A 111,956-nucleotide genomic window follows, 5' to 3' on the forward strand; every position below is an offset into this window, starting at 1 on the left:
CCGAATTCCTGACCGAAGAACAGCGCGTGCCGGACAACCTGGCCGAGCTGGGCCGCCTGACGCAGGACCCGGACACCAACATCATCAAGCTGCCGAACATCAGCGCCTCGGTGTTCCAGCTGATCAGCGCGATCAAGGAACTGCAGTCGAAGGGCTACAAGATCCCCGACTTCCCCGAAGATCCGAAGACCGACGAAGAGCGCGCGATCCAGAAGCGCTACTCGAAGGTGCTGGGCAGCGCCGTGAACCCGGTGCTGCGCGAAGGCAACTCCGACCGCCGCGCCCCCGCCGCCGTCAAGAACTACGCCCGCAAGCACCCGCACAGCATGGGCGAGTGGAGCATGGCCTCGCGCACGCACGTGGCCCACATGAAGCACGGCGACTTCTACCACGGCGAAAAGTCGATCACGCTGGACCGCGCGCGCGAAGTGCGCATGGAACTGGTGACCAAGAGCGGCAAGACCATCGTGCTGAAGCCGAAGGTCGCGCTGCAGGACGGCGAGGTCATCGACAGCATGTTCATGAGCAAGAAAGCCCTGCTGGCCTTCTATGAAGACCAGATGGAAGACGCGCGCAAGACCGGCGTCATGCTGAGCCTGCACGTCAAGGCGACGATGATGAAGGTGTCGCACCCGATCGTGTTCGGCCACGCCGTCAAGGTCTTCTACAAGGATGCCTTCGCCAAGCACCAGAAGCTGTTCGACGAACTGGGCGTGAACGTGAACAACGGCCTGGTGGACCTGTACACCAAGATCGAAGCGCTGCCCGAGTCGAAGAAGGAAGAAGTCATCCGCGACATGCACGCCTGCCACGAACATCGCCCGGAACTGGCGATGGTGGACTCGGCCAAGGGTATCTCGAACCTGCACGCGCCGAACGACGTGATCGTCGATGCTTCGATGCCCGCCATGATCCGTATCGGCGGCAAGATGTGGGGCGCCGACGGCCGCACCAAGGACACGAAGTGCCTGATCCCGGAATCGACCTTCGCCCGCATCTATCAGGAAATCATCAACTTCTGCAAGACCAACGGCGCGTTTGACCCGGTGACGATGGGCACGGTGCCGAACGTCGGCCTGATGGCGCAGAAGGCTGAAGAGTACGGTTCGCACGACAAGACCTTCGAGATCGCCGAAGACGGCGAAGCCCGCATCGTCGACAACGCCACTGGTGAAGTGCTGACGGCGCTGACGCAGCAGGTCGAGCAGGGCGACATCTGGCGCATGTGCCAGGTCAAGGACGCACCGATCCGCGACTGGGTGAAGCTGGCCGTCACGCGCGCCCGCAACTCGGGCATGCCGGCTGTGTTCTGGCTGGACCCGTACCGTCCGCACGAGGCCGAGCTGATCAAGAAGGTGGAAACCTACCTGAAGGACTACGACATCAGCGGTCTGGAAATCCATATCATGTCGCAGGTCCGCGCCATGCGTTACACGCTGGAGCGCGTGATCCGCGGCCTGGACACCATCTCGGTGACCGGCAACATCCTGCGCGACTACCTGACCGACCTGTTCCCGATCATGGAACTGGGCACCAGCGCCAAGATGCTGTCGATCGTGCCGCTGATGGCCGGTGGCGGCATGTACGAAACGGGTGCTGGCGGTTCGGCACCGAAGCACGTGCAGCAGCTGGTGGAAGAGAACCACCTGCGCTGGGATTCGCTGGGCGAGTTCCTGGCCCTGGCCGTGTCGCTGGAAGAGCTGGGCATCAAGTCGGGCAACAACCGCGCCAAGGTACTGGCCAAGACGCTGGACGCCGCAACCGGCAAGCTGCTGGACAACGCCAAGAGCCCGTCGCCGAAGACCGGCCAGCTCGACAACCGTGGCAGCCAGTTCTACCTGGCCATGTACTGGGCACAGGAACTGGCCGCGCAAACGGAAGACGCCGACCTGGCAAAGACGTTTGCACCGCTGGCCAAGACGCTGACGGCAAACGAGAAGACCATCATCGGCGAACTGGGCGACGTGCAGGGCAAGCCGGTGGAGATCGGCGGCTACTACATGCCGGACGCCGCCAAGCTGGAAGCCGTGATGCGCCCCAGCAAGACGCTGAACGCCGCGCTGGAAGCCGTGAAGGGCTAAGTCCCGATGTCACGCATGCGGGCGGCCACGGCGGCCCGCACGTGTGGTACGGACAAAAGGAAACGCCCCGGAGCAGCAATGCTCCGGGGCGTTTTTTCGTCCTGCCGTTTTATATCCGGCCCGTCAGCTCATCCTCTCGTGCACGTGCCAGGCGCTACATACGTCCAGGCCCGCGGCGTGGGCACCCCATCGACCAGAATTTCCGCAACGCCTTTCACCTCGGCAAAATAGGCCATCGTGTTCGCGCCGACCGGCATGAACACCTGCGCGCGAACACCCGCCGGCAGCGGTGGCTCGACGAGCCAGTTGGTGGACATCGCGCCGGGCATGGCGGTCGGCATCGCCGCCGACCCCAGCAGGTTGCCGGCAACGTTCGATGCCAGCAGGGCCGGCAGGCCCGACTTGCTGCCGAGGATCGTGCCATCGGCGGAAATCGTCAGTGTCTCGGTCTGGATCGTGCCGTCGAGCGCAATCGGCATGCCGATACCAGACACCTGCGCGGATGCCACGCCCGGCTGCGAGCACGTCCATGTGCCAGCCACCTGCCCGGCCGTGAGCGTCTGCACGGGACGGAACACCCCAGCCCCGGTTATCTGGTTGCCAACGCCATCGCGCTGGTTGTGGTCGAAATACAGCGTCTGCACGCCGTCGGCCAGCAGAGGAAACACGCGGCCCCACCGCTTGCCGGCCATCGTCAGATCATAGGCACCGGGATAGCGCGTCTGGTCGGCCAATGAGAGCGTACCCGTCAGCATCCCGCCGCATGTATCGCTGTAGGTGCTGAACTGGCACATGCGCACGGACCCATTGGCGTCGACGAGCGTCTGCCCAACCATGCCGTACTGCGCCTGGAGATTTCCTGAACTGGTGACGTATGTCGACTGCGTTCGCATGAACGAGTACATGCCGGCCAGGCTGGCGACGGTCGGCGCCGTCGATACGGTGCTGGCCGTGACGTGGCCCGACAGCTTGCCGCCCCCGAGCTGCCTGGGCAGCCCCGCGATCTCTCCGGTGAGCGTCGTGCCGGACACCGAGAAAGTCGCCGTGATCGATCCCAACACAGCGGAGACGAACGCGGGCGGCGGATCGGCGCCATCTTCCACCAGGTTGCTGACGGTATAGATCGCACCGGCCTTCGCATAGTCCCCCACCAGCGTGCCAGCCAGCCCGAATGTGGAATCCGCAAAGCGGATCTTCAACTTGCCGGATGCGGGCGCATCGAGCGTGACGGCGATCGTGTCCCCGAAGCTGATCACACCCATGTACGTGACGGCAGTTGGCGTGACCGTTCCCCCGCCACTGCCGCCACTGCCGCTGCCGCCGCTACCCCCGCCCCCGCCGCTGCCGCCCGTGGATCCATTGCCCGTGGACCCATTGCCCGTGCTGCTGTCGGCCACACTGCCAGCGCCGTCACCGCCGCCACACGCTGCCAAGACCACGCTGATGGCCAAAGCACCCAACACCCGTTGCGTTGTCGCAATCTTCATGTTGCACCCCTTCCCCGTCTGTTGTTTTGCTGCATGCACGTTTTGCGCCGTGGTTTCGCATCCGCGCAACGCGTGCAACAATTCGGGCGGATCGTAGCTTGATCCTCGCGGCGTGTATGTCCCTCGAATACGTGACATGAAGCCGCCCCCCCTCTTGCGTGGGGACCACGCGGTTGCACGGGCCGCTGCCTGTATCGTGCACAGCCCCGACGATTTCGCAGCCGACGCCCCGTGACGACAGCCCCTTCCCATTCGCCCGCAGTCATCCGTGTTGCCCTGATCGACGACGATCCGCGCTTCAGTGCCGCATTCATGCAGGCGCTGGCCGGTGCGACCGACATGCGCACGGCCGGTACGGCCGCCACGCTCCAAACCGGCCTGGCGATGCTGCGCGACGCGGCGCCGGCGGACATCCTGGTGGTAGACCTCGGCCTGCCCGACGGCTCCGGCATCGATGCCATCCACGCCGCCCGCGCCGCGTGGCCGCGCTGCGAAATCATGGTTGCCACGGTGTTCGGAGACGAATCCCACGTCATGCGATCGATTGCCGCGGGCGCTACCGGCTATCTGCTCAAGGACAGCAGCGCCGCCGACATCGTGCGCGAACTGCGGTCGCTGCACCTTGGTGGCAGTCCGATGAGTCCGCTGATTGCGCGACAGGTGCTGATGCGCATGCGTGCGCCGGTATCGGAAGCGCCCGCGCCACCGCAGCCGTCGCCGCAATCCGCCACGCCCACCGCCGCGCTGTCACCGCGCGAATACCAGGTGCTAACGGATATCACGCGCGGTTTCTCGCATGACGAGATCGCTCAGCGACTGGGCGTATCGCGTCATACGTTGCTGACCTACGTGCGCCGCATCTACGTCAAACTCGACGTGCACTCTAAAGTGGAAGCCATCAACGTGGCACGCACGCAGGGGCTGCTCGATGACCGCTGAACGCATCGTGCGCGGATGGTTATCCTTCGCGCTGCAAGTGGCGATCTCCATCGTCGGTGCAAGCATCTTCTCCGCCGCGCTTGCAGACGAACTACCGCTGCAGTTCAGCAGCGCGCAGATGCGCATCACGCCGAACGGTTCGCTCGACGCACCGCCGATGCAACTGGAGATGCCTGCGGCATCAGGGTCGTGGGAGCAGACGCCCTTGCCGTTCGTCGTGCCTCGGCAGATCACGCCCGATGCACTCGATACCGGCAGCGTGAACACGGTATGGGTGCGGCTGCAAATGCCCGATGCCGTTGGCGCGGCCAATGCCGGGACCGCGCTCTATCTCTACGCGCCGCGCTGGCAGACGGTCGGCCGCCTTGCGGTCTACGCCGACGGCAAGTTGCTCTGGCACTCGCGGGCAGGACCGGTCTGGAACAGCTACAACTATCCGCTCTGGATTCCGCTGGGGCATGCGCCGCATGAGATCGTCGTGCGCATGGACGTGTCCGGTCAGGTTGGCGGTGCGCTGTCGTCGATATGGATTGGCACCAACGGGCAATTGCTATGGCGCTATGCATTGCGCAGTTTCCTGCAGACGCAGTTCCCGTACTTATCCAGCGGCGCACTGCTGGCCATCGGCATCTTCTCGCTGATGATCTGGCAAAGGCGGCGCACGGAATCCCGCTATCTGCTGTGCTTCCTGGCGGCGGCCAGTTACTTCCTGCATACGCTTCAATACCTCGTGGGAGAGGACCCGCTACCGATTCCCGAGGCATGGTTCAGCTGGCTGGCATTCAACAGCATCGCGTGGCTTATCCTGACGTGCTACGTCTTCATCTTCCGTTACCTCGATGTCCGCTACCGCCGGCTTGAGGCGGGCCTGATCTGCGTGGTGGTCTTCCTGGCCACCAGCACCTTGCCGCTGTCATGGCTGACGCACGCGGTGTTCCTTTTCCCGCTCTCGCAGCTGCTGCTGGTCTGCCTGAACCTCACCGCTTCGATCGCCGCGCTGCAAGCCGCATGGCGCGCGCGCTCGCGCGAGGCGTTGATGTTTTCGATCTGGAACGCGATGAGCACGCCCATCGCTGTGCACGATGTGCTGCTGCAGAACTACCGCATCAGCATCGAAGGCATCTACCTGCTCTCGTATCTGGGCTGCGTGCAGCTGTTGTTGTTCATGTACCTGATGTACCGCCGCTATATCGGCGCGCTGGATCAGGTGGCGCAGCTCAACGCCGGCCTGTCGATCCGGCTGGCACAACGCGAAGCCGAACTCAACGAAAGCCATCGGCAGCTGCGCGAGATCGAGCGCCGCGAAACGCTCGCCCACGAGCGCCAGCGCCTGCTGGAAGACATGCACGACGGGCTTGGTTCTTCTCTGATGAGTGCGCTTCGCGTGGTGGAACAACGCAATGCATCGGTCGACGTCGCGCAGTTGCTGCGCGAGTGCATCGACGACCTGAAGCTCACCATCGATTCGCTGGAGCCGGATTCCGCGGACCTGCTTCTGCTGCTGGCCACGCTGCGCTATCGGCTCGGCCCCCGGCTGGAAGCCGCCGGTATCACGCTGGCATGGGAAGTGGAAGATGTGCCGCCGCTGCAATGGCTGGACCCGCAAGGCGCGTTGCACGTGCTGCGGATTCTGCAGGAAGTCTTCACGAATATCCTGAAGCACGGCAACGCCACCGTGATCCGCGTCCAGACCTATGTGGTCGATGGCGTGGTCATGGTGCGCGTCCATGACAATGGCGCGCCGTTCGACCCGGCCACGGTCTCACCCACGTCGGCGGGGCGCGGACTCGTCAACCTGCACCGTCGGGCCCAGGCCATCGACGCCACGATCGGCTGGCAAACCGACGCGCACGGCACCTGGTTTGCCCTCCAGCTTGCCGTTGCACGCCCGGCGACGGTACAACGCTAGCGCGCGTCGTGCGAATGCACCTGTAGCGCTTCCAGAAAGCGCGACACCATGTTGTAGGCCGCTACCGTTGCCGTCAGTTCAATCAGGTGCCGATGCGAAAAGCGCTGGCGGATGGCTTCGAACACCGGCGCCTCCACCTGGATATTGCGCGTCATGGTGTCGGTATAGGCCAGCACGGCGCGCTCCGTTTCATCGAACAGTGTGCTGTCCTGCCATGCCGGCAGGTCGTCGAGCTGCGCCTGCGTCATGCCTTCCCGAATCGCGATCGGCGCGTGCTGATCTGCCTCGTACGGTGCGCCATTGAGAATGGCCACGCGCATGATCACCAGTTCGCGCAACGCGCCGGGCAGCGTGGACTTCTGCCGGATCGCCGTCAGGTAGGTCAGCCAGCCTTCCGCCACCGGCGGCGCGTGCAGCAGCATCTGGTACAGATGCAGCACGCCGCCGCGCTCCGCGGTGATGCGGTCCACCAGCGGACGCACCGCCGGGTCCGAGAGATCGGCATAAGGAATGTTTGCCATTGCGAATTGCGCTCCTGTGTTTCTGAGTTGCCCGGCCCGTTATTCCGCCACGATGATCTTGCGCTTGACCAGATCGGACATCACGTCCGAGTCCTTTTTCACGCGCGCGGAGAATGCCTCGGGCGAGTTGTTGACGATATCGAACGCGTTTTCGCCGAACCGCTTCGACACCTCGGGATCATGCATGACCTCGCGCGTGGCGGTCAGGATTTTCTCGCGCACGTCGGACGGCAAACCCTTGGGCGCGACCAGGCCGATCCACGTCGGATATTCGAAGCCCGGGATCGACTCGCTCATCGTCGGCACGTCCGGCAACATCGCCGACCGCTTGGGCGAGCTGACTGCCAACGCGCGCACCTTGCCTGCCTGGATGTGCGGCAGCATTACCGACAGCCCGGCAAACGCGTACTGGATATGCCCGCCGAGCAGATCGGTCAGCAGCGGCGCGGCCCCCTTGTACGGAATATGCGTGGTCGACAACTGCTTCGCGATATTGAGTTGGGCGCTGTTCACGTGCCCTGCCGACGCGGTGCCAGCGGACCCATACGACGACTCGGGGTGCGCCTTCAGATAGGTCACCAGCTGATCGAGGCTCTTGACCGGCAGGTCGCTACGCACGACCAGCACCTGTGGCGTGGTCACCAGCAGGCTCAGATAGTCGAACGATGTGAACGTATCGAAGCGCAGGTTCTTCACCGTGTAGTGATTCACCGCCTGCGAATCGAGCGCCAGCATCAGCGTGTAGCCGTCCGGCTTGGCACGGGCCAGGTCGCCTGCGCCAAGCGACCCGCTTGCACCCGGCTTGTTCTCGATGACCACCGATTGCCCAAGCTGCTTGCCCAGCGCGTTCGAAATCGTGCGCGCGGTCTGGTCCACGGCGCCGCCGGGCGCGAACGGCACGATCAGGCGTATCGGCTGATTCGGATACGACTGCTGCGCCCACGTGGGTCCCACGCCAAGCATCGCCGCCGCGAGCGCGGCGGCACCAAACAGACGCCGGGAAATGCATGTCATCGTTGTCTCCTGTTGTTATCGCTGGATGCTGGCGGACTCTGCGGTCCGTCCGTGCAAATAGGGGATGGGCGCCGGCCCGTCAGCGCGTGGCGGCCACCAGTCCGCCGTCGACCACGATCTCCGTGCCGGTGACATAGCGGCTTTCATCCGCTGCCAGGAACAGCACGGCATGCGCGGTATCCCAGCCGTCGCCCATGCGCTTCATCGGCACCTGGTTGTTGCGGTGCGCGATAAATCCGTCGGTATCGCCTTTCGCGTATTTGGCGGCCAGCCCTTCGATCAACGGCGTATGCATGAGCCCCGGCACCACGCAGTTGAGGCGGATGTTGTCGGGCGCGTGAATCACGGCCGTGGTCCGCGTGAAATGCATCAGACCCGCCTTGGCGGCGGCATAGGCCACCTGTGGCTTGCCCACATAGCGCAAACCGGCCACCGATGCCACGTTGATCACTGACCCGCCACCCTGCCGCTGCATGATCGGCAGCACATGCTTGCAACCCAGGAAGGCACCCTTCAGGTTGACCTGCATCTGCGCGTCCCAGACCGCTTCATCCATGTCGACGGGGCCGCCCGGCTGGGACAGGCCGACGTTGTTGACCAGAATGTCGATGCGGCCATGCTTCGCCATGCATGCCTGCACGGCCTGCTGCACCTGCTCCGCCTTGGTGCTGTCGCACGCCATGACGTCGGCATCGAACCCTTCCGCCAGGATCAGGTCACGGGTCTCCGCGGCATGGTCGATATGCAGGTCCGTCCCGAAGACGCTGGCGCCCTGGCGCGCCATCAGCACCGCCGTGGCGCGCCCATTGCCCCAGCCCTTGGCCACCGCGCCGCAACCCATTACCAGCGCAACCTTGCCATTCAGATCCAGCATCCGCGTCTCCATGCCGGTCCTGGACCGGTCCTTGTCGTGAAATTTGCCGGCCCATTCTAGGCAGGCTACATTTATCGCGGAAATTCCATTTACCGATAAATTGATAGATGCAGGGAATGAATGTCACGCCGCGCCAATTGCGCATCTTTCTGGCACTGGCCCAGTCGTTGAACTTCAGCCGGACGGCCGAGCAGTTCTTTGTGACGCAACCTTCGTTAAGCAAGACCGTGAAGGATCTGGAAGACGCGCTGGCCGTCGCGCTGTTCGAGCGTTCCACGCGCAGCGTTCGACTGACGCCGGCTGGCGAGCAACTGGTGCCGCTGGCGCGCCGCATCGTCGGCGAGTTCGATACCGGCCTGAAGCAGATGCAGAACCGGGCCGAGCAGGAAGCGCATCGGCTTGCCGTGGCCGCACTGCCCTCGTTGGCCAATGTGTTGCTGCCCGGCGTGTGTGCCGCGCTGGAGCAGCGCTACCCGCAGCCCCATATCACCGTGCACGATTGCGCGGACCAGGCCGCGGTGGGCCGCGTGGTCAACTATCAGGTGGGCTTCGCGCTGGCGTCCGCTTCGCCGTCAAACCCCGATCTGCATTACGAGGAAATTCTGCGCGACCGCTTCGTGCTGCTGGCACCCCACGCATGGCGCCGCCGGCTCACCGAGCAAACGCGAATGGAAGACCTGGCCGATCTGCCACTGATCAGCATGACCGATGCCAGTACCGCCATGAAGTACATGAGCGCCGCATTCCTCCAGCGCGGCGTGGTGTTTCGCCCCAAGCTGCAACTCGACCAGATCGGCACGATTGCCGGCTTCGTCAAGCAGGGGCTGGGCATTGCCGTGCTGCCCTATCTTGGCATCATGCCGCTGCTGTCACTGAAGGGGATGTTCGTGGCCGGGATCGTGGACGGCCCGGTGCGCTCCTTCGGGATCGTGAGCCGCAAGGCATCGCCCGCGTCGGGCATCGCCACGCAGGCAATGATCGAAGTGCGCGCGATCGCCGACCGCCTCATACAGCAGGAGCCGGAATGGATCTGGCCGCCCGCGTGAGCTACTTGAACGTCGTCCCCCAGTACGCCCGGATCTGCGTCACCACGCCCTCCGGCAGCGCCACGTAGTTCTCGGCCAACGCATCGGCCTGCCCTTCCATCAGCGCCCACTGGAAGAATGCCAGCGCGTCGCGCGTGGCGGCCGGCGTACCGGGACCGCGCGGCATCAGCACGAAGACCGTGCCTGTGATCGGCCAGACCGCCTGGCCCGGAGGGTTCGTCAGTACCTGGTAGAAGTCCTGCTGCGGATTCCACTCCGCCGCCGCCGCGGCCGCGCTGAACGATTCACGCGATGGCAGCACATACTGTCCGTCGCGGTTCTGCACCGCTGCATAAGGCAGCTTGCGCTGCAACGCATAGGTCAGCTCCACGTAGCCAAGCGCGCCCTTGACGTTGCGGATGTAGACCGCCACGCCGTCGTTGCCGCTGGCGCCAACGCCCATCGGCCATTTGACTGTTGTGCCCGCACCAACGCCGCTTTTCCATTCGGGGCTGACTTTCGAAAGAAAGTCGGTCCAGTTGAACGTCGTTCCGGAACTGTCGCTGCGATGGACCACGGTGATGGGCATGTCGGGCAACGACACGCCCGGGTTGATCGCCACGATGCCGGGATCATTCCACTTGGCGACGCGCCCCTGGAAGATTGCCGCCAGCAGCGGGCCGGTGATCCGTAACTGGCCCGGCGCGATACCGGGCAGGTTCAACACCGGCACTACGCCGCCGACCACGATCGGAAACTGCGCCAGGCCCGCGCGCTGCAATTCGTCCGGCTTGAGTGGCATGTCGGTCGCGCCGAACGTGACGCTGGCGGCCTTGATCTGCCGGATACCGTTGCCCGATCCCACTGGCTGGTAATTGACCTGCTGTCCCGTCTTTGCGTAGTACGTGGCCGCCCATTTGGACATGAGCGGATAGACGAACGTCGAACCGGCCCCGGTCACCTCGGCACGCGCCTGCGTCGTCCATGCCCCGGCGCCCAGCGCGATCAGCGCCACCATCGCAAGCGCTCGCGCGGCGTTGCGCAGAAGGGTGCCCTGGATGCGTGATCGGTCCATGATTGTTCTTCCTTCTGCTGGGCGCTGCCGAGCACGATCGGGCGGCGCGTCAGCGCGATGCACTCGCCAGCCTATTGACTCAGGCTAGCAGATGGCGCTCGTTGCACTGGCACGCTCAAGAACTGTCACAAAAAATTCACATGGAACCGGTATGCCACGCTTGGCGCGGCAGGCGGTACAAAACATGCCGCGCCAGACGATCGCCTGCGGGCAAAGCAGGATGGTCGAAATCGTCCGCCTCGTCGTGGTGCATGCCTAAACGCTGCATCACGCGCTCGGACCTGACGTTGACGGCCGCCGTGAACGACACGATCTCATCGAGCCGCAAAACGTTGAAGCCCTGCGCCAGTGACGCCTGCGCGGCTTCCGTCGCAAAGCCATGCCCCCAGCTGTCATGCGCGAGCCGCCAGCCAATCTCCACACAGGGGCCGAATGGCGGATTCCACGCGGGAACCGCGAGTCCGGTGAAGCCGATGAACGCGGACGTCTCCTTCAACTCCACCGCCCACAGGCCAAAGCCGTGTTGCCCGTGATGCGCGACGATTCGATCCATCAGCGCATCGCTTTGCGCATCGGTCAGCGTATGCGGAAAGCACGCCATCACGCGAGGGTCGGCATTGATCGCGCGAAACGGCAGGCGGTCTGATTCGCGCCAGGCGCGCAGGTGCAGCCGCGCCGTGGGCAGCGGCTGCAACGCACTCATCGGGAATGCACCTTGAACCCATCGCCGTTCATGCCAGCGCGATCCACCGCGGCGATGCGATTGCGGCCGTTGTCCTTGGCGTGATAAAGCTGCGCGTCGATCAGGTTCAGGAAGGCCGTGGCATCGCCGCGCCCGTTCGGCACCATCGTGCCCACGCCAAAGCTGGCCGTGACGCGCTGGTCATACGGCGAGCGCAGGTGCGGAATCGCCGCGTCCGCGATCAGCTCACGGCAACGCTCCGCGACCTTCACGGCGGTATCGGCATCGGTATTGGCGAGCACCATCGCGAATTCCTCACCGCCAAAGCGGCCCAGGAAATGGTCGTGACCCACCGCGTCGCGCAGCACCGAGGCGATGCGTTTCAGGCATTCGTCGCCCTGCACGTGACCGTAGTAATCGTTGAAGGACTTGAAGAAGTCGATGTCCATGATGATCAGCGACAGCGGTTCGCCCGATGTTGCAGCGGCGTCCCACTGCGCCTGCAGCACGTTGTCGAACCTGCGGCGATTGCCGACGCCGGTCAGGCCATCGGTAAAGGACAACCGCTCCAGTTCCCGCTGTAGCTGTGCGAGTTTCTCCTCGGTACGCTTGCGTTCGCTGATATCGAACATGAAGCCGATCAGCGAGTCCACTTCACCCTTGTCGTTGCGTACCACGTGCACCACATCGCGCAACCAGACGTATCCGCCGTCGCGTGTCAGCGCGCGGTAGTCGGCCTCGTGGTCGGTGCCGGCCTGCGACTGGGCCACGCAGAAATTGACCACTTGCTCGCGGTCATCGGGATGCATGCGGTCCGCCCAGTCGTTCACCGTTTGCCAGGTCGATGGCGCCCAGCCAAGCAGCGCCTCGATCTGCGGGCCGATGTAGGCAAACTCCATCGTCGCCCAGTCGATCTTCCACGGAATCGCCTTGGTCGATTCAAGCAATGTCCGGTACACGGCATGGTCATCCTCGCCGGGTACATGGCCCGGCGGCGCCAGGGTTTCCTCATGGCGCAGAAACGCGGCCCTGAGCGGGCTGTGAGCGGGGTCGTGCTGGTCGTCCTGAGTGGTCATGGCGGAGATGGGTGGGTGCTGGGGCAATCAGGCGGCTATGATGGCACGAACCCAAACGCCAATGGAGACAACCATGCTGGAACTGCGCCCGACGTGTGAACACTGCAACATCGCCCTGCCGCCGGCATCGACGCTGGCGCGGATCTGCAGCTTCGAATGCACGTTTTGCGCCGATTGCGTCGACAACGTCCTTGGCAATGTCTGCCCCAATTGCGGCGGCGGCTTCGCCCCACGCCCCGTGCGTCCGGCAAGCGACTGGAAGAACGGCAACACCGTAAGCAAGTATCCGCCGTCCGCCACGGTCAAGCACCGGCCGGTGGATGTAGCGTCGCACGAGGCGTTCGCGGCCAGGGTTGGCGCGGTTGCGCCGCAGGACCGCTAGCGCGAGCCCGCGAGGTCTCCGGCCAGATCCGGCACCGCCCGATCCGCTGCCCGCCGCAGACAATCGAGCATCGTCACCACGGCCGATCGCTTGAGGCCGTCGTCGCGCCAGTACATCGAAACCGATCCAAACCCGGCCAGTCGCAACGGTACGATGCGCAGCGCGCCAAGCTCCTCCAGCCGGCGCGCGGTTCGGTGCGATGCCAGGCCGATCATGTCGCTGTTGTTCAGCAGCGTGAGGTTGAGCATGGTGGAGTTGCTTTCCACCGCATCGGCCGGCAGCGGAAAGCCCGCGCTGGCCAGGGCGGCCTCCAGCGCATTGCGGATCGGCGTGCCGCGCGGCCAGACCACCCAGCGATGGGCCTGGAGATCACGCCATTCCACGTTGCCGCTCAGCACCAGCGGATGACGCGGCCGCGCCACGAAATGGATCGGTTCCATGTAGAGCGATTCCGTGCGCACCTGCGCGTCCTGCAATTCCGGTGCCGAACGGCCCACGACGATGTCGAGTTCGCTGTGCGTGAGCTGGCTCATCAGCCGGTCCATCGTCGTTTCCACCACGCGCACCTGTGCCCTCGGCAATCGCTGCAGCAGACCGAGCACGGCCAACGGCACCGTATCGGCGGCGGAAGCGCCGGAAGTGCCGACCACCACCAGGCCGCTGCCGCCGTCGCGCATCGCTTGTAGGTCGTCGCGCGCGGTATCGAGCTGCGCTTCGATGCGCCGCGCATGTTCGATCAGCGATTCCCCATAGGGTGTGGGCCGCAGCCCGCGCGCCTGCCGTTCGAATAGCGGCAGGCCGACGTCATCTTCGAGATCCTTAAGCCACTTGGATAGGCCAGGCTGCGTCGTATTGAGCATGGCAGCCGACTGACTCATGTTGCCGGTCTCCGCCAGGCTCAGGAGCATCTGCAGATTGCGCAGCCGAAGGCGCTGGGTCCAGTCCATCTCCGTCCACCTATATCTTTGTTGGTATGAGTTAAAGCAAAACTTCATTTCAAATCTTATAGGGTGCGGCGTATAACTCCAAGCAACAGCACGATGACCTGGATTCCAGGCATCGAAAACAGCCAACGGAGACACGCATGTCCGAGCACACCCTGGACCCCGCCCGCACCGCCTACTACGAGCGCATCGGCCGCAGCCACATGACCCCGCTCTGGGAATCGCTGCACGCGCTGGTGCCGCGTGAGCCGCGCCCGCAGATCGTTCCGGCCATCTGGAAATACGAGCAGGTACGCCCGCTGGTCATGCAGGCCGGCAACGTCATCAGTGCGGAGGAAGCGGTGCGCCGCGTGCTGGTGCTGGAAAATCCCGGGCTGCCCGGCAAGTCGAGCATTACGTCGACGCTGTACGCGGGGCTGCAACTGATCCTGCCGGGCGAGGTCGCGCCGAGCCATCGGCATACGCAATCGGCGCTGCGCTTCATCGTCGAAGGCAAGGGCGCGTGGACGGCAGTCAATGGCGAACGCACCACCATGCATCCCGGCGATTTCATCATTACGCCGTCGTGGACCTGGCACGATCATGGCAACCCGTCGGCGGACGAAGACGGCGAACCCGTGGTCTGGCTCGACGGACTCGATATCCCGCTGGTGCAGCAGTTCGACGCGGGCTTTGCCGAAAACTATCCCGAATCGCAGCAACCGGTGCTGCGCCCCGAGGGCGACAGCTTTGCGCGCTTTGGCCACAACATGGTGCCGGTGCGGCATCGCGTGACCGACCCCACCTCGCCGATCTTCAGCTATCCGTACGACCGTTCGCGCGAAGCGCTGGACCAGCTCTACCGCAATGGCGAACTCGATGCCTGGGACGGCGTGAAACTGCGCTATGTGAATCCCGCCACCGGCGGCTGGCCGATGCCGACCATCGCCACGTTCATGCAGTACCTGCCGGCTGGCTTCCAGGGCAAGACCTATCGCAGTACCGACGCCACGGTCTACAGCGTGGTGGAAGGCAGCGGCACCGTGCGCATCGGCGGCGAACAGTTCCAGTTCGAGCCGCGCGACGTGTTCGTGGCGCCGTCATGGGCGCCGGTGCAACTGGCCGCCATCGAAGACGCCGTGCTGTTCAGCTATTCCGACCGTCCGGTGCTGTCCGCGCTGAACCTGCTGCGCGAATCGCGCACCTGAACCGCCTTCACCAATCGTATGCCGCCGGTCTGCGCCAGACGCATACCGTGGCCTCGCTCACCCTCAATGTTCCTGGAATCCAAGTCATGAATTTCGTCTTTACGCCCCCTGCCCCCGTCGCCGTTCCCATTGCCGGCACCGACGATGCATTCGCCGTGCGCCGCGTCTACTGCGTGGGCCGCAACTACGCCGCGCATGCGCGTGAAATGGGTTTCGATCCGGACCGTGAGCCGCCGTTTTTCTTCTGCAAGCCCGCCGACGCTGTGATCCCGGTGCAGGATGGCCGGACGCTCGATCTTCCCTACCCCGCGCAGACGCAGAACTACCACTACGAGGCCGAGCTGGTGGCCGTGATCGGTAAAGCCGGTGCCGATATTCCCGTGGAAAGCGCGCTCGAACACGTCTACGGCTACGCGGTGGGACTGGACATGACGCGCCGCGACCTGCAAATGAAGATGCGCGAAATGGGCCGCCCCTGGGAGATCGGCAAGGCGTTCGATGCTTCCGCGCCCATCGGCCCCATCCATCGCGCCAGCGACATCGGCCACCCGCAGCAGGCCGCGATCACGCTAACCGTCAACGGTGCCACGAAGCAAAGCAGCAACGTCACGCACCTGATCTGGTCCGTGGCGGAAACGGTGGCCTACCTGTCGCAGTTCTTCCGTCTGGAGCGGGGCGACGTGATCTACACCGGCACGCCCGAAGGCGTCGGCGCGGTCAAGGCAGGCGATGTGATGGTCACGGCCGTGGAAGGCCTTGGTGAACTGAAGGTGCGCGTCATCTGATCTTGCGGGACCACCATGCAGCTCTATAGTTTTTTCAATAGCTCCACGTCGTACCGCGTGCGGATCGCGCTGGCCCTGAAGGGCCTGCCCTACGACTACCTGCCGGTAAATATCCGCAGCGGCCAACACCGCGAAGCGGAGTACGTGAACGGTATCAACCCGTCGGCCAGCGTGCCCGCGCTGGTGGACGGCGATTTTCAGCTGAGCCAGTCACTGGCCATCATGGACTACCTCGATGCGCGCCATCCCGAACCGCGCCTGATTCCGCAAGACCCCGCGCAACGTGCGCGCGTGCTGGAACTGGCCAACCTGGTGGGCTGCGATATCCACCCGGTCAACAACATGCGGGTGCTGCGTTATCTGGACACCGTGCTGCATGTGACGCCGGAACAGAAAGACGCCTGGTACCGGCACTGGGTCGACGATGGCATGGCGGGTGTGGAAAGGCTGCTCATGCGCTACGGCCACGGCAACTACTGTTTTGGCGATCAACCGACGCTAGCCGACGTAACGCTGGTGCCGCAGATTGCCAACGCGCTGCGCATGGGCTGCGATCTTTCCGCATACCCGCGCGCGATGGCCGTGTATGAACACGCCTCGGCCCACGCAGCCTTCAAGGCGGCCGCGCCGGTGCGCCAGCCAGACTACATCGCCTGACGCAGCACGCTGGCAGGCCAGGAGACAAAACATGACAACGACCACAAAGACAACCACACCCGGCGACCGCAAGGTTCTGGTCATCGGCGGCGGCATCGGCGGCCTTGCGGCGGCATTGGCGCTGGCACGCAAAGGCATCCGCATCGAACTGCTGGAGCAGGCCGAGAAAATCGGCGAGATCGGCGCCGGCATCCAGCTGGCCGCCAACGCGTTCGCGGCGCTCGACGCGCTGGGCGTGGGCGAGGCCGCACGCGGCCGCGCGGTGTTCACCGACTACATCGAGCTGCGCGACGCCATCGATTGCAGCAGCATTGCGCGCGTGGACGTGGGCCGTGCCTATCGCGAGCGGTTCGGCAATCCCTATGCGGTAATCCATCGCGCCGACATTCATCTGTCGATCCTTGAAGCCGTGCAGCACCACCCGCTGATCGAATTCCGCACCGCCACGCGCGTGGAGCGGCTGGAGCAGGACGACAAGGGCGTGACGGTGATCGACCAGCATGGCGAGCGTCATCGCGCCGACGCGGTGGTTGGGTGCGACGGCGTGAAGTCCGCCATCCGCGAGGCGCTGATCGGCGATACCCCGCGCGTGACCGGCCACGTGGTCTATCGCGCCGTGGTCGAGGTGGACAACATGCCAAAGGATCTGCAGGTCAACGCGCCGGTGGTCTGGGCCGGCCCGCACTGTCACCTCGTGCACTACCCGCTGCGCGGCGGCCAGCAGTACAACCTCGTGGTTACGTTCCACAGCCGCGAGCAGGAAGTCTGGGGCGTGCGCGACGGCAGCAAGGAAGAAGTGCTGTCGTACTTCGACGGCATCCATGCGCTGCCGCACCAGATGCTGGACCGGCCCACGTCGTGGAAGCGCTGGGCTACCGCCGACCGCGATCCCGTGGAGCACTGGAGCTTTGGCCGCGCCACGCTGCTTGGCGATGCCGCGCACCCGATGACGCAGTACATCGCACAAGGTGCCTGCCAGGCGCTGGAAGATGCGGTGGCCCTGGGTGCGGCCGTGGAAGCGGCCGATGGCGACTTCGACGCCGCCTTCAAGCTCTATGAGCAGGCCCGCATTCCGCGCACCGCGCGCGTGCTGTACGGTGCGCGCGACATGGGTCGCGTCTACCACGCCAAGGGTGTGGACCGCTTTGTGCGCAACACGCTGTGGGTAGGCCGCACCCAGGAGCAGTTCTACGACGCGCTGCAATGGCTGCACGGCTGGCGCGCCGAACACGCCCTTAGCCCGACGCCCTGGCTCTGATCCATCGCTTCACGCGATTCGGCTTTAACACGAGCAGCGGCCGCAAGAGCCGCCTCATCCATCCCATTCCGGAGTGACCGGAGGAGACACCATGTCCGCAACGTCCACGCTGAACGTGACCACGTTCATCGATCGCCATCCGCTGTCCGCGTTCCAGGTGACGATCGTCGTGCTGTGCTTTCTGATCGTCGCCATCGACGGCTTCGACACCGCCGCCATCGGCTTCATCGCCCCGGCGATCCGCGCCGAATGGCAGCTCACGCCGGCGCATCTGGCCCCGCTGTTCGGTGCGGGCCTTGGCGGCCTGATGGCGGGCGCCTTTCTGTTCGGCCCGCTGGCCGACCGCTTCGGCCGCAAGACCGTGCTGGTGCTATCGGTGCTGTGCTTCGGCGCGGCCAGCCTGGCTTCGGCATGGTCTCCGGGATTGTGGGAGCTGATCGCGCTGCGCTTTTTAACGGGCCTGGGCCTGGGCGGCGCAATGCCCAACGCCATTACGCTGACATCGGAGTTCTGCCCCGACAAGCGCCGTTCGTTCCTGGTGACCACGATGTTCTGCGGCTTCACCGTTGGCTCCGCGCTGGGCGGGCTGGCATCGGCCGCGCTGATCGAAGCGTTTGGCTGGCGATCGGTATTGCTGATTGGCGGCGTGCTGCCGCTGGCGCTGAGCGTGCTGCTGGTGCGGCTGCTGCCTGAGTCGGTGCGCTATCTCGTGGTCAAGGGCCGCGACAACGACCGCGTGCGCGCCACGCTGCGCCGTATCGCACCCGATGCCGACCTGCGGCACACCGCTTTCGTGATTGCCGAGAAGCCCGGCACGCACGTCTCACCGGTGCGCCACCTATTCAAGCCCGAATTGCTGCGCGGCACGCTGCTGTTGTGGCTCACGTTCTTCATGAGCCTGCTGGTGATCTACCTGCTGTCGAGCTGGCTGCCCACGCTGCTGCGCGGCACCGGTATGTCGCTGACCACCGCTGCGCTGGTGACGACGATGTTCCAGGTGGGCGGCACCGTCGGCGCCATCTTTCTGGGCTGGCTGATGGATCGCATCAACCCGCACTACGTGCTGGCCGTCAGCTACGCGCTGGCCGGCGTGTTCGTCGCCGCAATCGGCAGCCTGGCCAGCGCAACGGTCGCGGCGGGCGCCGCCGTGTTCCTGGCAGGCTTCTGCATCTCCGGCTCGCAGGTCGGCGCCAACGCCCTGTCGGCCAGCTACTACCCCACCGACTGCCGTGCCACCGGCGTGAGCTGGGCCAACGGCGTGGGCCGCTTCGGATCGGTGGTGGGATCGGTTGGCGGTGCCACGATGCTGTCGATGGGCTTGTCCATGCCGGCGTTGTTCGTGCTGGTTGGCATTCCGGCCGTCGTGGCCGGTGCCACGATGATGTCGCTGGGACTGGTGCGGCGCGGCGGCGTCTCTGCCGGGCTGGCCGCGAGCTAAGCGGCCGTCTTGCGCCCGCGTTCCGCTGCAGGAACTGCGCGGCGGCGTTTGCCGGCATCCTGCCGCAGCGCATCGGCAAAAGCCCGCACGGCTGGCGGTAGATGCCGACCTACCATCGTCTGGATCTGCAGCGCGCGCTGGTGCATCGCGCGGCCGACGATCGGCACGAGCACACGGCGGTCGGCACGCAGGGTGTTGCGCACCGCCAGCGATCCCGTCAGGTAGATCACGTCGACGTGATTCTGGTAGGCCACCAGCGCCCCGAGCGAATTGCTGGTCAGCAGCACGTGAGGCCGCAGCCCTTCCAGGCTGCAGGCCAGATCGAATAGCTGCCGGATCGTGTGCACCTCGCTGGGCAACACCAGCGGGTGCATCACCAGCTCGCGCAGCGGCACGCGCGCCATGCCCGCGATGGGATGATTGCGGCTGACGCAAGCAAACACGGGCGCCACCTCCGAATACTCGACCGCGATACCCGCCTGATCGGCAATGGCGAAGGTCAGAGCGATATCGACATCACCCTCGCGCACCAGGCGCGTCGCTTCCGCGGCGGTCACCACTTCCAGCGAGAAGGCCACACCGGGATAGCGGCGCTGGAACGACGCGATCAACGTCGGCACATACTCGCGCGCAAAACCTTCGGTACAGGCAACGCGCACGGCGCTGTGCGTCAGGCTCATCAGCCCGCGTAGATCCGCCTGCAGCGTTTCGGCGTCCAGGAATGCACGCCGCCCATATTGCTGCACCACCCTGCCGGCCTCGGTCAGCCGCATGCCGCGCGGCTCACGGTCGAACAACACCACGCCAAGCTCCTCCTCCAGCCGCGCAATCTGCCGGCTGATGGCGGATACCGCGATGTGCAGCGATTTCGCGGCCGCTGTCAGCGAACCGGTCTGGGCTACCTCAAGAAAGTAGGCAAGCGGCACGGCGTGAATGGATGTGAGCTTCATGGCGGGGCTGGGGGCTGGACATGATCGATTCTGCTTTCCTCATCATACGGGTATCGCACCCAAAGCCTTGCTTATTTTAGAAAGGTCCGTTCCATGCCCCGCGCCCGCTTCTGGTGCCGGCATCGTGCGGAAACCGCCTTGCGGGTGGCAGCATGTGCCGCCATTGCACCGTGCGCGAGCGATTGATGGCGCGTCGGGCGCCATTCATGTGCCGCGATTTGCGGGCTGGCGTAGCCATCGTTGTCATGTTTCCAGCACACCGCTATCACGCCCGTGTGCCACGGCGCGATCGAGGCGTTATCGTTGCCCTGACATACAAGAAAGGAGACCCGTGCAGTGAGCGATATCTGTTTCATGGACGCTGTGTCGATGGCCCACGCCATCCGCACGCGCGAGCTGTCCGTCAGCGAAGTCATCGACGCCCATATCGCGCAGATCGAGCGCGTGAACCCGGCCATCAATGCGATCGTCACCCAGACCTTCGACGTGGCACGTGTCGAGGCCGCCGCGGCCGACGCCGCGCTGGCTGCCGGACACAGGCCCGGACCACTGTTCGGCCTGCCCGTGGCACACAAGGATTCCTACCTGACAGCCGGGGTGCGAACCACGTTCGGTTCCGAGGCCTATCGCGATTTCGTCCCGGCGCAGGACAGCGCCGTGGTGGCGCGCCAGAAGGCGGCCGGTGCCATTACGTTGGGCAAGACCAACCTGCCCGAATTCGGCGCGGGTTCGCACACCTTCAACGCCGTGTTCGGCGCCACGCACAACCCCTACCGCCAGGGCCTGTCGGCCGGCGGCAGCAGTGGCGGCAGCGCTGCCGCACTGGCCGCGGGCATGGTGGCGCTGGCGGACGGTTCCGACATGGGCGGCTCGCTGCGCAATCCCGCCAGCTTCTGCAATGTGGTGGGTCTGCGTCCGTCGATGGGCCGCGTGCCGATGACGCCTTCCGCCTTTGCTTTCAACACCCAGACCGTCGGTGGACCGATGGGCCGGACGGTATCGGACGTGGCGCTGTTGATGAGCGTCATCGCGGGCGACACGGGTACCGATCCGCTGGCGGTCAGCGAAGGCGGTGCCCAATTCGCGGATTTGCCCGAGATGTCGTGCCGGGGCTTGCGGATTGCCGTGAGTCCGACGCTTGGCGGCCTGCCATTCGAGACGGCCGTGCATCACGCGCTGCGCGACGGCGTGCGCATGTGCGAATCGCTCGGCTGCGTGGTTGACGAAGCCGAGCCGGACTTTACCGGCGCCGATCACGCGTTCGAGGTCTTCCGCGCGCTGGCATTCGCCACGAGCTATGGCCCCGTGCGCGCGGAACACGGCGAGCGGATCAAGCAGACCGTGCGCTGGAACGTCGACCTCGGTCTCTCGCTGGACGGCGCCGCCGTGGCTGAAGCCGAGCGTGCGCGCACGTGCCTTTTCGCACAGATGCAGGCCCTGCTGCAGCGGTACGATTTTTTGATCGCCCCGGTCTCCCAGGTGCTGCCTTTCGCGGTGGAGACGGAGTACCCTGCGGAGATCGCTGGCGTGGCGATGGAAAGCTACATTGCCTGGATGCGCTCGTGCTATCGCATCACCATCACCGGCCATCCCGCGTTGTCGCTGCCGTGCGGGTTCACCGAGGATGGCCTGCCCGTCGGCCTGCAGATCATCGGCAAGTATCGCGGCGAGCGTGAGCTGCTGAAGTTCGCGCGCATGCTGGAGCGCGCAAACCCGGTCGGGCGGCGTCGCCCGCCGGGCGTCTAGCCGATTCCTGCCAGCGCCGGTTCGCATTCATGTCTTGTTACGTCACCGAGAGGAAAAACATGCCTGGAAAATCGATGAACCGTTGGAGCCAGGCGTGCGTGCTTGCCGCCGCCTGTGTTGTCGCCACGCCGGCCTTGGCCGATACCTTCCCCGACAAGCCGATCAAGCTGGTCGTGCCGTTCACGCCGGGTGGCTCCACCGACGTGCTGGGCCGTCTGCTGGCAAAGAAGCTGAGCGATACGCTCAACGTATCGGTCGTCGTGGAAAACCGCGCGGGCGCCGGCACCATCGTCGGCGCTGACTACGTTGCCAAGTCGACGCCCGATGGCTACACGCTGCTGCTCAGCGCGGCCACGACGTTCACGATCAATCCGGTCACGTATTCGAAGCTGCCCTATGACTCGCTGAAGAGTTTCGACGCCCTGGGCCTGGTCGGTTCAACTGGCCTGGTGCTGCTGGCCAACCCATCGGTGAAGGCCAACACCCTCAAGGAACTGGTCGCCACGTCGAAGAACTCACGCGATCTGACCTACGGATCGTTCGGCGCCGGTACCACTTCGCATTTCGCCGGTGAAATGCTCAATGCCGCCACCGGCATGCACATGCTGCACGTGCCATACAAGGGCAGCTCGCCAGCGATGACCGACCTGATCGGCAACCAGATTCCGCTGACTGTCGATACCGTGGTGGCCGCCGCGCCGATGATCAAGGCAGGCAAGGTCAAGGCACTGGCACTGACGTCGCCCACTCGCTCCGCGCTGCTGCCCGATGTGCCAACCGCCGCGGAAAGCGGCTTTCCGGATGTGAACCTGTCGACGTGGTTTGCAGTGGTCGGTCCCAAGGGCCTGCCGGCGCCGGTGAAGCAGAAGCTTGAAAGCGCGCTGGCCACGGTCATGAAGGACCCCGACATGCGCAAGAGCATGACCGCCAACGGCTTCGAACCCGAATACGGTACCCCCGCCGACTATACAAAGCGCGTCAGCAGCGAGATTCCGCGCCTGAAGAAGATCGCCGAGGCGGCCAATATCAAGGCCGATTGAGACGATCTCGTCCCGCGGCTGGCCACGTACGACGGCGTCCGCAGGCCCTGCTTGACAAGCCCTGGCGCTTTGGCGCAGCATAAACGGAACGATGTTCTGACTTACAGAACACTAAGATTCCAAACGCTGCAGGAGACTCCATGACACGCCGCGCCATTCTGGGTGCCATCGTACTGGCCGCCGCCAGTGGGATGGTCGCCCCCATCCACACCTTCGCCGCCGATACCTTTCCCTCCAAACCGATCACCGTGATCGTCCCATACGCCGTGGGCGGTTCGGCCGACCTGATCACGCGGCTGGTGACCACCGGCATGAGCGCCAACGGTACCGCCACGATTGTGGACAACCGCACTGGCGGCGGAGGCGTGATCGGATGGAGCACAGCGGCGCGCGCCAATCCGGATGGATACACGCTGCTGACGATGGAGATGTCGTACGCGATTGCCGCGACGCTGCAACCCAAGCTGCTGCCGTTCGATCCCAAAACCGCGTTTCGCCATATCGCGGTTGTGGCGTCGGTACCGCACGTGCTCGTGGTGAATCCGGCCGTACCGGCCAAGACCGTGCAGGAATTCGTGGCGCTGGCCAAGGCTAATCCGGGCAAGTACTACTATGGCTCGGGTGGCAACGGCACCAACACGCATCTGGGTTTCGCGCTGTTCAACAACGTGGCGGGCACCAGTGTTTCGCACGTTCCCTATCGCGGCGCCGGCGCGGCCCTGCAGGATGTGATGGGCGGGCAGATCCAGGCGCTGATTACCTCGCTGCCCACGGCACTGCCGTATATCAAGAGCGGCAAGCTACGCGCGCTGATGCTGGCCAACGACGTGCGTTCGCCGGTGCTGCCCGATGTGCCTGCCGCCCCGGAGGTCGGCATGCCCAGGATGGTGATGAAATACTGGGTCGCGTTCTCCGCACCGGCCAACACGCCGCAGCCCGTGATCGACCGCCTGAACAAGGACATCGTGGCAGCCGTGAACACGCCTGAAGTGAAGAGGCAGTTGCAATCGCAAGGCCTAGACCCGGAGGGCAGCACGCCCGCGCAAGCCGCCAAGCTGGTGGACGATGAAATCAAACGTTGGGCTGGCGTGATCAAGGCCGCCAACATCAAGGCAGACTGACATCGACATGTGGAACGTCAACTTCACGCCCCCTCAGGTCATTGAAGCGCGCGTCCTGACGCGCCTGCCCGATTCCCTGCGGCTGCCGCAACGCAGCGCGTGGGCCGACGCGAACAAGCCCGGGCAGATCGCCGACAGCTTTCTTGAAGGGCCGACTTTCGACCGGCACGGCAATCTCTACCTGACCGATATCCCGCATGGCCGGCTGTTCCGCGTCACGCCGGAACTGCAGTGGCAGCTCGTTGGCGATACCGGCGGCTGGCCCAACGGCATCGCCCTGCATGCCGACGACAGCCTGTGGATCGCCGACTATCGCGGCGGCATCCTGCGATTGAAGCCGGACAGCGGCGACGTCGAGGTGATGCTGGGCCATCGCAATTCCGAAAGCTTCAAAGGCGTGAACGACCTGACGTTCGACGCACAAGGCAATCTGTATTTCACCGATCAGGGCCAGACCGGCCTGCACGATCCCACTGGGCGCGTGTACAGGCTGCGCCCATCTGGCCAGCTCGATCTGTTGCTGTCGAACGTGCCCAGCCCGAACGGCATCGCGCTCGATCCCTCGGGCCGCTTCCTGTTCGTGGCCGCCACACGCGGCAACGCCGTATGGCGCATGCCGCTGCTGCCGGACGGATCGGTATCGAAGGCGGGCGCGTTCCAGACCTTCTTCGGCACCAGCGGCCCGGACGGCCTGGCCACCGATGCCGATGGCCGGCTGGTGGTGGCGCACGCCAGCCTGGGCGGCGCGTTTGTGATCGACGCGCACGGCTGGTGCACGCACTTCGTCCGCAGCCAGATGGGCGGCACTGTGACCAACATCGCGTTTCGGCCCGGCACCAACCAGCTGGTGATGACCGAGTCCGCCAGCGGCACCGTGCTGGAAGCCGACTTGCCCGGCATTGGCGCGCCGCTGTTCGGACACCGCGCGGCAGCGTAACGCTCGCTGCCGGCGTTATCCGAGCCAAGGACCGCGCGCCGTACGCGACCGATGGACTATCTTGGGAAGGCCCTGCCTCGTCAATCACGAACGAAGGAGTCTTCCAGATGGCATATATCGACGGATTCTTGCTGGCCGTGCCAAACGCCAACCGCGAAACCTATCGGCAGGTGGCGCAAAAGGCATCCGCAATATTCAAGGAACACGGTGCCCTGAAAGTGGTGGAATGCTGGGGCGATGACGTGCCGGAAGGCAAGGTCACATCGTTCACGATGGCCGTGCAGCGCAAGGATGACGAGAGTGTGGTGTTCTCGTGGATCTGGTGGCCGTCAAAAGAAAAGCGCGACGCCGGCATGGCGGCGGCAATGCAGGACCTGCGCCTGAAGGAAGGCATGGACCCCATGCCATTCGATGGACAGCGGATGATCTACGGCGGGTTCGAGGTCATCGTCGACGCCTAGCCGGTATCAGCCGGCCCGGCATCGCCGCGCCTCAGAACTCGACCATCGCGAAATCTTCCTTGCCGACATCGCATTCCGGGCAACGCCAGTCGTCCGGAATGTCTTCCCAGCGCGTGCCGGGCGCGATGCCGTCCTCGGGCAGTCCGGCTGCTTCGTCATAGACCCAGCCGCAGATGATGCAGACCCATTGCTTGAATTCGCGCTCCGCGGCGGTGGCCGCCTGCTGACCGGCCGGCGTGTCTGCTGCCTGCTCTGCGGCGGCCGGCGGTCCTTCGAGACTGAACACCAGCGGCGCGGCGGTGGCCTCGGTGGCCTGGGCCAGATGCTTCTGCAGGCGGCCAAGTAGCGCCTGTGCCTCGTCGACCGTCAGGTCGACCCAATACGGATCACCGGCGGCGTCATTCAGCCGTTGCGGGGGAAACTGGATTTCGACGGAAGTGCCTTTCTTGTACATGCGGGGGCGAAGTTGAAAAAACAAACAAACCCCAGGTGGGGTCTGTTCACGAAACTTCAAGACGCGCGCGGCGGCGTTACGATTTGCTGCCCGACCACTGTGCCCCGTTTCCTGCGCTGCCAGCCACCGAGTAGAGCGCGCCTGGCGCGTTGCGCGTCTTCTGAAAATCCTCCAGTGACTGCCCGCGCATCGCCGCGTAGATGTGCAGGTTCGACACGCCGCTGACCGCACCGAGCTTTTCCAGCAGGAAGAAGATCACGCCGTAGTGGATCATGCCGCGCCAGTCGCGCCGCGAGATCAGGTCGCGCTCTTCGCCGGTCAGATCCGCTTCCTCATAGGTCGATTCGGGATCATTGCGGAAGCGTTCGCGGAACACCGGATCGATCAGCTGGTGCAGGTAGCTGTTGATGCGATACGCGCGCACGCTGCGCTCCAGCGTGAACGGGTAAGTGCCTTCGATGTCCTCGATACCCTTGAGTTGATGGCCGATGTGTTCGCGCTGCTGCGCGGCACGCGCGGCAACCGTCGCGTCGTCCTCATGCGCCACGTTCTCGTACACCGCCACGGCGATGCCGGTCATCGACGGCAGGTAGTAGTCCCGATGCAGGCAGCGTACATCGCCCATCGCGCCACGCATCACCATCCACATCACCACTTCCGCGCTCTCGAAGCCGCCACGCTTTGCAAACTCCGCATGCGTGATATCGAGCAGCCGGGCAGGCTCGCGCTCGAACAGGTCCAGAAACTCATGATCCCATTCCGTGTTGTTGAAGCCCGCGCGCTCCCCGTGTACCTGATGCGAAAGACCACCCGTGGCGACAATCGCCACCTTGAGGTCTTCCGGATAGCTTTCCACCGCACGGCAGATGGCCTGCCCAAGCTTGAAGCAGCGCCGTGCCGACGGAGCCGGAAACTGCAGTACGCCCACTTGCAGCGGCAGGATCTTCACCGGCCACTCGCCATCGTGCGGCAACATGACGGACATCGGCGAGAAGCAGCCGTGGTCGAGCGGCTTGTTCTGGAAGAACGACATGTCGAACTCGTCCGCCATCAGGGACGCGCCCACATGACGGGCCAGTTCCACGTGGCCGCGCGCCGGCGGCAACTGTCGCGGGCCGCCGCCTTCATCGGCGGCGCGGTATTCCTCGCCGATGCCAAGCGCGAAAGCCGAGTAGTGATCGAAGAAGAAGGACGTGACGTGGTCGTTGTAGATCACCAGCAGCACGTCGGGTTTCTTTTCCTGCAGCCACCGGCTCACCGGTGCATACGCCACGAAGATCGGCGCCCACGCGGGGTCCTGCTGCTTGCCCGCGTCCAGCGCAAAGCCGATGGTGGGTGTATGAGATGAGGCGATTGCGCCGATGATGGTGGCCATAGGTCAGTACGTCAGGCTGTGACCGCGCGCGGCTGTGTGCGCTTGGTCGAAACAATGGAAATCGCTGCCAGGGTGGCCGGGATGGCCAGGATGGCAATCACCGCGCTGAAACTCCAGCCCATCGACAGCAGCACACCACCGGCCATCGAGCCAGTGATACTGCCGAAGCGGCCAATGCCGAGCATCCAGCTGACACCGGTGGCACGCACCAGCGTCGGGTAGCACTGCGGCGCAAATGCGTTCAGCCCGGTCTGCGCGCCGCTCATGCAGAAGCCGGCCAGCAACACATACGCCGCAAAGGTCGATGACATCACGCTGCCCGATGCCAGCAGCAGAATGAACACCGCACCCGTCACATACGCCACGCCAATCACGCGATGCGGTGCAAAGCGGTCCATGCAGTATCCCACCACCAGCGCGCCCACCGTGCCGCCAAGCTGGAACAGCGCGGTGAGGTTAGCCGCGCGCTCGATCGGCAGGCCCGCATCCTTGATGAGCGTAGGCAGCCAGCCGCTGAGTAGGTAGATCACCAGCAGACCCATGAAGTACGTTACCCACAGCGCCAGCGTCATGCCACGATAGCCCGCCGACAGCAGCGTGCGCACCGGCTGCTTGCCGGGTACCGCCGGCTCGCTGATCGTAAAGGTCGTGCCTTCGGCAATGTCGCTGCCGATCACGCGGCGCAGCGTGCGAGCAATGCGCTCGGGCGAAGCGTTGCGTGCCACCAGGAAGCGCGCCGATTCCGGGATCAGCAGGATATAAAGCGGCAGACAGAGCAGCGGAATCAGGCCGCCGACGATCAGCACGGCGCGCCACCCGTGATCGGGCAGGATCGCGGCGGCACCAAACCCGACCAGCGCCGAACCGAGATTGAAGCCAGTGAACATCGTGGCCAGCAGCATGCTGCGCGAGCGCTCCGGCACGTACTCGGACAGCAGCGTGGTCGTGCTGGGCATTGCGGCGCCCAGGCCCAGGCCGGTCAGGAATCGCAGCAGCGATAGCTGCGTGGTGTTCTCCGCGAACGCGCACAGCAGATTGAACACGCCGAACAGGAAGACCGATCCGATCAGCAGCTTCTTGCGACCGAAACGGTCCGACATCGGGCCAACCAGCAGCGCGCCGATAGCCAGCCCGATAGGTGCCGCGCTCATGACCACGCCGAACGCCGCCTTGGAAATGCCCCACTCCTTTGTGATGCCCGGCGCCAGAAAGCCCATGATGGCGACGTCGATGCCGTCGGTCGCCACAATCATGAAGCACAGCACCAGTAGCAGCCACTGGTAGCCGGACATCTTCCGTTCATTGATATGGGCCCGGATGTCGAGCCGTTGCGTGGTCATGGTGCCGTCTCCTGGCATGTTCCGCTGTGCAGGCCGCAGCGGGATCTAGTTATCACAGAGCTAATTGCCGCAGGCGCGGCATGCCGCGCACTCCCCGCACACGGCAACGGCAGTCTACGTGTGGGTAGCGTTCGCAGTATTGCTTTGTAGCGCGGCCTGCGTTGCCTTTTACTTATCGACGGGGGATTTTATGGATTGGCTCGCATGCCGGAGCGCCGCGATCAGCGCGTCGGCGCCGGGGGACAGGCGTGCACCGGCCCGCGTGGTGATGCCGATACTGCGCGCGGTGTCCGGCAGCGGCAGATTCAATTCGACCAGCCACCCCGCGTCGATTTCGTGGCGTAGCTGGTGCGCCGACAGCGCCGTGACCATATCGCCCTGGAGCAATAATCCACGCACCAGCGCCAGGTCTCCGGTTTCCACCAGTGGCTGCGGCATGGGTAGCCCGCGAGAAGCAAAGACGCCGTCGAGTGCCTGCCGCGATGGCGACGCGGCGCGCGAAAGCACCCAGGGGTAAGGCGCGAGATCGTTGAGCGTCACGCGCTTTTTGCCGGCAAGTGGATGAGAGGCGCGCGCGATCAGCGCGATGCGGTCCTGGAATAGCACCTCCGTGGCCAGCCCCTGTGACGGATGGGGCCGCAGCGCGCCAAGGATGAAATCGATGCGGCCACTGAGCAGGCCCGCCGTCAGTTCCTCGTATGGACTTTCGAGCGACCGGAAGCTCAGGTGTGGGTGGCGCCGATGCACCTCGGCAATGGTGACCGGCAACAGCAGCGTGCGCCCAAGCGGCAGTGCGCCGATGGTGACCGCCCCTTCGAGCACACCTTGCAATGCAGCAATATCAGCGCGGATGTGCCGCAGCTCGGACAACGCACGCTCGAACCGCACGACCCACCGGCTGCCCGCGTCGGTGGGCACCATGCCGCGCGCGGTGCGAGTAAAGATCGACTGGCCCAGCGCATCTTCGAGCCGCCCAATGGCCTGGCTCACGGCGGACTGCGAAACGCCGATCGCGGCCGCCACGCTTGGCATGTGATGGACTTCCGCCAGCATCGCGGCCACTTCCAGGCGCCGTTCGTTGTGCAACGCCTCAAGGCTGGCAACGGCCGCCCCCGGCCGGGTACGCAGCCGCACGGCTTCCTCGCGCACCTCGCGCAACGCCGCCTCGATGTGATGGGCGCGCTCCAGCACGAGCTCCCCCGCGCGCGTCAGCAGCATGCCGCGTCCCTTTCGCTCGAACAGCGCCACGCCGAGCGCCTGCTCCAGAGAGGACACGGACCGGGCAATGGCCGACGACGCCCGGTGCAGCGATTCCGATGAGCGGCGCACGCCACCGGCCGCCGCTACGCCGGCAAAGACGTGCAGATGATGCAGGCTGATTGTCTCCATATTGTTCGTATCTTGTCGTATGGCGCCCGCGGTCTCCAACAGGCGATAAGCAGATTAGAACAATTGTCCCGTGACATCGCAACCAAGGATTGGATACGGGCGCGGATACTGCGGGCACCTGAAGTCCCCGCTGTGCTCCACGTGCCAACCGCCATGACGCCCTGCCTTGATTCCGACCTGCGCGCTATTCCCTGCACCCTGATGCGGGGCGGCACGTCGCGCGGGCCGTTCTTCCTGGCCAGCGATCTGCCGGCCGATACCGGCGCGCGAGACCGCGTGTTGCTGGCCGCGATGGGCTGTCCCGATCCACGGCAGATCGACGGCCTGGGCGGCGCCCATCCATTGACCAGCAAGGCCGGCATCGTGGCACGCGGCACACCGGGGCAGGCCGATCTCGATTTCACGTTCGCGCAGTTGCAGCCGAGCGCGGACACCGTCGACACGACGCCAAACTGCGGCAACATGCTGGCAGCCGTACTGCCCTATGCGATCGAGCGCGGCCTGGTGGCGCCGCAAGGCGACATCACCCGCGCCCGTGTGCTCACACGCAACACCGGCATGCTGTGCGATATCACGATGCAGACGCCGCATGGCGTGCCGCGTTTTGGCGGCGAGGCGCGCATCGATGGCGTTCCGGGCACCGCGGCGCCCATCGTGATCGACTTCCTCGACACCGCCGGCTCGGTCTGTCACGCCATGCTGCCCACGGGCAACACCGTCGACGGGCTGACCATCGTCGACCCGATCGACGGCAAGCCACTGACCATCGACGCCACACTGATCGACAACGGCATGCCGATGGTGCTGATACGCGCGACCGATCTTGGCCGCACCGCTCACGAAAGCGTGGCCGAACTCAATGCTGACGAACCACTGAAGGCGCGCGTCGAGGCATTGCGGCTGGTTGCCGGAGAACTGATGGGCCTGGGCAACGTCGCGCACAAGAGCTACCCGAAGATGTGCCTGATCGCCGCGCCGCGCGCGGGGGGCCATATCGCCACGCGCTGCTTCATCCCACGCATCTGCCATGACGCCATCGGCGTGCTTGCCGCCATCACGGTCGGCACGGCCTGCGTGCTGCCCGGCACCGTGGCGGACGGCGTGGCCGTGGTCAACACCGGTACCGCTCACACGATAAGCGTCGAGCATCCTACCGGCGAGTTCTCGGTGGCACTCGAAACCGATCCTGCCAACCCCGGCACGATTCTTCGCAGCGCGCTGATTCGCACGGCGCGTCCCATCATGCGCGGCGAGGTCCTGGTTCCAGCCGGCACCTGGCCCCTTTGAGCACTGTTCATGATCATTGATTGCCACGGGCACTTCACAACCGCCCCGAAATCCCTGGAAACCTGGCGCCAACGGCAGATCGCCAGTCTGAGTGCGCCCGCGCTGGCGCCATCCGCCAGCGAACTGCATATCGGCGACGATGAATTGCGCGAGGCCATCGAGACAAATCAGCTACGCCTGATGCGCGAGCGTGGCGCGGACCTGACGATCTTCTCGCCGCGCGCGTCATACATGGCTCACCACATCGGCAACCTGGAAACCAGTGCCACGTGGGCGTCCATCTGCAACACGCTTTGCCATCGCGTCAGTGAACTGTTTCCCGATCACTTCGTCGGTGCCACCATGCTCCCGCAGTCACCCGGCGTCGATACCCGAACCTGCATCGCCGAACTGGAACGGTGCGTACGCGAGTACGGCTTTGTCGGCGTGAATCTGAATCCCGACCCGTCGGGCGGACACTGGACGTCGCCGCCGTTGTCCGATCCGTACTGGTTTCCGATCTACGAGAAGATGGTCGAACTCGACGTACCGGCCATGATTCACGTCAGCACCAGCTGCAATGCCTGCTTCCATACCACGGGGGCGCATTACCTGAACGCCGATACCACGGCCTTTATGCAGGTGCTCACGAGCGACCTGTTTCAACGCTTTCCCACGTTGAAGTTCGCGATCCCGCACGGCGGCGGCGCGGTGCCCTATCACTGGGGACGGTTCCGTGGCCTGGCGCAGGAACTCAAGCTTCCGCCGCTGCGAGAGCACCTGCTCAACAACGTGTTCTTCGATACATGCGTCTATCACCAGCCCGGCATCGACCTGCTGACCCGCGTGATTCCAGTCGAGAACGTGCTCTTTGCCTCTGAAATGATCGGCGCGGTGCGCGGCATCGACCCCGAGACCGGCCACTACTACGACGATACGCGCCGCTACATCGACCAGGCCGCGCTGTCCGCGCAGGAACGCCACCTGATCTTCGAGGGCAACGCACGGCGCGTGTACCCACGGCTCGACGCACGACTCAAGGCGCGCGGCAAGTAGAACGGCGCCCGCAATAAAAAGAATATTCAACGGAGGAGAGAACGATGAAACTGCGCCATCTGGCGTTTTCGCTTGCGCTTGGCTTGCCGGCCTTGGCGCAAGCCCAGTCCGTGACGCTTTACGGCGTCATCGACACCGGTATCGAATATCTGAACCACGTTGGCACGGCCAACAATTCCGTGGTGAAGATGGCCAACCTGAGCGGGACGGTGCCGTCGCGCTGGGGCCTGCGCGGCACCGAGGATCTGGGCGGCGGCCTGAAAGCCAACTTCGTGCTGGAGTCGGGCTTTGCACCCGACAGCGGCGTCAGCAACCAGGGCGGCCGCCTGTTCGGCCGTCAGGCCTGGGTCGGTCTGAACGGCAACTGGGGGCAGGTGAGCCTGGGCCGCCAGTACACGATGCTGTTCTGGGCCATGCTCGACACCGAAATCCTCGGTCCAAACGCCTACGGTTCCAGCTCGCTCGACAACTATCTGCCCAACGCCCGCGCGGACAACGCCATCGCGTACAAGGGAAAGTTCGGCGGATTCACAGTCGGCGCGACGTACAGCTTTGGCCGCGATTCGGTCAATGCCGGACCCAGCCCATCCGGCACCAACTGCGCCGGCGAAAACGCCGCCGACAAGTCCGCGTGCCGTGAATGGTCGGCCATGCTTGGCTATGAAACGAATTGGTGGGGCGTGCTGGGCGCCTATGACTCCCTGCGCGGCGGCCCCGGTGCCTTCGGTGGCCTGACCTCCAGCCAGCTCAAGGACGATCGCGCCACGCTGGGCGGCTATATGCTGGTGGGGCACGCCAAGATCGGCGCTGGATGGCTGGGCCGGCGCAACGGCGCACTGGCCACGCCGCGCAGCAATATGTTCTATACCGGCGTAGCGTACGACATCACACCGCAGGTCACGCTGTCTGGCGAAGCGTTCTACCTCGACTACCGCCACAGTTCGGACCGCGCATGGCTGGGCGCCGTACGTGCCAGCTACGCGTTCTCCAAGCGGACGTCGGTGTACACCACGCTCGGCTATATCAACAACAACGGCAAGCTGGCGCTCTCGGTGGATAGCGCATCGACCGGTGCTTCGCCGGTGGCCGGTGCTTCGCAGCTTGGCGCAATGCTAGGCATCAAACACATCTTCTGATCCTGTCGCATCTACACAGTCGGCGGGGTGCTCCAGCTGCCCACGCTTCGCTAGTGCTGGCGAAGCGTGGGTTTTTTTGTCAGAAGCGCTGCGGCACGATCCAGGCAAGCGTCATTTGACGGCAGACCGCTGTACCATGCCGGGGACGCTCTCAGCCACGTCCACCATGACCGCATCCGACCACGCCCCCCATCACCCATCACCACGCATTGCCATCATCGGCGCCGGCATCGTCGGCAGTTGTATCGCGCTCACGCTGCACAAGCGCGGCGCGTCAGTGACCTTGATCGATCGTGAAGGCCCCGCCAGCGGCTGCAGCTACGGCAATTCCGGGGCCATCAGCGTCAGTTCGATCGCACCGCTGGCCATGCCTGGCGTGCTGGCATCGGTACCGAAGATGCTGATTGATCCGGAAAGTCCGCTGCACCTGCCGCTCGGCTACCTGCCGGCCGCCGTACCGTGGCTGACACGTTTCGTGTTGTCGGCCACGCCTGAACGCGTGGAGCGCGCGGCAAGTGCGCTCGCGGCGCTGCATGCGGGCGCCATCGACAAGCATGAAGCGCTGTCACGCGAGGTGGGTGTGCCGGAGCTATTCATGCGGCGCGGCCATCTGCATCTGTATCCCGATGCAGCAGCGCTGGATGCCGATGGCGATGCGTGGCGGCTGCGCGAGCGCTTCGGTTTTCGGTTCGAACGGCTCGATCGTGCCGGTATCGACGCGCTGGAAACCGGCGTGTCGGCGCGCTACCAGGCGGCAATCTATCTGGCCGACCACGGCACGATCCTCAATCCCGCCCGATATACACGCGCGATTGCCGATGCGTTCGTAGCGCGTGGCGGCCAACTGTTGCGCGATGACATCCAGCGCATCGAACGCTCGGGCGACGGCTGGATACTTCAGGGCGCCACCGGTAACCACACCGTCGACCACGTCGTCGTTGCCGCCGGTGCGTGGTCACGCCGCTTGCTCGATCCGCTTGGCGTGCGGCTGCAACTCGAAAGCCAGCGCGGCTATCACGTGCAGTTCACGGGCGCGCGCGACGTCGTGTCGCGTACCGTGGTGCTGACCGACCGCAAGATCTTCGTCACGCCGATGGAAGAAGGCCTGCGCGTTGGCGGCACCGTGGAGATCGCCGGCCTGCAACGCGGCCCGGACCAACGTCGCGCGGCCATCCTCGAACGCATTGCGCGCGAGACTTTCACTGGTCTGGAAAGCAGGCCCGTCACCACTTGGATGGGCCATCGCCCATGCATGCCGGATTCGGTACCCGTTATCGGTGCGGCGGAAGGACACCCCGGCCTCTGGCTTGCCGTCGGCCACGGCCATCTGGGCCTGACCGATTCCATCAACACCGCCGAGCGGATCGCCGACGCCATGCTCCCAAGTTAGTCCCCTCAGGGAAACCGCTAGATTGCCGCGCCGGAATTTAGTTATACAGTAGAACAATCCGGCAACGCAGCGCCGCGGAGGGGACATATGAAGATCGCAATCGCCGGCGGCGGCATTGGCGGGCTGACGCTCGCCCTGCTTTGCCATCGCCACGGGCTCGATGTCGAAGTATGGGAAGCGAGCGAATCGTTGCGCCCGCTTGGCGTCGGCATCAACCTGTTGCCGCACGCGGTACGCGAGCTTTCGGCACTCGGTCTGGAAGCGGATCTGGTGCGCATTGCCATCGAGACGTCGTCCCTGTCCTACTACAACAAGTTCGGTCAGCGCATCTGGCATGAGCCACGCGGCCGTGCGGCCGGTTACGACTGGCCGCAGTTCTCCGTGCATCGCGGCGAGTTCCAGATGCTGCTATACGAGACCGCGCTTGCGCGGCTTGGCGCGGACCGCATACACACCGGCCATGCGCTGGAATCGATCGTCGGTACCGGTGGCAAGGGCGAACCCGCGCGTTTCACACTGCGTCGCCGCCACGACAATGCCGTGGTGGAAGCGCAGGCAGACATCCTGGTTGGCGCGGATGGCATTCATTCCGCGGTACGCCGGCACTTCTATCCGACCGGCGACGCCCCGCAGTTTTCACGTCGCCTGCTGTGGCGCGCCACTACCGATGCGGCGCCCTACCTCGATGGCCGCTCCATGTTCATGGCCGGCTTTCAGGACCAGAAGTTCGTGGCGTATCCGATCTCCGAGCCGATGCGCGCGCAGGGTCGCTCGCGCATCAACTGGATTGCCGAACTGCGCGTTCCCGACGACTATCCCGATACGCCACCGCGCAGCGATTGGAACCGCCAGGTCGACAAGTCCGTCTTCCGCGATGCATTTGCCGGCTGGTGTTGGGACTGGATCGATATTCCCGCGCTGATCGATGGCGCGGAGGCCATCTGCGAATTCCCGATGGTCGACAAGGACCCGCTGCCGCGCTGGACGTTCGGCCGCGTCACGCTGCTGGGCGACGCCGCGCATCCGATGTATCCGATCGGTTCGAACGGTAGCGCCCAGGCCATCGTCGATGCGCGCTACCTGATGGATTGCCTGCTTGGCGAGCGCGATCTGGACTACGCACTGCGCGAATACGAAGCGGAACGCCTGCCACGCACGGCCGGAATCGTGCTGCGCAACCGCATGAACGGTCCCGAGCAGGTCATGCAACTGGCCGAGGAACGCGCGCCGCAGGGCTTCGCCAATATCGACGATGTGATCCCGCAGCGCGAACGCGAAGCCATTTCGCAGCGCTACAAGATGCTAGCAGGCTTTGGCCACCAACAACTGCAGGCTGGCAAGCCGTGAACGATCGATGGTGAGGCGAGTCACAAGCCGCACGCTGCAAGTCAAAAACAAGTACAAGTGAGGAGACAACACCCATGCCCCGACATCAATATCCATCGCCCCCCAGCTCGATGCGCGCCGGCCTTGCGCTCGCTGCATTGATCCTTGCCAGCGGTGCGGCGCAGGCGGACGTCACCGTTGGCGTCAGCATCGCATCCACAGGTCCGTCGGCATCCCTCGGCATTCCGCAGAAGAACACCATGCCGTTCCTGCCCGAGACGATTGCAGGCGAGAAGATCCACTACATCGTCATGGACGATGCCTCCGATCCGACCCAGGGCACCCGGATCGCGCGCCGCTTTGTCTCCGAGGACAAGGTCGACATCATCCTTGGCTCCTCCGCGGTGGCGCCTTCGATCGCGATCTCCGAAGTGGCCGACGAAAGCCAGACAGTGCAGCTTGCTTTCTCCCCCATCGAACTGAAGCCGGGACGCGGTGCGTGGACATACCGGCTGGCCCAGCCGGTGAAGCTGATGGCCGACGCCGTGGCAGGCGCCGCCAACGCCAATGGCGTGAAGACCGTGGCCTTCATCGGCTTTGCCGATGCTTATGGCGAAACCTGGCTCAAGGAATTCACCGGCGCCGCGCAGGCCAATGGCATCAAGGTCATCGCCACGGAGCGCTATGCGCGATCCGATACCAGCGTGACGGCCCAGGTGCTGAAGCTGATGGCCGCGCGCGCGGATGCCGTGCTGATTGCCGGGGCAGGCACCGGCGCGGCGCTGCCCCACACCACACTGCGCGAGCGCGGCTACAACGGGCCGATCTACCAGACGCATGGTGCCGCCACGCGCGACCTGATCCGCATCGGTGGCAAGGCGGTCAACGGCACGATCCTACCCGCCGGGCCAGTGATCGTCGCGGAGCAACTCCCGGCGAACAGCGCAGTCAAGAAGCCGGGGTTGGACTACGTCACGCGCTATGAAAAACAGTATGGTCCCGAAAGCCGCACACAATTCGGTGCCCATCCCTACGATGCGGGCCTGGTGTTGCAACGCATCGTCCCGGTGGCACTGAAGAAAGCCAAGCCGGGCACGCCGGAGTTCCGCAAGGCGCTGAAGAATGCGCTGGAAAGCGAGCGCGATATCGTGGTATCGCACGGCGTGCTCAACTACACGGCACAGGACCACTTTGGCTTCGACCAGCGCGGGCGCGTGCTGCTGACCATCGACAACGGCAACTGGCAACTCGTCAAATGACTCACGGCATTCCCCTACCGACGCTGGAGCACATCGCTGACTTCAACTTGCAGGTGGCACCGCCCACCGAAGTGGGCAGCACACCGCTGGGCCAGCGCCGCGTGATTCCGATCCTGTCCGGCACCGTGAGCGGTCCGCGCCTGAATGGGCAGATACTGCCCGGCGGCGCGGACTTTCAGCTGATCCATCACGACGGCGGCGACGACGTGACCACTGCCGATATTGAGGCCCGTTACGTACTGGAAACTGATGATGGCGCGCGCATCTACATCGTCAATGCCGGCGTGCGCAGTGGCGCCACGGCAGTGATCGCGCGACTGAACCGGGGGGAGCAGGTCGACCCTTCGGAGATCTACTTTCGTACCGCCCCGCGTTTTGAAACGGCCGCGCCACAGTACCGCTGGCTCATGCAGCATTTGTTCGTGGCATCGGGCGCCCGCTATCCGGATCGCGTGGTGCTGCGCTATTTCCTGGTCAGATGAACATGGCATCACCACGCAAGCCGCGCGAAACACTCGCGCCGGACCCCAACGGCGGCCACTTCGATCCGCATCTGCCGAATATCGACTATGGCGTGCTCGACTCGCTGATCGGGTACGCCATCCGTCGTGCGCAGATCCGCGTCTATGAGGACTTTGTGGCATCGCTGGCGGCGTGGAACATCACACCGCCGCGCTTTTCCGCGTTGCAGATCATCGCCCGTAATCCCGATCTGAAGCTGACCGACCTTGCGCAGATTCTCGGCATCGCCCGGTCCGGGGCAGTCTTGCTGGTCGATGCGCTGGAGGCAATGGGGCTGGTCAAGCGCCTCCCGTCGCCAACCGACCGGCGCGCGTTCGGGCTGGCGTTGACGGATGCCGGACGCAAGACGCTGAAGCAAGTCACGGCTGCCGTATGCGCGCACGATGCGCGGATTGCCGCAGGGTTGTCGGCGGACGAGCAAACCGTGCTGAAGGGATTGCTGGAAAAACTGGGGCGGTAGCGTTGGGGGCGCTTGCCCTCTCCCCCAGCCCCTCTCCCATTTCATGGGCGAGGGGAGCAACCCAATAGCAATTTGAACCACCGAGGGTGTTCTCCCCTCTCCCGCTTGCGGGAGAGGGGCCGGGGGAGAGGGCAAGCGGCTCCGCATGCGACAAATCAGCAAGCAGAACCTCAACGCCCTGATAACGCAAAGAGAACGATTGCCTTGCCCTTCCGTGCATCACCTGACGTGCAAAAACTCAGCACACAGCATCAGCGATAGCTGACGGTTACCTCGTTGCTGCGGCCCTGGAGCATCGGCGTCATGCCGCCCTGGCCGGGGATGCGATAGGCGAAAACGAAGCCCTTGGTGGCATCGTCGCCGACGAAGGCGTCGGTTTTGCCCTCGGCGCCGGGCAACAGCACGCAGCGATCCGCATTGCACAGATACGCCTGCAGGTCCACGGGTGGCGGGCGGGTGAAGCTGTAGCGCCAACGTACCGACGTGATCCGGCCCAGCGCTTGCGGCATCGTCGCCAGCGGCACCACGGGTTCGGACAGCGCCCGCTGGCCCTTGCTCACGATCTGCGGCCCGACGGACGATGCCGTCCATGCAAAGCGCGAACCCGTAAGCTCGTAGGTGGCTTTCGTGAAGACGGGCGCGGGCGTCTGCGCATGCGACGCCACGGTCCCCGTCACGCACAGCACGGCCAGGACCAGGGCGCGCCGCATCACAGCATTCCGCGCAGTTGTGTGCGCAGGCGCCCAATGGCCTGGCTGCGGATCTGGCACACGCGCGATTCGGTCACTTCCAGCACGGCGCCGATTTCACGCAGATTCAGCTCCTGGTCGTAACAGAGCGACAGCACGAGCTTCTCGCGCTCCGGCAACTTGTCGATGGCGCGGATCAGCGCGTCGCGCATGCCGGACTCCATCAGCACGGTCAGCGGATTGGCATCGTCGGTCACGCCCAGGTGCCGATCCAGAAAATCCTCTTCGCCCGAGCGCTCGAAATCTTCATAGTGCAGCAGCTGGCAGCCGTAGACCTCGTTCAGCAGCTCCTGGTATTCCTCGAGCGGCATCTCGAGTTCCTTGGCCACTTCGGAGTCGATCGGCGTACGGCCGAGCTTCTGTTCCAGCTGGCGCTGCGTGCGCTCGATCTTGCGCGTGAACTGGCGCAGGCTGCGCGATTGCCAGTCGTTGGCGCGCACCTCGTCCAGCATGGCGCCACGGATGCGCTGGCTCGCATAGGTCTCGAACCGCGCGCCATGATTGTCTTCATAGCGTTTGGCGGCATCGAGCAGGCCGATCATGCCGGCCTGTATCAGGTCGTCGATCTGCACGCTGGCGGGCAGCTTGGCCGCCAGCTGGAGCGCAATGCGGCGCACCAGTGACGCGTGTGACTTGACCACGTCCGCCTGCTCGAGCTTTCCCTGAATCGTATACATGGTGGAACTCTCGTTAAATGCTTACAGTTAGCGCCAGCGCCGGAGAGGCTGAAATCGGCTGCTGGCAGGCTGAGTTTCCGGTCCTGTCGAGACTTCTTGTTCTTGCTTATGCGGGAACGGCCGAGGCCATTCCCAGGGACGATGCTTCGCGCAGCGGCCATGCGCCGATACCACTGGCGACGTGCCGCAACGCTCCGGTCGCCGCGGCGGCGGGGTACGCCTCCACCACACACCGCCCCAACTGGAGCGCACGCGCCACCAGCGGATCCATCGGCAGGTACCCTGCCAGGCTGGCCTCCACGCCCAGGTACTGGCTCGCCGTGCGGGCCAGGTTGCGCGCGAGCGCCGTGACCGTCCCCTCCGCGGCCGCCATATTGACGACCAGCTGGAAATGACGGCATGCGTATTCGTGATGCAGCCGCTTGATGCAGGCATAGGCGGCGGTGATCGACGTGGCCTCCGGGCGCATGACGATCACAAAGTTGTGAGCCACGCCGGCCAGCGGCGTCAATGCGCCGGTGATGTCGCGGCGCGCATCCACCAGCACGGAACGAACGTCTGGCAGCCGCGACGACATCGCGCGCTCGTCAGGCAACGCACCAACCAGCGCCGGCCCCGCCTGCAGCACGGCAATACCCGTGGCGGGCCGCGTGCCAACCGCGGTGCCGAACGCCACGCGACCATCGAGCACATCGGCCAGCGTGGCGACGGGACTGGCGCCGGCCAGCCGCATGGCGCGCGCGCCGTACTGATCTTCGTCCACCAGCAGCACGCGTTCGCCCTGCATCGCCAGCGCATTGGCCAGGCCCAGCGCCACCGTGGTGGTGCCGACGCCCTGTTCCGCGCCAACCACCGCAATGCGCCGCGTGACGCGCGGCGCCAGCAGGCGGCGCAGGCTTTCGGCCTGATCGGAGCCCATCAGGTTCAAGGCTTACTCCCCAGCGGCCGCAAGCTGCGGCACGGCATCGATGGCGGCCATCGCCTGCATTGCGGAGGTGGCCGATCCCGACGTTTCGTCCATCATGGACGGTGCCGGCGCCATGCTGCGGCCCGGATAGTTCTCAAGCACGTCCAGCAGCGCCAGCAGGCGGCCCATGCCTTCGTTGAGCACGGCACCTGCCACCGGTGCATTGACGCGCGCCGAAGCACGGCCGGCCAGACGCGACAGGAATGCCGGTGCGGTCGGCGTGGGCGTATGTTGGAGTCGCAGCGCGGTCAGGCCCAGCTGCAGCGACACCATGCCGGCGCACAGCGACGTGTCCGCGTCGCCATCCTGCGCGAAGTGCTCCATCGCATGACGCAGCGTGCGGAACTGCTCGTCGGTAGCCGTCGTCCACTGCGACCACCGTGCCACCTGCGCGGCGTCGCCAGCCAGGGCCGGATCGCACAGCACGTATTCGACGGACAGCGTGTCACCGGTTTCAAGATCGATCATGCGCGACACGACCAGGCAGGCTTCGATACCGGTTTCGGCGGCATTGCCACGGCCACGCGCGGCAGTACGGACCTGGCCTTCGGGAATACGAACCAGGCAGTGTGCGAGCCAGTGCGCGGCAGCGCGGTCGCGGCACGTGACGTCGCCGATGGCATGGAAGGTCAGCGTGTCGGCAACCGTATCCAGCTTGTTGGCCAGACCTTCGGCGATCACGCGCGTGGTCTTGCGCGTGCCGGCAATCCAGCGCTCGCCCAGCTGTTGCCAGCGTGCCAGCGTGGCCGCCGTCGGCAGCGAAGCATTCAGGTTGACCACCGTGCGCGCGGCAGCCAGCGTGGCGCGCACCGTGGCGGCTTCGGCATCCGCCTCTGCCTCGGAGAGCGACTGGCGCGCGCGGCCCGCCGGCACCACGGTGCTGGCCAGCGGCATGCCATCACGGTCCGCCAGCCACAGCGTGTGCTGCATCATTTGCGGTGCGCGGCGGCCTTGCACGGTTTGTGCCACGTTCTGCGTGACGGCCAGCACGTAACGGTCGCAGGCACGGCTGGCGTCGCGGCACATGGCCAGGCGCACCTGCTGCACCATCGGACGCAGTGCCGACACGCCGGCGGAACGGTGCTGCCACAACTGGCGCGCGAGGTCGAAACCATATTCGGCGGCGTTGAGTTCTTCGACGCAAACCCCCACTGCGTTGGCGCTGTCGCTCAGCGAACGCAGCATGTCGTCCGCGCCGCCATTGCGTTCGGACTGACGCGGCGCCGTTGCGGCTTCCGCGGCCCCGGCCTGGCGGCGTGCCACGTCGGCATCATTGAACAGCGAGCCACGGCGCGGCGTCAGGAATGCGCGCTCCACGAGCGCACCGGCCTGCGCCAGCTCCAGATGCTCGGGTACGCGCTGGCCGGTGGAAGCGTAGAACACCGGCAGGCGATGGCGGATCACCACATCGAGCACGGAGCCGAGGTGCGTGGCTTCGTCGAGCTTGCTGATGATGCAACCGTCGATGCCGGCGGCGGCACCGGCGGCGTCGTTGCGATAGGCGTGCACCACCTCGTTGAGCGTGTCACCATGTGCCGCGCCGTTCAGCAGCAGCACGCGCTGCATCGGCGTCTGCACACCGGCCAGCATGGCGATCTGGTCCGACAGGCTGCGGTCGCGCTGGCTCATGCCCACCGTGTCGATGATCACCAGGTGCTTGTCCTTCATCGCCGACAGGGCAAAGCGCAGGTCGGCGGCGTCCTTCACCGCGTGCACGGGCACGCCGAGAATATCGCCATAGATGCGCAGCTGTTCGTGCGCGCCGATACGGAAGCGGTCGGTCGTCAGCAGCGCCAGGCTTTGCGGACCATGACGCAGCACGAAGCGCGCGGCCAGCTTGGCGGTGGTGGTGGTCTTGCCCACGCCGGTCGGGCCGATCAGCGCCAGCACGCCACCCTGGGCGAACAGCGCGTCTTCATCGGCCAGCACCGGTACCTTGGTGGCCAGTTCCTGGCGAATCCAGGCCATAGCGGCCGGACGATCGGTGCCCACCGGCAGGCGCGACAGCAGCGTGCGCGACAACTGGCCCGAGAAGCCCGCATTGACCATCCATTCGAACAGCGATTCACGCAGCGGATCGCTGGCTGCCACGCCGTTGGCGCCCTGCGACAGGCCCGCGAACTGGCGCTCAAGCATCGAACGCATCGACGCCAGCTCGCCGCGCAGGTCGCCCAGCATCGCGTCTTCCTGCATCACGGGCGCCACGGGCATCGCTGCCGCGGGCGAGAAGACTTCCGCCGAGGCAGGATACATGCCTTGCAGCGCCTGCAGCATCGGCTGCGGCGACGGCAGCGCTGCCGGGGCCGACTCGAACAGCTGCGCGCTGGCGCTCACGGCACCAAGGTCGGTGTCGCGCATCGCCACGATCTCCACGCCGCCTTCGATGGTGCGATTGGAGAGCACCACGGCGTCCGGACCCATCGCCTCACGCACCTTGCGCATCGCTTCGCGGCCGTTGGCCGCCACAAACTTTGCCACGCTCATTGTTCAGTCCTCACGCTGCGCCGCCGATCATGGCGGTAATGCGAATGTTGCGGTTGTCCGGTACTTCGGCGTGCGACAGCACCTTCAGCTGGGGCAACGTGCGGCGCAGGAAGCGCGCCATCAGCGGCCGCATCGGCGGCGGCACCAGTAGCACGGGGTCCAGGCCCATTTGTTCCTGACGTACCACGGCACCCTGCGCCTGCTGCAGCAGTGCATCGGCCAGCCCCGGCTCGATACCGCCACCGTTGGCCAGCGCCTGCGTCAGCACGCGTTCCAGTCCGGCGTCGAGGCCGATCACCTGCATGTCGGCGTTGTTCGGGAACAGCTGCTGCGTGATCGCGCGGCCCAACGCCACGCGCACCAGCGTGGTGAGCTCGGCGGGGTCGTTGATCTTCGGTGCGTTGTCGGCCACCACATCGAGGACCGTGCGCATGTCGCGGATCGCCACACCTTCGTCCAGCAGGTTCTGCAGCACCTTCTGCAGGCCGGTCAGCGAGATCGTCTTCGGCACCAGGTCCTCGGTGAGCTTCGGGGCTTCCTTGGTGATGCGGTCCAGCAGCGCCTGCACTTCCTGTCGGCCCAGCAGTTCCGATGCGTGCATCTGGATCACGTGGTTCAGATGGGTGGCAACCACCGTGCTGGCGTCCACCACCGTGTAACCGTATGCCTGCGCCTGTTCCTTGAGCGCCGCGTCGATCCAGACGGCCGGCAGGCCAAACGCGGGGTCGCGCGTGGCGGCACCGGGCAGCGTGCCGCTGACCTGGCCAGGATTGATGGCCATCCACTGACCGGGGTTGGCTTCGCCGTTGCCGATCTCCACGCCCTTGAGCGTGATGCGGTAGGCATTGGGCTTCAGTTCGAGGTTGTCGCGGATATGCACCACCGGCACCAGGAAACCGATGTCCTGGGCAATCTTCTTGCGGATGCTCTTGATGCGGCCCAGCAGTTCGCCGTTCTGCGCGCGATCCACGAGCGTGATCAGGCGGTAGCCCACTTCCATGCCCAGCGGATCGACCATCGTGACGTCTTCCCACGTGGCCTCGGCAACTTCGGCCTGCACAGTGGGGCTACGTTCTTCGTTCGCCTTGGTTTCGGTGGCCTTGACCTCGCGGCGCATCATGTAGCGGCCGAACCAGATCAGCGCGCCGGCCAGCAGCAGGAAGGCAAAGTGCGGCATGCCGGGGATCAGACCCATCGTGCCGATGATCGCCGCCGTGATGAACATTACGCGCGGATTCGAGAACAGCTGGCCGGTCAGCTGCTGGCCAACGTCCTGCTCGTTCGACACGCGCGAGACGATCACACCGGCCGCGGTCGAAATCACCAGCGCGGGGATCTGGGCGACCAGGCCGTCGCCGATCGTCAGCAGCGTGTAGTTGTGTACCGCCGTGCCGAAGTCCAGGTCATGCTGCACCATGCCGACCACCATGCCGGCGGCAACGTTGATGAACATGATCAGCAGGCCCGCGATGGCATCGCCACGCACGAACTTGGAGGCACCGTCCATCGCGCCGTAGAAGTCCGATTCCTGTGCTACTTCGGTACGGCGCTTGCGGGCACCTTCCTCGTTGATCAGGCCCGCGTTGAGGTCCGCGTCGATGGCCATCTGCTTGCCGGGCATGGCATCGAGCATGAAGCGCGCGCCAACTTCGGCGATACGGCCCGCACCCTTCGTGATCACCATGAAGTTGATCACGACCAGGATCGCGAACACCACGATACCAACGGCAAAATTGCCACCCACCAGGAAGTGGCCGAAGGCCTCGATCACCTTGCCTGCCGCGTCGGGACCGGTATGGCCTTCGAGCAACACCACGCGCGTGGACGCCACGTTCAGCGACAGACGCAGCAGCGTCGAGAACAGCAGCACGGCCGGAAACGCGGCAAAGTCCAGCGGGCGCTGCGTGTACATGCCCACCAGCAGCACCATGATCGACAACGCGATATTGAAGGTGAACAGCAGGTCCAGGATGAACGCCGGCAGCGGCAGGATCATCATGCCGAGGATCATGACGATCAGCAGCGGGCCAGCCAGCGCCTTCATCTGGGCGCCACCCCGCAGTGCGGGCATGTTGAAAAGGTTGGTCAGTGCGTTCATGCGCGGCTTTCCGGTACGGCAAGGTCATCCGGCACCAGCAGGTCGGTCGGCGAATCGGGCTGCGGACCGTAGCTGTAGTGCCAGTTCTTCAATTGATAAACCCAGGCGAGAACCTCGGCCACGGCGGTGTACAGGCCCGCCGGGATCTCATGGCCCAGTTCCACGTGACGATGCAGCGCGCGCGCCAGCGGCGGCGCGGACAACACCGGCACACGATTCTCTTGGGCCAGCTCGCGGATGCGAGCGGCCACTTCATCGGCACCCTTGGCCACGACGCGCGGGGCATTCCAGCGCGAGCCTTCGTCGTAGCGCAGTGCCACGGCAAAGTGGGTGGGGTTGGTCACCACCACGTCCGCCTTGGGCACTTCGGACATCATCCGGCGCCGCGCGATGGCCCGTTGCTGCTGACGGATGCGGGCCTTGATGTGCGGGTCGCCATCGGTTTCCTTCATCTCCTGCTTGACCTCTTCCTTGGTCATGCGGAGCTTCTTGTAGTACGTCCAGAGCTGCCACGGGGCATCGATGACCGCCACCAGCAGCAACGATCCGGCCACCATGCCGCAGACGTAGAGCACCATTTCCATCAGGTGCAGCAACGCTTCCTGGACCGGCGCGTTCATCAATGCGATGGCCTCGGGCAACTTGCGCCACAGCATCCATGCGCCCACGCAGCCGACCAGCAAGGACTTGGCAATGGCCTTGACCAGCTCCACCAGCGAATGCGACGAGAACATGCGGCCAAGGCCCTGCGTCGGCGACAGGCGCGAGAAGTTCGGCGCGAACGACTTGGTCGAAAAGCTCCAGCCTCCGAGGGCCAGCGGCGCCAACAGCGCCGCCACGCCGAACAGCAGCAGCAGCGGAAAAAATGCCAGCAGGCTGTCCCAGATCGCCATGCCGAACTGCGACAGCATGCGGTTGGTGTCGAATGCCGTGGCCGGCTCGAACGCCAGGCTGGTTTGCATGACCGCATTGAGTTTGCGACCCAGCGTGCCGCCCATGAACCAAAGGCCGAACACACCGGTCATGAGCATCACGAACGCGCCGAGCTCGCGCGAACGCACCACCTGCCCCTCCTCGCGCGCCTTTTCAAGGCGCCGGGGTGAGGCGGGTTCGGTTTTCTCGAGATCGCTTTCCTCGGACATGAATGCTCCAATGCGAAGCACGCGGGCGGCACTTCGTCACCGAGGATTATCAAATCCCGGGCGTCACGGCATTGGGAGGAAAAGGCGGGGAAACAGGTGCCTGTTTCAGGAATGAGGGGGGCAGCGGGAATAACGGCCCAGGGGTGGTGATCTTTAGGGTTAGATCCCGAAATTGTGCCGATCTCGCCCAGTTCAGACGGGATCGGGGCGCATGATGTCACGTTTTGGACGTGGATTCCACTCCCTGGCACGCCCCTTTCCGGCCTGGCCGGTCGGCACAGGCCAGAAAGGGAGAGCGAACACTCGCTTATCGCACTACGATCGCACTACGTCGTCATGGTCGGTCGACATCGCCAGCTCGCGCCAGGCTGCCAGTTCCGCTTCCACGGACTTGTGCTTGGTCTCGATGCGGGCGACGGCGTCCGAGCCGAGCGGCAGGCGCACCGGCGGCTGTTCGCTGTCGGCCAGGCGCAGGATCGCCGCGGCCAGCTTGCGCGGATCGCCGGGCTGCGCGTGGTTGGCGCCCTTCGCAAAGACGCGCATCTGGCCAACCGTTTCGGCGTAGTCATCGATGATGGCTTTCGTCGACACCAGCGAATTGTCATTGAGGAAGTCCGTGCGGAAGAAGCCCGGCTCGACGACCGTCACGTGGATGCCCAGCGGCGTCAATTCCTGCGACATGGCTTCGGTCAGCCCTTCGACCGCGAACTTCGACGCGCCGTAGACGCCCCAGCCGTAGTAAGCCGAGTATCCGCCCAGCGACGAGATATTGATGACATGGCCGCTGCGCTGGCGGCGCATCTGCGGCAGCACGGCACGCGAGACCGCCAGCAGCCCGAACACATTGGTGTCGAAGTTAGCCTTTGCTTCGTCTACCGCCGTTTCTTCGACCGCGCCGAGGATGCCAAAGCCGGCGTTGTTGACCAGCACATCGATACGGCCGAAGCGTTCAACGCCCTGACGCACTGCCTCGACGGCGTCTTCCTCGCGGGTGACATCGAGCTTGACCGCCAGCAGGTTCGGCTGCTCGCCGAAGACTTCGGTCACCTGTTGCGGGTTCCGTGCCGTGGCAATGACACGATCGCCGCGCTGCAGGGCTGCGCGCACGATCAGCGTGCCGAAGCCACGCGAAGCGCCGGTAACAAACCAAACCTTGCCTTGTGACTGGATCGATTGGGACATGACTGACTCCTGGAATATCGGGATTGGATTAGCGTTCCGGAGCCGTCTTTCCCTTGTGTAGCCTGGCAGCGGCACCGTTGAGACACATGGTAGGCAGGCAGTCGTTCACAAACAATGGCGATGTATATTGATCCACTCACAACTTAAAGTTGCTAGTTGTTAATTACCTGAGTCACGCACGAAGCCCGGCGCAGAGGGTTTCAGGCAAATGTTCGGCGACGTCGAGCATTCCCAGGTGCTTCCGCAAAACCGTGGGTCACTGCTGAAAAGCTAGAATTCCTCGCCGAAGATCCAGGTCTCGTTGACAAGCATCCGGTTCAATTGAGCGCGCTCTTTCACTGCCTGCTTGCTGCCAATGTCGAAGAGCAATTCCTCCAGGCCGGCGAGGAAGCACAGCCGCTCCCTCACCAGCTAGCTGCATTCGATCACCGATGCCAAAGAGGTAAGTTGAAGCAGACCGTGCAGCTCCTCAGCCTTGCGCGCCGGCAGGTTGAGGACTTCGGTAAGCAAGCGCTTCAAGGTGGAGGGGCTTCCCTCCAGCGCCGCCTTGAGCATGCCGAGGGTAAAACGGCGGTCCTGGTGTCCCCCCGTGGGAAAGGCCTCCAGATGCTCGTGGATACCCAGCGCGCAAATGTCGAAGCGCTCGCGGCACGCGATCTCGATGGCGTCTTCGGCAATGCCTTCTAATGGATAGATGCCTTCCGCCTTCCAGCGTTGAATCAGCGCACTGGCTTCCTCGGCACGCTGGCGACGGTGACGGGCCTGCAACGACTCTTGCGCACTCTCGACCACGCGCTGCAGAGCAGGATCGATACCTGCGCCCGGTATCCAGACGTTTGTGGAATCGGGATGCCTCATCTCCATCGCTAACCTCCTTTGCTTGAACACGCAAAGCAGGTTAGCACCGCGACGTGCGTCACGGCCCCGTCGGATACACCTTGTGACGCGCTTTCAGATTCGTCTCATCAAGCGTTCCCATCGAGCTTGTCCGGCCCGATCTCGATGCCGAGCTGCCCGGCCATTTCCACGACTAGCGCCTGCAGCCGTGCCACCTTTTCTTCCAGTTCACGGTGGCTGATTCGCAGCGCTTCGAACTCCGATGGCGACGCGGCCGACTCGCCAACAGTGCGCGCCGATGGCACGGACTCAGCGACCGCAACCTCGCCGCAGAGCAGGTGCATCCAGCGGTGCTCGCGCTCGCCCGGCGCGCGTGACAACTTGGCGACCAGTGCCGGTGAACGCTCGACCAGTTCGTCCAGGAAGGCCTCGACCGAAGAAATATCGGCAAAGGCATGCAGGCGTGCGGTGTTCAGGCGCAGTTCGGCTGCCGTCTGCGGGCCGCGCAGCATCAGCGTGGACAGCAGCGCGGCCGACTGGCTCGGCACGGCCAGCACCTTGCCCAGGTTCTGCTCGAAACGCGGCACGCGGCTACTGCTGCCTTCAAACACCAGGCTCAGCGATTTCAGGCCGTCGATCGCCGTCAGGATCTCGTCTTCGGTCACGCTCATCACGGGGGCGCGCGCGGTCTTCTGGTTGCAGCCGGAGGCCAGCGCATTGAGCGACAGCGGGTAGGTGTCCGGAACGGTGTACTGCTTCTCCAGCAACACGGCCACCACGCGCGCTTCCAGCGGCGTGAGTGTGCGCAGTGCGGGGCGCGACGGGGTGTCGGGGGTCTGATCCATGATGAATATCGGCAGGTTGGCAGGCTCTCAAGGCGCCCATTGAAGCGCAAGGGCGCCGGCAACGCAACTGCGCCGGCGGACTTTGTTTCGCAATGTATCTGGCCAGCGCGCAGAGACAGACGCATACCGTGGCACCTGCCGTGCGACACAAAGCCGATACGCCCGACGCTCAGGCTGTGCACTTCCCGACAGACTCGAAACCGGTACCCCTGGAGGAGCATCATGAAGCTGTACGCCAACGAAGTGTCATCGGCCACATCACGTGTGCGCATTGCGCTGGCCATCAAGGGCCTTGCCGTCGACATCCACCCCGTGACGATTTTTGGCGAGGCGGCCGAATCACGCCAGCCGGCATTCCGTGCGATCAATCCGCAGGGTCTGGTACCTGCGCTGGAAACGGACACCGGCGAACTGATCACGCAGTCCCTGGCCATCATCGAATACCTGGACGAACGGTTCCGCACGCCGCCCCTGCTGCCGGCAGACCCCGAGGACCGCGCATTTGCCCGCGCCATAGCGCTGTCGATCGCCAGCGAGATTCACGCACTGCTGCCACCGCGCGTGGCATCGCGGCTGACGCAGATCCCCGGCATGGATGCCGACGGGGTTACCGCCTGGGTTCGTCACTGGGTCGACGTCGGGCTTGGCGCCGTGGAAGAGCGCCTGGCCGCGCGCCGCACGGGACCGTACGTGGTGGGCGACACCCCGACCGTGGCCGATATCTATCTGTTCCCCCAGACCATCAGCGCGGCGCGCATGGGTTTCGATGTGCAGCAGCGCTGGCCGAACATCGCGGAGATCGTCGCGCGCCTGCACGACATTCCCGCTTTCGCGCAGAACGCGCCGGCCCCGCGCACGTAGTCACGGCAAACGTGGCAGCGGCATGGAGACGGCGGCAGCCGCAACCGCCTCCATGCGCTTCATAAGAAACCGCGAAAACATTCGTTGGTCTTGAGGGCGCGCACGCGTACGGTCAGGTCTTTGGCCACTCGCTTTCGTCCCTCCGCATGCCTATTACCCGCCGCCAGATCCTGCATGCCGCCAATGCCGGCGCCATGCTCACCATGCTGCCTGCCGCGCAGGCCCAGTCTCGTCCGGTATTGAAGGCGGGCGATCAGAAAGGCGGCCTGCGCGCGCTGCTGGAATCGGCCGATGCACTCAAGGGGCTGGCCTATGACATCCAGTGGACCGAATTCCCGGCTGCCGCACCGCTGGCCGAGGCGCTCAACGCCGGTGCCGTCGACAGTGGCCCAATCGGCGACGCGCCCGCCATCTTTGCGCTGGCCGCAGGCACGCGCATCCGCTTGATCGGCGCTAACCGCTCCGACCCTTATGGCACTGCCGTGCTGGTACGGCCCGATTCGCCGCTGAAGACAGCCGCCGATCTGAAGGGCAAGCGCATTGGCACCAATCGTGGGTCGATCGGCCACTTCGTCACGCTAAAGGCGCTGGCTTCGGTGGGCCTCAAGCCCGAAGACGCCGACATCCGCTTTCTGCCGCCCGCCGATGCCAAGCTCGCGCTCACCAATGGATCGGTCGACGCGTGGGCAACGTGGGAACCCTACACGGCGATGGCCGAAACCAGCGGCCATGCGCGCGTGCTGGTGAGCGGCCGTGGATTGTGGTCGGGCCTGAGCTATCTGGCTGCCACCGAATCGGCGCTGGCATCCAAGCGCGCCGTGCTGGCCGACTTCCTGCAGCGCGTGGTCCGCGCGCAGGTCTGGTCGTACCAGCACGTGCCCGAGTTCTCGGCCGCACTGGCGCGGATCATTGGCATTCCACCGGAAGCCGCGCGGCTGCAGTTCGAACGCCGCCGCACACAGTGGCAGCCAATTGACGCGGAACTGGTGGCCATCCAGCAGCAGACCGCGGACTTCTACCTGAAGGCGGGACTGCTGAAACAGCGTCTGGATGTGGCCGCCACATTCGACCGGGGCTTCGCGCTCAGCGCGTGATTGACGTCAGCGCGTGACGGCTGCCTTTGCCGGACGTTGCACGAGCAAAGGCTCACCCACGCCGTCCACGCCCACCAGGCCCAGTACCGTGGTCAGGCCCCATTGCGCGCCTTCGTAGGCATTGGTGGGGTCGAACCACTCGTCGCGCGAATGCGATCCGCCCGACTTGCCGCCGCTGCCGATGATGATGGCCGGAATACCCAACGACATCGGCACGTTGGCATCGGTGCTGCCGCCTCGCAGCGAAGGCGCTTCCTTGCTGTGGGTCTTGATCACGCGAACAGCCGATTGCACGATGACCGAATCGGTCGGCGTCTGGCCGGCAGGCCGGTCGCCGATCATCCGCGTCTGGAACGAGATCTCCTGGCCCTTGGCCGGCTTCCAGCGCGCATTCTCTTCCGCAACGCCCGCGGCAATCGCATCCATGATGTGTTTTTCGGTTTCCAGCAGCGACGGTGTGCCGTTGGACCGGATGTCGATGGCCATGCGGGCGTCGCCGGCAATGGCGTTTACCGATGTGCCGCCGCCGACCGTGCCCACGGTAAAGGTGGTCTTGGGATCGGTCGGGGTACGCACGTCACTGATCTTGCCGACCGCGCGGCCCATTGCCTGGATCGCGCTGGGCAGGCCGAATGCCCCAAAGCTATGCCCGCCCGGTCCCTTGAACGTGACTTCATAGCGATGGCTGCCGGTGCCCTGCGTCAGCACGCGGTCGCCGGTGCCCGGCTCGATGCCGACCATGCCGTCGATATCGGGATGGTCGCGGAACACCGCCTTCATGCCGCGCAGGTTGCCCAGTTCCTCCTCGCCTACGTTGCCGACGAAGACCAGGTCGCCAACCGTGCGCACCTTGTTTTCGTTCAGTACCTTGAGCCACGAAAGCAATACGGCCAGACCGCGCGTATCGTCGCCAATGCCGGGCGCGTAGAGCTTGCCGTCGCGCGACTTCACCGTGACGTCGGTGCCTTCCGGAAAGACGGTGTCCAGGTGCGCCGAAATCAGCAGCCTGGGACCGTTGCCGGTGCCCTTGCGGATGCCGATCGCATTGCCTTCGGCGTCGATGTGCGCATCGGTCAGCCCCAACGCCTTGAGGCGCGCGACGAAATACTCCGCGCGCGCCTTTTCCTTGAACGGTGGCGCGGGGATCTCGGTCATCGTCTTGAGTTCGGTCAGCGCGCGAGCATCGTCGGCGCGCACGTCGGCCATCAGCTTCTGGTAGACCGGTGCGGCCTCAAGCTTGGCGTAAGCGTTTTCGACGTTGGGGGAGACTTGCGGGACGGGCAGTGTCTGGGCATTTGCCATGCCGGCAAATACGGTACCAGCCGTAACAACGGCGGCGGCGGAGGCGGCAACTACGGTACGGCGGACATGCATGGGGGCGATCCTCTGGCAGTGGGGGAAAACCGTGGTCGACCACGATTGTGCCAGCGAATGCGCCGCAACATGCACGAAAGGCCGCAAAAGCGGCCCTGGGACGGACGGCGCGGGTCGCCGGCCCGTCCCATGAGCCGGGATCAGAAGCCCAGGCTGGCCAGCAGGTCGTCCACCTGCGATTGGTCTGACACCACGTCGGCCTTGCCTTCGGGGTTGATCTGCGGACCGTTCATCAGCGAGGGCGCTTCAACGCGGCGTTCGGCCGGGACGTTGTCGATCAGCACCTGCAGCAACTCCTGCTCCAGGGTGCGGATCATGTCCATCATCTTCTTGATCACCTGGCCGGTCAGGTCCTGGAAGTCCTGAGCCATCATGATCTCGAGCAGATGGCTGCCGGTGGCCTTGGCCTTTTGCGGGACTTCGGTCAGGAATTCGCGCGTGTCCAGCACCAGTGCGCGGGCATCGCCCAGCTCCACCGGTTGCGCGAACCACTCGTCCCAACGCTTGTCCAGCGCGGTGGCCTTGCTTTCGAGGTTTTCCTGCAGCGGCTGCGCCAGTTCCACGGCGGTGAGCGTGCGCTCGGCCGCCTGCTCGGTCATGGCGGCGATGTAGTTGAGGCGGTCGCGCGCATCGGGAATGGCCAGGGCGGCTTTCTCGATTTCCTTGTCGAGCCCCAGCTCCCGCATGTTGTCGCGCAGCATTCGCGTCAGGTTGCCGATGCGATGGATGATCTGCTCGGCCGATTCTTGGCTGAAAGTCGGAGTCGTCGACATGTCGCGTGCCTCTTCTTATTGACCCAGCTTCTCGAAGATCTTGGTGATCTTTTCGTCCAGCGTTGCGGCGGTGAAGGGCTTGACCACATAGCCATTGGCGCCTGCCTGCGCTGCGGCAATGATGTTCTCCTTCTTCGCCTCGGCGGTCACCATCAGCACCGGCGTCTTGGCGATCTCGGGGATCGCGCGGATCGACTGCAGCATGGTCAGGCCGTCCATGTTCGGCATGTTCCAGTCCGATACCACGAACTGGAAGCTGCCGTCCTTGGCCTTTTCCAGGCCGGCGGCGCCGTCTTCGGCCTCCTCGACGTTGGTGAACCCGAGCTCCTTGAGCAGGTTACGAATAATCCGACGCATGGTCGGGAAGTCGTCGACCACGAGGATCTTGATGTTCTTGTCCACTATACGGCTCCAAAACGGTTGCGGATGACGGTGCCATCCGGTTGATGTTGCTGATCTGACCTCTCTCGCGCGCGATCCAGGACTACACGCGCTGCGCCCGCGCGCCAAACGTCGCCAGGTGCGCCATGACGCGCTGGCTCATCTGATGCAGGGGCACCACTTCATGCACGCCGCCAGTGGCGATAGCCTCCTTCGGCATGCCAAACACGATGCAGGACTGTTCGTCCTGCGCCAGGTTGTACGATCCGGCTTCCCGCATGCGCAGCATGCCGCGGGCACCATCCTTGCCCATGCCGGTCAGGATCACGCCCGTCACGTTCTTGCCGCCGTGAATCGCGGCGGAGTCGAACAGCACGTCCACCGACGGACGGTGACGATTGACCGGCGCTTCCTGCGACAGGTGTGCCACGTAGTTGGCACCGCTACGCGCAAGCAGCAGATGCGAGTCGCCCGGCGCGATATACGCATAGCCGGGCAGTACGCGCTCGCCATGCTCCGCTTCCTTGACGGTGATGCGGCACAGGCCGTTCAGGCGCTGGGCAAACGACTTCGTGAAACCGGCCGGCATGTGCTGCACGATCATGACCGCCGGCGAGTCCGGCGGCAGCGGCATCAGGAATTCCTTGATGGCTTCGGTTCCGCCCGTCGATGCGCCGACGATGATCAGCTTTTCCGTCGACAGCAGCGGCGCGCGCAGGATCGGCGCGGCCGGTGCCGCACCCGCGGCCCCTTCGGTGCGTGCGCGCACACGCGCGCGCGACGCGGCACGCAGCTTGTCGGCAATCGTGTCGGTGTACTCGATCAGCCCTTCGCGGATGCCGAGCTTGGGCTTGGTCACGAAATCGACGGCGCCCAGTTCTAGCGCGCGCATCGTGATTTCGGAGCCGCGCTCGGTCAGCGACGACACCATCAGCACCGGCATCGGCCGCAGACGCATCAGGCGCTCGAGGAAATCGAGTCCGTCCATGCGTGGCATTTCCACGTCCAGCGTCAGCACGTCCGGGTTCAGGCGCTTGATCATGTCACGCGCCACCAGCGGATCGGGGGCGGTACCCACCACCTCCATATCGGGCTGGCTGTTGATGATCTCCGTCATCAGGCTGCGGATCAGCGCGGAATCATCCACGCACAACACCTTGATCTTCGCGGCGGTCATATTCGTCTCTACGTCTTCAGTTTCAGGTCGGCGTCTTGGCCGTTGCCTGCCGCGTAAACAATTCCACGGCGCCACGAGTGGGCGCCTTTGTGGATGTGGACAGCGCGCGTGCCAGGGCACGCTCCTCGCGTTCCACGCCAACCGTATCGTCCTGGCGCGTCAGGCGGCGCACCAGCACCAGGCCCGTCTGCGGGAAGTAACTGACGCGCCGTGCGTGCGGACCGCGCAGGTCCTGTGCGGCCACGCGGATCTCTTCGGTGCGCAGGTACTTCAGTACGAAATCGGCATTCCGGTCCCCAATATTGAGGGTCGTCATGTTCGCCAGCACCGCGCCGCCGCCGAAAACCTTGGCTTCCAGCCGCTCGCGCCGCGCACCCATCTTCAGCAGCTCGTTGATCAGCACTTCCAGCGCATAGCAGCCATAGCGCATCGACGCCGACAACAGGCGGTCAGGCCCGGCGTTTTCGTCGTCGGGCAGCATGAAATGATTCATGCCGCCCACACCCGCGATTTCGTCGCGGATGCACGCCGCCACGCACGAACCGAGCACCGTGGTAAGCACCACGTCGTCACCGGTCACGTAGTATTCGTTGGGCAGCAGCTTGATGGCCTGCTTGCCGAACTCGCGATCGAAGTACTTTCGCGTGGCGATGGCCTCGGGAATCTGGGGCGTGCCGCGCATCATGCACCTCCGCCCTTGCCCGCCAGTTCATATACGGTCTGCCCGCGCAGCTGGAACGCGCGCGAGACATACGAGAAGTTCTCCGAATGCCCGGCGAACAGCAGGCCATGCGGCTTCAGCAACGGGGCAAACCGCTCCAGGATGCGGCCCTGGGTTGGTTTGTCGAAATAGATCATCACGTTGCGGCAGAAGATCGCGTCGAACTTCTCGCGAATGCCCCAGTCCGGCGCCAGCAGGTTCAGCGGCTCGAACGTGATGGTCGATGCCAGTTCCGGCTTGACCTTGACCGATCCGGCGCGCGCGCCGGTGCCCTTCAGGAAGAAGCGCTTGAGCTGGTCCTGCTGCAGGCGTGCCACCTGCTCCGACGTGTAGACGCCGGCGCGTGCCTTGGCCAGGACCTGCGTGTCGATGTCGGTGGCCAGCACGGTGCCGGCGCGGTCGCCGAGCGCTTGCGCCAGTGTGATCGCGATCGAATACGGCTCTTCGCCGGTCGACGCCGCCGCGCACCATACGCTGTAGGGCCGGCCCACCTTCTTGGCATGCTCGGCCAGCAACGGAAAGTGATGCGCCTCACGGAAGAATGACGTGAGGTTGGTCGTCAGCGCGTTGGTGAAGTACTCCCACTCGTCGGACCGTTCGTCCGCTTCGAGCAGTTCCAGGTACGTGCCGAAGTCGCTAAGCTGCAGCGAGCGCAGGCGACGTGCAAGACGGCTGTACACCATCTCGCGCTTGTGACTGCCAAGGGAAATGCCCGCGCGCTTGTGAATCAGCACGCGGATCTTTTCAAAGTCGCGCTCGGTCAGCAGGAAGTCACGCATGTCGTCGCGCAGCGGCGCCAGTACCGGCGCGGCGGCACTGGCGGCCGCGCCTGGCTTCCCGGTGGCGCTGGAGGAAGAACGGAGCGGCGTCATGAGTGTATTTCGTCAGGTTTGCCGATGCACGGCGGTACAAGCTGTTGGGGGCGAACCGGCGCGCTCTCAGGCGAGCTCGGCTTCGATCAACTCCATTTCGGAGCTGGTCATCATGCGTTCGATATCGATCAGGATCAGCATCCGGCCATCCACCGAACCGAGACCGGTCAGGTGTTCGTTGGATACCGATACGCCGAACTCCGGCGCCGCCTTGATATCATCACCGGTCAACGTGAGCACGTCCGAGACGCCGTCGACGACGATGCCGACCACGCGGCCCGCCACGTTCAGGATGATCACCACGGTCTGGTGGTCATAGCGCACGTTGGCCAGGTCGAACTTCAGACGCAGGTCCACGATCGGCACGATCACGCCGCGCAGATTCGTCACACCCTTGATGAAATCGGGCGCGTTGGCAATGCGGGTCACCGTTTCGTAGCTGCGGATCTCCTGCACCTTCAGGATGTCGATGCCATATTCCTCGGTGCCCAGCGTGAAGACCAGGTATTCCTGGCCAGAGGCTTCGCTGCCCTGGGTATCGATGTGTCCGATGCCGGCCATGTCTGTTCTCCTTGCTGTCAATTACAGTGCAATCGCCATGTCCTGGCGGCGCACGCCGGTGCGCTGCAGCGCGGCTACGTCCACGATCAGCGCGACGCTGCCGTCGCCCAGGATCGTCGCGGCCGAAATGCATGGCACCTTGCGATAGTTGGTTTCCAGGTTCTTGAGCACCACCTGGTGCTGGCCGATCAGCTGATCCACCAGCAGCGCAAAACGCTTGCCCTCGGCGGACAGAATCACGGCGATGCCTTGCGTCGGCTCCTGCACGGCGTTGGCGACGTTGAACACCTTGTGCAGTTCCAGCAGCGGCAGGTACTCGCCACGCACGTTCATCACGCGCTCGCCGTTGGCGGCGGTATGCACGTCATCGGCCTTCGGCTGCAGGGACTCCATCACGCAGTTCAGCGGCAGGATGAAGGTCTCTTCGCCGGTGCGTACCGACATGCCATCGAGAATGGCCAGCGTCAGCGGCAGCACGATGCGCGTGGTGGTGCCCAGGCCCTGGCGCGAACTGATCTCGACGTGACCACCCATTTCCTGGATGTTCCGCTTGACCACGTCCATGCCGACGCCGCGTCCCGACACGTCGGTCACGACTTCGGCAGTAGAGAAGCCCGGCGCGAAAATCAATTGCCAGACTTCGTCGTCGGGCATGCTCTCCGACACACCCGGCAGGTTGTTCTGCATCGCCTTGGCCAGGATGCGGTCGCGATTCAGGCCGCCACCGTCGTCGCTGACTTCGATGACGATATTGCCGCCCGCATGCTGTGCGGACAGGATCAGCTGGCCGGTCGGCTCCTTGCCGGCGTCAACGCGCTTCTCGGGCGTTTCGATGCCGTGGTCCAGACTGTTGCGCACCAGGTGCGTCAGCGGGTCGATGATGCGTTCGATCAGGCTCTTGTCGAGTTCGGTTGCCTTACCGAACGTCACCAGATCGATCTGCTTGCCGAGCTTGCTGGCCAGGTCGCGTACCAGGCGCGGGAAGCGCGAGAACACGTAGTCCATCGGCATCATGCGGATCGACATCACCGCTTCCTGCAGGTCACGGGCGTTACGTTCGAGCTGGCCCATGCCGGAGAACAGGCGGTCGAACAGTACCGGGTCCAGCGAGGACGCGGTCTGCGCGAGCATCGACTGGGTAATCACCAGTTCGCCAACGAGGTTGATGATCTGGTCGACCTTTTCGGTCGGCACGCGGATCGAGCCGGAATCGGGGGCATGCGCTGCTGCTGCGGCGGCAGGCTTGGCCTTTTCCTTCTCCTTGTCCTTTGCAGCCGGTGCTGCGGCAGGCGCGGGTGCGGCCACGGGTGCCGGAGCTGGCGCGGGTGCCGCGGCAACGGCGGCAGGCGCTTCGCCGGCGGCCACGGCTTCCACGACGATCTGCTTTTCGTCGATCACGAAGCAGCAGACCGCGATGATGTCGTCGGTGCCGCACTGGCTGTTCAGCCAGATGGTCAGATCGCCGTCAGCCTCTTCCTGGCCGGTGATCTCACCGAGATTGGCCAGCTCTTCACGCAGCAGCGCCTGGTCCGCCGGCGACACCTTGATCAGACGGACCTTCAGGTTGCCACCCGCCGCGGCCGGTGCCGGCGCGGGGGCTGCCACCGGGGCAGGTGCGGGGGCCGGAGCGTGGCCCGCATCGCCACCGGCTTCCTGTGCCAGTTGCTGCAGGACGGCGCAAATGCGCTTAAACGTTTCCGGATCGGGTTCGGTGCCGTTGCGATAGGCGTTGAGCTGGTCTTGCAACACGTCCTTGGTTTCCAGAAAGGTGTCGATGATGACCCGCGTAAGGGCCAGTTCCCGCCGACGCGTGCGGTCGAGCAGGTTCTCAAAGATGTGCGTGGTTTCGGTCAGGGCCGTGAAACCGAACGTGGCGGCACCACCCTTGATGGAGTGCGCGGCACGAAAGATGGCGTTAAGCGCCTCGGCATCGGGGGACTCGATGTCCACCTCGAGCAGCAGCTGCTCCATTTCTACGAGCAGTTCCTCTGCCTCTTCGAAGAAGGTCTGGTAGAACTGCGTGATATCGATATCGACAGACATGATCGTCCTGGCTCGCTAGATTGCTGGGAAGACGCGCCGCCCACCGCGGTGGCGCACCCTCTGTTCCTACCTGCCCTTGGGCGCGCTGGCGGGTTTTGCCGCAGCCGCGCCCGAAGCGGCTTCCACCTGTGCCTGCATTTCCTCGGCCATGCGACCCTTCTGGGCCTGCACCTGCACATCGGCCGCGCTGGCGTTCTCTGATTCGAACTGGGCCTGCGCACGCTTGTTCAGTACCACGATGCTGATGCGGCGGTTTGTGGCCGCCAGCGGATCGTTCTTTTCGAGCGGCATGGTGTCCGCCAGACCCAGCACGCGCAGCACCTTGCCTTCCTGCATACCGCCGGCGATCAGTTCCTGGCGCGATGCGTTCGCGCGGTCCGCCGACAGTTCCCAGTTGCTGTACGCGCGCTCACCCATCATGTAGGTGGCCGAGTCCGTATGGCCGGACAGGCTCACCTTGTTCGGCATCTCGTTCAGCACCGGACCGATCTCACGCAGGATGGCACGCATGTACGGCTCCACCGCTGCACTGCCGGTACGGAACATCGGGCGATTCTGCGTATCGAGGATCTGGATGCGCAGACCTTCGCTGGTGATGTCCAGCAGCAGCTGCGGACGGAACTGCCGCAGCGTCGGGTTGTTTTCGATGATCTGTTCGAGGCGGCCCTTCAGGGCGCGCAGGCGCTCGCTGTCCATCTGGTCGCGGCGGCGCTGCGCGTCGGACGGATCGTTGGTCAGGGCCTTCATGACCTCGCCGTCCTTGGCCATCGGGTCCTTGCCGCCGCCGGGGATCACGCTCTTCGACAAGCTGCTCTTGTCGCCACCGGCAATGGCCACTTTCAGCGGTGTCTTGAAATACTCGGCCACGCCGACGAGCGTCTTCGGCGAAGACGAGCTCAGCAGCCACAGCACCAGGAAGAGCGCCATCATGGCCGTCATGAAGTCGGCGTAGGCGATTTTCCAGCTATGGTTGCCGTGCGGCTTGGCGTGCGACTTCGCCTTCTTGATGACGATCGGACGCAGGTCCTGGGCGCTGCTCATGGCTGCTCTCCCGTCAGGTCAGACTCTTGACTTCGCGGACGTGGTCGTCGAGCTCAAGGAACGACGGACGTACCGTGGAGTACAGCACCTTGCGGCCGAATTCCACCGCCACCAGCGGTGCATAGCCGTTGAGGGAAGCCAGCAGCGTGACCTTGATGCATTCGTACATCTTGATGCTCTCGGACACCTGGTGTTCGACACGCGACGCCAGCGGCGACACAAAACCGTAGGCCAGCAGAATGCCCAGGAACGTACCCACCATCGCGTGGGCGATCAGGGCGCCCAGTTCCGCCGGCGGCAGGTCTGCCGAGGCCAGTGCATGCACCACGCCCATCACCGCGGCCACGATGCCGAAGGCGGGCAGGCCGTCGCCAACACGCGACAGTGCGTGAGCCGGAATCTCGGCTTCGTGGCGGAACGTTTCGATTTCGTGGTCCATGAGCGCTTCGATCTCGAAGGCGTTCATGTTGCCGTTGACCATCATGCGCAGGTAGTCGGTCAGGAACTCCATCATCTTGGCGTCGGCCAGGATGCGCGGGTACTGACTGAAAACACTGCTCGATGCGGGATCGGCAATTTCCTTTTCGAGGAACAGGATGCCCTCGCGGCGCGCCTTGGACAGCAGCACGTACAGCAGCGCCATCACGTCCAGGTACAGTTCCTTCTTGTACTTGGAGCCCTGCAGCAGCGAGGGCATGGCTTTCATCGTGGCCTTGATGGCCTTGCCGCTGTTGGAGCTGATGAATGCGCCAATGGCGGCACCGCCGATGATGATGAGCTCCGCCGGTTGATACAGCGCGCCCATATGGCCGCCGGTGAGGGCGTAACCACCCAGCACCGCCACGACTACGACGACATAGCCAAGAACTACTAGCACGATCGGATCCCCGTCTGAAAAACACGCGTCAGGCACGCACAGGGCATCCGGTGCGGACGAGCGGGGTCACCGCCCGCCGGTACCGGGGCCCACCTGCCACGCGGACGTCAGGCCCGATGAATCAGGCTTCAGTCTGCGCGGATGCGGCGTCCTTCGAGAGCTTCTTCACCTTTCCGGCGCGCGAAGGCGGACGGCACAGGCTGCAGACGAAGTTCGCGTGCGGCTCATAGGCATGCGTCACGAACTGACCGCCGCAACAGGTGCACGTGGAAAGCTGCAGCATGTTGCTCTCGAAAAACCGTACTAACGTCCAGGCACGGGTGAAACTTAAGACGATTTCGCCGCCAAGCAGCGAAACGTGCTCGAGGTACAGACGGTAAGCGGCCACTACGGCACGAATGCCCGACGTCTCGCCTTCCTGCACCATGAACTGGTACGCCGAGAAGAACAGCGACGAATGGATATTCGGCAGCCAGGTCGTGAACCAGTCTGTCGAGAACGGGAGCATGCCCTTGGGCGGCGATGCGCCCCGCAGCTCCTTGTAGAGGCGGATCAACCGGTCGCGCGAGAGCGTGGTCTCGGCTTCAAGCACCTGCAGACGCGCACCCAGGCCGATCAGCTCGATGGCAAGCTGGGTCTGGTTGGCATCCTGCAGGACGCTCTTGCGGTTGGGAACGGGAGTGGCCGTAAAGCTGCGGGCCGGCTGGGCCTGAAGGAGCGCGGTCAATTGAGCGACTCCACAGGTTGCCGGGCCAGCAGGATAGCAGCGTGGATCTGCTGCATATCATGGCTCTTGGCCGTGTGGGTGAGGGTGGACAGCAACGCGTGATCGTCGAAGCGGAAACGGCACAGCACCATATTCGATGCTGCCAGCTTGACGAGTTGCGCCGAGGTCAGCTTGGCAAGGATCTCAGCGATTTCCTTGCTGACACCAAGCCTGAACATGGCTTCCACCTGGTTTTCGCGCACGAGTCGTTGCGCGAGCAGGAGATAGGCAAGATTGACCTCCCTGATCTCCTGGAGAACTTCACTGCTTTCCAATTTTTCCCCGCTACCAAAAAACCCCTCGACCGCTTGTCCGGCGCTTACCGGCATGGAACTCCTGCCGGCGACCAGATCGTTTGGTGCGTGTTCGAGTGGGTACGACGTACTACGAAAGGAACTTCGCCCGGTTACACCCTCACCCCGAAACGTTACAGATGTTACAGAGTGTAAGTGAAACTGTTACGTTTATATCGGCAATCCGCCCACAATGCCAATCCCTACTTACGTTGGGGATTGGGGAATGTCGCAAGGAAAAGACATGGGCGGCGAAATTTGTAACAGCGAATGCGACTGACTTCTGATTTTCATCAAAGCTGTAACAGTTCGCGTACTGAACGGATATGCCTTTCCGGGCGTGTACACGCCGATCACGAAAAGGGGTTGCCGATTTCCACTATTGACGCGCGAGCGCACCTTGGTTAAAGACGCGGCGCAACCATGCTGCCAGGCGAGCGAATACATCGTCGGGCGCTTCGCGGAACAGATGCGGACGCGCGCGTTCCACCTGCTCCAGCACGCGCGCTGCCTCTTCGGCGCTCACCGAACCGTATTCGAGCGCGAGCCCCAGCAGCGCCCGCAGCTCGCCCACCTTGCTGCGGCCCAGCGCCTCGCTCTGCTCGGTCTGCAATGCGTACATGACGTCGTACGCGCGCTGACGCAGGCCGTCGGCAATGCGCCATGCAGGGGTGCGCATGCGCTCCTCGATCGAGCGGATATCGACGGCCGAGGCCGAAATCTGCGCGGCCAGCGCCTCGGTAAAGGCGGCGTCGGCGCCGGCCTCGGACAGGATGTTGGCCGCCCATTCGCGTGCGTGTTCCACACGCTGCTGGGGCGTCCAGTCGGGCTGCACGGCGAGCGCAAAGCCAAAGCGCTGCGCATCGCGCATCAGCGCGGCCAGCGCGTTGGGTAGCTGCTTGTCGAAGACCTTCTTGGCCCAGCCGTACTCGCCGCTGGCCAGCAGCCGCATGACGGCGCGCTCGGTCAGCGGACCATCCTGCTGCATCAGCCGCGCACGCATGAAGTCGTCGAACGCGGGCGGGATGAACTGCGGATCGAGTCCGGTGGAAACTTTTACAAACGCATCGAAGTCCGCGCGCAGCCGTGCCACGGCTTCGGCCGACAAGGACAGACTGATTTCGGTATGCATGATGTTCTGCGGACGAGTGAACGCCCCGGCGCAACTTTTACAACCTTGCTGCCGGGGCGCGCCGTCTTTGTCTGACGACGGTTATGTCATCGTCATGGGCATTCCCATTGACGGTTAGAAGGCGCTCCAGTCACCGTTGTCGGATGCACTGCCCGCCGACGATGCGGAAGTCAGAGCGGGGCGCTTCTTGTGACTATCGGCAACTTCTTCGCCTTCTTCAGCCACGGCCGCCGCACCGGCAGCCACCGCCACGAGCGCAGTCGCCGGCTTGGCTGCCTTGCCGCCTGCCTTGCGACCCTTGGCCACGCGTGCCACTGCCGGCTTGGCGGCGGGCTTGACCACCGAGCGAACGGCCGGCGCTGCCGGCGCGGCGAGCATCGGCGCCGGGGCAGCCGACACATCGTCCGGCGACAGGCGGAAGCCCGACACCGAATCCATCAGGCGCGAAGCCTGGTCCTGGAGCGAACCGGCCGCCGCGGCCGCCTGTTCCACCAGGGCCGCGTTCTGCTGCGTCACTTCGTCCATCTGCGCAACGGCCTGGTTGACCTGCTCGATACCGGAGCTTTGCTCGGCCGACGCGGCGCTGATTTCGCCCATGATGTCGGTCACGCGCTTCACGGCCTGCACGATCTCGTCCATCGTGGTGCCGGCCTGGCTGACCAGTGCCGCGCCGGTATCCACCTGCGCCACGGAGTTGTCGATCAGCGTCTTGATTTCCTTGGCGGCGTTGGCACTGCGCTGCGCCAGGCTGCGCACCTCACCGGCCACCACGGCAAAGCCGCGGCCCTGCTCGCCGGCACGCGCGGCTTCCACCGCCGCGTTGAGCGCCAGGATGTTGGTCTGGAACGCAATGCCTTCGATCACGCCGATGATGTCGACGATCTTGCGCGACGCATCGTTGATCTCGCCCATCGTTTCGACCACGCGGCCCACCACTTCGCCGCCGCGCACAGCCGTATCCGATGCGTTGGCCGCCAGTCCGCTGGCCTGGCGGGCATTGTCCGCGTTCTGGCGCACGGTGCTGGTCAGTTCCTCCATGCTCGACGCCGTTTCCTCCAGCGACGCGGCCTGCTGCTCGGTACGCTGCGACAGGTCGTTGTTACCGGCCGCGATCTCGCGCGATGCGGTACCGATGGACTCGGCGGATTCCTTGAAGTCACGCACCATTGCGGACAGCTGGTGCTGCATCTGGCTCATCGCGTGCAACAGGCTGGTTTCGTCTCCACGGCGCAGGTCCACCTTGTCCGAGAAATCGCCGTCGGCAATGCGCGCGGCGATCGACGCGGCATAGCCGGGTTCGCCACCAAGCTGGCGCGAAAGCTGGCGTGCCAGGAACCAGCCCAGCAGCACGGAGATCACCACGCCGCCCAGCACCAGAAGCAGCATCAGCACGCGCGAACTGTTGTAGACGCTGGTCGACTCTTCCATGTTGGAGCGAGCGCGGTCGTCGCGGCGCTTGACCATCTTGAACAGCACGTCTTCCAGCGCGCGGCTTTCCTTGAGCAGGTCGGCGCTCTCCGTGAACACCGTGCTTTCGAACTGCGACGTATCGAGCGGTTGCTTGCTGACCAGTTCCACGTACTTCAGCATGCGCTCACGGAACGACGGCACCAGCGCTTCGTACTGCTTGAACATCGCCTGGCCCTCTGGCGCGCTGAACGAATCCTTGGCGCTCTTTACACGCGCTTCCATCGCCGTCAGCGATTTCTGGATTTCTTCCTTCTCGGTCGCGCGTTCGCCCATCGTCGAGGCGGACAGCAGCGCAATCTGGGCGCGGCTGGCGTAGACCAGGTTGATGTTGCCGTCCTGCACGGCCTTCAGTGCCTGCAGGTCGGTGTTGTAGATCTTGCCGGTCCATTCCGCCATGCGCCCCATATTGACCACGCCCAGCAGGCCGATGACGGCGCCGATCACGGATACAACCAGGAAGCCGGCGATCAGCCTGGTCGTAACGCGTAGTTGATTGAACCACTGCATAGAACTACCCCCTTCTTCTGTCAGAAATGACCGGGACGAACCGTGCCGTCCCGGGTTGTTGTCGCTGCCGTCTGCGTGGACGGCCGCTCTACCCCGTTCCTGATGCCGCGTTTTCCGGCGCGGCCCTTTTCTGGAAGCCCTTGCCCAAACGGGCTCGGGCCTGCTCCCCACTTCAGCCGGCCAGCTCCACCAGCGCCTCCATCTGGCGCGGGCGCGCGGGCCGGACTTCGGCCTGCGCGCTCACGCGGAATGTGGAGATCGACTCGCGCAACCGGTCGGCCTGTTCTTCCAGTGAACCGGCCGCGGCAGCGGCCTGTTCCACCAACGCAGCGTTCTGCTGCGTCCCTTCATCCATCTGCGCCACCGCCTCGTTCACCTGCTCGATGCCCGCGCTCTGTTCCGCCGATGCCGAACTGATATCGCCCATGATGTCCGTCACGCGCTTCACCGCCTGCACGATCTCGTCCATCGTCGCCCCGGCCTCGCCCACCTGCGCGGCGCCGTGTTCCACGCGCGACACGGTGTTGCCGATCAGGCCCTTGATTTCCTTGGCCGCATTCGCGCTACGTTGCGCCAGGCCGCGCACCTCGCCCGCGACCACGGCAAAGCCACGCCCCTGCTCGCCAGCCCGCGCGGCTTCCACCGCCGCATTGAGCGCGAGGATGTTGGTCTGGAACGCGATGCCCTCGATCACGCCGATGATGTCGACGATCTTGTGCGATGCCTCGTTGATCTCCTGCATGGTCTGCACCACGCGGCCCACTGCCTCGCCGCCGCGCAGCGCGGTTTCCGACGCATTGGCGGCCAGCCCGCTGGCCTGCCGCGCGTTGTCGGCGTTCTGGCGTACCGTGCCGGTCAGTTGCTCCATGCTCGACGCGGTTTCTTCCAGCGAAGCGGCCTGCTGCTCGGTGCGTTGCGACAGGTCGTTGTTGCCCGCCGCCACCTGATGCGTGGCCGTGGAAATACTGGTCATGCCTTCCTGGATGTCGTGCACCACCGACAGCAGGCTGCGTTGCATGGTGCGCATGGCGCCCGCCAGCGCGCCGACTTCGTCGGCGGCCTTGTGCTCGAACGTCGTGGTCAGGTCGCCAGCGCCCATGCGCAGCGCAAAATCGAGCATGTCGCCAACGGGGCGCTCCACGCGCGCCACGAGCAGCGCGCCCGAGGCCAGCGACGAGGCCACCGCCAGCGCGAACGCGCCCCACAGCCACGGCCACAGTTGCGCGGCGGCATCGGCCGACATCCAGTGCACGCCAGCCAGCGCCAGCAGAAACCAGACAAGCCCGGCTCCCTGTGCCCAGAGGATGCGACGCCTGAGATTGAGATGGGTAAGGCGGCCGATGAAACCGGCCACGCCGGTGCGGACAACCGCGCCGTCGCGAATGGCCAAACCGGCCGCGCGGTTCTCGCGGAAACGACGGTAGGCGGCTTCGGCGGCTGCGATCTGCTCGCGCGTGGCCATCGAACGAACGGACGTGTAGCCGATGATGCGGCCGTCCACGCGCGTGGCCGTCACCGTGGCCTGTACCCAGTAGTGATCGCCGTCCTTGCGGCGGTTCTTGACGATGCCCACCCACGACTTGCCGGCCTGGATCGACGTCCACAGATCGGCGAACGCTTCCGGCGGCATGTCCGGATGGCGCACCAGGTTGTGCGGCGCGCCCAGCAGCTCCGCCGTCGAGAAGCCGCTGGTTTCGACGAACGCCCGGTTCGCGAACGTGATCCGGCCCTTGAGGTCGGTTCGCGAGATCAGGTAATCGTTCGGCGAAAGCGGATGCTCGCGCTGCGTGACAGGCTGGTTGTTGCGCATTGCTATGTGACTGACTGCGTTGGGGGTCCTGGCCCGGCCACCGCATTCACGCGGGCGCAACGGGCCGCTTGTTACGGTGGAATTCAGTCGGTGCCGGCGGCGGCATCGAGCGCCGCAAGATCGTCGACGTTCATCAGCTTCTCGATATCGGCCAGGATCAGCATGCGGCCTTCGAGCGAGCCAAGCCCACGGATGTATTCGGTTTCCACACCGCCGGACAGCGCCGGGGCGGGCTTGATCTGCGAAGCGGTCAGCGTGAGCACGTCGGACACGCCGTCAACCACGATGCCCGTGGTGCGTTCATGGATATCGACGATGATCACCACGGTGTACTGGTCGTAGCTGATCTCGGCCTGCCTGAACCGGATGCGCAGATCGATGATCGGGACGATGGTGCCGCGCAGGTTGATCACGCCCTTCAGATAGTCGGGCGCATTGGCGATCTGCGTGACGGACTCGTAGCCACGGATTTCCTGGACCTTGAGGATATCGATGCCGTATTCCTCGCGGCCGAGTCGGAAGGCCAGGAATTCTTCTCCCGCGCCATCCGCGCGGTTGTTGATGGTGTTCATGTTGCCCCCGCTGGCAAGGTTGGTCGTGGCCGGGGTAACGTGCCCCTGGCTGCTGGCGACCCGAAGCAGTACCCGGCCGGCGGCCCAATGGACCCAGCCGGGCCAACTGCTATGGCCCTCCAGTATTTACGGCATCAAGCGGGGTGAATTAAGGACGACTTGGCGCCCGGCTTACCCCTCTATGGGAGGGTCCAGCAGCGCATGGACCGAAGCCATCAGGTCTTCCGGATCGAATGGCTTGGCCAGGAAACCCGAGGCGCCGGCCTCGCGCGCCTGGTCCAGGATGCGGCTGTCGTGCTCGGTCGAGAGCATCAGGATCGGGATCGAAGCGTAGGCCTGCGTGGCGCGCAGCGCCCGGATCAGCGACAGGCCGTCCATGACAGGCATGACCTGGTCGGTCACCAGCATGCCGAACTGGCCTTCCATCGCCACTTCGTGCGCCTCCTTGCCATCGGCCGCCTCTGTCACCGTGAATCCGCCCGCGCGCAGGCAGGCGCCGGTCATGCGGCGCAGGGACGGCGAATCGTCGACGACAAGGATGTGCGGAAGGGACATCGGAGACTCCATGAGCGGTGAGTCCGCCAGTGGCAAGGCATGCGGCCGGCGACGGACAGGCCAGCTGGCTGGCACGCACGGATTCCCGCACGCGCCACTGCCCTGTCTCCCTCATATCGACAAGCCAGGCCGCTCGCTTTAGCGTTGTTGACGATTGTTCACTTTTTGCGATGTTTTGCGATTGGCAATTGGCGACACGGCGGGGCGCGCCCTGTGTCGCGGCGGCTACGCCGCGTGCAGCAGTTCGGCAAACGCCGGGGCGTCGAGCGGCACGGCCATCAGGTAACCCTGCACCTCGTCACACCCCATGCCGTGCAGGATGTCCAGCTGCGAGTCCGATTCCACGCCTTCGGCCACCACCTTCATGCGCAACTCGTGCGCCAGTGCCACCATCGACCCGACGATGGCCCGGCCTTGCGGGTCGGCGTCCAGCCCGCCAATCAATGTGCGATCGATCTTGAGCGTGCCCACGCGCAGCCGCTTCAGGTAGCCCAGGCTCGAATAGCCGCTGCCAAAGTCGTCCAGCGCCACGTGAATGCCGAGCGACTGCAGTTCGGCCAGCGTTTCCATCGACTTGCCAATGTCCTTCATGGCCGCCGTCTCGGTAATTTCGAGCGTGATGGCTGAAGGCGGAATGTCGCGCTGGTGGATCTGCTCAAGCAGGTACTGCGGGAAATTCCGGCTGGCAAAACGCAGGCCCGACACGTTGATCGCCACGGGCACCGTCGGCAATCCGGCGTCCTGCCACATCCGCACCTGTGCGCAGACGGTTGAGATCACCCAGTCGTCGAGCTTGTCGATCTGGCCGGACTGCTCGGCCACCATGATGAATTCCGCCGGATTGACGGGTCCGAGCGTCGGATGGCGCCAGCGGCAAAGCGCCTCGGCACCCACCACGCCGCGCGACTTCACGTCGTACTTCGGCTGGTACATCAGGGACAGCGCGTCGTCCTGGATGGCGGGCCAGAGGTCGCGGCGGATTACCCGCATGCGGCGCGCACGTTCGCCAGCGGCGGAATTGAACACGCGCATCTGGTTCGATCCGCTCTCGCGCGCCTCGGAAAGGCTCACGCGCGCCGCCTGCATCAGCGATTCCGACGTGGCGGCATCGCGCGGATAGATCGCAATGCCGATGTTCACGCCGATCTGCATCTGCAGCCCGCGTGCCGCCACGAATTCGGACAATGATCCCAGCACGCGGGCGCCCACGTCGTGGGCACGGCTGTGCTGCACCAGCTCCGGCACGCCCACGGCGAATTCGTCGCGCGCCAGCCTGGCCAGGAAATGATGCGGCTCCAGCGCGGCCTGCGCCAGCGCCCCGGCATCCTGCGCCAGGATGTCGTCGGCGCGCACTTCGAAGACTTCGTCGACCTCGCGGAAATCGGCGATATGGATCAGCAGCACGGCGCAAGCGGTTTCCGACAGGCGCGCGTGAGCGATGGTCTGATCGAGCCAGCGCGCGAAGGCGGTGCGGTCCGGCAGGTCCTCGGTGCTCACGCTGTATTCACCCACCGGCGGCTGGTCGCGCCCCGACGGCCGCACGGTCAGCCCACCGATGCGGCCATGACTGCGGCGCACCACGCGCGGTTCGCCAGGACGTGCGGAGGGCGGAAAGTCCTCGGAGGCATCGTCGACGAGTGCCGCCTCGGCAAAACTGCCCGCCCACTTGCGCGACTGGAGCCAATGCATGGCATAGAGGCCGGAGCACAACAGCGCCAGCCCACCCGCCAGCCAGGCCGGCCCATGCATGCCCGCGGCGTCCAGGCAGCTGCGCGCCGACATCGACAGCCCGCCGCACGCACGACCCAGCCGGGCACCGGCCACGGCAACGAGGCCGGCCCCGGCCAGCATGGCCGTTGCGATGGCAAGCTGCCAACCGCGGCCGCCATGACGCATCCATTGCCAGGCGGGCGCAAACACCTGCGATGCCGCGGCGCTGGCCGCGAGCGTCGCGGCGAACGTGGCCGCCAGCTCGGCGCCGTTGTTGGCGGCAGTCAGCGTGCCGGAAGCCAGGGTCACCCAGAGTGGCATGCCCATCGTGGCCTGCGACATCAGCGCGGCCGTCCACCCCAGCGACCGGGCAGCCTTACGCCCCGGCTCGCCGTCCGTTTTGGCCGCGCGCAGTCCCAACGCGGCAACGACGCCGAGCGTGGCCGCAAGCAGCAACAGGATGGTATTCGTGGCAATCATTGGGGCTGCGCGAAGGGAAACGGCGAGGGCGCGGAGAACACCGGGACGCGGGACAAAGGAAACCCCGCATCATGGCATCTCGCGCTCACCCTGTGAACCTCGTGGCAATCAGTACTGTCTTGTATCGATCTCGAAAAAATCAGAAAGCGGACCAGTTGTCGTCGTTACCGGAAGCACTGGCCGGCTGGTTGAGCGCCGGTCGCAGCAACTGCGGTTCACGTGCCTTGCGGACGATCGGCGGGCGCTTGGCGGCCGGGCGAGCCGGCGCACGCTCGGCGCTACGCGTCACGGCCGGGGCCTTGGCAACCGGGGAAGCCTTCGGCGCGACCGGAGCCAGCGCGTGCGTCGGGCGTGCCGGAGCGGCCAGCTGGCGCGTCGTGCCGGCATCGGATGCCAGCGAGAACACGGACACCACGCTCTTGAGCTTCTGGGCCTGTTCCTCGAGCGCGCCAGCGGCGGCGGCGGCTTCTTCCACCAGCGCGGCGTTCTGCTGCGTGACCTGGTCCATCTGCGCCACGGCCTGGTTGACCTGTTCGATGCCCGTGGTCTGTTCCTGCGATGCCGCGCTGATCTCGTTCATGATGTCCGTCACACGACGCACCGCCTGCACGATCTCGCCCATCGTCTGGCCGGCCTCGGCCACCAGCTTCGTACCGCTTTCCACGCGCTGACCGGACTCACTGATCAGCGATTCGATTTCCTTGGCGGCGTTGGCGCTACGTTGCGCCAGGCTGCGCACCTCGCCTGCCACGACGGCAAAGCCACGGCCCTGCTCACCGGCGCGCGCGGCTTCCACCGCGGCGTTCAGCGCCAGGATGTTGGTCTGGAAGGCGATGCCCTCGATCACACCGATGATCTCGACCACCTTGCGCGAGGCGCCGTTGATCTCGTTCATGGTGTCCACCACGCGGCCCACCACGTCGCCGCCCTTCATCGCGATCTGCGATGCCTCGCCGGCCAGCATGCCGGCCTGGCGTGCGTTGTCGGCGTTCTGGCGCACCACGGTGGTCAGTTCTTCCATGCTGGCCGCGGTCTGCTCGAGCGAGGCGGCCTGTTCTTCGGTCCGTTGCGACAGGTCGGTATTGCCCGCCGAGATCTGCTGCGTGGCCGAGGCAATCGAATCGGTGCCGCCGCGCACTTCGGAGACGATGCCCGACAAGCTGTCCTGCATCTTGGCCAGCGCCTGCATCATGCGGCCGATCTCGTTCTTCGACATGCTGTTGATGCGCGACGTCAGGTCGCCACCAGCCATGCGCTCGAACACCGACAGCGCTTCTTCCACGGGGCGCACAATGGCACGGTGGAGCATCGCGGTAGCCACGACGGCGATCGCGATGCCAAACACGATCAGCAGGATCGACATCGTGCGAATCGTCTCGAAGCGCGACTGGGCGGTTTCGAAGTTGGCCTGGCCCGTTTCCATCTGGAATTTTTCGAGCTTGTCGTGCGCGGTTGCCATGCCACGTTGCAGGTCCGGCATCACGTCACGCGCCAGGCGCAGCGATTCTTCACGATTGCCCGCAACCAGCGCCTGCTGCCACAGGGCGACACCCTTTTCGAAGAACTCCTGACGCTTTGCGGCCAGCACATCGGCCAGCGCTTTTTCATCGGCGTTCTGCGGCAGCGCCATGTAGCGCTTCCAGCCACGTTCCGACGACTCAACAAACGTTTTCGAGCGCTCGACATGCTTCTGCATGTCGTCGCCTTCGCTGCCCGGCATGACAGTGCGATCCAGCGCCAGGCGCAGGCGCGTCGTGCCGATCATCGCCTCGGCCAGTGCCTGCGACGATGCCAGCTGGTTAGCGTAAGTCTCCTTCAGCGCATCATTGGTTTGCGAGATGCCATGCAGTCCTGCTCCGCCCACAAGCAGCAGGATGGCTGCAAGCAGTGCCATTGCGCCCCGCAAGAGGGTCTTGATCTGAATATTCTGATGAAAGGACATGATGTGCTGATCATTAGGAGATAACCCGGAGCCACTCCCCTTGCTCCGGTCCGGCAGACCTACACCCCGTACGATCTGCTCAGGACTCGATAACGGTCAGCGCGCAACCTTCCTTGAGTTGTGGATCAAATGAAATTCGGGTATGGCGGGTGATGCACTTTGATTCGATTGTGAATATGGCGTTGCCCGCACGGCCGCGGCAAAAATTGTGGGGGAGCAAATGAATATGCATCCCCCGGAATTCAGCGCATGCTGAGTTTGCAGGGTGCAATGCTTCGAAGTCGATTCCCTTCGGGGATTTCCTGCCGAAATTAAGCTGGCATTCATCTTCGCGGCGGCTGGCCCGGCGCCACGACCGTTGCGGGGCGCCGTCCCGCCGCGCGCAGGTGGCGTGGAAATGCCTGAACGTCTACCGACTTCCGACCTCGGCATAAGTTCAGTAATTCTTTGTTATTGAGAGTTTTCGCAAATTCAGCCCGCGCGCTATGCGGGGATTTGCAGCCATGCAGACTGTGGTTATAATGCTTTTCGTAAATTCACGGACCCACCAGTAAATAGAGGGATACAAATGGCGACATATCAGGAAATCGTTCAGAAAATCAGCGAACTGCAGAAGCAGGCCGAAGAAATCAAGGCGCGCGAGCAAGCATCCGTGATCGCCGAGATTCGCGAGAAAATCGAACAATTTGGCCTGACCGCCGAAGACCTCGGATTTGGCGGCAAGGGTACGGTTGGCAAGAAGGCAACCACCGCCCGCAAGGTTCCGGTCCGTTACCGTGATGGCGCCGGCAATACCTGGACCGGTCGCGGCAAGCGTCCGGGCTGGCTGACCCAGGCATTGGCCAATGGCAAGTCGATGGAAGACTTCCTGATTCGCTGAACTGCGACGCCACGCACGCCAGCAAGAAACTAAAAACCGGGCCTCGGCCCGGTTTTTTTATTGGGTGACGGCAATCAGCCAGCAAACCCCGACGGATTCATCGACTGCCAGCGCCAGGAATCCTCGCACATGCGGTCGATGTCGTGGCGAGCGGTCCACCCAAGCAATGTCTGGGCAAGCGAAGGATCCGCGTAGCAGGAAGCGATGTCACCCGGACGCCGCGCGACGATCTGGTAAGGCACGGGGCGTCCGCTGGCGCGTTCGTAGGCCTTCACTACCTCCAGAACGCTGTAACCACGGCCCGTTCCCAGATTCACCGTCATGCCGGTCGGGTGCTTGCGCAGGTAATCGAGCGCCGCCACGTGGCCGTCGGCCAGGTCGCAGACGTGGATATAGTCGCGCACGCCCGTGCCGTCGACGGTCGGGTAATCGCCACCATATACGCTGAGCTGCTCGCGCCGGCCGCCCGCCACCTGGGCCACATAAGGCATCAGATTGTTGGGAATACCGCCCGGATCTTCGCCAATCAGCCCGCTTTCATGCGCGCCGACCGGATTGAAATAGCGTAGAAATGCGATGCGCCATTCGGGGTCGGATTTTTCCAGATCACGCAGGATCTGCTCGCCCATCAGTTTGGTCTGGCCATAAGGATTGGTCGCCGACAGCGGAAAATCCTCGAAAATCGGCACGGTATGCGGATTGCCATACACCGTGGCCGACGAGCTGAACACCAGTTGCTTGACGCCGGCGGCCTGCATCGCGCTGCACAGCGTGATCATCCCTTCGAGATTGTTTCCGTAATACTCAAGCGGCTTGCTGACCGATTCACCCACAGCCTTGAGCGCCGCAAAATGGATCACACCGGCAATCTTGTGTTCGGCAAACAGACGGTCCAGCAGCGCGCGATCGCGCACGTCACCCTCGACGAATTGGGGCTTGGCGCCGGTAATCTTGGCCAGGCGGTTCACCACCTCGCGGTTACTGTTGCACAGATTATCGAGCCCGATCACGTGATAGCCCGCCTCATGCAGGGCCACCCAGGTGTGCGAAGCGATATATCCAGTTGCCCCAGTGAGCAGTAAGGTTTCAGCCATTGGAATATTCAGATCAGTATTGTTTCGGGACAGCAGCGGTGCGCCAGCCGGGCCAACATCTTAACCGGTCGATATTACGGCCGCCTTGCCCATTGCGGACGCATGGTCATGGATCGCGGGCTGGCCGCGCTGCCTGCCGCGTCATCAGGGGCAATCCGGCGCGTGCCTGCCACGCCTCATACGCCGCATGCAGGCGCCAGCCCGATTCCAGGTCGCGCATGCCGAGCAACTGCGCCACCGCTGCCGGCGTGGTGCCGGCGTCAAAATGCATCGCGCCGCAGGTGTTACGCAGGGTCTGGGGCGACGCTCGCTCGCTGCGGCCCGCCAGCACCCCCGCCTCCTCCAGCAGAATCTCGACGCGGCGGTAGATCGAGGCGGCATGCATGGGCCGGCCATTGGCCATCGCCGGAAACACCAGATCGCCCAACGATTCCGCCGCGTGACGCACCGCCAGCCACTGGCGCAACGGTGCATGGGAAAAACCGAACAGCGGGACCATATACGCGCGCCCGTTATCCGCGCGAACCATGCGAATGGCCAGGGCGCCCTCGTCGATACCATCGATAGCGTCGATACGCAGCGCGCGAACCTCGGCGACCTTGAGTCCGCCACCCAGCAGCACGGCAAGCAACGCCACATCGCGCGCGCGCTTCCACGCCGTCGGGGAAATCTCGCCCTTGCCGTCCTTGCCCGTCACGGCTTCCAGCGCGGGAGCCAGGATGCGCGCCACCAGCAGATCGCGCTCGCCCGGCAGCAGGAAGGCGGTGGGATCGTTCTCGCCTTCCGCCATGTGCGACTTGACCGCCTGGCTGGCCGGGTTGTGCAGGTTCTGCTGAAGCGTGGTCAGGTGGTGAAATATCCGCTCTATCAATCTCGCGTAGCGATAGCGATGGCGCTTGTGCAAGTCCTGGGCGTCCAGGAACGCGCCAATCTGCGCGGCCGACCACTTCAGCGGAGGCAGGCCCTGCTCGCCCGACCATCGCAGCAGCTTGCCCCACATCGCCCGGTACACCACGGCGGTGCCGGGTCGAAAGCCGTGGCGCGCCAGCCAGCCGTCGAACGCTCGCTCCGGGTGCTGATACCAGGCAGCGAGATCGGCGTCGAACAGGTCATCGGAAACCGGCTTCGCCCCATCGGCCGGGGCACCGTCGATCACAGGGTGCGTCACCACTCATCTCCTGCTTGGCGCGTTGCAATGCGCCCATTGTAGACAATGCGCCACTGGCGGCCGCCGCAGTGCGGAAATTTGTCCTTGCAACCGGTTGCATAACAATCCGCGACCGTGATACCTTGCCATCAATCATGCAACTGGTTGCATAGCTGTGTTGCCAACCGGGATGGCATGGGTACTCCGTTTTGATGCTTCGATTTGCTGCTCCAATCAGAAGGAACTGTCATGGCCATTCCCGCCCTGCTGCAAAACCTGTCGCTGCCGGCCGTCTGCTCGCCGCTGTTCATCATTTCCAATCCCGATCTGGTCATTGCGCAATGCAAGGCCGGCGTCGTGGGTTCATTCCCGGCGCTCAATGCACGGCCAGCCGAAAAACTCTCGGAATGGCTCGATCGGATCACGACCGAACTGGGCGAGCACACCGACAAGCATCCCGACCGTCCCGCCGCGCCTTTCGCGGTCAACCAGATCGTGCACAAGTCCAACGATCGGCTCGAGCACGACCTGGAGCAATGCGTGCGCTACAAGGTACCGGTCGTCATTACGTCGCTGGGCGCGCGCGCGGAAGTCAATGACGCCGTGCATTCGTACGGTGGCATCGTGCTACACGACGTGATCAACAATAAGTTCGCGCGCAAGGCGATCGAAAAAGGCGCCGATGGCCTGATCGCCGTGGCGGCGGGCGCGGGCGGCCACGCTGGCACGCTGTCTCCGTTCGCCCTGCTGCATGAGATCCGCGAGTGGTTTGACGGCCCCCTGCTGCTGTCCGGCGCGATTGCCAGCGGCGACGCCGTGCTGGCGGCGCAGGCGGCCGGCGCCGACCTGGCATACATCGGCTCGGCATTCATTGCCACGCTGGAAGCCAATGCCCAGGACGCCTACAAGCAGATGATCGTCGACAGCTCCGCCGACGACATCATCTACTCGAACCTGTTCACGGGCGTGCATGGCAACTATCTGCGCGACAGTATCGTCCGCTCGGGTCTGGACCCCGAAGCGCTGCCGACGTCGGACGCCTCGGCCATGAATTTCGGTTCGACCCGCGTCAAGCCGTGGAAGGACATCTGGGGTGCCGGCCAGGGCGTAGGCGCGATCAAGCGCGTGGTGCCCGCCGCCGAACTGGTGCGCCGTTTCGTGGAAGAGTACGCGCTCGCTCGCCGTCGACTGGGATTGGCGCCGGCGGAAGCTGCGGCACGGGCAGCCAACGTGGCCTGACCGGTTTTTTCCCTCTCTCCCACCCTGTGGGAGAGAGGCATGGCGCTACGCCTGCTCCGGCCGCTCCAGCAGCGGCAGCAATTCCCGCCCCCACCTCACCCAGTCCTCCTGGAACCGGATACCGCGCGTCAGCAGTGCGTACTGGATCTTCTGGCGACGATCGAGCGTGCCCGAAAAATCCTTGCTCTCGATACTGCGGTACAACGCCAGGCGGTCTTCATGCAGCGCGATCAGGCGCAGCATTTCCTGGTCCAGCCCCAGCGGCCCGATTGCAGCATCGGCACGTAGCTTGACCAGAATTTCCTCACGCTGATCCAATCCCGCGCCCGGAGACAACACCCACCGCACCAGTTCGGCGCGGCCAGCCGGCAGCACGTAGTAGACCTTCTTGCGGCTCTTCTTTTCGCCGGCACCGGCGTCGGGCGCGCTTTCGACGCCAGCCGATTCCTTGGGCGACTCCCTCGACGACTCCTCGGCCGCAATCCAGCCCAGCTCGGCCATGCGGCCCAGTTCCCGGTAAATCTGCTGATGCGTGGCGTGCCAGAAATAGCCGATGGACTTGTCGAATCGGCGCGCCAGGTCATAGCCCGACGATGGCTTTTCGATCAGGGAAATCAGAAGCGCGTGCTGGGTCGACATTCGCCGATGGATGTGGTGAGCCTGGTTGGCATGAAGGTTGCTGCCTTGAACCGGGAATGTTCAGGGTGGCGCTATGGTAACCCGCAAGTCAGGGCACGTCATGCCGTTAACCCGTTGAACACCTGTCGGGCCGATTGCTGGGGCATACACCCCCCAAATATCGACGCCGCGGTCGAATTCTAAAATATGACAATAAAGTCAATTGTTCTGAAACTGATGTAAAAAAATTGAAATGGCTTTTCGCGACCGCCTGCAATACATTCCATACATTGTTACCCGCATGCGCGCGCCTTTTGTTTACCGGCCCAACGTTCAACGCCATGCGTCACATGGGAGTCGTCGATGAACGCAAGACCGGAAATCACGGAAGGCACGGCCGCGGGAGACACTTCCGCGTCCATCAGCGCCGCGCGCGCCCGTGCTGGCGCGGCTCCGATCTACTATCGGCTGCCCGATACGCCGGATGGCCATCACATCAAGGAATACGCCAGCGGCCTGCGGCAGCTGGTGCGCTTTGTCGGTGTCGAGGAACAGGTTGTCAAATACAGCCTGAGCTGACCTCGGGCTTGCCGCCGAAGCCACTGCATGTCTCCTCCTGTCCTTAGTGGACCTGGGATTTATGCCCGCGACAACCTCGCGGGCTTTCTTTTTTCGTCGCCGCGCGAGGGACAAAAAATAACGGCCACCGGGCAGGCGCCCGATGGCCGTTGCAGTACTGCGGTACTACCGTAACGCAATAGTTCGATCAGGCGATCAGTCCACCGTGGCGCCCGAAGCCTTCACAACCTTGGCCCACTTGGCGGACTCCGACTTCATGAAAGCGGCCAGCTGGGCCGGCTTTTCCGGGTTCGGCTCGGCGCCTTGCTCGGCCATCTGCTTCTTCACTTCCGGCATAGCCAGGATCTTGACCACTTCGGCGTTCAGGCGGTCGACGATCGGCTGCGGCGTGCCGCCCGTGGCGTACAGCGCAAACCACGACGTTGCTTCATAGCCCGGCACACCGGCTTCGGCCACGGTCGGCACGTCCGGCAGGGCCGGCGAGCGCTTGGCCGAGGTCACGGCGATGGCGCGCAGCTTGCCGGCCTTCACGTGCGGGTACGACGACGGCATGTTGTCGAACATCAGGCCGATCTGATTGCCCAGCAGGTCGTTCACGGCCGGGGCGCTGCCCTTGTACGGAATGTGCTGGATGTGCAGGCCCGTCATCGAGTTGAACAGTTCACCCGACAGGTGCATCGACGAGCCGCTGCCCGACGAACCGTACGACAGCTTGTCCGGATTCGCCTTCACGTAGGCGATCAGTTCCTTGACGTTGTGCACCGGCACCTTCGGGTTCACCACGACGATGTTCGGGACCATTGCCACGCGCGTGATCGGCGCAAAATCCTTGACCGGATCGTACGGCAGCTTCGAGTACAGCGCCTGGTTGATCGCGTGCGTACCAATCGTGCCCATGAACAGCGTGTAGCCATCGCCCTGCGCCTTGGCGGCCAGCGATGCACCGATGTTGCCACCGGCGCCCGGACGGTTGTCCACCACCACGGGCTGGCCCAGCGCCTTGCCCAGTTGCAGGCTGACGATACGCGCCAGGATGTCGGTGGTGCCACCGGCCGAGAACGGCACGATCATCGTGATCGGCTTGGTGGGATAGTTGCCCTGCGCCTGCGCGCCGGTCATGACGGCAAAGCCGGCGGCCAGTGCCACGCCAGCGGCCAGCAGGCGTCTGCGCGCCTTCGACGTTTGATTGGTGATGCTCATGTTGTGCTCCAGGATATCGATACACGCCGCGGGCCTTTTGGGCGCCACGGTGCAATGCTTGGGATCGCTATTCCACCCCGTGCCTAGGGGCGGGCAATTTTTATACGGGTGCCACACCCAGCGTGGTTCCGCCGCAGACGTACAGCACTTGTCCCGTCACGAAACCATTCTCGGGTGCGAGGAAGAACAGCGAGGCACGCGCCACATCCTCCGGCGTTCCCATTCTTTTCACGGCGATGCTTGCCAGAATGCGCCGTGTCTGTTCGCTGCCCTCGGGATTGCTCTTTCGGAACAGCTCGGTGGCAATGGGACCCGGTGCCACGGCGTTGACGGTGATACCGTCGCCGCCCAGCTCCATCGCCAGCGTTCGGGTCATGCCAACCAGCCCCGCCTTGGCCGCGGAATACACCACGCGCTCAGGCTTGCCCAGCGCCGCGCGCGAGGCCATGTTGACGATACGCCCAAAGCCGGCCGCGCGCATCGCGGGCAGGCAGGCCTGGGTGAGCAGCATCGTGGCCTGCAGCGTCAGGCCCACAACGTAATCGAGATCCGCGGCGGTGGCCGTGTCGGCCGTGCCCGGGCGCGTGGCGCCGGCGTTGTTGACGAGCCGCGTCACCGCGAACTGCGAGGTCACCTGCGCCGCCACCGCGCGCGTGGCGTCGGCATTGGTCAGGTCGGCCTGGAAGAAGGTCATGTTCGGATGCGACCAGGTCGGCTCTGCATAGTCGACATTGATCACACGGGTCACGCCATCGGCGAGCAGCATTTCAGCAATCGCACGGCCGATACCGGAACTGGCGCCGGTGACAAGCGTGGCAACGGGAAGGGACATCTCAATACTCCGCACCGGCGTCTGATCAGCCGGGTCAGTCAAAAAAGATGCGGCAAGACCGGCGAGCCCGTCGGCCTGGCCGCAATGCTCTACCTCGTTGGGGAAGAGACACCACTGAAACTTCCCACCAGCATTAACGGCGGGAAACAAGGGAAATTAAGCGTTCGTTGAACTGGGTCCTGCTGACCGCTGCCCGCGCCCTTCCCCCGCATGGCGGGAAAGGGGAGCGCATGGCAGCGGGTGCCGGTACCTCAAACGCGTTCGATCACCATCGCGATGCCCTGGCCAACGCCGATGCACATCGTGCACAGCGCAAAGCGGCCACCGGTGCGCTCCAGTTGGTACAGCGCGGTCGTCACCAGACGCGCGCCGCTCATGCCCAGCGGATGGCCCAGCGCGATCGCGCCGCCATTCGGGTTCACGCGCTTGTCATCGTCGGCAATGCCGAGCTGGCGCAGCACGGCCAGGCCCTGCGCGGCAAACGCTTCGTTCAGTTCGATCACGTCGATCTGGTCCAGCGACATGCCCAGCTGCTTCATCAGCTTCTGGGTGGCCGGTGCCGGGCCGATACCCATCACGCGCGGCGCCACGCCGGCCGTTGCCATACCGACGATGCGGGCGCGCGGCTTCAGGTTGTGCTGCTTCAGGCCCGCTTCGCTGGCCAGCAGAATCGCGCAGGCGCCATCGTTCACGCCCGATGCGTTACCGGCGGTCACGGTGCCATCCGGGCGGACCACGCCGCGCAGCTTGGCCAGCGCTTCCATGCTCGTGGCGCGCGGATGCTCGTCGCGGTCGACCACGATCGGGTCGCCCTTCTTCTGCGGAATCGTGACCGCGGTGATTTCCTGGGCCAGCGTGCCGTCGGCCTGTGCGCGCGATGCCTTTTCCTGGCTGCGCAGCGCCATCAGATCCTGGTCTTCGCGGCTGATCTTGTAGTCGGTGGCGACGTTTTCGGCGGTCTCGGGCATCGAGTCCACGCCGTAGGCGGCACGCATCGCCGGATTGATGAAGCGCCAGCCGATGGTCGTGTCGAAGATCTCTGCCTGGCGCGAGAACGCCGAGGTGGCCTTGCCCATCACGAACGGGGCGCGGCTCATGCTTTCCACGCCGCCCGAAATCATCAGGTTGGCTTCGCCCGACTTGATCGCGCGCGCGGCGGTGCCGGTAGCGTCCATGCCCGAACCGCACAGGCGGTTGATCGTGGAACCCGGCACCGATTCCGGCAGGCCGGCCAGCAGCGCCGACATGCGCGCCACGTTGCGGTTGTCTTCGCCCGCCTGGTTGGCATTGCCGTAGATCACGTCGTCGATGGCCGACCAGTCCAGGCCGGCGTTACGTGCCATCAAGGCCTTCAGGGGTACCGCGCCCAGGTCGTCGGCGCGCACGCCCGACAGGCTGCCGCCGTAACGGCCGATGGGGGTACGGATGGCGTCAACGATAAATGCGTCGCTCATGTTCTGTCTCGCTCGTCTTGGTGGTGGATCAGGCGGCTACGGCCTGCTTCAGGGGCACGCCGGTCAGGCGTTGCAATTCGTCGAAAGACAGGCCTTCCACGAGATCGCGGGCGACCAGGCCGTCCGGCGTCACGTCGATGGTGGCCAGGTCCGTATAGATACGCGTCACGCAGCCGATGCCGGTCAGCGGATAGGTGCACTCGGCCACGACCTTGCTTTCGCCCTGCTTGGTCTGGTGCTCCATCATCACGAACACCTGCTTGGCGCCGATCGCCAGGTCCATCGCGCCGCCCACGGCGGGAATGGCGCCCGGTGCGCCGGTGTGCCAGTTGGCCAGGTCACCCTTCTCGGATACCTGGAACGCGCCCAGCACGCAGAAGTCGAGGTGGCCGCCGCGCATCATGGCAAACGAATCGGCATGGTGGAAATACGAGCCACCGGCCTTGATCGTCACCGGCTGCTTGCCGGCGTTGATCAGGTCGCCGTCTTCTTCGCCGGGGGCGGGTGCGGAACCCATGCCGAGCAGGCCGTTTTCACTGTGCAGCAGGATTTCCTTGTCGGCTGGCAGGTGGTTGCCAACCAGGGTGGGAAGGCCGATGCCGAGGTTCACCACGGCACCGTCCGGAATGTCTTTGGCCACGCGGGCGGCCATCTGGTCGCGGGTCAGGCGTTGCATGTGTCTTTCTCCTTCTGCGCTCAGGCGGCCTTGGCGGCAGCGCCGCCAATCTTGACCACACGCTTGACGAACAGGCCCGGCGTGATGATGTGCTCGGGGTTCATTTCGCCCAGTTCCACGATGTTGCTGACCTGCACGATCGCGCACTTGGCGGCCATTGCCATGATCGGGCCAAAGTTACGCGCCGTCTTACGATAGGTGAGATTGCCCCAACGGTCGGCGGTATCGGCCTTGATCAGCGCAAAGTCGGCATGGATTGGCTTTTCGAACACGTAGCCCTGCCCGTCGATGATGCGCGTTTCCTTGCCCTCGGCCAGCGGCGTGCCGTATGCCGTGCGGGTGAAGAAACCGCCGATGCCGGCACCGGCGGCGCGGATGCGCTCGGCCAGGTTGCCTTGCGGCACCAGTTCCAGCTCGATTTCGCCAGCGTGGAACAGCGAATCGAACACATAGGAGTCCGCCTGGCGCGGGAACGAGCAAATGATCTTGCGCACGCGCTTGGTCTTCAGCAGCGCTGCCAGGCCCGTGTCGCCATTGCCGGCGTTGTTGTTGACGATGGTGAGGTCGCGCGCGCCCTGTGCAATCAGTGCATCGATCAGTTCCGCCGGCATGCCAGCCAGGCCAAAACCGCCGATCAGGATCGTGGCGCCATCGTGGATGCCGGCAACTGCCGCTTCCACCGAGTCATATAGCTTGTTGATCACTTGCGTTCCAGTACGGAGGGTCCGGCATCGCACCGGGACCGGCCGCAAGAGGGGCGGCACGCAAAGTTGTCTCCGGCAGGCTGCTCGAACGGGCGTCCTGATGGATTCAGGACCGGGTCCAACAATCTTGCAGTTGTCTTGATGGCCGTCTTGCGGCGGCTTCTGTGATGGTCGGTGAATGGGCTCGGAAGCGTTGTTCGCTATTAGAACCTCAATTCGCAGAATGAACAAAGGTTACACCCGCCCTCAAAACAGGGTCAATAAGGGGCTGCGCGTGGCGGGCGATAATCGGACATCCCTTCACGCGCAGGCCATCAGGGCAGACTCAGCACTGCCTGGCTGCCAGTGGCACCGGGGCGCACTTCCAGGCGCACGTCGATCCGTTCGCGCAATTCGGCCACATGGGAAATGATGCCGACGAGCCGTCCGGCCTGCTGCAGATCCAGCAGCGTGCGAATCGCAAAGTCGAGGCTTTCCGGATCGAGCGTGCCAAAGCCTTCGTCGACGAACAGCGTATCGAGCTGGATGCCGCCGGCGCGGGACTGCACCACATCGGCCAGCCCCAGCGCCAAGGATAGCGATGCGAGAAAGCCTTCGCCACCCGACAGCGTGTTGGCAGGCCGCGTGGCGCCGGTATCGTGGTCGAACACTTCCAGCTCCAGCCCGCCGGCCATGCGCTGGTCGCCCTGCTCGCGCACGCGCTGCAACGCGTAGCGGCCACGGCTCATGCGCAACAGGCGCAGCGATGCCGCCTCCAGAACTTCGTCGAGCAGCGTGGCCAGCACGAAGCGCTGGAACGTCATGCGGCGTGGATTGTTACCGTTGGCCACTTCCGACAGGCGGCCCAGCACCGCATAGCGCGTTTCCACCTCGCGGCCCTCGGCGGCCAGCGATTCCACCTGCCCTCTGCAATGCAGCAGCGCATCGCGCGACGCGGCCAGCTCACTGCGTTCCCGGATGGCTGCTTCGAGTTTTACCGCGGCCTCATCGCGCGCAGCCAGCAGCGCCGGCAGATCGGGCACTTGCAGCGCCTGTGCGATGGCAGCCGTGCGGGCGCGCCATTCCGCGGCCCGGGCGAGTTCCACATCGAAAGCGCGGATCGCATCGTCGAGCGCGGCCGTGTCTTCAACCGAAAGAAATGCGGCCTGATAGGCGTCGTCGCTATCGAACGCCGCGGCGGCCATGACCGACGCCAGCGTGGCTTCGCGTTCCGAAGCCCGGGCATTGGCCTGCGCGACATTGTCGCGTGCCGATGCCAGCGCAGCCGCCGTGGCAGCCTGCAGCGCCACCGCATCGCGCTCGGCACCCTGCGCGGCTTGCAGCGCGGCCTCCAGCGCGCCGGCTTCGCGCCGGGCGGCCTCGATCGCGGCCGTCATGACATCGGGGTCGCGCGATTCCTCGGGTACCTGCGCGCAATGGGCCTGCCATTCGCCATCGAGCTTGGCGTGCGCCTGAAGGGCCGTGCGGGCGGCTATGTCAGCGGCCTGGGCGGCGGCTTCGGCGGCCTGGCATGCCGTGCGCGCCTGCGTTACCTGCGCGACCAACGCCTCCGCGCGTTGCGCGGCCTGAGCGGCCCGCGCCACGGCTTTGGCGAGGACGGCAATCTCCGCATCGAGCGCCTGCGCGCCGGCCGCCGAGACGTCACCGGCGGCGTCGGCCAGGTCCGACAGACGCGCCTGGCATTGCGCGACGCGGCCTTCGGCATCCTGATGCGCGGCCGTGGCAAGCGCCAGCGCATCTTCATCACGTTGCAGCGCCTGGCGCGCGGCATCGAGGTCGTCATCGCTGACCAGCGCCAGCACCTGCTGCGCCAGCGCGGGATGATCCTTGCCGCCGCAGACCGGGCACGACTCGCCGCGCTTCAGGCCACCAGCCAGGCGCGCGGCCTGCCCGTGGCGCCAGTCGATCTCGGCCTGCCGCACGGCCGCGCGCGCGGCGTCGCGCGCTTCAACGGTACGGCGCCGGCCGGCCTCGCTTGCCGTCAGCGCGGCGCGCAGCGGCACCAGTTCGGCTTCGAGCTGGCGATAGCGCGCGATGCGCGCGGCGCGCTCGCCGGCCTGCGCATGCTGCAGTTGCAGCGCCTGCAGGCTGGCCCCGTCCTGGCGGACCTGTTCGAATTCCGCTTCCAGCGTCTTGAGCGCCGCCGCCGCGGCCTCGAAAGCATCGATCCTTCTGGCAGAGACCGACTGGGCCATCGCCAGCGTGGTGCCCGCCTGCGCCACGGCATTCCGCAACACACCGAGCTTGCGGGCCTGCGGCAGCAGATGCTCCAGCGTCGTCACCGTGCGCTGCGCGGCGACCCGGACATCATGGCGCGACTGCTCGGCGCGCAAGGTGCGGGCCGCAACCTCGGCCGATTGCGCGGCACGCGTGGCCGATGCTTCCGCCTGGGCCTGCGACGCATGCGCAGTGGTCTGGTCCTGGCGCGCCGTGTGCAACTGCTGCACGGCGGGAGTCACCTGGGCCGCGCGGCGCGCCGCATGCAGGCGCGCGCGATCACCGTCGACGCCAGCGGCCCGGGCCGACAGCACCGCATGCGCGCCCTCGGCTTCCCGCCAGGCCTTGATCTGGGTACCTTCGAGCTCGCCCTTGCGCAACGACGCATGGGCAGCCTCGCTCGTGGCGCGCGCCACATCCTCGCGGCGCAGCAGTTCGGTCAGCGTGGCCTGCAACGCGTCGATGCGCTCGCCCAGCGCGTCGATGGAGCCGAGCTGGTGCTGGTCCAGCAAGGTCTTGCGCCGCACCGTGATTTCTTCGGCCTCGCGGCGGATGCTGGCCGCCTGCTCCTTGAGCTGCTCTTCCACGCGGCGATACAACTCGGTGTGGAACAGCCGCTCAAGAATGTTCTGGCGCGCGCGCGAATCCGCTGTCAGCAATTCTCGAAAGCGGCCCTGCGGCAGCACGATGACCTGGCGGAACTGCGCACTATCAAAGCCCAGCAGATCGCGCACGGCGTCGCTGACGCGGTTGGGCTGGCTGGCATGGCTCTTCCAGTTGCCGTCGAGCATCACGTCCAGCTGCGCCTTGGCCGCCTCTTTGACCAAGCCTCCCGCCGCGCGCTGGCTGGGGCGGTCCTGCGTGGGCGATCGCGTCACGCGGTAGTGCATCGCGCCAAGGCAGAATTCGAGCGTGACTTCGGTGCGCAGCGAGGGGTCGGCATTGGCGCTGCGCATGTCCTGCGCATTGCGTTCGCCGCCCGATGTATCGCCATAGAGCGCAAAGCAGATGGCGTCGAGCAGCGTCGTCTTGCCCGCGCCCGTGGGGCCGTGAATCAGAAAGAATGCCTGGTCGCCGAGCCGTGTGAAATCGACGGTCTCGGTGGCGGCAAACGGGCCGAAAGCCTGCAACTTCAGGTACAGCGGTTTCATACCGATTCCCTTTCAGATGCCTCCATGCCGGCCAGCAAATGGTCGATTGCGCGGCGTTGGTCGCCGTCCAGGTCCGCGTCAGCCACCTCGCGGAAGAAAGTTGCAAACAGATTGCCCGTGTCGAGTTCGCGCATCCGGCGGCCCGCCTCGCCGGCCTGTCCGCTGCGCGCGAGGATGGTCCGCTCGATCGCCAGCGCATTCGGATAGGCCTCGCGCAGGCGCGCCATCGGATCCAGCAGCGCGCCGGAATCGGTCAGTACCGCGTACACGTAGTCGTCGCGGCGCGCATCGCTGGCACCCGCCTCAACCAGCTGCGCCAGTTCTCCGGTCAGGATGCGCAGGTCGCGGCGCGGCCGCAAGGCAATCGGTTCAATGCGCACCCCGCCCTTTTCGTCCAGTTCGACCAGCGACACGGTCTTGTGGTGATCGGCTTCCGATAGCGAATACTTGAGCAGCGACCCCGAGTAGTGAACCCGCTCGCCAATCGTCTGCGGGCGGTGCAGGTGGCCCAACGCCACGAAATCGAAATCACGGAACAGGTCTGCCGCTACCGCGCCGCTCCCCCCGACGGACAGCGGGCGCTCCGACTCACTGACGGCGCCGCCCACCACGAATGCATGACCGACTGCCACGGCACGCACACCGGCAGGATGGATCGCGCGAATCGCATCGAGCTGCGCGCCAAGTGCTGCCTCGTGCGATGACAAGTCAACACCGAGCGCGTCGCGCACGGCGGCCGGCTCCGCATAGGGCAGCGCGTAAATGCGCACTTCCCCATGCGCGTCGTGCAGGGTCACGCAGGTTGCCTCCGGTCCGGTGCGGCCCGCCACATGCAGGCCGCGCGCGGCCAGCAGGCGCGCGCCGAAATCCAGCCGCTGCGCGCTGTCGTGATTGCCCGCGATCATCACCACGGGTACGTTCGCCTCCACGACGATGCGCGCCAGCACATCGTCCAGCAATGCCACGGCCTCGGGGGGCGGCACGGCACGGTCGTACACGTCGCCGGCAATCAGCACGGCATCGGGACGCACGTCGCGCACCAGCGCCACGAACTGGTCGAGCACGTGTGCCTGGTCTTCGATCAGGCTGCGGGCATGGAAAAGCCGACCCAGATGCCAGTCGGCGGTGTGGAGAAAACGCAATTCGGATCCTTCGGCGCGGTGGCGCTGGAAGCACGGCAACGCCGTGCGGTCCAGCATCATAACGTCACCGCAACCGCCAGCGGCGGTCAGGCCGGCGTCGCTTCGCCGTCGGCAATCTGGAATTTACGCGTCTTCTCCCACAGCACCTTGCGGATGGCGTCCGGGCAGGCTGCGGTGTCTTGCCGGCGCTACAGTGGCCGGCCATCGTTCGCCGCGCTTTAGGCGGCCCCGTCAGTTCACGCGGAAGCCGATCTTGAGGGTGACCTGAAAATGGCCGACCTTGCCGTCCTGCACATGGCCGCGTGTTTCCACCACCTCGAACCAGTCGATATGCTTGATGGTTTCGCCGGCCTTGGCCAGTGCATTGCGAATGGCCTGGTCGCTGCTATCGGGCGATGATCCAACGATCTCCACGAGCTTGTAGGTGTGGTCGGACATGCGGGTCTCCTGTTGGTCGGGGATCATGCGGCGGCACAACATGCCACGCCGCGACAGCGTTGCCTTCATCATAGGCACCTGCCGGGTCGAGTCCCAAGGTGGCATGGGAGTTTCCGGTCCGAACTTCAAGGGGTTTCCTGTTGCGAAATCAGCGCACGGCCTGTTACGCTGCGTGCCCTCGATTTCCTGTCACTACCCTGTAACCCGATGTTTCTTTCCTTGCTACCTTGCAGGCGGCTCGCAGCGGCGGGCGTCGCGGCCCTGCTGGCAGTCACGGGTGCCGCCCATGCGCGCACCACTTCCATCCTGGACCGGGCAGTCGACGCGCTGACCGCGCCCCGCGCCCAGGCGAACCAGTTCGCCAGCGGCAGCACGTACACGTTGTGCTTCGTGCCGGATGGCCCGAGCTGCCAGGACATGATCGTCGACGCGATCAACCGCACGCGCCACAAGCTCCTGATCCAGGCCTACTCGTTCACGAGCGCGCCAATTGCCAAGGCCGTGGCGGAAGCGCACCAGCGTGGCGTGGATGTGCGCGTTATCGTCGACAAGAGCCAGGCATCCGAGCGCTATACGAGCGCCACGTTCCTGAAGAACGCCGGCATTCCCGTCGTGGTCGATACCAAGCCGGCGATCGCTCACAACAAGGTGATGGTGTTCGACGACCAGGCCGTGTTCACGGGGTCGTTCAACTTCACGAAATCCGCGCAGGAACGTAACGCGGAGAACGGCATGCTGATCCGTGGCGACAGTGCCGTGGTGCGCGCCTACACCGACAACTGGCGCACGCGATTCGAAAAATCGTCGGCCTACTGAAGCACTTGTCGAGGCGCCCAGGTGAGCGGCGCCTCTCCTTTCCTGCCTGTCGGAACGAATACGGGCGGAACTGCCCGCTGTTCCACGCATCCATCAGTCGCTTCCCGCAGGAAGATCAGCGAAACCCCGACAGACCCCTGCTGTGCCTCGGTGTCTACTTGAGACACCTACCGAGGATGTCGCGACGGGCCGTCGTCCGGGCCTGCATGACTGCCATACCCCTGCCTCATGGTCAGCTCCATCGCGCCATCCCGACAACTGGCAGGAGGAAGCGATGCAAGCAAAGAACTTTTCGATTGGTCGACAGGCGCGCATCTGGTGTGCAGTAGGTATTGCCGCCGCGTCGTTGGGCATGTCAATGGCCGCGCGCGCCGACATGCGGACATCCACGGCTGGCCCGTTCACCTATGTCTGCGGTGGCGTGGCTGCCGACGAGCAGGCGGAGATGAACAGCGAAGCCCGCAACTACGACATGGGCCTGCTGTTCACGCAGGGCGGACGCGGGGAATTCCTCTCGGACGTCAACGTCAAGCTGATGCGGAACGGTCAGCAGGTGGCCGAATTCACATCCACCGGCCCGCGTTGCCTGATCAAGGGACCGCACGCGTCCTATCAGGTCGTGGCCACCTTCGAGGGCACGTCCAAGCGCACGACGCTGAGCCCCGGAGAAAAGAACGTACAGCTGCGCTGGTAACAGGCGCGGCCGAACATCGAGTCAAGCAGTCCTGAGCCGCCGGAAACGGCGGCCGCCATGCCGGCTACCCCTCCCGCGGGTGCCGGCATATTTTTTTGCGCGCCCCCGCGCGCCGAACGCTGCCCTGCACGATTGGCAGGTCAGTGGCACACTTGGCGGCTGCCGGGCGCGCGCCCGCAATGACAAACCCCTGGAGTTTTCCGAACATGAGCACCACGCCCAACAGCCGATGGATTCGTATCGACACCGCCAACGGCAGCTTCGACGCCTACCTGAGCCTGCCGCCCGCCGGCAAGAAGCCCGGCAATCCGGGCATCGTGCTGGTCCAGGAAATCTTCGGCGTCAATGAACATATCCGCTCCGTTGCGGACCAGTACGCGGCCGACGGCTACGTCGTGCTGGCGCCGGACGTCTTCTGGCGCTCGGCGCCGCGCGTGGAACTCGGCTACGACGGCAAGGACTGGGAAAAGGCGATGGAGCTGCGCAAGGCGGTGAACCTGGACGATACGATCGCCGACATCGCGGCCACGGTGCAAGCACTGCGCGCCGAGACTGGCGAAGGCGGCAAGGTGGCCGCGGTGGGTTACTGCTTCGGCGGCCTGGTGTCGTACATGGCCGCGGCGCGCGGCCTGGTGGATGCGGCGGTGCCCTACTATGGCGGCGGCATCCAGAGCAACCTGCATGAAGCGGCGGCCATCAGCGTTCCCGTGCAGTTCCACTACGGCGCCCTCGATGCGCACATCACGCCGGACGATGTGGAGAAGGTGCGCCAGGCCGTGACCGGCAAGCGCGGCACCGAGGTCTTTGTCTACGACCAGGCCGATCATGGTTTCAACTGCTGGGCGCGCGGCTCGTATCACCAGCGCTCCGCGGCCCTGGCGCATGGCCGGGCACTGACCTTCCTGGCCAACGCGCTGTCGTAATACGCGCCGCCTGCCCGGCCCGCGTGCCGGGCGGCACGAACCGCTCAGTAGGGCATCGCCACGCCGTTCTGGATCTTGACGCGGTCGCCGATACGCAGGTTGTAAGGGGTGTTCTGCGTCAGCGTGAGATAGCCGTTGTCATTGGTGCGCACGCGCACCCGAAACGCCGCCGGCGTGGTGTTGGTGCGTTTTTCCACTTCGTTGCCGGCCAGCGCACCAGCCACCGCACCACCGATAGTGGCCACCGTGTTGCCTCGGCCACCGCCAATCTGATGGCCTAGCAGGCCGCCCGCCACACCGCCGAGCACCGCGCCAACACCGCTGGCGTTTGCCGGCTGGCCACCCACCTGCTCGATCGACTCGACCCAGCCATAGCGCACCGCATAGGGGTCGCTGTAGCCCGCGTTGCCATTGGCACCGTCGTAGCTGCCCTGGGCCTGCTGCGGATACCCATACTGGTCATAACCTGGCTGCTGCGGATAGACCGGCTGCTGCGCCTGCTGCGGATAAGTCGACTGCGGATAGGCCTGTTGGGGATACTGCTGTGGGTAAGACTGTTGCGGATACGCGGGCGTGCCGCTGATCTGCGTACCCGACGAGCCATAGGCCGCGCCATACCCGGCATTGCCGTAGGCGCCCTGATAGCCGGCTGTCTGGTAGCCGGTCTGGTATCCCGAGCCATAGCCATCGCCATAGCCGGCACCATAGGGCACGGCACAGCCCGCCAGCATACCGGCAGCCAGCGCGGCCAGTGCAATCGTGCGAATGGCCGGGCGAATCGTGATGGACATGATGGGAACTCCTGCGACAGTGCGCGAATAGATCGTGGATATTGCGCGGGAGTCTAGTGCGGCCGCCTGGGCGCAGGTGTCACCGGAGGTTGTGTTGGGTAACCGGCTGTAACGCCGCTGACGCAACCGCCTGGCGGTTGCCTTGCAATCCTCAGCTGCGCTCGGCCCCGTCGTCGTTGAACGCCGTGATGCGTGCCACGCGGAACGTGCCGCGCAGCGACTCCAGCTCGGCCCGATGCAGTGCGGCCAGCCGGTTCAGGCAACGTTCGCCTTTGGCGAGCAGATGGATCTGCACCACGCGGCGGTCTTCCGGATTTGCCTTGCGCGCCACCAGCCCGGCCGCCTCACAGCGATTGACCAGTGCCACCACGCCATGCTGTTTTGCCTGCAGCCGTTCGGCCAGTTCGCCCACCGACGCCCAGTTCTTGTCCGGACTGCCCCGGATATGGAGCATCAGCAGGTATTGCTGGACGGTCACCCCTTCGGACTGCGCGGCATCTTCGGAAAACCGCAGGAAGCGGCGCAGTTGGTAGCGGAAATCGGACAGCGCCTCGAAGTCCTGTTTGCTCAGTGCGTTGGCATCGATTGACGACTTCGCGGAAGCGGGCTGACGTGCCATAAGGGATGTTTGGCTGCTCTGGTGGAATCGGATAAGGCGCCCATTATATGGGGATGCCATGCCGGTATCCGGTGCGCTGACCCGCATTCGAACTCTATTTTCCGAAGGGGCGGGGCGGCGCGGTATGGCAGAATCTGTGCGGTCGTCGACACCCTGTCGCCCTCTAACGCCTAAAAGGGAAAGCCGCCCGATGTTCTCGGAAATCGTCCTCTTTCTGCTGGATACCGTCTTTACGCTGTTTGGCATGGCCCTGCTGCTGCGCCTGTGGATGCAGCTGACCCGCCTGCCATCGCGCAATCCGGTGTCGCAAGGGGTCTTTCAGGTAACCGATTGGATCGTGCGCCCGCTGCGCCGCATCATCCCCGGTATCGGTGGTATCGACTGGGCCACCGTACTGGCCGCCTACCTGACCGCCGTGGCGTTCCTGGTATGCCGTGCGCTGGTGCTGAATGCCGATCCGATCGCGTTTCTGCCCGCCATCCTGGCACTGGCGCTGTTGAGCCTGCTCAAGTGGGGGATCAGCATGGTGATGTGGGTAACGCTGCTGATGGCGGTGCTGTCCTGGATCAACCCGCAATCGCCGTTGGCCGGCCCGATCTGGCACCTGACCGCGCCGCTGCTGCGCCCGATCCAGCGCGTGATGCCGCGCCTGGGCGGCTTCGACCTGTCGCCACTGATCCTGTTTGTGATCGCCCAGATCCTCCTGATGGTGATCGCGGGCGTCAGCCGCGGAGTGGTGTAAGCAACCACTAACCTTGTTTCGCTGACCGGTGGCGGGCCGCCACCGTAACACAACTTGTCGCTCTAGGGTTAACACCTACTGTTCGAATCACTGGACAGTCTGTCGAGGATTCTCCCTTTTTCCGGTCCGTGCCGAAGCCTACATTACAGCCACCGCGGGTTCCGCCCGCGATCTCTGCCAATAAGTAGGAACAGCACAACCATGAAGACCCTCGCCCTCTCCCTGCTCTGCGCCATCGGCCTGTCGGCTGGCGCCACCGCCACTCAAGCTTCGCAACCGGTAAACGACCTCGCCCGTCTGGACGGCAGCATTGGCCGCACCATCGATCCGTACCTGGACGGCGCCCGCGGCGTGACCGAAAAGCGTGATGTGTACACCGAAGGCGCACGCTCGGTGACCGAAAAGCGCGACGTCTACACCGAAGGCGCACGCACCGTGACCGAACCGCGCGACACCTTCAGCGAAGGCGCCTGATCCCCCAGCTTCGCCAACCCAGGCGAAGCAAGTCCGGCAAAGCACTCCCCCGGTTTTGCCGGACACCTCACACAGCGCAAGTTACTGCCCGAGATCGTCGAGATCCGCCCCCATCATCGATTCGATGGCTTCCATGAACGCGCGAACCTTGCGCGGCTGGAGTCTTCGGTCGGGCAGTAACGCAAAAACTCTCAGCGGCGGCAACGGGTAGTCCGGCATCACCCGCACCAGCCTGCCCTGCGCGATCTCCGTCTCCGCGGCCGTCATCGGCACCCGTGCAATTCCCAGACCCGCCAGCGCGGCCTGCATGCGCAGTTCGGCGTTATAGGTCTGCATGCGCGGTCGGATCGGCACCGGGATCCGCTGTCCCTGACGTGAAAACTCCCAGACCGAGGCACCCGGCGTGGCCAGCGTCGGCATATTGGACAAGTCTTCGGGCTTCATTTGCACCGGCAGGCTTGCGGCCAGGCTGGGCGCGGCCACCAGGCCGCGTTCCACATTCCAGATACGGCGTGCGATGGTGCCGGAATCGGGCAGTTCGGTATCGACTGTGACGAAGGCAATGTCGAAACCCTCGCGGATCGGATCGACCAGCCCCTGCGCGATTTCCACGGTGATGTCGAGCGCGGGATGCGCGGCCAGGGTCCGGCAGATGACGCCGCCCAGTTGCTGGGCGCCGAATTCGTAAGGCGTGGCAATGCGCAGCATGCCCTGTACGCGCTCCTCGCGCGCCAGTGTCTCCTGGCGGATCTCGCGTAGCCGTGCAAACAGCGGCGCCACATCGCGATAAACCGCACCACCGGCATCGGTCAGCCGCATGCGGCGTGTGGTGCGTTCCAGCAGCTTGGCGCCGATCGCGGTCTCCAGCCGGATGACCGCCGCCGATACGCGCGACTTCGGGCAATCGAGCGCCGCCGCCGCCGCCGTAAACGTACCCTGCTCCACCACACAGCAGAACGCCTCCCAATCATTCCACTGGATTGTCTCGTTCACCGGACCCATTCCCTTGTATGACATTGTTTTCGTGGCTGCCCCTGGTGGGATGTCGCGCCCGTCTTCTCACGAGCCCAGCCCCACCGCCGCCGGCCGCACATTATGCGATAGACAGGTTCGTCTCGTCAGTGCCGTGGATAGTTCCGCCGTGGTTGCCGCGCAAGTCAAAAGGTTGCTCCGGGCTGGCAAAGCAGGCACATTTCCTCTACCCTTTCGGCCTTCCAGACCCCATCCAGACCCTTTCAGACCCATCATGGCGCATCCTGCCGATTCCGCTACGACCCATGCACCGGTTGCCGGTACGACAGAAAAGCCGAGCGACAGCTATGTGCAGTCGTTCGCGCGCGGCCTGTCGGTGATCCGCGCGTTCAACGCCAGCCATCCGGCGCAGACGCTGACGGAAATCGCGCAGGCCAGCGGCCTGACGCGCGCCGGGGCGCGGCGCATCCTGCTGACGCTGGTGGGACTGGGCTATGTGCAGAACGACGGGCGTCTGTTCCGCCTGACGCCAAAGATCCTGGACCTTGGTTTCGCGTACCTGACGTCGATGCCGTTCTGGAACCTGGCCGAACCGGTCATGGAATCGCTGTCGCAGTCCGTGCACGAAAGCTGCTCGATTTCCGTGCTCGACGGCACGGAGATTGTCTACGTGCTGCGCGTGCCGGCCCGCAAGATCATGACGATCAACCTGTCGATCGGCAGCCGGCTGCCCGCCTATTGCTCGTCGATGGGCCGTGTACTGCTGTCCGGCCTTGACGACGCCGAACTCGATCGCGTGCTGCGCGCATCGGACCTGCAGCCGCGCACGCGCCGCACTGTCACTGGCGTCGACGAACTGAAATCGCTGATCGCCGACATCCGCACGCGGGGCTGGGCGCAAAACGATCAGGAGCTGGAAGAGGGACTGGTGTCGCTGGCGGCGCCGATCCGCAATCGCGGCGGCCAGGTGATTGCGGCGCTGAACATCAGCGGCCAGGCCAATCGCACCAGCGCGCACGAAATGGTGGACCAGTTCCTGCCGCCGCTGCTGGAAGCAGCCGAGAAGATTTCCGCGATGGTGAGTTTGCGGACCTGACCGGCGGCGTCGCGCAAACCTTCTGATATCCCCTGCATTCGCGGCCGCGCCCCGGAATTCCATCCGGTGGCACCGCAGCATTTTTCTCCTCTGCTCTCCCCGTTCGAAAACCGGTTGGCATTCGCCAATCGGTGAACCTCCGCGCTCTGCTTTGCATGCATCGGATTTTCCGATCAGCCATACCGAAATAACTTGTTTCGGCAATAACGCGCACTACGATTACGCTCAACGGCTAATACACCTATAAGAAGGCGGCCGACTCCCGGCTGCCCGCGAGGAGGCAATGATGGCCAGGACACCCACAAGAGACGAAGTCGATCAACGGCGCCGCAGCATGATGAAGGGCGGTGCGGCCTTGACGCTGCAGGCGTCGCTCGGATTCGCCGCCACGCGCGCCTTTGGCGCGGCGAATACGGCGGAAATGCCATTCGAAAATGGGCACCGGCAACTGGTGGCGTTTCCGCAAAAGCGCCCTCTGATCTTGCTGACGAATCGGCCGCCGCAACTCGAAACCCCGTTCGAGGTATTTGGCGAGAACGTCATCACGCCCAACGATGCATTTTTCGTCCGATATCACTGGAGCGGTATTCCCACATCGATCGACGCATCGACCTATCGCCTGAAAATCGACGGCCACGTAGCGCGTCCCGTGGAACTGAGCCTGCAGGAACTGCGCAAACTCGGCAACGCCGTCGACCTCGTGGCGGTCAACCAGTGCTCCGGCAATGGCCGCGGCTTTTTCTCGCCGCGCGTCAACGGCGGGCAACTGGGCAATGGCGCGATGGGCAATGCGCGCTGGACCGGCATCCCGCTGAAAACCGTGCTTGAGAAAGCCGGCATCAAGGCCGGTGCCGTGCAGGTCAGCTTCAACGGTCTCGACCGGCCGCCTCTCGAAACCGGCCCGGACTTCGTCAAGGCGCTGTCGATGGACCATGCAATGGATGGCGAAGTCATGTTGGCCTGGGCCATGAACGGCAAGGACATGCCGATGCTCAACGGTTATCCGTTGCGGCTGGTTGTGCCGGGCCACTACGGTACCTATTGGGTCAAGCACCTGTCCCATATCGAGGTACTCGACAAGCCCTTCGAAGGCTTCTGGATGAACCCCGCATATCGCATCCCGGCCAACGACTGCGCTTGCGTGCCACCGGGCACCGCGCCGGCCAGTACGGTGCCCATTGGCCGATTCAATGTGCGGTCCTTTATCACCAGCCACATGCCGGGCAGCTTTGTCCGGTCCGGGCAGCCGATCACGGTCAAGGGGATTGCTTTCGACGGAGGCCAGGGTATTGCCGACGTCGCGTTCTCCGAGGATGGCGGCGCAACCTGGCGTCCGACCGAACTGGGCAAGGACCTCGGCCGCTATTCGTTCCGCGAGTGGAGCGCGGCGTTTCGTCCGGAACGGAAAGGGGAGTTCGACCTGCGGGTGCGCGCCAGAACCCGGTCCGGCGAAATCCAGCCGCTGACGGCAAGCTGGAATCCCGCCGGATATATGCGGAATGTCGTGGAATCCACGCGCATCCTGGTGGTTTGACACGGAGGTCGCCATGAAACTACATCACGCCTTGATGCTGGCGATGTCATGCGCACTGGGTGCCGCGTCGGCGGCGTCGAACGCTCGCCCGGTCGAGATCAAGCTGCCGCAGGAAACCGCCAGCTACAAGCCGAGCACGCTGCCCGGTTACAACCTCACGCTGCAGAATTGCATGATCTGCCATTCGGCCCAGTATGTGTCCACGCAGCCGTCGACCTCGACGCGCGCTTACTGGGACGCCACGGTCAAGAAGATGAAGAAGCCGTTCGGGGCGCCGCTCAAGGATGAGGACATCCCCGCTATCGTCGATTACCTGGTGAAAACCTACGGGGCGGAGCAGCCGCAGGCCGCGGCGTCCAATGGGTCGGCTGCCCGGTGATTAGCGCGGCAAAAAAAATAAAGGCCGCCCATGTGGGCGGCCTTCTTTCGACAACGCTCTCAGCGAGGCCCTGTCCTCGGTTCCCACGACACCGCCACATCGCCTTTCACGAACGTCTGGCACGCCATGCGATAGCCGGCGCGCAGGTCGTCGTCGCTCAGGTGTTTGCGTTCCTTCGGCTTGACGGTATCGGTGTGTTCGAGTCCGCTTTCGATCCGGCACTTGCAGGTGCCGCAGATACCGCCGCCGCACTTGAATGGAATGCCGCCCTGCTCGCGCAATGACACGCGCAGCAGGTTGCTGTTTTCCGGTGCGGTCACGGTCTTGCCGCTATTGGTCACGAACGTGATTTCGACGGTGCGCGTCTGCGGCACAGCGCCGCCGCTATCGGTATCGGTGTCTTCGGTCACGGTGGCATCGGCTTCGGTGTCGGCCCGCATCATTGCTTCCTTATCGAGAGATCCATGCTGCCGAAATGCGCCAGCTTCTGCAGCGCTTCATGAGCAGCGGCGAGCGTATCGAAACGCTCCAGGAACTTGGTCGGCACGTGATTGACCAGCGGCTCGGCTTCATCGCCGCCCGACTCATCGATCACGCGCACCTTGATGGTCTGTTTTACTTCCGTCAGTTCGGCGATGACGAAGATCGCCTTGGGTCGCCCGTAGAACAGGTATTCCCATGTCTCGCGCGGCTCCACGCCGGGCACGGCTTCGGTGCGGAACTGGCCGGGCTTGCTGGTCAGGATCACGAACATGTCAGGCCGCCAGTTCTTCCTGCTCCAGCTCGATGTCGTGCGTGAGCCAGATCTGACAAGTGAGCCGGAAGCCCTGGTCCAGGCGCTCGCCGAGCTGCTTCTTTTCTTTCCAGTTGGGCGGCGGCAGGTGCTCCGCACCGGCCAGCACCTTGCACGCGCACTTCGAGCACTTGCCCATGCCGCATTCGTAGCGCAGGTTCGGATACGGAAACTGCTTGATGCCGGCACGCACGACGAGGTTGGTCTCCGGCTTGACCTCGTCAGCAAACACCTGGCCGTTCTTGTGGAAGACTACTTTCGGCATAAGACTCTCTGAAAACGCGCTAATCAATGAATCGACGGTTCAGTGCCACAGGAACATGGCGCAGAGCGTGGAGACGAACAGTCCGGCAAGCACCGGCAGCAGCAGCGCGCGTACGGCGTCTAGCACCGGCACCCGCGCAAACCCGGCCACGGCGATCAGCGACGACCAGGCGATCAGCGTGCCGCCGCCCGTCCATACCGCACCCATCTGCCCGACGGCGGCGAGCGTCGCGGAATCGAATCCCACCACCGGACCCAACGCACCAGCCAGCGTGCCGGTCAGCGGCAGCCCGGCGAACCCCGAGCCGTCGATGCCGGTGATCATGCCCACCAGCAGCACGCCAAACGCCACCAGCACGTGGTTGTCCGGAATCATGTGCTGGTAAGCCTGAATCAGCTCGAACAGCAGGCTCGGCGCTTTGCCGCCGGCATCCACGCCCAGGATCTGTGCCGCCGTTTCACCGGCGCCCACGAAGAAGAAGCCTGCGATCGGCAGCACCGATCCCATCGCCTTGAACGCGAACACAAAGCCATCGGTGATGTGGTCCGGGCAGACATCGAGCATCTTGCGCGGGCCTTCGGCCGCCAGCGTGGCCAGCATCATCAGCAGCGCCGCCACACCGCCCACCAGCGCGGCAGCGGCGCCGCCCTTCAGATCGGGCATGCCCGACGCGACTTTCGGCAGCACCATCAACGTGACCACGCAGATGAACGCCAGCGGCGTCAGCACTGCAAAGAACTTGGACCACTTCACGCGGCGGCGCGCCACCATCGCCAGGCTTTGCTCGATATTGGCGTCGGTGACCAGCGGCTCTTCATGCGATGTACCGCGTGCGATCTCGGCCTTGTCGAAGGTACCGGTCGCTTCCACCGCGGCATCCGTTCCCGTGGCTCGTGCCTGCCAGCGATCAAGCAGTGCGCCATTGGCCGGCACGATGTGACGGCGCATGGACAGGTAGGCCAGCGACAGCGCGATGGCGCCGGTGATGATCGACAGAATCAGCGCGCGGTCCGCCACCACCGCGGCACTGACCGCCGCACCGGCGGCCTTGGCACTGATGCCTGGCGCCACGCCGATCACATAGTCGGACGACAGCGCCATGCCCTGACCCGCGATAGCAATCGCCATCGCACCGGCCAGCGGCGGCAGGCCAGCTGCAATGGCGGCCGGCAGCAGGATCGCCGAAACGAGGGGCACCGCCGGCGTTGGCCAGAAGAACAGTGAAATCACGTAGGTGATACCGGCCAGGATGAAGTAGGCGCTATGGCCGTTCTTCATGACCACCCGGAATGGCTCGACCATGCGGATATCCGACCGCAAGGTCTTTAGCGCATTGAGCAGCGCCGTCATGAAAGCGATCACCAGGAAGATGTTGAACAACTCCTTGGCGGCGACCAGGCTTGCGGAAAAGATGCCGCCCAGTGCACTGATCGGGCTGCCCGTGATGGCCAGGATCACGAGAAAGGTGCCCAGGATGGATGGCACCACGACATTGGCTCGCAGGATCATGGTCAACACGATCACTGCCACACCTAGCAGATACACCCAATGTGCCAGGCCGATCTCAACGGTTTGTTGCATGAGGCTCCCCTTTTCCTGGAGGCCCTTGTGGGGGCGGTATAAGAATTCTGTGCTTCGGTTTTTTTGTATACTATATCCCGACAGAGATCGAAAACAAGCGAAAACTGCTCGACCTAGGGAAATCACCCGAGCGGTGCGCGAAACCAACCACAATCGGCCACAACGCACGGTTCTAGCGCATCGCGCACCACTCTGGAAGGCGCCATTGCTTTGGGAAAACCCTCTGGTTTTTTTCGAAACTATGTGTAGACTGTATACCGAAATACCTTTCGAGACTTCCGAGACGCTTTTGCCATGCTCCACGTCACAGACGCGATGATCGATCGCCACGTCACGGCCGCCGATGCCCAGGCCGCGATGTTGGAAGCCTTCCAGAGTTTTGGCCGCGGCGACGCCGCCATGCAGGAACGAATCCGCACAGAGGCCGGCGGCGTGAAGCTCTCGACGCTCGGCGCGGTCATTCCGGCCCAGCAAGTGGCCGGCGCCAAGGTCTACACAACCATCGCCGGTCAGTTCTCTTTTGTCATCCTGCTGTTTTCGACGGTTGACGGACGCCCGCTTGCTTCATTCGACGCTGGCGCTATCACGCGACTGCGCACGGCAGCCTGCACGGTGTTGGCGGCACGCAAGCTGGCACGCCCCGGCGCGGACACGCTGGCATTGTTCGGTGCGGGCACGCAAGGGGTGCAGCACGCGTTACAGCTGTCCGCCGCGTTGCCGATCAAGCGGATTCTTGTCTGCGATCCGTATGCCGATGCGGGCGCCGCCGAGCGGCTGGCCGGGCAGTGCGGCATACCGGTCGTCTTTGCCCAGGCAGAAGAAGCCGTCGCCGCAGCGGACATCATCGTGACAGCGTCACGCTCCACCACGCCGCTGTTCTCCGGCGCGATCGTCAAACCCGGCACGTTCGTGGCGGCGATCGGTTCGAGCCTGCCGCATACACGCGAACTCGACGACACCCTGTTGGCCCGCGCCCGTGCCGTGGTGGTGGAATGGCGCCCGCAATCGCTGCGCGAGGCCGGCGATCTGGTACTCGCCGACAAGGCCGTGTTGCCCGACGCCAAGATCGTCGAGCTGGCCGACGTGCTGCTGGAAACCCGCGCCGTGCGCGAGCATGCCGACGACATCGTGATCTACAAATCGGTGGGTGTCGGACTCGAAGACGTGGCATTGGCAGGCGTGGCCTGGCAGCGCATCGCCGCCGCGGAGGCCGCCGCCGCCTGATACCGAATTCATGCAGGTCACCGCCTTGCGCGGTTTTTTTATCGTCTGATCATCGTTGTAGAAAGTATACAAATCCTCTCAACCCGAATGTCACAGAACAGGAGCCCCCAAATGGCCGAACTGATGAACCGTGAAGACTTCCGCGCCGCCCTGGAAAACGCCATCAAAGGCAAGAGCGCCAACCAGGCGCCGTTCAGCAAGGCATGGGCCAGCGGCACGCTGAGCCGCGAGCATCTGGCGCGCTGGGCCGAGAACCACTATCACTATGTGGGTCCGTTTGCCGACTACCTTGGCTACATCTACGCCCGCACGCCGGACCACATGACCGAGGCCAAGGACTTCCTGCTGGCCAATATGTACGAGGAAGAGATTGGCGGCGATCGTCATACCGACCTGCTGATCCGCTTTGCCGAGGCCTGCGGCACCACGCGCGAGCGGGTGGTGAGCCCGGACAACATGTCGCCCACCACGCGCGGCCTGCAAAGCTGGTGCTATGCCGTGGCCATGCGCGAAGACCCGGTGGTCGCCGTGGCGGGCCTGGTGGTCGGCCTGGAGTCACAGGTGCCGTCCATCTATCGCAAGCAGACGCCCACGCTGCGCGAGAAATATGGTTTCACCGATGAAGAGGTCGAGTTCTTCGATCTGCACATCGTGTCCGACGAAATCCACGGCGAGCGCGGCTACCAGATCGTGCTGGAGCACGCCAACACGCCCGAGCTGCAGCAGCGTTGCCTGAAGATCTGCGAAATCGGCGCGCAGATGCGTCTGCTGTACACCACCGCGCTGTACTACGACTACGTCGACACCAAGCCTGAAGCCGCCGCCGCCTGAGCCGCGATGCCAGGTAACCGGACTCGTGCGCCGCGCGGGTCCGGTGTCTCTCCGAACCAGAACCAAGGCCCCCGCAAGATGACCGAGACGTACCGCAACTACATCGACGGCGAATGGTGCGACAGCGCCAGCGGCCGCACGCTCGACAACGTCAACCCTGCCGACACGCGAGAGATCGTCAGCCGCCACGCGGCTTCCGACGCGCGCGACGCCGCCGCGGCCGTGGCTGCCGCTGCAGCCGCATTCGACAGCTGGAAGAAAACGCCGATCGGCAAGCGCGCGAAGATCCTCAATGACGCCGCCGCCCATCTGGAAGCCAATGCCGATTCCATCGCCGCCGAGCTGACGCGCGAGGAAGGCAAGTCCCTGAACCTGGCGCGCGACGAAGTCATGCGTTCGGCACAGACACTGCGCTTCTACGCCGTGGAAGGCCAGACGTTCAGCGGCGAAAGCTATCCGAACGACGATCCGGACATGCTCGTGTACAGCCTGCGCGAGCCGCTGGGCGTGGTCACCGTGATTTCGCCGTGGAATTTCCCGGTGTCGATTCCCGCGCGCAAGATTGCGCCGGCGCTGATCACGGGCAACACCGTGGTCTTCAAGCCTTCGTCGGATGCGCCACTGTCGGGCTACCGGCTGGCCGAAGCATTCGTGAAAGCGGGCATTCCGAAAGGCGTGCTCAATTTCCTGACCGGCAGCGCCGCCGAGGTGGGTCCGACCATCGTCGAATCGCGCCCCGTGCGCGCGGTGTCGTTCACGGGTTCCACCGCTGCCGGCGAGCAGATCCACAAGTCCGTGCCGATGACCACGCGCACGCAGATGGAGCTGGGCGGCAAGAACCCGTTGATCGTGATGGAAGACGCCGACCTGGATCGTGCCGTGGACCTGGCCATCAAGGGCGGCCTGTCGCTATCGGGCCAGGCATGCACCGGCACCAGCCGCATCCTGGTGATGCGTGAGGTGAAGCAGGCCTTCACCGACAAGCTGGTGGCCAAGGTGAAGACGCTCAAGATCGGCAGCGGCATGACGCCGGGCATGGACCTTGGTCCGCTGGCCACGCGCAAGCAGCTTGAAACGGTGCTCGGCTATATCGCCACCGGCAAGCAGGAAGCCACACTGTTGTGCGGCGGCGAGCAACTGACCGATGGCGATTTCGCGCACGGCTACTACGTGGCGCCGGCCGTGTTCACCGACGTCACGCAGCAAATGCGCATCGCCCGGGAAGAAATCTTCGGCCCGGTGCTGGCCATCATCGAAGTGGATAGCTACGCCGATGCCATCGCCCGCGCGAACGACACCGAATACGGCCTGTCCGCCGCCATCGCCACACGCAATCCGCGCTACATGCACGACTTTGCCCGCGACATCGAATCGGGCACGGTGAAGATCAACCGCACTACCACCGGCAACCTGGTCAACGCGCCGTTCGGCGGCCTCAAGCGCTCAAGCACCTCGACGTTCCGTGAGTCGGGCCGTGCCGGCCTGGAGTTCTACACGCAGATCAAGACCGTCTACCAGGGCGTCTGAAAAACGTCGGTTACGAAATTTAGGAAACAGCCATGAAGAAAGCCATCAAGCTCGAACTGAAGGAAGCCCGCCACATGGTGGCCGCCGCAATCCGCAAGGCCGAGGAAATCGGCGTGCTGGAATCGGTCTGCATCGTCGATGACGGCGGCTATCCGCTGCTGCTCGAACGCATGGACGGCGCACGCATCACCGGGCCGCAGATTGCCTGGAACAAGGCATTCACGGCCGCCGGCCACAAGCGGTCCACCCATCTTTTCAACACGGCGCCGAATGGCCCGGCCCTGCCTGGCAACGAAGCCTTTGGCATCCAGTGGAGTTTCGACGGCAAGTTCGCCGTGTTCGTCGGCGGCTATCCGATCGTGGTCAACGGCGAAGTCATCGGCGGCGTCGGGCTTTCGGGCGGCAATGGCGAGCAGGACACCGCGTGCGGCGTGGCCGCGCTCGAAGCCCTGCGCGACCTGCTGGCCGCGGAAGACCTGACCGTATTGGCCCAGGCCGACATCAAGAAGTAAGCGCAGGGGGAATCGTCATGTCCCATCGGGTGGAAGTCGCGGAAACGCAGCAGGTATTCATGGTGGCTCCCGGTGAGTCTGTGCTCGACGCCGCGCTGCGCAGCGGCGTCAGCCTGGCGCACGAGTGCACATTCGGCGGCTGCGGTACCTGCCGCATGCGAGTCGTGGAGGGGTCGGTTTCCTACGAGGAATTTCCGATGGGGCTGACCGAAGAGGAGCACGCCGAGGGCTTCGCGCTCGCGTGCCAGGCGCGGCCCGATGGCGATCTCGTGATCAGCACCGCGCGCGCATCGGCACCGTTGATACCGGCGCGGCGCGCTTCGGCATCGGTACTGTCGGTGGCGCCGCTCGGCCCCGACGTGCTGCACCTGCGCCTGGCCCTGCCCGACGATGAACCGTTTGTGTACGAGCCGGGTCAGTACCTGAAGGTACTGCTTGACGACGGCACCCATCGGAGCTTCTCGATGGCATCCGCGCCGGGCGGCAACAGCGTGGACTTTCACGTGCGCCAGATCGCCGGCGGCCGGTTCACGTCGGACCAGCTTCCACAGTTGCGCGCAGGCGACCGGCTCGAAGTGGAACTGCCGCATGGCAACTTCAGCCTGCGCAAGGAAGACTACCGCCCGCTGCTGATGGTGGCCACGGGCACCGGGCTTGCGCCGATCAAGAGCATGCTCGAATCGCTGATGGATGATCCCGACTGCCCGCCCGTCTGGCTCTATTGGGGGATGCGCTCGGCGGCGGATCTGTATTTGCACGACGAAATCGCCACATGGCGCGAACGGCTCTATGACTTCCAGTACGTGCCGGTGCTGTCACGCGCCGACGATAGCTGGCAGGGCCGCCGCGGCTATGTGCATGAAGCCGTGGCCGCTGACCTGGAAGACTTGTCGGAACATGCGATCTACCTGTGCGGATCGCCCAACATGATCCGCGATGCCAAGCAAACGTTCATGGTGCTGGGCGCGCAAACCCCGTTCCTCTATTCGGACGGATTCACGTTCCAGCACGCAGGCGGATGATTCGCCGAAACGTGGCCGGCCTGGCACCCGGTAGATGTCTACCCCAATGTCTTCCATTAGGAGGTGACGGTATACAATAGCGGCATTCTCGCCGTGGCCCATCGACCGCGGCGTATCACCGATATACGACGGCCGATCCCGACCATGAACGACGCCACCGCCAGTGCCCTCAAGCCGAATCCGGACACCCCGGCCGCAAGCCTGGGTGCCCAGCATTCCCCTCTTTTTGCGTTGGTCACGGACACGCTACGGCAGCGCATTCTCGGCGGCCAGTACGAACAGGGCGAACGGCTCGTGGAAAACACGCTGTCGCTGGAGCTGGGTGTGTCGCGTATTCCGGTGCGCGAGGCGCTTCGCGCGCTGGCTGCCGAAGGGCTGGTACGCATCGAGCCGCGCCGTGGCGCGTCGGTGGCGCGGCTGTCGCCCAATATCGCCCGGGAAATGGTGGAAGTGCGTGCCACGCTGGAAGGGCTCAATGCCAAGCTGGCCGCGCAGCGCCGCGACCCCGCGCTGATCCAGGAACTTGAGAAAGTGCTCAAGGAAGGCAACGACGCCGTGGACAGCGGCCAGACCGAGCGCTTTGTCGAACTCAACTCAAGATTTCACGAAGTGCTTGGCAATATCGCCGCCAACAGCGTGCTGCAGGACATGATGCGCTCGCTGCGCGAACGTACCGCGCTGCTGTTTGCGCCAGCCAATCTGAGCCGTGCGCGTATCAACTGGGACGAGCACGCGCAGATCCTGCAGGCCGTCATTGCCGGCGACGCCGACCTGGCGTCGCTGTTGGCCACGCGACACGTCTTCAGCGCGGCAAAGGCGGTGGAATCGATGAACACGGCCGAGCCGGCCACGCAGGACCGCGAAGCGGCGGCCTGAACGGGGCGGTCTCCGGCGTACCTGCCGGTTTCGCACCGCTTCGGCGATTGCAATTCCCTGTTGCGCACCAGCAAATGGCGCAGTGCACCATCAAAGTGTATACTGTAGGCGTTTGTTGACCACAATAGGGAATGACCATGAACTACCCGGATGCTTCGTACTTCGACCGTCCGGTGGGCGAGCAGCTTCTGAGCCACTTCGCACGCCGTGATGCCATTCGTCGCGCCACGCCGCTGCTGCCGTTCCGCTTTGCCGACCTCGTTGCGCTGTTCCGCCACGGTGGCTCGCGCCGCAAGACGGCCTGAGATCGCCCCCGGCACTCAGCCATGAAAAAGGCCGCCCAACCGGGCGGCCTTCGTTTTATCTGGCGCTTGGTCTCAGAGCGAAGTCGGCGGCATTTCCACACTGCCGAACTCGGCCGACCGCGTGCCGCTGATCGGACGATTGCTGGCGCCGAAGTAGGCAAACGCCACCGACAGCTTGACGGCCTCGGAGTCATTGCGGCCCGCGGCGTGAAAGAGCCGGCTGTCGAACATCAGCACATCGCCGCGATGCAGCGCCAGCGGCATCGTGCCTTTCAGCAGACTCTGGCTGGCCGGATGCGCCTCCACCAGGAATTCCGCCGGGTCCAGTTGCGCCGGGTCCAGCTTCGCCCGGTGCGAGCCAGGGATCACCCGCAGCACACCGTTGCGCTCGTCTTCATCGCCCAGCGCCAACCACACGGTCACCAGTTCCGGGTTTACGAACGACCAGTAGCGCGTGTCGCGATGCCATCCCGTCTGGCTGCCGTAGTGCGGATGCTTGGTCATCACGCAGTTATGGTGGGCCAGGGTCAGGCGGGCAGGCTCGCCCAGCAAAGCCTCGACCGTGGCCACCAACTGCGGATGGCTGGCCCAGCGGCGGAACGCCTCGTCACGGCCATAGGCCTGGCGCAGCCGGCGCACCGTATTCCCGCCGGCATCGTTGCGCGTGGCCGGTGCCCCCGGATAGCCGAGATCGGCCTCGAATTCCACGGGCGGCACCGCGGCCGCCAGATGCTGCCGGGTCACCGCTTCCAGCGCCGCGCAGGTGGCTTCGCTGGCGAAATTGCGCAGCACGATATAGCCGCCCGAGTGAAATTCACGCGCCAGGCTGGCCAGCGCCGCCTGGTCGGCCAGCGGCGCGGAACAATCGAAATCGAGAGAAGCAGGCGCGCCAGACACGCGCAGTTGCGAGGCAGTCATTGCAGCAGCTAGGACGATTCTGAAAATGGCAGGGTGCCAATATGCCGATGATGCCAGAAGCAGCGAGATCCGGCGCGGCTTACCGCCCAATTCCGGTGCACTGCGCCACTGTCAGGCGTGCACAAGCGTGCGGCAACCCACTGTCCGATGCGACCCCCACGCCGCTACAATGGCCGGACCTTGCCGCACCGTAACGTCGTCGCCAACCCTCCATTGAGGCCGCCAAACGTGACAGCCCGACCCAAGATCACCGCCTCGCTAGCCGAGGCTCAAAACCAGCTAAACCGCATCGTGCTGGGTAAGCCGCAGCAGGTACGGCTGGCGCTGGCATGCATGCTGGCTGGCGGCCATCTGTTGCTGGAAGACGTGCCGGGCGTGGGCAAGACGACGCTCGCGCATGCGCTGGCACAGACGCTGGGCCTGCAGTACCAGCGGGTGCAGTTCACCAGCGACCTCCTGCCGGCCGATCTCGTCGGCGTTTCGGTATATATGCGCGAATCGGGCGACTTCCGCTTTCATCGCGGCCCGGTGTTCGCGCAACTGGTGCTGGCCGATGAAATCAACCGCGCGCCGCCGAAGACGCAGAGCGCGCTGCTCGAAGCAATGGCCGAGCATCAGGTGACCCATGACGGCGTCACCCACGCGCTGCCGACGCCGTTTTTCGTGATCGCCACACAGAATCCGCTCGAACAGATCGGCACGCACGCGCTGCCGGAGTCGCAGCTTGACCGGTTCACCATGCGGATCTCGCTCGGCTATCCGGACCCGGCCTTCGAACGCGTGCTGTACCTGGGCGGCGCCACCAAGCCCGAGCCCTCGGCGGTCATGGACGCGGAGCAGGTAGTGGCACTGCAGGCCGCTGCCAGCAGGGTCTACGCCAGTCCGGCGCTGGTGGATTACGTGCTGGCGCTGGTACAGGCCACGCGCGTCGAATCCAGCTTCGCAGCCGGCCTGTCGCCACGCGCCGGCCTGGCATTGCTGGCCTGCGCGCGCGCCTGGGCGTTGCTCGATCAGCGCGACATGGTGGTGCCCGAGGATGTGCAGGCCGTGTTCGCGCCAGTGGCCGGGCATCGTCTGCTGCCGACGGACCAGGGTGGCAACTCGCTTGACCGCCTGGTCGCGAGCGTGTCGATTCCCTGAGCAACAACCGCCTCGCGCCCGCATCATGCGACGTGCCTCGACGGCGTCCAACCCGACGTCCGGCCCACGTGCAGGACCCTCACCGGCCCTGACCACGCCTCGCCCGCGCCGGCCCCGCAGGCCCGTCAATGGCGTGGTCACCCTGGACCGGCGCCATCTCTATATCCTGCCCACCCGCAGCGGACTTGGCTTTGCGTTGCTGCTGCTGGCCATGCTGACAACCTCGCTGAACTACAACATCAGCCTGGGATTCGCGCTCACGTTCCTGCTGGCAGGCATCGGCATGTCGTGCATGTGGATGGCCTATCGCAACCTGCTGGACCTGGAAATCTCGGCTGGGCCGGTATCTCCGCCGTTTGCCGGGGAGGCCGCGGGGTTCGCACTGCAGGTTGGCAATCACGACAGTGCCGCACGCATCGGCATCGAGGCCGTGGCGTCGGGCGACCGCGCGGCGGGCACGGCGCCGGCATTGACGCTCGACGGGCTCGGGCAGGGACAACTCACCGTTCATGTCGATGCACCCCGGCGCGGACGGCTGGCGCTGCCGCGCGTAACCATCTCAAGCCGGTTTCCGTTCGGGATGTTCCGTGTCTGGAGCTACGCGGATTTTCCAGTCACGACCTACGTGTACCCGGCACCGGAACGCCAGCCCCCGCCGCTATCCATGACGCCGCGCGCGGATGAGAGCGACGATGGCGATATCAGCATGGCGTCCGATGACGGGATCGACCAATTGCGCAAATATCGCCCGGGCGACCCATTGCACCGCATCGCATGGAAGCACAGCGCACGCACCGGACGCTGGCTGAGCCGCACGGGGCAAACCCAACGCCAGCCCAGTTGCTGGATCGATTGGGACGCGCTGCCGTTCACGATGGACACCGAGGCACGCCTTGCACGGCTGTGTGCATGGGTGCTGGCCACCGGCGACCATTTCGAAATGGGCCTGCGCCTGCCGGGCGTGGAGATTCCGCCTGGCTGCGGCACCGCCCACCGCCGGGCATGCCTGGAAGCGCTGGCAGTGTGGCCGGAGCGGCGCGCATCATGAAGCTGCAACCGCAGCCGCGAACGCTCGGCCATCAGGAACACGGCATGCTGATCGGCCAGCTGGCATTGGTGCTTGCGCCGCAGGCCCGCTCGCTGCCGGTATCGGTCAGCCTGCTGCTGGTGCTGTTGCTGGCATGGCGCTGGCTGCTATGGCGCCACCGGGCACCGTTGCCATCCAAGCTGACGGTTGGCGGCGCCGCGATACTGGTGCTGTTGATCGCCGCGGCCCTGGTCTGGCGCGGCGGGGGCAGCTTCGGCCGTGAACTGTGCGTTGCGCTGCTGGCGGCATTCGTCATCCTCAAGCTGATGGAAACGCGGGCGTTGACCGATGCCACGCTGGTCACGCAGTTGTCGTTTTACCTGCTGCTCACGCTGTACCTGGAGGATCAGCCGTTCTGGCTGGCGATCTACAGCACGGCGATCGGCGCCTGGGTCCTGCGCAACTGGCTGCTGTTCCACCATCCTGAAGCCCGGGGGCGGCTGGCGATCTGGCCGCTGCTGGGCCGCATGGCGTTGTTCGGCCTGCCCTGGGCGCTGTTCCTGTTCCTGCTGTTTCCGCGTCTGGACCATCCGCTCTGGCGCCTGCCGCAATCGGAACCTACAGGCCGCACCGGCATCAGCGACACCATGCGTCCGGGCAGTGTTGGCGAGCTGATCCGCTCGCCGGAAGTGGCATTCCGCGCGGATATCGTCGGCAACCCGCTGCCCGCGAGTGCGTTGTACTGGCGCGCACTGGTACTGTGGAACTACGACGGCCAGGCTTGGCGCCCCGAGGAAGATCCGGCCATGCGTTCGGCACCCGGACTACGCGACGATGCCGACGCTGGTGACGATTTCCACGCCATCGCCGGGGCGTCGGGCGCCGGACCGCGCGAGTACAACATCACGCTGGAGCCAACGCGCAAGCCCTGGCTATATCTGCTCGATCGTGGCGTGGCAGTGTCGGACAGCATGGCAGCCCGGCTATCGGCGGATGGCGAGTTCTTTGCGCGGACGCCGGTGGACCGGCCGCTGCGATATCGCGCGCTGTCGATGCTGCAAGACGTGCCCCAACCGTTGACGCGCCGCACGCTGCAGCTTTCGCTGGCGTTGCCGGACGGCAATCCACGCAGCCGCGCACTCGCCGCGGAATGGATGACGCAATATTCCGATCCGTGGCAACGCGTGCAGGCCGCCATGCGCCTGTTCGCCGCCGCGCCGTTTGCCTATACGCTGTCACCGCCGCCGCTGGGCAAGGCGCAGGTGGATAGCTTCCTGTTCGATACCAAGCGCGGCTTCTGCGAGCACTACGCCAGCAGCTTCGTATTCCTGATGCGTGCGGCCGGTGTGCCCGCCCGCGTCGTCCTTGGCTACCAGGGTGGTGAGTTCAACCCGCTGGGCAAGCACTATGTCATCCGGCAGTCGGATGCCCATGCGTGGGCCGAGGTCTGGCTGACCGGGCGGGGCTGGGTGCGCGTTGATCCGACTAGCGCCGTGGCGCCGAGCCGGGTGGAGGACGGAGTCGACGCAGCACTGGCCGGAGAAGATCTACGCGCCTTGCGAAAACTGCGCGCGCCGGGATGGCTGCGGGATCTGCGATGGGGCTTCGACGGCCTGGCGTACAAGTGGCAGCGCTGGGTGCTCGAGTACGACCGTGGGCAGCAGAGCCGGCTGCTGGACCAGGCCGGCCTCGGCAATCGGCTGCCGCAGGTGCTGGCCGTCGGGCTGGCCGGGCTTTCGTTGATCGCGCTTGTGCCGATGTGGTTGCGCCGACGGCGCACTGACCCGGTTCAGGCGCTCTACGACCGGTACTGTGCATTGCTGTCCCGGCATGGCATCGTCCGGGAGACGTCGGAGGGCCCGCGCCATTTTGCGGCCCGCGCCGAGGCCGCACTCCCGCAGGCAGCCGAGGCCGTGCAATCGTTCACCAACGGCTATGTGGCATGGCGCTATGGCGCACCGGGCGCCACCACCCAGTCCGGCACACTCGGCCAACTGCGCAAATCGCTGAAGGATCTGTCGAAAAGCCTGAGGCGTTTGTAGCGCCAGCATCACCCGTGATCCGGCAGGACATTAGTGATCGTCCGGCAGCAAGGTCACACTGTCCACGGAGGAGAACTTGCGCTGAGCTTGACCACTGCATATAGTTTCATTTGTAACTATCTCAAGTGAAATTATGATGTCGTTTGAACGCCGCATTGATCGCTTTTGTGCCGAGCATCCTGACGCGCCGCGCGACCTGATCCTGGCCTCCCGCCTGATGCTACGTACGGCGCGGCTGTTGCGCCACCATATCGAGCGGGCACTCGCGCCGCATGAGTTGGACCTGAGCCAGTACCTGGTGATCAGCATGCTGGCCGTCGATGCGGGGGAGCCGGCAATGCCGTCGGAACTGGGCATGACGATCGACGCCACGCGCACCCAGATGACGCGACTGATCGACGGTCTGGAGGCAAGGGGACTGGTCCGGCGCAAGACCTCCGAGCACGACCGGCGCAGCCTCGAACTGACCTTGACGCCGGACGCGCATGCATTGCTGGAGCGTGCCGCGCCTGCCGTGCATGCCGCCTATGGGCAGGCATGGGCACCGCTCGGCAAGGAAGGACTGGCCGCCGCTACCCGTGACCTGGCGGCGCTGCACCAGAACCTGGTGGCGCTGGAGGCGACCCGGCCGTGAGCGTCAATGCCGGAACCTGGCACAGGTTGCGCGCCCGCGCGCGATGGCTGCGACTGCTCAGTCATCGGCAGAGGCAGACGCTCCTCATGATGCTGCTGGGACTGACCACGGGCGTCGAGTTTCTTGAGAACATCATGTTCGTGTTTGCATCGAGCCATATCGTTGGCGGCATCGATGCAGACCCGCGCAGCTTTGCGCTGGTGCAGGCCGCTTACGCGATAGGCAGCATGATGATGATCCTCAAACAGCAATGGTTGGCACGGCGGTTTGGCTACCGCTACTACCTGACCGGA

Annotated in this window: 110 protein-coding genes (2 of these 110 running past the window's edge); 48 read left to right on the forward strand and 62 right to left on the reverse strand. The window is 64.7% G+C overall.

Features of this window, described 5'->3' with window-relative positions:
• Nucleotides 1-2,081: the 3' portion of an NADP-dependent isocitrate dehydrogenase gene (locus AC3FLX_RS13190; RefSeq protein WP_488697133.1), read on the forward strand. Its footprint begins 163 nt before the window's first position; only the last 2,081 of its 2,244 coding nucleotides appear in the window; its start codon lies off the left edge, out of view; it ends in the stop codon at nt 2,079-2,081.
• Between the two features lie 128 nt (nt 2,082-2,209).
• Here the strand turns inward: AC3FLX_RS13190 and AC3FLX_RS13195 are convergent, their stop codons facing one another.
• The gene (locus tag AC3FLX_RS13195) at nt 2,210-3,568 is read right to left on the reverse strand and encodes a hypothetical protein (RefSeq protein WP_488697135.1); all 1,359 of its coding nucleotides are present in this window, start codon (nt 3,566-3,568) and stop codon (nt 2,210-2,212) included.
• 231 nt (nt 3,569-3,799) lie between these two features.
• Here AC3FLX_RS13195 and AC3FLX_RS13200 point away from each other — a divergent pair, with 231 nt between their 5' ends.
• Together AC3FLX_RS13200 and AC3FLX_RS13205 are read left to right on the forward strand one after the other, a co-directional pair.
• A complete protein-coding gene (locus AC3FLX_RS13200) occupies nt 3,800-4,507 on the forward strand; it encodes a response regulator transcription factor (RefSeq protein ID WP_488697137.1) in 708 nt (235 codons plus the stop codon).
• Entirely contained in the window at nt 4,497-6,416 is a 1,920-nt protein-coding gene (locus AC3FLX_RS13205) for a sensor histidine kinase (protein ID WP_488697139.1), read from the forward strand. Before AC3FLX_RS13200 ends, AC3FLX_RS13205 begins: the two co-directional genes overlap by 11 nt.
• On the opposite strand, the gene AC3FLX_RS13210 is transcribed toward AC3FLX_RS13205, so the two are convergent.
• From AC3FLX_RS13210 to AC3FLX_RS13220, 3 genes are all read right to left on the reverse strand, one after another.
• Nucleotides 6,413-6,937 carry a carboxymuconolactone decarboxylase family protein gene (locus AC3FLX_RS13210; protein ID WP_488697141.1) on the reverse strand — a complete coding sequence of 175 codons (525 nt, stop codon included), beginning with the start codon at nt 6,935-6,937 and terminating at the stop codon, nt 6,413-6,415. The two genes, AC3FLX_RS13205 and AC3FLX_RS13210, sit on opposite strands and share 4 nt — an antisense overlap.
• A 39-nt stretch (nt 6,938-6,976) precedes the next feature.
• Nucleotides 6,977-7,951, reverse strand: a complete 975-nt coding sequence (locus AC3FLX_RS13215) for a Bug family tripartite tricarboxylate transporter substrate binding protein (RefSeq protein ID WP_488697143.1) — start codon at nt 7,949-7,951, stop codon at nt 6,977-6,979.
• Between the two features lie 79 nt (nt 7,952-8,030).
• On the reverse strand, nt 8,031-8,825 hold the full coding sequence (locus AC3FLX_RS13220) for an SDR family NAD(P)-dependent oxidoreductase (RefSeq protein ID WP_488697145.1): 795 nt from the start codon (nt 8,823-8,825) through the stop codon (nt 8,031-8,033).
• 107 nt (nt 8,826-8,932) lie between these two features.
• Here AC3FLX_RS13220 and AC3FLX_RS13225 point away from each other — a divergent pair, with 107 nt between their 5' ends.
• Complete coding sequence (locus AC3FLX_RS13225; RefSeq protein WP_488697147.1) at nt 8,933-9,871, forward strand: LysR family transcriptional regulator; 939 nt, start codon at nt 8,933-8,935, stop codon at nt 9,869-9,871.
• A 1-nt stretch (nt 9,872) separates the two neighbouring features.
• Here the strand turns inward: AC3FLX_RS13225 and pstS are convergent, their stop codons facing one another.
• The 3 genes from pstS to AC3FLX_RS13240 form a co-directional block, all read right to left on the reverse strand.
• A complete protein-coding gene (gene pstS, locus AC3FLX_RS13230; RefSeq protein ID WP_488697149.1) occupies nt 9,873-10,925 on the reverse strand; it encodes a phosphate ABC transporter substrate-binding protein PstS in 1,053 nt (350 codons plus the stop codon).
• A 136-nt stretch (nt 10,926-11,061) separates the two neighbouring features.
• Nucleotides 11,062-11,628: a GNAT family N-acetyltransferase gene (locus AC3FLX_RS13235; protein WP_488697151.1), complete on the reverse strand. Its 567-nt coding sequence runs from the start codon at nt 11,626-11,628 to the stop codon at nt 11,062-11,064.
• Nucleotides 11,625-12,683, reverse strand: a complete 1,059-nt coding sequence (locus AC3FLX_RS13240; protein WP_488697154.1) for a sensor domain-containing diguanylate cyclase — start codon at nt 12,681-12,683, stop codon at nt 11,625-11,627. The genes AC3FLX_RS13235 and AC3FLX_RS13240 overlap by 4 nt, the downstream gene beginning before the upstream one ends.
• A 73-nt stretch (nt 12,684-12,756) precedes the next feature.
• On the opposite strand from AC3FLX_RS13240, the gene AC3FLX_RS13245 reads away from it, so the two are divergent.
• Nucleotides 12,757-13,065, forward strand: a complete 309-nt coding sequence (locus AC3FLX_RS13245) for a DUF1272 domain-containing protein (RefSeq protein WP_488697156.1) — start codon at nt 12,757-12,759, stop codon at nt 13,063-13,065.
• Here AC3FLX_RS13245 and AC3FLX_RS13250 read toward each other — a convergent pair.
• Complete coding sequence (locus tag AC3FLX_RS13250; protein ID WP_488697158.1) at nt 13,062-14,012, reverse strand: LysR family transcriptional regulator; 951 nt, start codon at nt 14,010-14,012, stop codon at nt 13,062-13,064. The genes AC3FLX_RS13245 and AC3FLX_RS13250 overlap by 4 nt on opposite strands.
• A 137-nt stretch (nt 14,013-14,149) precedes the next feature.
• On the opposite strand from AC3FLX_RS13250, the gene gtdA reads away from it, so the two are divergent.
• The 5 genes from gtdA (at nt 14,150) to AC3FLX_RS13275 (ending at nt 19,334) form a co-directional block, all read left to right on the forward strand.
• Nucleotides 14,150-15,196, forward strand: coding sequence for a gentisate 1,2-dioxygenase (gene gtdA / locus AC3FLX_RS13255; protein WP_488697160.1), 1,047 nt, complete (start codon nt 14,150-14,152; stop codon nt 15,194-15,196).
• A gap of 86 nt (nt 15,197-15,282) precedes the next feature.
• Nucleotides 15,283-15,981 (forward strand): fumarylacetoacetate hydrolase family protein, encoded by a 699-nt coding sequence (locus AC3FLX_RS13260; protein ID WP_488697162.1) that lies wholly within the window; start codon nt 15,283-15,285, stop codon nt 15,979-15,981.
• 15 nt (nt 15,982-15,996) lie between these two features.
• Nucleotides 15,997-16,638 (forward strand): maleylacetoacetate isomerase, encoded by a 642-nt coding sequence (gene maiA, locus AC3FLX_RS13265; RefSeq protein ID WP_488697163.1) that lies wholly within the window; start codon nt 15,997-15,999, stop codon nt 16,636-16,638.
• A 31-nt stretch (nt 16,639-16,669) separates the two neighbouring features.
• Nucleotides 16,670-17,896, forward strand: a complete 1,227-nt coding sequence (locus AC3FLX_RS13270) for a 3-hydroxybenzoate 6-monooxygenase (protein WP_488697165.1) — start codon at nt 16,670-16,672, stop codon at nt 17,894-17,896.
• 91 nt (nt 17,897-17,987) lie between these two features.
• Nucleotides 17,988-19,334, forward strand: coding sequence for an aromatic acid/H+ symport family MFS transporter (locus AC3FLX_RS13275; RefSeq protein WP_488697167.1), 1,347 nt, complete (start codon nt 17,988-17,990; stop codon nt 19,332-19,334).
• On the opposite strand, the gene AC3FLX_RS13280 is transcribed toward AC3FLX_RS13275, so the two are convergent.
• Both AC3FLX_RS13280 and AC3FLX_RS13285 read right to left on the reverse strand, forming a co-directional pair.
• Nucleotides 19,331-20,284, reverse strand: a complete 954-nt coding sequence (locus AC3FLX_RS13280; protein ID WP_488697168.1) for a LysR family transcriptional regulator — start codon at nt 20,282-20,284, stop codon at nt 19,331-19,333. The two genes, AC3FLX_RS13275 and AC3FLX_RS13280, sit on opposite strands and share 4 nt — an antisense overlap.
• Nucleotides 20,285-20,355: 71 nt before the next feature.
• Nucleotides 20,356-20,640, reverse strand: a complete 285-nt coding sequence (locus AC3FLX_RS13285) for a hypothetical protein (RefSeq protein ID WP_488697169.1) — start codon at nt 20,638-20,640, stop codon at nt 20,356-20,358.
• On the opposite strand from AC3FLX_RS13285, the gene AC3FLX_RS13290 reads away from it, so the two are divergent.
• The 5 genes from AC3FLX_RS13290 (at nt 20,639) to AC3FLX_RS13310 (ending at nt 25,589) form a co-directional block, all read left to right on the forward strand.
• Entirely contained in the window at nt 20,639-22,030 is a 1,392-nt protein-coding gene (locus tag AC3FLX_RS13290; protein WP_488697356.1) for an amidase, read from the forward strand. The genes AC3FLX_RS13285 and AC3FLX_RS13290 overlap by 2 nt on opposite strands.
• A 74-nt stretch (nt 22,031-22,104) precedes the next feature.
• Nucleotides 22,105-23,070, forward strand: coding sequence for a Bug family tripartite tricarboxylate transporter substrate binding protein (locus AC3FLX_RS13295; RefSeq protein ID WP_488697171.1), 966 nt, complete (start codon nt 22,105-22,107; stop codon nt 23,068-23,070).
• Between the two features lie 140 nt (nt 23,071-23,210).
• A complete protein-coding gene (locus AC3FLX_RS13300; protein WP_488697173.1) occupies nt 23,211-24,191 on the forward strand; it encodes a Bug family tripartite tricarboxylate transporter substrate binding protein in 981 nt (326 codons plus the stop codon).
• A 7-nt stretch (nt 24,192-24,198) separates the two neighbouring features.
• On the forward strand, nt 24,199-25,128 hold the full coding sequence (locus AC3FLX_RS13305; RefSeq protein ID WP_488697174.1) for an SMP-30/gluconolactonase/LRE family protein: 930 nt from the start codon (nt 24,199-24,201) through the stop codon (nt 25,126-25,128).
• Between the two features lie 107 nt (nt 25,129-25,235).
• Nucleotides 25,236-25,589, forward strand: coding sequence for a DUF1428 domain-containing protein (locus AC3FLX_RS13310; protein ID WP_488697175.1), 354 nt, complete (start codon nt 25,236-25,238; stop codon nt 25,587-25,589).
• A gap of 31 nt (nt 25,590-25,620) precedes the next feature.
• On the opposite strand, the gene AC3FLX_RS13315 is transcribed toward AC3FLX_RS13310, so the two are convergent.
• From AC3FLX_RS13315 to AC3FLX_RS13330, 4 genes are all read right to left on the reverse strand, one after another.
• Nucleotides 25,621-26,043, reverse strand: a complete 423-nt coding sequence (locus AC3FLX_RS13315) for a rubredoxin (RefSeq protein ID WP_488697177.1) — start codon at nt 26,041-26,043, stop codon at nt 25,621-25,623.
• A gap of 76 nt (nt 26,044-26,119) precedes the next feature.
• The gene (locus AC3FLX_RS13320; RefSeq protein ID WP_488697179.1) at nt 26,120-27,418 is read right to left on the reverse strand and encodes a gallate dioxygenase; all 1,299 of its coding nucleotides are present in this window, start codon (nt 27,416-27,418) and stop codon (nt 26,120-26,122) included.
• 11 nt (nt 27,419-27,429) lie between these two features.
• Nucleotides 27,430-28,758 (reverse strand): MFS transporter, encoded by a 1,329-nt coding sequence (locus AC3FLX_RS13325; protein ID WP_488697180.1) that lies wholly within the window; start codon nt 28,756-28,758, stop codon nt 27,430-27,432.
• Between the two features lie 168 nt (nt 28,759-28,926).
• Nucleotides 28,927-30,147 (reverse strand): LysR family transcriptional regulator, encoded by a 1,221-nt coding sequence (locus tag AC3FLX_RS13330; RefSeq protein WP_488697182.1) that lies wholly within the window; start codon nt 30,145-30,147, stop codon nt 28,927-28,929.
• A 153-nt stretch (nt 30,148-30,300) separates the two neighbouring features.
• Between AC3FLX_RS13330 and AC3FLX_RS13335 the strand changes: the two genes are divergently transcribed.
• The 8 genes from AC3FLX_RS13335 (at nt 30,301) to AC3FLX_RS13370 (ending at nt 38,562) form a co-directional block, all read left to right on the forward strand.
• Nucleotides 30,301-31,434, forward strand: coding sequence for a 4-oxalomesaconate tautomerase (locus tag AC3FLX_RS13335; protein WP_488697184.1), 1,134 nt, complete (start codon nt 30,301-30,303; stop codon nt 31,432-31,434).
• A 9-nt stretch (nt 31,435-31,443) separates the two neighbouring features.
• Entirely contained in the window at nt 31,444-32,469 is a 1,026-nt protein-coding gene (locus AC3FLX_RS13340; RefSeq protein ID WP_488697186.1) for an amidohydrolase family protein, read from the forward strand.
• 44 nt (nt 32,470-32,513) lie between these two features.
• Nucleotides 32,514-33,605 carry a porin gene (locus AC3FLX_RS13345; protein WP_488697188.1) on the forward strand — a complete coding sequence of 364 codons (1,092 nt, stop codon included), beginning with the start codon at nt 32,514-32,516 and terminating at the stop codon, nt 33,603-33,605.
• Nucleotides 33,606-33,771: 166 nt separating this feature from the next.
• Nucleotides 33,772-34,995 carry an NAD(P)/FAD-dependent oxidoreductase gene (locus AC3FLX_RS13350; protein ID WP_488697190.1) on the forward strand — a complete coding sequence of 408 codons (1,224 nt, stop codon included), beginning with the start codon at nt 33,772-33,774 and terminating at the stop codon, nt 34,993-34,995.
• Between the two features lie 87 nt (nt 34,996-35,082).
• Entirely contained in the window at nt 35,083-36,342 is a 1,260-nt protein-coding gene (locus tag AC3FLX_RS13355; RefSeq protein WP_488697192.1) for a flavin-dependent oxidoreductase, read from the forward strand.
• Between the two features lie 74 nt (nt 36,343-36,416).
• Nucleotides 36,417-37,580, forward strand: a complete 1,164-nt coding sequence (locus AC3FLX_RS13360; RefSeq protein WP_488697193.1) for an ABC transporter substrate-binding protein — start codon at nt 36,417-36,419, stop codon at nt 37,578-37,580.
• Nucleotides 37,577-38,062, forward strand: coding sequence for a DUF3237 domain-containing protein (locus AC3FLX_RS13365; RefSeq protein ID WP_488697194.1), 486 nt, complete (start codon nt 37,577-37,579; stop codon nt 38,060-38,062). The genes AC3FLX_RS13360 and AC3FLX_RS13365 overlap by 4 nt, the downstream gene beginning before the upstream one ends.
• 2 nt (nt 38,063-38,064) lie before the next feature.
• Nucleotides 38,065-38,562, forward strand: a complete 498-nt coding sequence (locus tag AC3FLX_RS13370) for a MarR family winged helix-turn-helix transcriptional regulator (RefSeq protein ID WP_488697196.1) — start codon at nt 38,065-38,067, stop codon at nt 38,560-38,562.
• A 251-nt stretch (nt 38,563-38,813) separates the two neighbouring features.
• Here AC3FLX_RS13370 and AC3FLX_RS13375 read toward each other — a convergent pair whose 3' ends face one another.
• From AC3FLX_RS13375 to AC3FLX_RS13420, 10 genes are all read right to left on the reverse strand, one after another.
• Nucleotides 38,814-39,272 (reverse strand): flagellar protein FlhE, encoded by a 459-nt coding sequence (locus AC3FLX_RS13375; RefSeq protein WP_488697198.1) that lies wholly within the window; start codon nt 39,270-39,272, stop codon nt 38,814-38,816.
• The gene (locus AC3FLX_RS13380) at nt 39,272-39,988 is read right to left on the reverse strand and encodes an RNA polymerase sigma factor FliA (protein ID WP_488697199.1); all 717 of its coding nucleotides are present in this window, start codon (nt 39,986-39,988) and stop codon (nt 39,272-39,274) included. The genes AC3FLX_RS13375 and AC3FLX_RS13380 overlap by 1 nt, the downstream gene beginning before the upstream one ends.
• Before the next feature lie 106 nt (nt 39,989-40,094).
• Nucleotides 40,095-40,907 carry a MinD/ParA family ATP-binding protein gene (locus AC3FLX_RS13385; protein WP_488697358.1) on the reverse strand — a complete coding sequence of 271 codons (813 nt, stop codon included), beginning with the start codon at nt 40,905-40,907 and terminating at the stop codon, nt 40,095-40,097.
• A gap of 12 nt (nt 40,908-40,919) precedes the next feature.
• On the reverse strand, nt 40,920-43,439 hold the full coding sequence (flhF, locus tag AC3FLX_RS13390) for a flagellar biosynthesis GTPase FlhF (protein WP_488697201.1): 2,520 nt from the start codon (nt 43,437-43,439) through the stop codon (nt 40,920-40,922).
• 10 nt (nt 43,440-43,449) lie between these two features.
• Nucleotides 43,450-45,537, reverse strand: coding sequence for a flagellar biosynthesis protein FlhA (gene flhA / locus AC3FLX_RS13395; RefSeq protein ID WP_488697203.1), 2,088 nt, complete (start codon nt 45,535-45,537; stop codon nt 43,450-43,452).
• Nucleotides 45,534-46,679: a flagellar biosynthesis protein FlhB gene (gene flhB, locus AC3FLX_RS13400; RefSeq protein WP_488697205.1), complete on the reverse strand. Its 1,146-nt coding sequence runs from the start codon at nt 46,677-46,679 to the stop codon at nt 45,534-45,536. The genes flhA and flhB overlap by 4 nt, the downstream gene beginning before the upstream one ends.
• A 315-nt stretch (nt 46,680-46,994) precedes the next feature.
• The gene (locus AC3FLX_RS13405) at nt 46,995-47,861 is read right to left on the reverse strand and encodes an oxidoreductase (protein ID WP_488697207.1); all 867 of its coding nucleotides are present in this window, start codon (nt 47,859-47,861) and stop codon (nt 46,995-46,997) included.
• A 270-nt stretch (nt 47,862-48,131) separates the two neighbouring features.
• Entirely contained in the window at nt 48,132-48,269 is a 138-nt protein-coding gene (locus tag AC3FLX_RS13410; RefSeq protein WP_488697209.1) for a hypothetical protein, read from the reverse strand.
• Between the two features lie 3 nt (nt 48,270-48,272).
• A complete protein-coding gene (locus AC3FLX_RS13415) occupies nt 48,273-48,725 on the reverse strand; it encodes a hypothetical protein (protein WP_488697211.1) in 453 nt (150 codons plus the stop codon).
• Nucleotides 48,726-48,826: 101 nt separating this feature from the next.
• Nucleotides 48,827-49,543 carry a YceH family protein gene (locus tag AC3FLX_RS13420; protein ID WP_488697212.1) on the reverse strand — a complete coding sequence of 239 codons (717 nt, stop codon included), beginning with the start codon at nt 49,541-49,543 and terminating at the stop codon, nt 48,827-48,829.
• 222 nt (nt 49,544-49,765) lie between these two features.
• Here AC3FLX_RS13420 and maiA (AC3FLX_RS13425) point away from each other — a divergent pair, with 222 nt between their 5' ends.
• Together maiA (AC3FLX_RS13425) and AC3FLX_RS13430 are read left to right on the forward strand one after the other, a co-directional pair.
• Complete coding sequence (gene maiA, locus AC3FLX_RS13425; protein WP_488697214.1) at nt 49,766-50,404, forward strand: maleylacetoacetate isomerase; 639 nt, start codon at nt 49,766-49,768, stop codon at nt 50,402-50,404.
• 146 nt (nt 50,405-50,550) lie between these two features.
• Nucleotides 50,551-51,498, forward strand: coding sequence for an ABC transporter substrate-binding protein (locus AC3FLX_RS13430; protein ID WP_488697216.1), 948 nt, complete (start codon nt 50,551-50,553; stop codon nt 51,496-51,498).
• 6 nt (nt 51,499-51,504) lie between these two features.
• Here AC3FLX_RS13430 and AC3FLX_RS13435 read toward each other — a convergent pair whose 3' ends face one another.
• From AC3FLX_RS13435 to AC3FLX_RS13525, 19 genes are all read right to left on the reverse strand, one after another.
• On the reverse strand, nt 51,505-52,872 hold the full coding sequence (locus AC3FLX_RS13435) for a M20/M25/M40 family metallo-hydrolase (RefSeq protein ID WP_488697218.1): 1,368 nt from the start codon (nt 52,870-52,872) through the stop codon (nt 51,505-51,507).
• 140 nt (nt 52,873-53,012) lie between these two features.
• Nucleotides 53,013-53,645 carry a protein phosphatase CheZ gene (gene cheZ, locus AC3FLX_RS13440; RefSeq protein ID WP_488697220.1) on the reverse strand — a complete coding sequence of 211 codons (633 nt, stop codon included), beginning with the start codon at nt 53,643-53,645 and terminating at the stop codon, nt 53,013-53,015.
• Nucleotides 53,646-53,660: 15 nt separating this feature from the next.
• Nucleotides 53,661-54,047, reverse strand: coding sequence for a chemotaxis response regulator CheY (gene cheY, locus AC3FLX_RS13445; protein WP_238262009.1), 387 nt, complete (start codon nt 54,045-54,047; stop codon nt 53,661-53,663).
• Between the two features lie 82 nt (nt 54,048-54,129).
• On the reverse strand, nt 54,130-55,203 hold the full coding sequence (locus tag AC3FLX_RS13450) for a protein-glutamate methylesterase/protein-glutamine glutaminase (RefSeq protein ID WP_488697222.1): 1,074 nt from the start codon (nt 55,201-55,203) through the stop codon (nt 54,130-54,132).
• 22 nt (nt 55,204-55,225) lie between these two features.
• Entirely contained in the window at nt 55,226-55,888 is a 663-nt protein-coding gene (cheD, locus tag AC3FLX_RS13455) for a chemoreceptor glutamine deamidase CheD (protein ID WP_488697224.1), read from the reverse strand.
• Nucleotides 55,885-56,796, reverse strand: coding sequence for a CheR family methyltransferase (locus AC3FLX_RS13460; protein ID WP_488697226.1), 912 nt, complete (start codon nt 56,794-56,796; stop codon nt 55,885-55,887). Before AC3FLX_RS13460 ends, cheD begins: the two co-directional genes overlap by 4 nt.
• Before the next feature lie 66 nt (nt 56,797-56,862).
• A complete protein-coding gene (locus AC3FLX_RS13465; protein WP_488697228.1) occupies nt 56,863-57,357 on the reverse strand; it encodes a chemotaxis protein CheW in 495 nt (164 codons plus the stop codon).
• Nucleotides 57,358-57,378: 21 nt separating this feature from the next.
• Nucleotides 57,379-59,400, reverse strand: a complete 2,022-nt coding sequence (gene cheA, locus AC3FLX_RS13470) for a chemotaxis protein CheA (protein WP_488697230.1) — start codon at nt 59,398-59,400, stop codon at nt 57,379-57,381.
• Nucleotides 59,401-59,466: 66 nt separating this feature from the next.
• Nucleotides 59,467-60,441, reverse strand: a complete 975-nt coding sequence (gene motB, locus AC3FLX_RS13475) for a flagellar motor protein MotB (RefSeq protein WP_488697232.1) — start codon at nt 60,439-60,441, stop codon at nt 59,467-59,469.
• 13 nt (nt 60,442-60,454) lie between these two features.
• Entirely contained in the window at nt 60,455-61,318 is an 864-nt protein-coding gene (gene motA, locus AC3FLX_RS13480; protein ID WP_488697234.1) for a flagellar motor stator protein MotA, read from the reverse strand.
• 121 nt (nt 61,319-61,439) lie between these two features.
• Nucleotides 61,440-62,045 (reverse strand): flagellar transcriptional regulator FlhC, encoded by a 606-nt coding sequence (gene flhC, locus AC3FLX_RS13485; RefSeq protein WP_488697236.1) that lies wholly within the window; start codon nt 62,043-62,045, stop codon nt 61,440-61,442.
• On the reverse strand, nt 62,042-62,413 hold the full coding sequence (flhD, locus tag AC3FLX_RS13490) for a flagellar transcriptional regulator FlhD (RefSeq protein ID WP_488697238.1): 372 nt from the start codon (nt 62,411-62,413) through the stop codon (nt 62,042-62,044). The genes flhC and flhD overlap by 4 nt, the downstream gene beginning before the upstream one ends.
• A 343-nt stretch (nt 62,414-62,756) precedes the next feature.
• Nucleotides 62,757-63,509 carry a DUF4088 family protein gene (locus tag AC3FLX_RS13495; protein ID WP_488697240.1) on the reverse strand — a complete coding sequence of 251 codons (753 nt, stop codon included), beginning with the start codon at nt 63,507-63,509 and terminating at the stop codon, nt 62,757-62,759.
• A gap of 114 nt (nt 63,510-63,623) precedes the next feature.
• Nucleotides 63,624-65,486, reverse strand: a complete 1,863-nt coding sequence (locus AC3FLX_RS13500) for a methyl-accepting chemotaxis protein (protein WP_488697242.1) — start codon at nt 65,484-65,486, stop codon at nt 63,624-63,626.
• 172 nt (nt 65,487-65,658) lie between these two features.
• Nucleotides 65,659-67,296, reverse strand: coding sequence for a methyl-accepting chemotaxis protein (locus AC3FLX_RS13505; RefSeq protein ID WP_488697244.1), 1,638 nt, complete (start codon nt 67,294-67,296; stop codon nt 65,659-65,661).
• Nucleotides 67,297-67,379: 83 nt separating this feature from the next.
• A complete protein-coding gene (locus AC3FLX_RS13510; RefSeq protein WP_488697246.1) occupies nt 67,380-67,868 on the reverse strand; it encodes a chemotaxis protein CheW in 489 nt (162 codons plus the stop codon).
• 171 nt (nt 67,869-68,039) lie between these two features.
• Nucleotides 68,040-68,423 carry a response regulator gene (locus tag AC3FLX_RS13515; protein ID WP_488697247.1) on the reverse strand — a complete coding sequence of 128 codons (384 nt, stop codon included), beginning with the start codon at nt 68,421-68,423 and terminating at the stop codon, nt 68,040-68,042.
• Between the two features lie 225 nt (nt 68,424-68,648).
• Nucleotides 68,649-70,613, reverse strand: coding sequence for a putative bifunctional diguanylate cyclase/phosphodiesterase (locus tag AC3FLX_RS13520; protein ID WP_488697249.1), 1,965 nt, complete (start codon nt 70,611-70,613; stop codon nt 68,649-68,651).
• Nucleotides 70,614-70,752: 139 nt separating this feature from the next.
• On the reverse strand, nt 70,753-72,555 hold the full coding sequence (locus AC3FLX_RS13525) for a methyl-accepting chemotaxis protein (protein ID WP_488697251.1): 1,803 nt from the start codon (nt 72,553-72,555) through the stop codon (nt 70,753-70,755).
• A 568-nt stretch (nt 72,556-73,123) separates the two neighbouring features.
• Between AC3FLX_RS13525 and AC3FLX_RS13530 the strand changes: the two genes are divergently transcribed.
• Entirely contained in the window at nt 73,124-73,435 is a 312-nt protein-coding gene (locus AC3FLX_RS13530) for an H-NS histone family protein (protein WP_488697253.1), read from the forward strand.
• Nucleotides 73,436-73,509: 74 nt separating this feature from the next.
• On the opposite strand, the gene galE is transcribed toward AC3FLX_RS13530, so the two are convergent.
• Both galE and AC3FLX_RS13540 read right to left on the reverse strand, forming a co-directional pair.
• Nucleotides 73,510-74,529 (reverse strand): UDP-glucose 4-epimerase GalE, encoded by a 1,020-nt coding sequence (galE, locus tag AC3FLX_RS13535; protein ID WP_488697255.1) that lies wholly within the window; start codon nt 74,527-74,529, stop codon nt 73,510-73,512.
• 106 nt (nt 74,530-74,635) lie between these two features.
• Nucleotides 74,636-75,697, reverse strand: a complete 1,062-nt coding sequence (locus AC3FLX_RS13540; RefSeq protein ID WP_488697257.1) for a tyrosine-type recombinase/integrase — start codon at nt 75,695-75,697, stop codon at nt 74,636-74,638.
• Nucleotides 75,698-75,925: 228 nt separating this feature from the next.
• Here AC3FLX_RS13540 and AC3FLX_RS13545 point away from each other — a divergent pair, with 228 nt between their 5' ends.
• A complete protein-coding gene (locus AC3FLX_RS13545) occupies nt 75,926-76,915 on the forward strand; it encodes an NAD(P)H-dependent flavin oxidoreductase (protein WP_488697258.1) in 990 nt (329 codons plus the stop codon).
• A gap of 45 nt (nt 76,916-76,960) precedes the next feature.
• Here AC3FLX_RS13545 and AC3FLX_RS13550 read toward each other — a convergent pair whose 3' ends face one another.
• Nucleotides 76,961-77,554 (reverse strand): PadR family transcriptional regulator, encoded by a 594-nt coding sequence (locus AC3FLX_RS13550; RefSeq protein ID WP_488697260.1) that lies wholly within the window; start codon nt 77,552-77,554, stop codon nt 76,961-76,963.
• 342 nt (nt 77,555-77,896) lie between these two features.
• Between AC3FLX_RS13550 and AC3FLX_RS13555 the strand changes: the two genes are divergently transcribed.
• Entirely contained in the window at nt 77,897-78,112 is a 216-nt protein-coding gene (locus AC3FLX_RS13555) for a hypothetical protein (protein WP_488697262.1), read from the forward strand.
• Between the two features lie 195 nt (nt 78,113-78,307).
• Here AC3FLX_RS13555 and AC3FLX_RS13560 read toward each other — a convergent pair whose 3' ends face one another.
• The 8 genes from AC3FLX_RS13560 to AC3FLX_RS13595 form a co-directional block, all read right to left on the reverse strand.
• A complete protein-coding gene (locus AC3FLX_RS13560; protein WP_488697264.1) occupies nt 78,308-79,312 on the reverse strand; it encodes a Bug family tripartite tricarboxylate transporter substrate binding protein in 1,005 nt (334 codons plus the stop codon).
• Nucleotides 79,313-79,412: 100 nt separating this feature from the next.
• A complete protein-coding gene (locus AC3FLX_RS13565; RefSeq protein ID WP_488697266.1) occupies nt 79,413-80,144 on the reverse strand; it encodes an SDR family NAD(P)-dependent oxidoreductase in 732 nt (243 codons plus the stop codon).
• Nucleotides 80,145-80,395: 251 nt separating this feature from the next.
• Nucleotides 80,396-81,598, reverse strand: a complete 1,203-nt coding sequence (gene pcaF / locus AC3FLX_RS13570; protein ID WP_488697268.1) for a 3-oxoadipyl-CoA thiolase — start codon at nt 81,596-81,598, stop codon at nt 80,396-80,398.
• Between the two features lie 28 nt (nt 81,599-81,626).
• Nucleotides 81,627-82,274, reverse strand: coding sequence for a 3-oxoacid CoA-transferase subunit B (locus AC3FLX_RS13575; protein ID WP_488697270.1), 648 nt, complete (start codon nt 82,272-82,274; stop codon nt 81,627-81,629).
• A 20-nt stretch (nt 82,275-82,294) separates the two neighbouring features.
• Entirely contained in the window at nt 82,295-82,978 is a 684-nt protein-coding gene (locus AC3FLX_RS13580) for a 3-oxoacid CoA-transferase subunit A (protein WP_488697272.1), read from the reverse strand.
• A 314-nt stretch (nt 82,979-83,292) separates the two neighbouring features.
• Nucleotides 83,293-86,346 (reverse strand): AAA family ATPase, encoded by a 3,054-nt coding sequence (locus AC3FLX_RS13585; protein WP_488697274.1) that lies wholly within the window; start codon nt 86,344-86,346, stop codon nt 83,293-83,295.
• Nucleotides 86,343-87,488 (reverse strand): exonuclease SbcCD subunit D, encoded by a 1,146-nt coding sequence (locus AC3FLX_RS13590; protein ID WP_488697360.1) that lies wholly within the window; start codon nt 87,486-87,488, stop codon nt 86,343-86,345. Before AC3FLX_RS13590 ends, AC3FLX_RS13585 begins: the two co-directional genes overlap by 4 nt.
• A 231-nt stretch (nt 87,489-87,719) precedes the next feature.
• Complete coding sequence (locus AC3FLX_RS13595; RefSeq protein WP_488697276.1) at nt 87,720-87,926, reverse strand: dodecin; 207 nt, start codon at nt 87,924-87,926, stop codon at nt 87,720-87,722.
• A 207-nt stretch (nt 87,927-88,133) separates the two neighbouring features.
• On the opposite strand from AC3FLX_RS13595, the gene AC3FLX_RS13600 reads away from it, so the two are divergent.
• The 3 genes from AC3FLX_RS13600 (at nt 88,134) to AC3FLX_RS13610 (ending at nt 90,359) form a co-directional block, all read left to right on the forward strand.
• On the forward strand, nt 88,134-88,742 hold the full coding sequence (locus tag AC3FLX_RS13600; RefSeq protein ID WP_488697278.1) for a phospholipase D family nuclease: 609 nt from the start codon (nt 88,134-88,136) through the stop codon (nt 88,740-88,742).
• A 274-nt stretch (nt 88,743-89,016) separates the two neighbouring features.
• The gene (locus tag AC3FLX_RS13605; protein ID WP_488697280.1) at nt 89,017-89,436 is read left to right on the forward strand and encodes a hypothetical protein; all 420 of its coding nucleotides are present in this window, start codon (nt 89,017-89,019) and stop codon (nt 89,434-89,436) included.
• Between the two features lie 206 nt (nt 89,437-89,642).
• Nucleotides 89,643-90,359 carry a dienelactone hydrolase family protein gene (locus tag AC3FLX_RS13610; RefSeq protein ID WP_488697282.1) on the forward strand — a complete coding sequence of 239 codons (717 nt, stop codon included), beginning with the start codon at nt 89,643-89,645 and terminating at the stop codon, nt 90,357-90,359.
• Nucleotides 90,360-90,403: 44 nt separating this feature from the next.
• On the opposite strand, the gene AC3FLX_RS13615 is transcribed toward AC3FLX_RS13610, so the two are convergent.
• On the reverse strand, nt 90,404-91,150 hold the full coding sequence (locus AC3FLX_RS13615) for a glycine zipper 2TM domain-containing protein (protein ID WP_488697284.1): 747 nt from the start codon (nt 91,148-91,150) through the stop codon (nt 90,404-90,406).
• Between the two features lie 151 nt (nt 91,151-91,301).
• Entirely contained in the window at nt 91,302-91,769 is a 468-nt protein-coding gene (locus tag AC3FLX_RS13620) for a MarR family winged helix-turn-helix transcriptional regulator (RefSeq protein WP_488697285.1), read from the reverse strand.
• 190 nt (nt 91,770-91,959) lie between these two features.
• Here AC3FLX_RS13620 and AC3FLX_RS13625 point away from each other — a divergent pair, with 190 nt between their 5' ends.
• Nucleotides 91,960-92,511: a YggT family protein gene (locus AC3FLX_RS13625; RefSeq protein ID WP_488697287.1), complete on the forward strand. Its 552-nt coding sequence runs from the start codon at nt 91,960-91,962 to the stop codon at nt 92,509-92,511.
• 201 nt (nt 92,512-92,712) lie between these two features.
• Nucleotides 92,713-92,985 carry a hypothetical protein gene (locus tag AC3FLX_RS13630; RefSeq protein WP_488697289.1) on the forward strand — a complete coding sequence of 91 codons (273 nt, stop codon included), beginning with the start codon at nt 92,713-92,715 and terminating at the stop codon, nt 92,983-92,985.
• Between the two features lie 81 nt (nt 92,986-93,066).
• On the opposite strand, the gene AC3FLX_RS13635 is transcribed toward AC3FLX_RS13630, so the two are convergent.
• Nucleotides 93,067-93,978: a LysR family transcriptional regulator gene (locus AC3FLX_RS13635; RefSeq protein WP_488697291.1), complete on the reverse strand. Its 912-nt coding sequence runs from the start codon at nt 93,976-93,978 to the stop codon at nt 93,067-93,069.
• A 253-nt stretch (nt 93,979-94,231) separates the two neighbouring features.
• Between AC3FLX_RS13635 and AC3FLX_RS13640 the strand changes: the two genes are divergently transcribed.
• The 3 genes from AC3FLX_RS13640 (at nt 94,232) to sorB (ending at nt 96,966) form a co-directional block, all read left to right on the forward strand.
• The gene (locus AC3FLX_RS13640) at nt 94,232-95,053 is read left to right on the forward strand and encodes an IclR family transcriptional regulator (protein WP_488697293.1); all 822 of its coding nucleotides are present in this window, start codon (nt 94,232-94,234) and stop codon (nt 95,051-95,053) included.
• 286 nt (nt 95,054-95,339) lie between these two features.
• Nucleotides 95,340-96,587, forward strand: a complete 1,248-nt coding sequence (sorA, locus tag AC3FLX_RS13645) for a SorA family sulfite dehydrogenase catalytic subunit (protein ID WP_488697295.1) — start codon at nt 95,340-95,342, stop codon at nt 96,585-96,587.
• Nucleotides 96,588-96,600: 13 nt separating this feature from the next.
• A complete protein-coding gene (sorB, locus tag AC3FLX_RS13650; RefSeq protein WP_488697297.1) occupies nt 96,601-96,966 on the forward strand; it encodes a SorB family sulfite dehydrogenase c-type cytochrome subunit in 366 nt (121 codons plus the stop codon).
• A 59-nt stretch (nt 96,967-97,025) separates the two neighbouring features.
• On the opposite strand, the gene AC3FLX_RS13655 is transcribed toward sorB, so the two are convergent.
• The 4 genes from AC3FLX_RS13655 to AC3FLX_RS13670 all read right to left on the reverse strand — a co-directional run bounded on the left by AC3FLX_RS13655 (nt 97,026) and on the right by AC3FLX_RS13670 (nt 99,605).
• Entirely contained in the window at nt 97,026-97,340 is a 315-nt protein-coding gene (locus tag AC3FLX_RS13655; RefSeq protein ID WP_488697362.1) for a 2Fe-2S iron-sulfur cluster-binding protein, read from the reverse strand.
• A gap of 65 nt (nt 97,341-97,405) precedes the next feature.
• Nucleotides 97,406-97,720 (reverse strand): ferredoxin, encoded by a 315-nt coding sequence (locus tag AC3FLX_RS13660; RefSeq protein ID WP_488697299.1) that lies wholly within the window; start codon nt 97,718-97,720, stop codon nt 97,406-97,408.
• A gap of 1 nt (nt 97,721) precedes the next feature.
• Nucleotides 97,722-98,024 (reverse strand): 2Fe-2S iron-sulfur cluster-binding protein, encoded by a 303-nt coding sequence (locus AC3FLX_RS13665; protein ID WP_488697301.1) that lies wholly within the window; start codon nt 98,022-98,024, stop codon nt 97,722-97,724.
• 39 nt (nt 98,025-98,063) lie between these two features.
• The gene (locus AC3FLX_RS13670) at nt 98,064-99,605 is read right to left on the reverse strand and encodes a hypothetical protein (protein WP_488697302.1); all 1,542 of its coding nucleotides are present in this window, start codon (nt 99,603-99,605) and stop codon (nt 98,064-98,066) included.
• Between the two features lie 294 nt (nt 99,606-99,899).
• On the opposite strand from AC3FLX_RS13670, the gene AC3FLX_RS13675 reads away from it, so the two are divergent.
• The 7 genes from AC3FLX_RS13675 (at nt 99,900) to AC3FLX_RS13705 (ending at nt 105,902) form a co-directional block, all read left to right on the forward strand.
• Entirely contained in the window at nt 99,900-100,829 is a 930-nt protein-coding gene (locus AC3FLX_RS13675; RefSeq protein ID WP_488697304.1) for an ornithine cyclodeaminase family protein, read from the forward strand.
• A gap of 111 nt (nt 100,830-100,940) precedes the next feature.
• Nucleotides 100,941-101,660 carry an iron-containing redox enzyme family protein gene (locus AC3FLX_RS13680; protein ID WP_488697305.1) on the forward strand — a complete coding sequence of 240 codons (720 nt, stop codon included), beginning with the start codon at nt 100,941-100,943 and terminating at the stop codon, nt 101,658-101,660.
• 78 nt (nt 101,661-101,738) lie between these two features.
• Nucleotides 101,739-103,187 (forward strand): aldehyde dehydrogenase family protein, encoded by a 1,449-nt coding sequence (locus AC3FLX_RS13685; protein WP_488697307.1) that lies wholly within the window; start codon nt 101,739-101,741, stop codon nt 103,185-103,187.
• A 32-nt stretch (nt 103,188-103,219) separates the two neighbouring features.
• A complete protein-coding gene (locus AC3FLX_RS13690) occupies nt 103,220-103,699 on the forward strand; it encodes a heme-binding protein (RefSeq protein ID WP_315597552.1) in 480 nt (159 codons plus the stop codon).
• Nucleotides 103,700-103,716: 17 nt separating this feature from the next.
• Complete coding sequence (locus AC3FLX_RS13695; protein ID WP_488697309.1) at nt 103,717-104,721, forward strand: 2Fe-2S iron-sulfur cluster-binding protein; 1,005 nt, start codon at nt 103,717-103,719, stop codon at nt 104,719-104,721.
• Between the two features lie 144 nt (nt 104,722-104,865).
• Nucleotides 104,866-105,597 carry a GntR family transcriptional regulator gene (locus tag AC3FLX_RS13700; protein ID WP_488697310.1) on the forward strand — a complete coding sequence of 244 codons (732 nt, stop codon included), beginning with the start codon at nt 104,866-104,868 and terminating at the stop codon, nt 105,595-105,597.
• Nucleotides 105,598-105,734: 137 nt separating this feature from the next.
• Nucleotides 105,735-105,902, forward strand: a complete 168-nt coding sequence (locus AC3FLX_RS13705) for a hypothetical protein (protein WP_488697312.1) — start codon at nt 105,735-105,737, stop codon at nt 105,900-105,902.
• A 72-nt stretch (nt 105,903-105,974) separates the two neighbouring features.
• Here AC3FLX_RS13705 and AC3FLX_RS13710 read toward each other — a convergent pair whose 3' ends face one another.
• Nucleotides 105,975-106,820, reverse strand: coding sequence for a phytanoyl-CoA dioxygenase family protein (locus tag AC3FLX_RS13710; RefSeq protein ID WP_488697314.1), 846 nt, complete (start codon nt 106,818-106,820; stop codon nt 105,975-105,977).
• Between the two features lie 228 nt (nt 106,821-107,048).
• On the opposite strand from AC3FLX_RS13710, the gene AC3FLX_RS13715 reads away from it, so the two are divergent.
• The 5 genes from AC3FLX_RS13715 to AC3FLX_RS13735 all read left to right on the forward strand — a co-directional run.
• On the forward strand, nt 107,049-107,960 hold the full coding sequence (locus tag AC3FLX_RS13715) for an AAA family ATPase (RefSeq protein ID WP_488697316.1): 912 nt from the start codon (nt 107,049-107,051) through the stop codon (nt 107,958-107,960).
• Between the two features lie 25 nt (nt 107,961-107,985).
• Nucleotides 107,986-109,008, forward strand: coding sequence for a DUF58 domain-containing protein (locus AC3FLX_RS13720; protein WP_488697317.1), 1,023 nt, complete (start codon nt 107,986-107,988; stop codon nt 109,006-109,008).
• Complete coding sequence (locus AC3FLX_RS13725) at nt 109,005-111,029, forward strand: transglutaminase TgpA family protein (RefSeq protein WP_488697319.1); 2,025 nt, start codon at nt 109,005-109,007, stop codon at nt 111,027-111,029. The genes AC3FLX_RS13720 and AC3FLX_RS13725 overlap by 4 nt, the downstream gene beginning before the upstream one ends.
• A gap of 136 nt (nt 111,030-111,165) precedes the next feature.
• Complete coding sequence (locus AC3FLX_RS13730) at nt 111,166-111,663, forward strand: MarR family winged helix-turn-helix transcriptional regulator (protein WP_488697363.1); 498 nt, start codon at nt 111,166-111,168, stop codon at nt 111,661-111,663.
• An 86-nt stretch (nt 111,664-111,749) separates the two neighbouring features.
• On the forward strand, nt 111,750-111,956 hold the start of the coding sequence (locus AC3FLX_RS13735; RefSeq protein WP_488697321.1) for an MFS transporter. It continues 1,281 nt past the right edge of the window; 207 of the gene's 1,488 nt are visible here — the first part of the coding sequence; its start codon is at nt 111,750-111,752; its stop codon lies off the right edge, out of view.

The organism is Cupriavidus sp. 291-E7 (assembly GCF_057798835.1).

Excerpts from the sequence above, each read along its gene's own strand:
- AC3FLX_RS13235 (WP_488697151.1), bottom strand. The coding sequence starts at position 11,628 with ATGAGTGCGTTGCAGCCGCTGCCCACGGCGCGGCTGCACCTGCGCGCC.
- AC3FLX_RS13205 (WP_488697139.1), top strand. The coding sequence starts at position 4,497 with ATGACCGCTGAACGCATCGTGCGCGGATGGTTATCCTTCGCGCTGCAA.
- AC3FLX_RS13285 (WP_488697169.1), bottom strand. The coding sequence starts at position 20,640 with ATGAAACAGATATCGCTCACTGCACGGGTCTCCTTTCTTGTATGTCAG.
- sorB (WP_488697297.1), top strand. The coding sequence starts at position 96,601 with ATGAAACTACATCACGCCTTGATGCTGGCGATGTCATGCGCACTGGGT.
- AC3FLX_RS13560 (WP_488697264.1), bottom strand. The coding sequence starts at position 79,312 with ATGAGCATCACCAATCAAACGTCGAAGGCGCGCAGACGCCTGCTGGCC.
- AC3FLX_RS13370 (WP_488697196.1), top strand. The coding sequence starts at position 38,065 with ATGGCATCACCACGCAAGCCGCGCGAAACACTCGCGCCGGACCCCAAC.
- AC3FLX_RS13275 (WP_488697167.1), top strand. The coding sequence starts at position 17,988 with ATGTCCGCAACGTCCACGCTGAACGTGACCACGTTCATCGATCGCCAT.
- maiA (WP_488697163.1), top strand. The coding sequence starts at position 15,997 with ATGCAGCTCTATAGTTTTTTCAATAGCTCCACGTCGTACCGCGTGCGG.
- AC3FLX_RS13280 (WP_488697168.1), bottom strand. The coding sequence starts at position 20,284 with ATGAAGCTCACATCCATTCACGCCGTGCCGCTTGCCTACTTTCTTGAG.
- AC3FLX_RS13330 (WP_488697182.1), bottom strand. The coding sequence starts at position 30,147 with ATGGAGACAATCAGCCTGCATCATCTGCACGTCTTTGCCGGCGTAGCG.
- flhB (WP_488697205.1), bottom strand. The coding sequence starts at position 46,679 with ATGTCCGAGGAAAGCGATCTCGAGAAAACCGAACCCGCCTCACCCCGG.
- pstS (WP_488697149.1), bottom strand. The coding sequence starts at position 10,925 with ATGGACCGATCACGCATCCAGGGCACCCTTCTGCGCAACGCCGCGCGA.
- AC3FLX_RS13430 (WP_488697216.1), top strand. The coding sequence starts at position 50,551 with ATGCCTATTACCCGCCGCCAGATCCTGCATGCCGCCAATGCCGGCGCC.
- AC3FLX_RS13450 (WP_488697222.1), bottom strand. The coding sequence starts at position 55,203 with ATGACCGCCGCGAAGATCAAGGTGTTGTGCGTGGATGATTCCGCGCTG.
- AC3FLX_RS13700 (WP_488697310.1), top strand. The coding sequence starts at position 104,866 with ATGAACGACGCCACCGCCAGTGCCCTCAAGCCGAATCCGGACACCCCG.
- AC3FLX_RS13215 (WP_488697143.1), bottom strand. The coding sequence starts at position 7,951 with ATGACATGCATTTCCCGGCGTCTGTTTGGTGCCGCCGCGCTCGCGGCG.
- AC3FLX_RS13320 (WP_488697179.1), bottom strand. The coding sequence starts at position 27,418 with ATGGCCACCATCATCGGCGCAATCGCCTCATCTCATACACCCACCATC.
- cheD (WP_488697224.1), bottom strand. The coding sequence starts at position 55,888 with ATGATGCGCGGCACGCCCCAGATTCCCGAGGCCATCGCCACGCGAAAG.
- AC3FLX_RS13350 (WP_488697190.1), top strand. The coding sequence starts at position 33,772 with ATGACCGCATCCGACCACGCCCCCCATCACCCATCACCACGCATTGCC.
- flhF (WP_488697201.1), bottom strand. The coding sequence starts at position 43,439 with ATGAGCGTGGCAAAGTTTGTGGCGGCCAACGGCCGCGAAGCGATGCGC.
- cheZ (WP_488697220.1), bottom strand. The coding sequence starts at position 53,645 with ATGTCGACGACTCCGACTTTCAGCCAAGAATCGGCCGAGCAGATCATC.
- AC3FLX_RS13555 (WP_488697262.1), top strand. The coding sequence starts at position 77,897 with ATGAACGCAAGACCGGAAATCACGGAAGGCACGGCCGCGGGAGACACT.
- AC3FLX_RS13615 (WP_488697284.1), bottom strand. The coding sequence starts at position 91,150 with ATGTCCATCACGATTCGCCCGGCCATTCGCACGATTGCACTGGCCGCG.
- maiA (WP_488697214.1), top strand. The coding sequence starts at position 49,766 with ATGAAGCTGTACGCCAACGAAGTGTCATCGGCCACATCACGTGTGCGC.
- AC3FLX_RS13630 (WP_488697289.1), top strand. The coding sequence starts at position 92,713 with ATGAAGACCCTCGCCCTCTCCCTGCTCTGCGCCATCGGCCTGTCGGCT.
- AC3FLX_RS13625 (WP_488697287.1), top strand. The coding sequence starts at position 91,960 with ATGTTCTCGGAAATCGTCCTCTTTCTGCTGGATACCGTCTTTACGCTG.
- AC3FLX_RS13270 (WP_488697165.1), top strand. The coding sequence starts at position 16,670 with ATGACAACGACCACAAAGACAACCACACCCGGCGACCGCAAGGTTCTG.
- gtdA (WP_488697160.1), top strand. The coding sequence starts at position 14,150 with ATGTCCGAGCACACCCTGGACCCCGCCCGCACCGCCTACTACGAGCGC.
- AC3FLX_RS13345 (WP_488697188.1), top strand. The coding sequence starts at position 32,514 with ATGAAACTGCGCCATCTGGCGTTTTCGCTTGCGCTTGGCTTGCCGGCC.
- AC3FLX_RS13680 (WP_488697305.1), top strand. The coding sequence starts at position 100,941 with ATGGCCGAACTGATGAACCGTGAAGACTTCCGCGCCGCCCTGGAAAAC.
- AC3FLX_RS13415 (WP_488697211.1), bottom strand. The coding sequence starts at position 48,725 with ATGGAGATGAGGCATCCCGATTCCACAAACGTCTGGATACCGGGCGCA.
- AC3FLX_RS13225 (WP_488697147.1), top strand. The coding sequence starts at position 8,933 with ATGCAGGGAATGAATGTCACGCCGCGCCAATTGCGCATCTTTCTGGCA.
- AC3FLX_RS13460 (WP_488697226.1), bottom strand. The coding sequence starts at position 56,796 with ATGACGCCGCTCCGTTCTTCCTCCAGCGCCACCGGGAAGCCAGGCGCG.
- AC3FLX_RS13620 (WP_488697285.1), bottom strand. The coding sequence starts at position 91,769 with ATGGCACGTCAGCCCGCTTCCGCGAAGTCGTCAATCGATGCCAACGCA.
- AC3FLX_RS13310 (WP_488697175.1), top strand. The coding sequence starts at position 25,236 with ATGGCATATATCGACGGATTCTTGCTGGCCGTGCCAAACGCCAACCGC.
- AC3FLX_RS13730 (WP_488697363.1), top strand. The coding sequence starts at position 111,166 with ATGTCGTTTGAACGCCGCATTGATCGCTTTTGTGCCGAGCATCCTGAC.
- AC3FLX_RS13335 (WP_488697184.1), top strand. The coding sequence starts at position 30,301 with ATGACGCCCTGCCTTGATTCCGACCTGCGCGCTATTCCCTGCACCCTG.
- AC3FLX_RS13240 (WP_488697154.1), bottom strand. The coding sequence starts at position 12,683 with ATGACCACTCAGGACGACCAGCACGACCCCGCTCACAGCCCGCTCAGG.
- AC3FLX_RS13290 (WP_488697356.1), top strand. The coding sequence starts at position 20,639 with ATGGACGCTGTGTCGATGGCCCACGCCATCCGCACGCGCGAGCTGTCC.
- AC3FLX_RS13375 (WP_488697198.1), bottom strand. The coding sequence starts at position 39,272 with ATGCGGCGCGCCCTGGTCCTGGCCGTGCTGTGCGTGACGGGGACCGTG.
- AC3FLX_RS13720 (WP_488697317.1), top strand. The coding sequence starts at position 107,986 with ATGCGACGTGCCTCGACGGCGTCCAACCCGACGTCCGGCCCACGTGCA.
- AC3FLX_RS13525 (WP_488697251.1), bottom strand. The coding sequence starts at position 72,555 with ATGTCCTTTCATCAGAATATTCAGATCAAGACCCTCTTGCGGGGCGCA.
- AC3FLX_RS13505 (WP_488697244.1), bottom strand. The coding sequence starts at position 67,296 with ATGCGCAACAACCAGCCTGTCACGCAGCGCGAGCATCCGCTTTCGCCG.
- AC3FLX_RS13340 (WP_488697186.1), top strand. The coding sequence starts at position 31,444 with ATGATCATTGATTGCCACGGGCACTTCACAACCGCCCCGAAATCCCTG.
- AC3FLX_RS13705 (WP_488697312.1), top strand. The coding sequence starts at position 105,735 with ATGAACTACCCGGATGCTTCGTACTTCGACCGTCCGGTGGGCGAGCAG.
- AC3FLX_RS13260 (WP_488697162.1), top strand. The coding sequence starts at position 15,283 with ATGAATTTCGTCTTTACGCCCCCTGCCCCCGTCGCCGTTCCCATTGCC.
- AC3FLX_RS13305 (WP_488697174.1), top strand. The coding sequence starts at position 24,199 with ATGTGGAACGTCAACTTCACGCCCCCTCAGGTCATTGAAGCGCGCGTC.
- AC3FLX_RS13575 (WP_488697270.1), bottom strand. The coding sequence starts at position 82,274 with ATGCAACGCCTGACCCGCGACCAGATGGCCGCCCGCGTGGCCAAAGAC.
- AC3FLX_RS13420 (WP_488697212.1), bottom strand. The coding sequence starts at position 49,543 with ATGGATCAGACCCCCGACACCCCGTCGCGCCCCGCACTGCGCACACTC.
- AC3FLX_RS13315 (WP_488697177.1), bottom strand. The coding sequence starts at position 26,043 with ATGTACAAGAAAGGCACTTCCGTCGAAATCCAGTTTCCCCCGCAACGG.
- galE (WP_488697255.1), bottom strand. The coding sequence starts at position 74,529 with ATGGCTGAAACCTTACTGCTCACTGGGGCAACTGGATATATCGCTTCG.
- AC3FLX_RS13605 (WP_488697280.1), top strand. The coding sequence starts at position 89,017 with ATGCAAGCAAAGAACTTTTCGATTGGTCGACAGGCGCGCATCTGGTGT.
- AC3FLX_RS13515 (WP_488697247.1), bottom strand. The coding sequence starts at position 68,423 with ATGTCCCTTCCGCACATCCTTGTCGTCGACGATTCGCCGTCCCTGCGC.
- AC3FLX_RS13435 (WP_488697218.1), bottom strand. The coding sequence starts at position 52,872 with ATGCATGTCCGCCGTACCGTAGTTGCCGCCTCCGCCGCCGCCGTTGTT.
- AC3FLX_RS13600 (WP_488697278.1), top strand. The coding sequence starts at position 88,134 with ATGTTTCTTTCCTTGCTACCTTGCAGGCGGCTCGCAGCGGCGGGCGTC.
- cheA (WP_488697230.1), bottom strand. The coding sequence starts at position 59,400 with ATGTCTGTCGATATCGATATCACGCAGTTCTACCAGACCTTCTTCGAA.
- AC3FLX_RS13595 (WP_488697276.1), bottom strand. The coding sequence starts at position 87,926 with ATGTCCGACCACACCTACAAGCTCGTGGAGATCGTTGGATCATCGCCC.
- AC3FLX_RS13545 (WP_488697258.1), top strand. The coding sequence starts at position 75,926 with ATGGCCATTCCCGCCCTGCTGCAAAACCTGTCGCTGCCGGCCGTCTGC.
- sorA (WP_488697295.1), top strand. The coding sequence starts at position 95,340 with ATGGCCAGGACACCCACAAGAGACGAAGTCGATCAACGGCGCCGCAGC.
- AC3FLX_RS13195 (WP_488697135.1), bottom strand. The coding sequence starts at position 3,568 with ATGAAGATTGCGACAACGCAACGGGTGTTGGGTGCTTTGGCCATCAGC.
- pcaF (WP_488697268.1), bottom strand. The coding sequence starts at position 81,598 with ATGAGCGACGCATTTATCGTTGACGCCATCCGTACCCCCATCGGCCGT.
- AC3FLX_RS13710 (WP_488697314.1), bottom strand. The coding sequence starts at position 106,820 with ATGACTGCCTCGCAACTGCGCGTGTCTGGCGCGCCTGCTTCTCTCGAT.
- AC3FLX_RS13690 (WP_315597552.1), top strand. The coding sequence starts at position 103,220 with ATGAAGAAAGCCATCAAGCTCGAACTGAAGGAAGCCCGCCACATGGTG.
- AC3FLX_RS13360 (WP_488697193.1), top strand. The coding sequence starts at position 36,417 with ATGCCCCGACATCAATATCCATCGCCCCCCAGCTCGATGCGCGCCGGC.
- AC3FLX_RS13610 (WP_488697282.1), top strand. The coding sequence starts at position 89,643 with ATGAGCACCACGCCCAACAGCCGATGGATTCGTATCGACACCGCCAAC.
- AC3FLX_RS13210 (WP_488697141.1), bottom strand. The coding sequence starts at position 6,937 with ATGGCAAACATTCCTTATGCCGATCTCTCGGACCCGGCGGTGCGTCCG.
- AC3FLX_RS13245 (WP_488697156.1), top strand. The coding sequence starts at position 12,757 with ATGCTGGAACTGCGCCCGACGTGTGAACACTGCAACATCGCCCTGCCG.
- AC3FLX_RS13500 (WP_488697242.1), bottom strand. The coding sequence starts at position 65,486 with ATGCAGTGGTTCAATCAACTACGCGTTACGACCAGGCTGATCGCCGGC.
- flhD (WP_488697238.1), bottom strand. The coding sequence starts at position 62,413 with ATGCCGGTAAGCGCCGGACAAGCGGTCGAGGGGTTTTTTGGTAGCGGG.
- AC3FLX_RS13725 (WP_488697319.1), top strand. The coding sequence starts at position 109,005 with ATGAAGCTGCAACCGCAGCCGCGAACGCTCGGCCATCAGGAACACGGC.
- AC3FLX_RS13510 (WP_488697246.1), bottom strand. The coding sequence starts at position 67,868 with ATGAACACCATCAACAACCGCGCGGATGGCGCGGGAGAAGAATTCCTG.
- AC3FLX_RS13465 (WP_488697228.1), bottom strand. The coding sequence starts at position 57,357 with ATGGCCGGCATCGGACACATCGATACCCAGGGCAGCGAAGCCTCTGGC.
- motB (WP_488697232.1), bottom strand. The coding sequence starts at position 60,441 with ATGAGCAGCGCCCAGGACCTGCGTCCGATCGTCATCAAGAAGGCGAAG.
- AC3FLX_RS13385 (WP_488697358.1), bottom strand. The coding sequence starts at position 40,907 with ATGGGCTCCGATCAGGCCGAAAGCCTGCGCCGCCTGCTGGCGCCGCGC.
- AC3FLX_RS13300 (WP_488697173.1), top strand. The coding sequence starts at position 23,211 with ATGACACGCCGCGCCATTCTGGGTGCCATCGTACTGGCCGCCGCCAGT.
- AC3FLX_RS13405 (WP_488697207.1), bottom strand. The coding sequence starts at position 47,861 with ATGTCCCAATCGATCCAGTCACAAGGCAAGGTTTGGTTTGTTACCGGC.
- AC3FLX_RS13530 (WP_488697253.1), top strand. The coding sequence starts at position 73,124 with ATGGCGACATATCAGGAAATCGTTCAGAAAATCAGCGAACTGCAGAAG.
- AC3FLX_RS13640 (WP_488697293.1), top strand. The coding sequence starts at position 94,232 with ATGGCGCATCCTGCCGATTCCGCTACGACCCATGCACCGGTTGCCGGT.
- AC3FLX_RS13365 (WP_488697194.1), top strand. The coding sequence starts at position 37,577 with ATGACTCACGGCATTCCCCTACCGACGCTGGAGCACATCGCTGACTTC.
- AC3FLX_RS13325 (WP_488697180.1), bottom strand. The coding sequence starts at position 28,758 with ATGACCACGCAACGGCTCGACATCCGGGCCCATATCAATGAACGGAAG.
- AC3FLX_RS13585 (WP_488697274.1), bottom strand. The coding sequence starts at position 86,346 with ATGAAACCGCTGTACCTGAAGTTGCAGGCTTTCGGCCCGTTTGCCGCC.
- AC3FLX_RS13550 (WP_488697260.1), bottom strand. The coding sequence starts at position 77,554 with ATGTCGACCCAGCACGCGCTTCTGATTTCCCTGATCGAAAAGCCATCG.
- AC3FLX_RS13665 (WP_488697301.1), bottom strand. The coding sequence starts at position 98,024 with ATGCCGAAAGTAGTCTTCCACAAGAACGGCCAGGTGTTTGCTGACGAG.
- AC3FLX_RS13495 (WP_488697240.1), bottom strand. The coding sequence starts at position 63,509 with ATGCATACCGAAATCAGTCTGTCCTTGTCGGCCGAAGCCGTGGCACGG.
- AC3FLX_RS13250 (WP_488697158.1), bottom strand. The coding sequence starts at position 14,012 with ATGGACTGGACCCAGCGCCTTCGGCTGCGCAATCTGCAGATGCTCCTG.
- AC3FLX_RS13520 (WP_488697249.1), bottom strand. The coding sequence starts at position 70,613 with ATGATTGCCACGAATACCATCCTGTTGCTGCTTGCGGCCACGCTCGGC.
- AC3FLX_RS13685 (WP_488697307.1), top strand. The coding sequence starts at position 101,739 with ATGACCGAGACGTACCGCAACTACATCGACGGCGAATGGTGCGACAGC.
- AC3FLX_RS13220 (WP_488697145.1), bottom strand. The coding sequence starts at position 8,825 with ATGCTGGATCTGAATGGCAAGGTTGCGCTGGTAATGGGTTGCGGCGCG.
- AC3FLX_RS13695 (WP_488697309.1), top strand. The coding sequence starts at position 103,717 with ATGTCCCATCGGGTGGAAGTCGCGGAAACGCAGCAGGTATTCATGGTG.
- AC3FLX_RS13675 (WP_488697304.1), top strand. The coding sequence starts at position 99,900 with ATGCTCCACGTCACAGACGCGATGATCGATCGCCACGTCACGGCCGCC.
- AC3FLX_RS13295 (WP_488697171.1), top strand. The coding sequence starts at position 22,105 with ATGAACCGTTGGAGCCAGGCGTGCGTGCTTGCCGCCGCCTGTGTTGTC.
- AC3FLX_RS13355 (WP_488697192.1), top strand. The coding sequence starts at position 35,083 with ATGAAGATCGCAATCGCCGGCGGCGGCATTGGCGGGCTGACGCTCGCC.
- AC3FLX_RS13670 (WP_488697302.1), bottom strand. The coding sequence starts at position 99,605 with ATGCAACAAACCGTTGAGATCGGCCTGGCACATTGGGTGTATCTGCTA.
- flhA (WP_488697203.1), bottom strand. The coding sequence starts at position 45,537 with ATGAACGCACTGACCAACCTTTTCAACATGCCCGCACTGCGGGGTGGC.
- AC3FLX_RS13565 (WP_488697266.1), bottom strand. The coding sequence starts at position 80,144 with ATGTCCCTTCCCGTTGCCACGCTTGTCACCGGCGCCAGTTCCGGTATC.
- AC3FLX_RS13380 (WP_488697199.1), bottom strand. The coding sequence starts at position 39,988 with ATGTATACGATTCAGGGAAAGCTCGAGCAGGCGGACGTGGTCAAGTCA.
- AC3FLX_RS13660 (WP_488697299.1), bottom strand. The coding sequence starts at position 97,720 with ATGTTCGTGATCCTGACCAGCAAGCCCGGCCAGTTCCGCACCGAAGCC.